This is a genomic window from Microbacterium sp. SL75 (genome assembly GCF_026625865.1).
GTDB lineage: Bacteria > Actinomycetota > Actinomycetes > Actinomycetales > Microbacteriaceae > Microbacterium.
Genome location: NZ_CP113067.1, coordinates 455,323 through 569,454, shown reverse-complemented (window position 1 = coordinate 569,454; position 114,132 = coordinate 455,323). Strand labels below are relative to the sequence as shown.

Genomic DNA, 114,132 nt, shown 5'->3' with positions numbered 1-114,132 from the left:
AACGTGGCCATGGCGATCTCCTTCGCTCGGGGTCGACGGGCTGATCATTAAGGTAGCACGTATTTCACAAACTTAATTAATTCTGCAAAATATTCAGGATGTTCACTATGGTGGAGTTGTGGCCGGCCGGGCCATGAAGGAGGAGGTGGTGGAATGACTCAGTCCTCCGCGTTGACCATGGCGCTCGACGAGTACGTCGAAGCGCGTGACGAGATGGCCGCGCAGGCACGCGCCGACCTCGGTGTGAGCGAGCTGGAGGCTGCGGCTCTCTGCTGCATCTGCGACGAGCCCGGCATCCGCCCCTCCCACCTCCGCTCTCGGCTGGGGGTGACTCCTGCCGGGGTGACCACCCTCGTCGACCGGCTCATCGGCCGAGGTCTGCTGCGCCGTGAGCTCGACGCCGACGATCGGCGCGTCAACCACATTTACCTCGAGATCGACCTCGAGGTCGAGCCGTGGAACGGTCTCCGCCGGTTCTCGAGCGAGGTCGAGGCGGCCGTTCTGTCGGAACCGCGCGAGGCTGCCGAGGCTGCCGCGGCTCTACTCCGCCGCATCACGGAGCGGGTTCGTACGCGGGTCTGAGGCGACCGGCCTCGAGGTGGATCACCTGGTCCGCCTCCGCGATCAGCCGTTCGTCGTGGCTGACGCACACTGCCGTCGCGCCGCGGCGGATCTCTTCCTCGATCGCCGCGCGGTTGAGCTCCGCGCTCGCCGTGTCGAGCCCGGTGGTCGGTTCGTCGAGCAGCAGGATCTCGGCCTGTCGGGCGAGGCCTTGTGCCAACAGGGCGCGCTGACGCTGTCCTCCGGACAGGGATGAGAACGGATGCCGACCCAGGTGCGCGATGTCGAGTCGCCGCATCGAGAGGTCGACCACTTTCCGATCCTCGCGCGTCAGGCGGCGGAGGGGGCCGATGCGACCCCACGCCCCCACGGTCACGACATCGCGAACGGTGAGGGGGAGGTGTTCTCCCACGGCTGCTCGCTGGGGGACGAAGGCGCGTGACTGATCGCCGAACTCGATAGCCCCGGATGCCGGTATGCGGGCACCCGCGAGAACTTCGAGCAGCGTCGACTTGCCCGCACCGTTGGGCCCGACGATCACGGTGAGGGCCGCGCGGGGGAGGTCGAGGTCGACGTCGTCGAGGGCAACCGTCCCGGGGAACTCGACGCGCAGACCGCGGGCACGCAGGGCGGGAGTCGTCATATCTCCATCATACGAGTTTGATAACCGTTCTCACTTAACGCTACGGTCGAACACCGTGTCCTGGCTCACCGATCCCTTCTCGCTCGAGTTCGTGCAGCGTGCCCTCCTGGGCGGCGTGCTCGTCGCGGTGCTCTGCGCGGTGGCCGGCACCTGGGTGATCGTCCGGGGCATGGCGTTCCTCGGCGAGGCGCTCGCGCACGGCATGCTCCCCGGTGTGGCCCTGGCCACCGTGCTCGGCGTGCCCGTGCTCATCGGGGCGGCCGCCAGCGCCGTGGTGATGAGCCTCGGCATCGGTGCCGTGCAGCGGCGTGCGAAGCTCTCGTACGACACGAGCATCGGCCTGTTGTTCGTCGGCATGCTCGCACTCGGCGTGATCGTGATCTCGCACGCGGGAAGCTTCGCGACCGATGCCACGGCCATCCTGTTCGGCGACATCCTCGCCATCACGAGCGCCGATCTCGTCGTCCTGGCCATCGCGGTCGTCGTCGGGATCGCTGCCGCGACCCTGACGCACCGCTCGCTCGTCGCCCTCGCGATCGACGAGCGCGTCGCGCGGGTGCTCGGACTCGGCCCGCGTCTGGCGCAGACGGTACTGGTGGGTCTGGTGACACTCGCCGTGGTGGCTTCGTACCAGGCCGTCGGCTCGCTGCTGGTGGTGGGGCTGCTCGTCGCTCCCGCCGTGGCGGCGAGGCAGTGGACCGAACGCATCCCCTCGACCATGGTGCTCGCGGCCGGTATCGGCGCGGCCGCCGTCGCGGTCGGGCTCCTCGTTTCGTGGCACGCCGCGACGGCCGCCGGAGCGACGATCGCCGCCACCGCGATCGCCGCCGCCGGCGTCTCGTGGCTGCTGCGACTCGCCACGGACCAGGCCCGTCGTCGCTTTCCCACGACGATCGCCGTACCCGCCTGACTTCCCTTCCCGCTCCACCGGAAAAGACCCCATGCTTCATCCCACTCGATCTCTCGCGCCCCTCGGCGCGCTCCTGCTCCTGGCCCTGGCGGGCTGTGCCGCGCCGTCCGCGCCGTCCGCCCCGACAGCGACTGCCGAGAGCGACGCTCACGGCCAGATCGACGGCGCCGCAGAGCTGGCCGAGCCCGCGCTCGGGCTCACCTCGATCGACGCCGACGGTCGGGTCTCGCACCTCGACCTCCTCGACGAGTCGACGGCCGACCTCGGAACCGTCCGCGCGCCCGCGGCGGTGCATTCCGACGGTCGCTACCTCTTCTCTGCCGCTGCCGACGGCGTCTCGATCGTCGACAGCGGAGTGTGGACGTGGGATCACGTCGACCACTTCCACTACTACCGGGCACCCGCACGGGTGATCGGCGAGGTCGCGGGCGATGGCGTGGCCACGGTGGCGACCTCCAACTCGTCGACCACGGGCGGCACGGGGGTGTTCTTCCCCGACTCCGGCGAGGCGGTCCTGCTCGACACCGAGGCGCTGTCGAAGGGCGAAGTAGCCGAGAAGTTCCGCGTCACCACGGAGCCGGGCGCAGGTCTCGTCGTCCCCGCCGGGTCGTTCGCGGCCATCGCCTCCGCGGGCGAGGTATCGCTGCACGCGGCAGACGGAACCGCGATCGGGGTGACGACCCCGTGCGCCGAACCCGCGGGCACCATCACGACACGCGTCGGAGCGGTGATCGGCTGCCGGGACGGCGCCGTGCTCGTGAGCGTCGACGGCGAGCAGCCGGTCGCCGAGGTCGTTCCGTATCCGTCCGGGGCCACCGCGCCCCGCGCCACGGGCTTCCACAACCGGGAGGGTCGACCGAGCGTCGCCGCTCTCGCGGGCGACGCCGGAATCTGGATCCTCGACACCCGTGAGCGCGCGTGGACGCTGCTTCCCGCCCCCGAGCCGCTCGTGCAGGTCACGGCGGTCGACGACAAGAACGCGAACGTCCTCGCCCTGACTGCGGGCGGTCGGGTGCTCGTGCTCGACGGTGACACCGGCGCGGTGCGCGCGGCATCCGCCCCTCTGGTCTCGGAGAGCCTCGCCGCGGGACTGCCCGTGACCCTGATCGCCGACCAGCAGCGTGCGTACCTCAACGGGCCGGCCGAGAACCGCATGTGGGAGCTCGACTTCGCCGACGATGCGCGGGTGGCGCGCGAGTTCGCCCCCGAGCGCACGCCGCTCTTCTTCGCAGAGACGGGACGCTGACATGCGCCGCACCCTCGCCGCCCTCGCCGCGGCTGCTCTCCTGTGCCTCACCGGATGCGCCGGTTCCGCGGCATCCGATCGACCTCTGGTCGTGGTGACCACGAACATCCTCGGCGACGTCGTGTCGAAGCTGGCGGGCGACGACGTCGAGGTCCTGACCCTCATGCGCCCGGGCGCCGACCCGCATTCGTTCGAGATCTCCGCCGCCGAGGCCGCGCGCATGCGTTCCGCCGACCTGCTGGTCGCCAACGGACTCGGTCTCGAGGAGGGGCTGCAACAGCACCTCGACGCCGCGTCCGCCGACGGGGTGCGCACCATCGTCGCGGGCGACGCCGTCCGTGTGCTGCCGTACACCTCCGCCGACGCAGACGGGGCCGACGACCCGCACTTCTGGACCGACCCCGCGCAGATGATCGCCGTGGTGGACCGGCTCACTCCCGCGCTCGAGAGCCTCGGCGGGGCCGCCGTCACCGAGCGCTCCGCCGGCTACCGCGCGCAGCTCGAGACGCTGGACGCGGACATGACCGCGGCTTTCTCCGCGATCCCGGCCGAGCGTCGTGCCCTCGTCACCAACCACCACGTGTTCGGCTACCTCGCCGATCGCTTCGACTTCCGCCTGATCGGGGCCGTCATCCCCGGCGGGACCACCCTCGCCGCCCCGAGCACGAGCGATCTCGCCGACCTCGTCGCGGCGATCGATGAAGCGAAGGTGCCGACCATCTTCGCCGAGTCCTCGTCTCCCGACCGGCTCGTGCGCGCACTCGCCGAGGAGGCCGACCGCCACGTCGAGGTGACTGAGCTGTTCACCGAGTCGCTCACCGACGCCTCGGGCGACGCCCCCGACTACCTGACCATGATGCGCGTCAACACGGAGCGCATCGCCACCGGGCTCTCGCCCTGACGAGACCCGCCCACCGAAGAAAGAGACACCCATGCGCAGCTTCTCCCTGCCCCGCGCGGGCCTGGTCGCCCTCGCGATCGGCGCCACCGTCACCCTGTCGGCCTGCGCCGGCGGCACCGCCCCCGGGTCCGCGTCCCCGGATTCGACCGTCGCAGCCGAGGCGGCCACGCGTGTGGCGTTGTCGTACCCCGGCGGCATCCTGGTGCTCGACGGTCAGACCCTCGAGACCGTCGGCGACTTCCCGTCGGAGGAGTTCACCCGCCTGAACTCCGCCGGCGACGGCCGGCACATCATGGTGACCATGAGCGAGGGTTTCCAGGTTCTGGATGCCGGCACCTCGGCCGCCGAGCCCGAGCTCACCGACCTCGTCTTCCCGGCGTCGAAGCCCGGTCACGTGGTGACGCACGGAGGAAAGACGGTGCTCTACGCCGACGGCACGAGCGACTCGACGATCTTCGACACCGATGCGCTGCTGGCATCCACCGAGTCCCTTCCCGAGGTCGAGACGGTTCCGGGCGTCGAGGCGCACCACGGGGTGTCGATCGTGCTCGAGGACGGCTCGTTCGTGACCACCGTGGGCAACGCCAACGGTCGCACGGGCATCGTCGTGAAGGATTCCTCGGGTGCGACCATCGCCGAGAACGCGGCCTGCCCGGGCGTGCACGGTGAAGGCACCGCCAAGGACGAGGTCGTCGTCTTCGGGTGCGACAACGGCGCCCTCGTGCTCGACGAGGGGCAGATCACCAAGATCGAGGCCCCCGACCAGCCCTACGGACGCTCGGGCAACATGTTCGTGAGCGAGACCAGCCCGCTCGTGCTCGGCGACTATAAGGACGACCGCGACGCCGAGGGGTACCTGCTGCACCGCGTCTCCGTCGTCGACACGGCCGCCAAGACGCAGACCGTCATCGACATGCCCGCAGGGGCCGAGTACACCTTCCGCGACCTGGCGCGCGGTCCGCAGGATCTGGGATACGTCCTGGCCTCCGACGGTGCGATCCACGTGCTCGACCTCGAGAAGGGGGCGTTCACCGACGCCTTCCCCGTGATCGACGCGTGGGAGGGGCCCGTCGAGTGGCAGGACGCCCACCCCGCGATCAAGGTCTCGGGTGACATCGCCTACGTGACCGAGCCCGCGAAGAACGCCGTGCACGCGGTCGATCTCACCACCGGCGCGGTCGTGAAGAGCGTCACCCTCGATCACACGCCGAACGAGATCGCGCTCACGAAGTAAGCGTCCGCTCGCAGACGGGAGTGATCGTCTGCGAGAGGCGCCCTATCGGCCGCCCCGGTCGTACGCCACCTGCAGTGCTTCGCGCACCGCGCGTACGCCGGGGCGGTCGGCCGTTCCGCGGCGGACGGCCGTGAACACCTCGCGTCGCGGCTGCCCGGGCAGGCCCACGAGTCGCACGGGAGGCGTCTCGCCCGCGAAGACGAGATCGGGGATCATGCCGACGGCATGACCGGATGCCACGAGCCGGGCGTGCGCGGTGAGGTCGGCCATCTCGAAGCGCACGTCGGGCTCGAACCCGGCGGCGCGGCACTGCTGCGTCGCCCACTGACGGGCGGCGGTGCCCACCGGCTCCATGACCCAGGCGCGCTCGCGCAGGTCCTCCAGGCTCTGCGCCGGATCGTCGCTCGAGACGGCCAGACGGATGGCATCCCGCCCCAGTAGGCTGCGCTCGAGCCCCTCGCGATGCTCGCGCGTGTGACCCGGGTACTGCTCGGCCACGACGAGGTCGAAGCCGCGCGCGGCCACCTCGAACAGTCCCTCCTCGGGGGCGAGCTCCGCGACCTCGATGCGCAGGTTCGGCTCGCTCCCGGCCAGGGCGTCGAGGGCTCGGGGGAGTAGGCCGTGCGCGGCGGACTGCATGACGGCCACCCGCACGGGCGCCAGCGACGGCCGCATGCGTTCCAGTTCGGCGCGGGCCGCTTCATCGGCGGCCAGCATGCGCGCGGCGTGCGCCGCGAGAGCGGCCCCTTGGGCGGTCAGACGGACGCGCCGTCCGTCCGGTTCGAGCAGCGGCACCCCGGCCTCTTTCTCGAGCAGGGCGAGCTGCTGCGAGATGGTCGACGGGCTGTACGAGAGGGCGTCGGCGACGGCCGCGAGGGTGCCGCGGACCGACAGCTCGTGCAAGAGGCGCAGACGGCGCAGGTCGAACATGGCATCCCTTCAGCTTCATCGATCAGTATGCGTCAGAAATCATCGCTTTTCCCGAACGGATGGCAGCCCCATGCTGAAAACATCCGAGGAAGGATCGCCATGTCGCTCACCGACGTCCCCGACACCACGTCCGGCACCACCCCCGCCGCACTCGTCTCTGCCCACGAGCTCGCCGACGAAGCGATCGCCCTCGTGCGCCGCTGGCTCGCCGAGAGCCGGAACGAGCCCGTCGACGCCGCAGCCCAGCGGCTGGCCGGGGTTCTGCGCGACCCGCACGGCCTCGACTTCACCGTCGGCTTCGTCGACGGCGTCGTGCGCCCCGAAGACGTGCGCGTCGCCGCGCGCAACCTCGCCGCGCTCACCCCGCTCATCCCGGGCTTCCTGCCGCTGCACCTCAAAGCCGCGATCCGCCTCGGTGCGTTCGCCGCGCCCATCCTGCCGCAGATCGTCGTGCCCGCCGCCCGTACGGCACTGCGCTCGATGGTGCGCCACCTGATCGTCGACGCCACCGACCGCAAACTCGGCGAGGCCATCTCCTCGATCCGCGGTCGGGGAGACGGCATCCGCCTCAATGTGAACCTGCTCGGCGAGGCGATCCTCGGCAAGAAAGAGGCCGCGCGGCGCCTGGCCGGCACCCGAAAGCTCCTCTCGCGCGACGACGTCGACTACGTCTCGATCAAGGTCTCGTCGACCGTCGCCCCGCACACGCCCTGGGCCTTCGACGCCGCCGTCGCCGACGCGGTGGCGGCCCTGCGCCCGCTCTACCGTGTGGCGAAAGAGACCGGCACCTTCCTCAACCTCGACATGGAGGAGTTCAAAGACCTCGACCTCACCCTCGCCGTCTTCGAGACGCTGCTGGCCGAGCCCGAGTTCCACGGCGTCGAGGCCGGCATCGTGCTGCAGGCCTATCTGCCCGACGCGCTCGCCGCGATGATCCGCCTGCAGGAGTGGACCGCCGCGCGCGTGGCATCCGGGGGAGCCCCCATCAAGGTGCGCGTGGTCAAGGGCGCGAACCTGCCGATGGAGCGGGTGGATGCCGACGTGCACGACTGGCCGCTCGCCACCTGGCCCTCGAAGCAGGCGACCGACGCCTCGTACAAGGCCGTCCTCGACTACGCGCTGCGCCCCGAGCACATGACCAACGTGCGGATCGGCGTCGCCGGCCACAACCTGTTCGACGTCGCCCTCGCCTGGCTCCTCGCCGAGCGTCGCGGAGTCACCGGCAGCATCGACGTCGAGATGCTTCTCGGCATGGCGACCGCGCAGCAGTCCGTCGTCCGCCGCACGGTCGGTTCGATCCTGCTCTACACCCCCGTCGTGCACCCGCAGGAGTTCGACGTCGCGATCGCGTACCTGATCCGCCGCCTCGAAGAGGGCGCATCGAGCGAGAACTTCATGTCGGCGGTGTTCGACCTCGACACCCACAAGGCGCTGTTCTCTCGCGAGCGTGACCGCTTCTTGGCATCCCTCGCCGACATGCCCGAGGGCGTTCCCGCCTCGAACCGGGTGCAGGACCGCTCGGCCGAGGCCCCTCTCGCCCCCGCGCACGGCTTCCGCAACACCCCCGACTCCGACCCGGCGATCGAGGCGAACCGCGACTGGTCGCGGGCGATCGTCGCGCGCATGGAGGACTCGCCGCTCGGCGCGCGGACCATCGCCGACCACACGGTCACCGACGAAGCCACGCTGAACGCACTGATCCAGGATGCCGCGACGGCTGCCGCGGGCTGGCGCGAGCTCGGAGCCGCGAAGCGCGCGGAGATCCTGCACCGCGCGGGCGACGCGCTCGAGAAGCGTCGCGCCGACCTGCTCGAGATCATGGGCGCCGAGTGCGGCAAGGTCATCGAGCAGAGCGACCCCGAGGTGTCGGAGGCGATCGACTTCGCCCACTACTACGCCGAGCAGGCGCGCACTCTCGAGGCCGTCGACGGCGCGACCTTCACCCCGGTCGGTGTCACCGTGGTCACCCCGCCGTGGAACTTCCCCGTCGCGATCCCCGCGGGCTCGACCCTCGCCGCGCTCGCTGCCGGTTCCGCCGTGGTCATCAAGCCCGCGGGTCTCGCCGAGCGCTCCGGCGCCGTCATGGTCGAGGCGCTGTGGGAGGCGGGGGTTCCCCGTGAGGTGCTCAAGCTCGTGCAGGTGTCCGAGAACGATCTCGGTCGTCAGCTGCTCACGCACCCCGCCGTCGAGCGGGTCGTGCTCACCGGCGCCTACGAGACGGCGGAGCTCTTCCGCTCGTTCCGCCCCGACCTGCCGCTCTTGGCCGAGACGAGCGGCAAGAACGCCGTGATCGTCACGCCGAGTGCCGACCTCGACCTCGCCGCGAAAGACGTCGCGATGTCGGCCTTCGGCCACGCGGGCCAGAAGTGCTCCGCGGCATCCCTCGTCGTGCTCGTCGGATCGGTGGCGCGCTCGCGGCGCTTCCGCGACCAGCTGGTCGATGCCGTCACCTCGCTCGAGGTCGGCATGCCGTGGGACGAGGCCTCGCGCGTCGGACCCCTCATCGAGCCCGCTCAGGGAAAGCTGCTGCGCGCGTTGACGTCGCTCGAGCCCGGCCAGCGCTGGGTGGTCGAGCCGAAGCGCCTCGACGACGAGGGGATGCTGTGGCGGCCCGGCATCCGCGAGGGCGTGCAGCCCGGCAGCGAGTTTCACCGCACCGAGTACTTCGGTCCCGTGCTCGGCATCATGACCGCCGAGACCCTCGACGACGCGATCGAGATCGTCAACGCCATCGAGTACGGCCTCACCTCGGGCCTGCATGCGCTGGATTCGTCCGAGATCGACACCTGGCTCGCGCGCATCGAGGCCGGCAACGTCTACGTCAACCGCGGCACCACCGGCGCCATCGTGCAGCGCCAGCCCTTCGGCGGCTGGAAGAAGTCCGCCGTCGGCGCGGGCACTAAGGCCGGCGGACCGCACTACCTGTTCGGCTTCGGAACGTGGGCGGATGCCGAGACCTCGTCGCCCCGCACGCCCGACGCCCTCGCCGCCCCGGCGCTGGCGGCCGTGCCCGCCGCGGACCGCGAGTGGGTGGCATCCGCCCTCTCGAGCGATGCCGCCGCGTGGGCCGGGGAGTTCTCGCTCGCCCGTGACGTGACCGGCCTGGAGTCGGAGCAGAACGTGCTCCGCTACGCCGCGGTTCCGGTGACCGTGCGCGTCGAGGACGCGTCGGAGGCTGCGCTCGTGCGCGTGGTCGCCGCGGGTGTCCGCGCCGGGTCGGCCGTGACGGTCAGCACGGCTCGCGAGCTGTCGCCCGCGGTGCGTGCCTGGCTCGAGGGCGTCGGCGTCCGCGCCGCGGTCGAGGACGCCGCCGAGTGGGGTCGCCGCGCTGCGCGGCTGGCCCGGACGGGTGGCCGCATCCGCCTGCTCGGCGGATCGCCCGTGGCGGTGGCCGAGGCGACGAACGGCTCGCCCTCGGTCGCCCTCTACGCAGGCGACGTCACCCGCGCCGGGCACGTCGAACTGTTGCCGTTCCTGCGCGAGCAGGCCGTGTCGATCACCGCGCACCGCTTCGGGACGCCGCGCCGGTACGAGGTGCCGCCGCTGGTCGGCTGATGCCCCCCGACGGCGGGGCCGTTCCTTCGGGGCGGCCCCGCCTCTTCGGTGGGCCCGGGATGGTGCCGCGGGCGTACCGTCCGGCGGAGACCGGTGGCGACCCGCCGGGTCGGGGTGGTGTGGGTCGGCGTGTCGGGGTCGGAGTCCGCAGGACGGCGCGCACGACAGGCACGTCGAGGATCCGGGTGGCGGCTACGCCGTTCCCGACGCCGCGGGACCGCGGTCGCCGCGTACGAGATCTTCGCGGGGGAGGGGTACCTGTCGACCCGCCCCGGCGGCCGGTCGTGTTCGGCTACGCCGGGCCGTCGACGCCGGCATTGATGGATGCCGTCGTCCAGATCGTCGAGACGCTCCGCGCCCATGGCGGACCGTCGTGCGGAGTTCGGCGGTGACACGCCGGGCACGGTGAGGGCCTGAGCGGTGTGTCGCGCAGAACCTCCGCAGGACGGTGGGAGGCCCCGGCCCCGGTCCTCACCGACCGAGGATCTCCAACGCCGCCATCGCCGCGTTCTGACCCCCGATGCCGCTCACCGCTCCACCGCGCTGAGCGCTCGAACCGCACAGCAAGACCCGCGCGTGCGGCGTCGCCACTCCCCAGCGCGCGGCGGGGGAGTCGGCGGGCGCGTCGAGCCACGGCCACGACAGGGCGCCGTGGAAGATGTCGCCGCCGGCCATGTTGAGCGTGGCTTCGAGGTCGCTGGTCGTGCGTGCCTCGATGCAGAGCCGTCCGTCGGGCGCCCGCAGGATGCAGTCGCGCAGCGGCTCGGCGAGCACCGACTCCAGCGAGGCCTGGGCGGCGGCCAGCAGTCGTGCTCCCGCGGCGACCGGGTCGGTGTCGGCGATGAGACGGTGCGGCACCTGCAGGCCGAACATCGTGAGCGTCTGTGCGCCCGACGCGCGCAGCTCCTCACCGAGGATGGACGGGTCGGTGAGCGAGTGGCAGTAGATCTCGACCGGGAGAGGCTCCGGGATGAGCCCTCCGGATGCCGCCACGTGAGCGGCATCCAACTGGGTCATGGTCTCGTTGACGTGGAAGGTGCCCGAGAAGGCGGCCTCGGGGGTCACCGATTCGTCTCGGAGACGGGGCAGCCGCGAGAGCAGCATGTTGACCTTGACCTGCGCACCCTCCGGCTCCTCCGCCCCCGTCGTGGCGGCGCCGCCCGCAGTCAGCAGGCGGTCGAGGACGGCGCGGCCGACCCCGCTGAGCACGAGGTCGCCGTGGAAGACGTCGGAGCGGTCGGTCATGGTGTGCACGTCGCCGTCGGGCGAGATCGAGATCACCTCGACCCCCGTGACGATCTCGGCCCCCGCTTCGCGAGCGGCGCGTTCGAGTTCGGCCGTGACCGCGCCCATGCCACCCACGGGGACGTCCCAATCTCCCGTCCCGCCGCCGATCACGTGGTAGAGGAAGCAGCGGTTCTGCGCGAGGGAGGGGGCGTCGGACGAGGCGAAGGTGCCGATGAGCGCGTCGGTGAGGGCGATACCGCGCACCAGATCGCTGTCGAAGGAAGAGCGCAGCAGGTCGCTGAGCGGGCGGGTGGTGAGGGCGTCCCACAGCTCGTCGTCGCCCACGCGTTCGCGCAGTTCGTCCGCCGTGGGCAGCGGCTCGGTCATCGTCGGGAAGACCGCCCGGGCCACCGGGGCGAGGCGCTCGCCGAACGCCGCGAAGCGTTCGGCCTCGTCGGCGTCGCCGAGGGTGCGCGCGAACGAGGCGGCCGTCGCCTCGGCATCCCGCGTATCGACGAGGATCCCGCGCGTGGGATCGGCGGGGTCGGGTGTGTAGGAGGAGTAGCGGCGGCGGCGCAGGTCGACGCGCAGACCCAGGTCGTCGATGACCTTCTGCGGCAGCAGGCTCACCAGGTACGAGTAGCGCGACAGGCGCGCATCGACACCCGCCCACGGGCGCTCCGACACGGCGGCGCCGCCCACGGCATCCGATCTCTCGATCACCACCACGCTGCGCCCTGCCCGGGCGAGGTAGGCCGCGGCGACGAGGGCGTTGTGCCCGCCCCCCACGATGACGACGTCGTACCGGCGAGAATCCGAAGCGGTCATGAGCCCACGCTAACGACAGCGGCGAATTCGCCGAAGGGGGTGGCGCACGTAGCCTGGATGCCATGACTTCCGCAGCCGACCTGCTTGAGATCGCCACGCGTATCGCTCGGGAGGCCGGTGAACTCGCCCACCGTCGCCGTCGCGAGGGCGTGACGGTCGCCGCGACCAAATCGGCCGCCGCCGACATCGTCACCGCCGCCGACCGCGAGGTCGAGGCCTTCATTCGCGCGGAGCTCGCGCGAGAGCGTCCGGACGACGGCTTCTTCGGCGAGGAATCCGGGGCCGAAGAGGGAACGAGCGGCATCACGTGGGTTGTCGACCCGATCGACGGCACCGTCAACTACGCCTACGGAATCCCGGCCTGGGCCGTGAGCATCGCCGCTGTCGAGGGCACCGCTGAGACCGCGTCGTGGACCGCGCTCGCCGGGGCGGTCTTCAACCCCGTGACGGGCGAGCTCTTCCGTGCCTCGCGCGGTGGAGGTGCCTGGCTCGGCGACCAGCGCCTGTCGGTCGCCGAGGTGGGCCCCGCCGGGGGACTCGTCGCCACCGGTTTCGGGTATAACCCCGAGACCCACGGTCCGGCCCTGGAGCAGCTGTCGCGTGTCATGCCGATCGCCCGTGACGTGCGCCGTATCGGCGCGGCGTCCCTCGATCTGGCCTCGGTGGCCGCCGGTCGCGTCGACGCGTATTACGAGCGCGGCACGCAGCCGTGGGATCACGCCGCCGGCGCGCTGCTGGTCGCCGAAGCGGGCGGAGTCGTCGGGGGAGCGCCCGGCGGACGCCCCGGCAACGGCATGGTGATCGCCGCGGGGCCGGAGTTCTACCGCCGTCTCGAGCCGCTCCTCGACTACGAGCGGTGACAGGGGCCGCGCCCATGGCATTCTCAGATCAGCCGAGGTAGGGTGTTTACCAGTTCGTTATCTTCCGCAACCCGAACCTGCGGAGATGGCCAAGCCCCTACAGCCCGAAGCCGTCGCGTTCGCGACACGACACGAGAGCCCTTCCGCGTTGCCGTCAGAAGCCTCTGAGACTGAGCCCGCCGTCACCCGACGGTCTCGTCGCCCCCTCCCCACGCCCGCTCCCGAGACGACCCCCCGGCTGACCCGAGCCGAGATGCGCCGTCGCTCCGCGAGCGAGACCCCCGTCGCCACGCTCGAGGCCCCCGCCGCCGAGCCGCAGGGCGCCGACCCCGCCCCGGTCGACGCCGACGCCGCCTCTCAGTCCGAGCTGATCGAGAGCGTCGCCGCTGCCGTCGTCGGCACCGTCATCGCCGCGACCATCGAGCCCACGCTGCCGCCTCGCGCCGCCGCCGCGGCTCCCGCCGAGCAGACTCCGGATGCCGCGGCCTCCGACGCCCTCGACGTCACCGTCGTCGACGAGCAGCGTCGTGCCGACGACGTCGCCGTCATCCTGCAGAGCGCGGACGGCGCCGTCGCCACCACCCCGGTGTCCCTTCCGACCTCGCCCATCACTCTTCCCGTGAGCCGTCGGTCGCGCCGTCGCCCCCAGGCGTCGGTCATCCTCGACTCGACCGCCGACGAGGCTGTGGCCGAGCCGGTCGTCGCTGCCGCCGAGCCGGCCGCGGCGCGCGCGTCGAAGCCGCTCGAACAGGCCGCTATCGAGCAGCCCGTCGCCGCCGCGTTCCCCGCTGACGACACCGTGGCCGATGAATTCGCCACCGCCGCGCGCCTGTTCTCTTTCACCGGCGAGACGCCCACGCAGCAGGCGGCTCCCGTCACCCCCGCTCCTGAGCCGGTGTCGGAGGGGCTGCCCGCCGCGGCCGCTCCCCGCACCCGCCGCAACGTCCGCCGCATCGCCGCGACCTCGTTCTCGGTCGGCGTCATGGGCGTCGTCGGACTCCTCACCGTGGGCATGACCATGCCGGTCAGCGCCATCGCCTCGGCGAGCGGCACCGACAGCATCACCGCTCCGGTCGCCGACACCGCGACCACGCGTCTCGCGGTCGGCGGAGACGTCGCCTCGTCCGACGGGGCGATCCAGGCGTACGTCGCCCCGGCCCAGTCGCAGGCCGCGGTCGTCGACCGCGCCGACGGCTACAGCGCCACCACGTACTCCAAGATGGCCGTCGACTCGGGCATCAAGTACCCCACGAACTTCTACGTCAACAATCCGACGTCGCCCATCCAATGGCCCTTCGCGGTCGGCGTCTCGATCTCGTACGGCTTCGGCATGCGCGACGGCGGCTTCCACGAGGGTGCCGACTTCGTGCCCGGCGAGGGTGCGCCCGTGCAGGCGATCGCCGACGGCACCGTCCGTATCGCGACCGAGCAGGGTGGCGCCTTCGGGGTGACCGTGCTGATCGACCACGTGATCGACGGACAGCTCGTCTCGAGCCGCTACGGCCACATGCAGTACGGCTCGCTCCAGGTCACCCCGGGCGAGAAGGTGCACGTCGGCCAGTTCCTCGGACGCACCGGCAACACGGGTCGATCGTTCGGCGCGCACACGCACGTCGAGATCCTCCAGAACGGCACGACCCCGATCGACCCCATCGCGTGGCTGCGTCAGCACGCCGGCGGCTAAGGCTCGATTCGTAAGAGAGTGTCGAGGTCTGATATTCTCTTCTAGTTGCCCGGAGCGATCCGGGTACGCCCCGATAGCTCAGTGGCAGAGCACTTCCATGGTAAGGAAGGGGTCGTCAGTTCAATCCTGACTCGGGGCTCAAGGCATCCTCATCTGAATCCAGGATGCCGTGCGGCGGGGTAGCTCAGTTGGTGAGAGCGCACGACTCATAATCGTGAGGTCGCGGGTTCAAGCCCCGCTCCCGCTACAGATTCGCCGCAAAGCCGTCCTCCGGGGCGGCTTTCGCTTCTCTCCGACGCGTTCCCGCACGAGGTCCTCACGGCGCCCCGATAGGGTGAGCCGCGTGAGTGATTCGGGAGAGTTCGTCCAATCCCTCGCTCGCGGTCTTGAGGTGATCCGCTCCTTCGACGCCGAGAACCCGGCGCTGACCCTCAGCGACGTCGCCCGCCGCGCCGATCTGACCCGTGCCGCGGCCCGCCGGTTCCTCCAGACGCTCGAGACCCTGGGTTACGTGCGCGCCGACGGTCGGGTCTTTTCGCTGACGCCGCGCGTTCTCGAGCTCGGCTTCAGCTATCTCTCTGCGCTCTCGCTGCCGGCGCTGGCCCAGCCGCATCTCGAGCGTCTGTCGCGCGAGGTGGGGGAGAGTGTCTCGTCGGCCGTGCTCGACGGGGCCGACATCGTCTACGTCGCCCGCGTTCCCACGCGACGGATCATGAGCGTCGGCATCACGATCGGCACGCGTTTCCCCGCCTACGCGACCAGCATGGGGCGCGTGCTGCTCGCGGCGCTTCCCGACGCCGACGCGCGAGAGATCGTGGCCGCCTCGCACCCGGCCCCTCTCACCCCGCGCACGCGGACGGACGTCGATGCGATCGCCGTCGAGCTCGAGGCGGTGCGTGCTCAGGGGTGGGCTCTCGTGGACGGCGAGCTCGAAGAGGGGCTGCGCTCCCTCGCGGCGCCCGTTCACGACCGCTCCGGGGCGGTGGTTGCGGCGGTGAACATCTCGGCCAGTTCCCGCGGTGGCGCGGACGAGTGGCGAGAGCGGTGCCTGCCGGCACTGCGGGCCGCCGCGGCCGAGATCGACGCGGACCTTCGCCTGGTCTGAATCCCGGCAGCGGGCCCACAGCGGTCCTCCCTTGCCGTCTTCGCGGTGGTCGGCGTATCCTGTTCGCATAACGTACGTGTGTACGCAGGGCGAACAAGCAAGGATGCTCCGCATGATCGACAAGACCGTCCCCGACCTCGCGTCGGCCGTCGCCGGGATCGCCGACGGCGCGACCGTGATGATCGGCGGCTTCGGCCGCGCGGGTCAGCCCGTCGAGCTGATCGACGCGCTCATCGCGCACGGCGCGCGCGATCTCACCGTCGTCAACAACAACGCGGGCAACGGCGACACCGGCTTGGCCGCGCTGCTCGCGGCCGGGCAGGTGCGCAAGATGATCTGCTCCTTCCCGCGCCAGAGCGACTCGTGGGTCTTCGACGGGCTGTACCGCGACGGCAAGGTCGAGCTCGAGCTCGTGCCGCAGGGCAATCTCGCCGAGCGCATCCGCGCCGCCGGCGCCGGCATCGGCGGGTTCTTCACCCCCACCGGCTTCGGGACGCAGCTCGCCGAGGGCAAAGAGACGCGGCGCATCGACGGCCGCGACTACGTGCTCGAGTACCCCATCCGTGCGGATGCCGCCCTGATCAGCGCCCGCGCCGCCGACCGCTGGGGCAACCTCGTCTATCGCGAGACCGCACGCAACTTCGGCCCCATCATGGCCGCGGCTGCGGCCACCACGATCGTTCAGGTCGACGAGATCGTCGAGCTCGGCTCGCTCGATCCCGAGTCGGTCGTCACCCCGGGGCTCTACGTCGATCGCGTGGTCGCGGTCGGGGAGCGCGCATGGCTCCGCGACGGCGCGTTCGTGGGCGGCGTCGACATCGAGGGCCGGGCTCTGGCATCCGAGGAGGAGAAATGACAACTCGCATCTCGCGGCGCGATCTCGCCGCCCGCGTGGCATCCGACATTCCCGAGGGCGCGGTCGTCAACCTCGGCATCGGTGCTCCGACCCTGGTCGCCGACTACCTGCCGGCGGGACTCGAGATCGTCCTGCACACCGAGAACGGCATGCTCGGCATGGGCCCCGCTCCCGAGCGCGGGCGCATCGACCCCGACCTCATCAACGCGGGCAAGCAGCCGGTCACCGCGCTCGCGGGGGCTGCGTACTTCCACCACGCCGACTCGTTCGCGATGATGCGCGGCGGGCACCTCGACGTGTGCGTGCTGGGGGCGTTCCAGGTGTCGGCCGGCGGCGATCTCGCCAACTGGTCGACCGGCGAGCCCGGCGCCATCCCCGCGGTGGGCGGCGCCATGGACCTCGCGATCGGCGCGAAAGACGTCTACGTCATGACCGACCTGCTCACCAAGGGCGGCGAGCCCAAGCTCGTCGCCGCCTGCAGCTATCCCCTCACGGGCGTGGGCTGCGTGTCGCGGGTCTACACCGACCACGGCGTCTTCGACGTCACCCCCGACGGCTTCCGCGTGCGGGAGCTTTTCGGCGACAACACGCACGAAGAGATCGAGTCCCTGCTCGGTCTGAGCCTGGAGGCCTGAGACATGCCCGCATCCTTCGTCTACGACGCCGTCCGCACCCCCTTCGCGCGCCACGGCAAGGCCTTCGCCGACGTGCGCCCCGACGACCTGGCGGCCACCGTCATGGCATCCGTCGTCGAGCGCACCGGTATCGACCCCGCGCGCATCGAAGACGTGATCTTCGGCGATGCGAACCAGGCGGGGGAGGACAACCGCAACGTCGCGCGTTTCGGCGCCCTCCTGGCGGGCTTTCCCTCGTCGGTGCCCGGGACGACGATCAACCGGCTGTGCGGATCGTCGCTGGATGCCGTGATCCAGGGCTCCCGCGCGATCGAGGTCGGCGATGCCGACGTCGTCCTCGCCGGCGGCGTCGAGTCGATGACCCGTGCCCCCTTCGTGGTCGAGAAGAGCCCGCGGCCCTTCCCCGCGGCGAACCAGACGATGTGGAACACCTCGATCGGCTGGCGCATGACCAACCCGCGTCTGAGGGCGGACTGGACGATCTCGAACGGCGAGAGCGCCGAGAAGCTCGCCGAGATCTACGACATCTCTCGAGAGCAGCAGGACGCTTTCGCCGCGCGCAGCCACCGTCTCGCTGCCGCTGCGTGGGCAGAGGGACGCTTCGACGATGAGATCGTGCAGGTCGAGGGGCACGCGCTCGCGCGTGACGAGGGCATCCGCGACGATTCGACCGCCGAGGTGCTCGCGGGTCTGCGACCTGCCTTCCGCAAGGACGGCACGGTCACGGCGGGGAACTCCTCTCCCATCAACGACGGGGCCTCGGCAGTGCTGCTGGGAGCGGAGGGGATCCTGGATGCCGAGCCCCTCGCGCGCATCGCGGGTCGGGCCGCATTCGGCAACGACCCCGATGTGTTCGGTGTCGCCCCGGTCGAGGCGGCCAACCGCGCCCTCGCCCGCGCCGGCAAGACCTGGGCCGACGTGTCGTTCGTCGAGCTCAACGAGGCATTCGCGTCGCAGACCCTGGCGTGCGCGAAGCTGTGGACCGAGCTCGACCCCGCCCGCCTCAACGAGAACGGGGGAGCGATCGCGATCGGCCACCCGCTGGGGGCCTCGGGCGGGCGCATCATCGCGCGCGCGGCGCACGAGCTGAAGCGCCGAGGCGGGGGTGTCGCGGTCGCCGCGATCTGCATCGGTGTCGGGCAGGGTCTCGCGGTCGTCCTGGAACGCTGAGGCCGCCGCCGCGGCATCCGCGCCACGAGAACGGGCGCTGCCCTGGGCGCAGGTGGATCCGCACGGAATCGGCCTGCTCTCGTCGCCCACCTGCTCCGGCGACGACACGCGTCGCTCGGGGCTAGGACTCGTCGGCCCAGCGGTCGCGGGGTCGGTCGTCATCGTCGTCGTCGCGGACGTGCCCCGGGGCGGACCACTCCAGCTGGAACCCGCACTCGCGGCACTCGTCGGCGCCGCCGCCCTGCTCGAGAAGCGGGTGCATCGTCACGCCGCACGAGGGGCAGATCGGCTGCGCCGTGTCGTCGTAGGGGTCTCTGTACGTCATCGCGTTCCACTCGTCGGTCGTTGCCGAGGACAACTCCCCGCGTCGCCGCGGTGTTCCCCCGGAGAGGCCGCGGGCCCCGACGTGTCGCCTCGGGCATAGGCTCGGCCCATGCCGATCCCTCGCGTCGCCGCGGGCTCCGCTCCGGTGGCGGAGGCCGCATGACGGCATCCACCCCCGCTCCCGACCCTCGCCGCTGGAGCGCGCTGTCGGTCATGCTCATGGGGCAGTTCGCCGCCCTCCTCGACGTCAGCGTCACCAACGTCGCCCTGCCCTCGATCGGGCGCTCCACCGGGGCGGGTCCGAACGAGCTGCAGTGGATCGTGACCGGTTACGTGCTCGCCTTCGCACTGGTCCCCGTCATCGGGGGACGGCTGGGCGACCAGCGGGGTCGGCGGCGCATCTTCACGATCGCCGTGCTCGGGTTCGTGACCGCCAGTGCGGCTGTCGGTCTGGCGCCGAACGCGGGGCTCCTCATCGCGGCCCGGGTCGTCCAGGGGCTGTTCGGCGGCATGATGGGCCCGCAGGTGTCGGGCTTCATCCAGAACGCCTTCCCCGCGTGGGAGAGAGGGCGGGCCTTCGGCAGGCTCGGCCTCACCGTCGGTGCGGGGACGGCGCTCGGTCCGGTGATCGCGGGTCTGCTCATCTCGGCTGGTGGCCCCGACATCGGTTGGCGGCTGGTCTTCTTCATCAACGTGCCGGTCGGGATCGCGGCCGTGCTGCTCGCTCGCCGGTGGGTTCCCGCCGATGAGCCGTCTCCCACGGCATCCGCTCGCCAGATCGATCTGCTCGGCGCGCTCCTGCTCGGCGGGGGTGTGCTGTGCCTGCTGTTCCCCATCGTCGAGACGGGCCAGGGTGGCGGCCCCGTGACGCTCCTGCTCCTGCTCCCCGCCGCGGGGTTCCTCTTCGCGCTGGTGCGGCATGAAGCTCGCCTGACGAAGGCGGATGCCGGGCCCCTGCTGGATCTGCGCCTGTTCCGCGTCCGCTCGTTCGTCACGGGTGTCGTCTTCGCCGTCGTCTTCTTCTGCAGCAACACCGGGATCCCCCTCGTGCTCGCGCTGTACTACCAGAACGGCCTCGGTTTCACCGCTCTGCAGTCGGGGCTGGGAGTCACGGCCTACGCCATCGGCTCGGTGGTGGGAGCACCCGTGGCCGGGCGCTTCGTCTCGCGCGTGGGCCGCCCGCTGCTCGTCGGCGCGGTCGCGGTGTTCACCGGGGTCACGATCGTGCTGGGGCTCCTCGTGCAGTCCGGTGCCGACGCGACCGACCCGGTGGGAGTCATCCTGCGCCTGTGCGTGCCCCTGTTCGTCCTCGGGGTCGCGGGTGGGGCGATCGTCACCCCGAACCAGACGCTGACCCTCGCCGATGTCGACCCCCGCCGAGGCGGCGTCGCCGGCGGAGTCGTCCAGACGGCTCAGCGGGTGGGATCGTCCATCGGACAGACGGTGCTGGGGACGACCTTCGCGCTGGCGGTCGTGGGTGCGGCGCAGGCTACGGGCCCCGGGGATCCGGCGGGGGACCCGGGCGCTTTCGCCCGCGCGCTGACCCTCGCCCTCGCGGTGTCGGTGGTGTTCTCGGGGTCGGCCATCCTGCTCAGCGCGGTCGAGGTGCACCGGCAGCGTCGCCACTGAAGCGGGCGATACGCGCGGACGCTAGCGTCGAGGCATGCACGTCACCTCCGCCCGTCTGGGTCTCGGCCTCGCCGCCGTCGGCCGCCCGGCTTACATCACCACCGCGCGCGACAGCGACCTCGGTGACCCCGCCGAGCGCACTGTCGACGCGATGCGAGAGCGCGCGCACCTGCTGCTCGACGAGGCGTGGGCGCTCGGCATCCGATACGTCGACGCCGCCCGCTCCTACGGTCTGGCCGAGGAGTTCCTGGGATCGTGGCTCGCGGCCCACCCGGGCCGGCGCGAGCACCTCATCGTGGGGTCGAAGTGGGGCTACGCCTACGTCGGGGAATGGAAGATGGATGCCGCCGTGCACGAGCGCAAAGAGCACTCGGTCGCCATGTTCGACCGGCAGTGGCCCGAGACGCTCGAGGCCCTGGGGTCGGCCCCCGACTTCTACCTGATCCACTCGGTGACGCCCGAGAGCACGGCTCTCGCCGACACCGAGCTGCTCGATCGGCTGCGCGGGCTGCGGGCCGGCGGCGTGCGGGTCGGCCTGTCGACCAGCGGCCCGCACCAGGGCGAGGTGATCCGCACCGCCCTCGCGCTCGAGGACTCCCCGTTCTCGGTCGTGCAGTCGACGTGGAACCTCCTCGAGCCCTCGGTCGCCCCCGCGTTGCAGAACGCCCACGACGCCGGGTGGACGATCGTCGTCAAAGAGGCCCTCGCCAACGGCGAGCTCGCCCGCGCCGAATCGGGGAGTCGCCTCGAGGCCCTGGCATCCGGAATGCCGTCCGATGTCTTCGCCCTCGGTGCCGCGTTGGCGCAGCCCTGGGCCGACATCGTGCTGAGCGGCGCGACCACGCTCGCGCACCTGCGCCGAGGCGCGCGTGCACGACCGGTCGACACCGCGGGGAGGCTCGCGACCGACCCCGTCGACTACTGGCAGCGCCGATCGGAGCGCCCCTGGCGCTGACCGGGGGTCAGGGCACGCAGTTCAGCGTCGCGACCGAGCCCGAGACGTTCGCCCATGACGTGGCGATCGCGGTGGCGAGCACCGACCCCGACGAGGAACGGGCCTGCAGGTACCCGGCGGAGCGCGCGTTGGCGATCGAACGCACGGTGATGCTGGGGGAGTACGTGCCGCACGTCGAGTACGACACCCGCGTGCCCGACAGGCTCGACCCGCTGAACGCGCACACGTTCCCGGTGGCGCAGCTGCCGACGGCGTCCTCGTGGTCGGAGGGGACGTCGATGGTCATGCCCAGCTCCGGCCACTCCGCGTGATGGGAGTCGATGACGACCCCGCCGGGGATCTGGGCGAGAGCCGCGGCGATGTCGGGGTGCAGTTCGTCTGTCGAGGTCATTCGGTCTCGGCCTTTCTGTCGAGGACGTCCCAGAGGGTGTAGTCGGTGATCGAGCCCGCGGGTAGTTTGAGGTTCTCGTTGTCGGCGAGCAGTTCGGATTCGAATCCGACGATGCGGCCCGTGTCGGCGGACAGCAGCAGCGTCGCCTCGGAGGTGGTGAGCCCGGACGGTACCGCGGCGAGACCGACGACCGGGCGGCCGAGTCGGTCGAACGCCGTCCCGACGACGCGCAGCCCGGGGGCTTGAGCGACCACCTCGAGCAGAGCGGCCTGCTGGGCACCGGTGAGGGTCCACTCGCCCAGGAGCGCCCGGGCGCCGAGCATCGCGTCGCCCGCCGTCAACTGCTCGCCGGCGCCGGTCGAGGTGAGCACGAGAGCCCGCATCGCCTCGACGGTGGGCTCGGGGGTGTTGCGCGAGAGCGGCGAGAACTGGTTCTGCACGAACTGCAGGTCGCCCACCACGGTTCCGGGCGTCGGATCGCCGGTGGGGACGGTGTCGCCCGCTGCGTTGGTGGCCTCTGCGGCCGTCGTCACGACCGAGCCGGAGAGGTCCTCGTTCCACCGCACGTCGATCCACTCGCGGCGGAACACCGTCGCCTCGGCCTCGTCGGGCGAACCGCTGTAGTACCACCCGAGCGAAAGCGACCGTCGCTCGGGTGAGGAGGGGCCCGACCCGTCGGTCAACCGCTCCTGCGCCTGCGCGATCACCTGGGACGCGTCCTCCGAGATCGAGGTGAACACGAGTGGTTCCGGGGTGAGGGCGGATGCCGGGCTCCCCGGCATCCACAGGACTCCGGTGACGATCGCGAGCACGAGGACGACGACCGCAGCGGCTGAGCCCCAGGCGGCGTAGGCGGGTCGGCGGCGCGGCGGACGCGCGGTGCGGGCGAAAGCGCGAGCCCGGCGCTCGGCGTCGAGGGGGATGGGGGCGTCCAGGGGCGTGCGCGCCGGGTCGAGCCGGCGCACCGCGCGGGTGAGCTCATCGTCGTTCATCGAACACCTCCTCCGCGGACAGGGGCGCTGCGGAAAGGAGCGGGCGGAGTTTGGCGCGCACACGATTCAACCGGGTCCACACGGTACCCGCGCTCGCCCCGACGACGACACCGACGTCGGCGGCCGGCAGGTCTTCCCAGTACGTGAGCCAGAGGATCTCGCGCTCCTTCTCGGAGAGTCCTCGGATCGCGTCCACGAGCCGCTCGATCATCTCGCCCTCTGACTCGTTCGACAGGGTGCGCACCTGGTCCTCGATGTGCGTCCACAGTGCCCCCTCCCGGTCTCGTCGTCGGTACTCGTTCGCGATGAGGTTGCGCGCCGTGCGGTACAGCCACGGAAGACCGAACGGCTCGCGCGGGTCGCGCTTGCGCCACGCGATCTCGAAGCATTCCATCGTGAGGTCGTCGGCGGCCTCGCGGTCCGACACTCGCCGCTCGACGAATCGCCGAACGGCGGTGTAGTGCTCACGGAAGAGCGCCACGAAATCTGCGTCGTCCGTCACCGCTGTCTTTCCTCGTGCGTGTACCGGGGCTGTGTCGGTGAGGCGGCGAACCTTACCGAGGCGCGCGGGAGAAGAATTCTGGGTCGGTGTGTAAGGAACGGCCCACGACCGACACGACATATGCGGGGGTGGGTGCCGACTCCGGCTTCGAGAAGGCACCCATACGCCCGTCGTCCGATGTTCGGGTCTGACGGCGACGGGCGAGGGGTTGCGCCGCTTGGGGGCGGCGCAACCCCTCGGATCTTCTCCATGCGATCCACAATGGCAGAGACGGTGCGCGCCGTGAGACGACAGACGTCGATCAGGCGGGATCGACCAGCAGGTTGGTGATCCGCGCCGTGGCGATCAGGCGGTCCTCGTCGTCGACCACGCGGACGTCGTAGGTGGCCATGCGTCGACCACGGTGGGCGGGTGTGGCCACGGCGTGGATGCGGCCGTCTTTCGCCCCGCGATGGTGCGTGATGTTCAGGTCGACACCGACGCAGACCATGCCCAGGGTCGAGGCATGGATCATGGCCGCCCACGATCCCACCGCCTCGGACAGAGCGGCCGTCGCGCCGCCGTGCAGACGACCGAGCGATTGCGTGTTCCCTCGGACGGGCATCGATGCGCAGACCCGATCCGCGGACTGTTCGGTCACGATGATGCCGAGACGTTCGTCGAGGGCGCCGGGGGTGATGGTCCAGGGCGTCATGGAGGCTCCTTCCGGCGCCCTCTTGTCGGGGGCGCATCCCTCTGACACTATTACTGAACGCTCGGTCGGTAACGGTGCCGAACGAGTTTTTCACCTGCCCCACAGAACGACGGAGTTCTCATGGCCACGCTGACCTCGGCATCCGCCCCTGCCACCGGGATGAAACGAGAGGAACGGCGTGTGCTCGCCGGGACCCTCGTGGGCACCTCGATCGAGTGGTACGACTTCTTCATCTACGCCCAGGCGGCCGGGCTCGTGCTCGCGCCCCTGTTCCTCGCGCCCCTCGCGCAGAGCGACCCCGCGATCGCCCAGGTGCTCTCGTTCGCCACGATCGGTATCTCGTTCCTCTTCCGCCCGCTCGGCGCCGTCGTCGCCGGATGGCTCGGCGACCGCCTCGGCCGGAAGAAGATGCTCGTGCTGACGCTCGTCATGATGGGCGTGTCGACGGCCCTCATCGGGGTGCTGCCGACCTACGCCGCGATCGGTGTGGCCGCCCCCGTCCTGCTCATCCTGCTGCGGGTGTTGCAGGGCTTCTCGGCCGGCGGCGAGTGGGGTGGTGCGGCGCTGCTCTCGGTCGAGCACGCCCCCGTCCACCGTCGCGGGTACTTCGGGGCGTACCCGCAGATCGGCGTCCCGGTGGGGATGATCCTGGCCACCGCGACCCTGTGGATCCTCACCTCGTCGATGTCGGCCGAGGCCTTCCTCGCCTGGGGGTGGCGTGTGCCGTTCCTGTTCTCGATCGTGCTCATCGTCGTCGGCTACCTCATCCGCCGCGCGGTGGAGGAGAGCCCGGTGTTCGAAGACCTCGTGCGCCGCCGCAAGGAGTCCTCCGCCCCGCTCGGGCAGCTTTTCCGCAAGAACTGGCGCGAGGTCGCCCTGACGGCCTTCGTGTTCATCGGCAACAACGCCGCCGGCTACCTGCTCATCGCGTTCTTCGCCACCTACTCGGTCTCGACCCTCGGGATGGAACGCCCGACCGTGCTGCTGGCGACGACCCTGGCATCCTTCGGCTGGCTCGGTTTCACCCTGTGGGGCGGCCGGCTGTCTGACCGCTTGGGGCGCATCCGCACCTTCCAGCTCGGCTACCTGCTGCTGGCGATCTGGGCCGTACCGATGTGGTTCCTCATCGACACCGCGAACATCTTCTGGTACTTCGTCGCGCTGTTCGTGATGACCCTCGGCCTCGGGCTGTCGTACGGGCCGCAGGCGGCGCTCTACGCCGAGATGTTCCCCGCGAACGTCCGCTACTCGGGCGTCTCGATCGGCTACGCGCTGGGCGCCATCATGGGTGGGGCCTTCGCGCCGATGATCGCCGAGGCGCTGCTGCGCTCCACGGGCGCCTCGTGGACGATCGGCCTCTACATCGCGGTCGCCGCACTCGTCTCTCTCGGTGCTGTCTCGCTCATCAAAGAGACGAAGGGCGTCGACCTGCGGGCGTGATCCCGGATGCCGTGACGGGGCCCTTCGCGTCGGCGAGGGGCCCCGTCACGCGCCGCCGGGAGGAGTTCGTCGGCGTCGGCCGAGGGGACGGTGCGCCGTACCGCGGACTTCGTCGCCCTCCGTCGGCATGCCGGGTCGCCGGTGGCGGCGTGCCGCCACGGTATCCGCAGGACGGACCAGGGATGTGCGCCTGCCGCGGCGCGACCCGGCGGGGCAGAGCACCGGGTCAGGCGGTACGGAGGCCGTCGAGGGCGATGCGCACGATGTCGGCGCCGAGACGGTCGCCGTCGACGCCGCCGCCGGGGCGGTACCACTCCACGACCGAGTTGATCATGCCGAAAAGCAGACGCGCGGCGACCGCCGCGTCGACATCGTCGCGCACGTCGCCCTCGGCCTGCGCTTCGGCGACCAGGGCGGTCACGCGGTGGTCGAAGAGACGCCGCCGCTCGAGGGCGGCCTGCTCGACCTCGCTGTTGCCCCGGACCCGCAGGAGCAGGGTGACCGCGGGAAGCTGCGCCACCAGGACGTCGGTCGCCCCGGTGAGCACGAAGCGGAGGCGATCGGATGCCGCGCCCTCGCGGGCGCCGGGCTCATCGAGCACGGCCTCGAGCCCGCCGAGAGCCGCCTCGAGCGCCACGGCCAGCAACTCCTCTTTCGAGGAGAAGTGATGGTACAGCGCGGACTTCGTCAGCCCGAGTCGGCGGGCGAGGTCGGACACGCTCGTCGCGTCGTACCCCTGCTCGTTGAAGAGCTGCACGGCCACGGCGAGCAGACCCTCGCGGTCGTAGCCCGGACGCCCCCGGCGCGCGGGGGCCTCGGCGGACGCGCCGGAGTCGTCGGCGGTCGCGGGCGTCGTCACGGGATCGGCGGGCACGGATTCAGTGTGTCACTCCAGCAGAGCGGGGGAGTCCGCGTGCAGCAGAGCACGCGCCGCGTTTCCGATCACGGCACTGTACGTCGGGTAGGCGAAGCGCACACCGGCGAGGGTCGAGACGTCGATGCCGGCCGCCATCGCGGTGGTCACCGATTGGATGACCTCTACGGCGTTCTCCCCCACCGCGTGAGCCCCGAGCACGAGCTCGCGGCGACGATCGGAGATGAGCATGAGGAACCCGCGTTCCCGGTCGTCGATCACCGCACGGTCGAGATCGGCGAAACGCGCAGTCGCCACGACGCACGAGGGGTCGCGGTCACGCGCCTGCTCCTCGGTGAGGCCGACGCCCGCGTAGTCGGGGTCGGTGAAACCGCCCGCGGGGAGAAGGTGGTGGGGCGTTCGCCGGTTGGCGCCGAGCACGGCGTTCTCGGCCGCCGCTTCGCCCTCGAACTGCGCCGCCTGCACGAGCATGTCGCGGCCGTTCGCGTCGCCGACGGCGAGGATGTGCGGCACGATCGTGCGGAAGTAGCGGTCGACCGGGATCGCGGAGCGCTCGACCTGGACCCCGGCGTTCTCGAGGCCGAGGTCTTCGACATCGGCGGGCCATCCGGTCGCCATGATGACGACCTCGGCATCGACGGTGCGCGATGCGCCGTCCTCGCGCCAGGCGAGGGTGAGCGAGCCGTCCTCGGCGCGGTCGATGCGCTCGACCGTCTCGATCCCCGTGCGTACGTCGACCCCGTGCTCCGTGAGCGATTCGGCGATCACGCGCGAGATGGAGGCATCGGATGCCATGAGCACCCGAGGTGCGACATCGAGCAGCGTGACCTCCGAGCCGAACGAGCGGAACACCGTCACCAGTTGTGCGCCGGTGTTGCCCGCACCGATGACCACGACGCGCCGGGGCAGCTCGGCGAGGGTGAGCACGTCTTCGGGAACCGTTGCGAGCTCGGCCCCGGGGATCGGCAGGCGACGGGAATGGCCGCCCACGCAGACGAGGATCGAGTCCGCGCGGATTCGTCGACCGCTGTCGAGGACGAGAGTGTGCTCGTCCGCGAAGCGCGCACGTCCCTCCTGCACGAGATCCACCCCGGCCTCGGCGAAGCGTTCGGCCTCTCGTTTGATCGAGCGCACGGCATCCACCCGCTCATGCACCCTGGAGACCACGGCCGACCAATCGACGCGGGGCTCTTCCACCACGATGCCGTAGTCGTCGGCGGAGCGGGTCTCGCGCATGAGGCGCGCGGCCTTCGCGAGGACGCGCGTGGGTACGCACCCGGTGTTGACGCAGGTGCCGCCGACACGACCGGCCTCGAGGACGACGACGGATGCGCCGAGTTCTGCGGCGCGAAGGGCGGCGGCGGTCCCGGCGGGACCGGCTCCGATCACGGCGATGTCATAGCTGTCGGCGTCGTGGCTCACGGTGGTCCTCCCGGGTCGAGAGCCCCAGTCAATCCCGCGCCGACGACCTGACCTCGGGGCTTGCGCCGCGGGTCAGAACCCCTCGTAGATCTGGGTGGGCGTGAGGCCCGTGCCGCCCAGGGCGTGGACGCCGGGGGCGGGGTGAAGCTCGAAGGAGTGGCCGTCGTGCAGGAGCACGGCCGTGTAGTCCCCTCGCGTATCGAGCTTGAGCTCGAAGCGTCCCGTGTCGATGAGGCGCAGTGTGACCACGGCGCCGCTGCGCGCGACGAAGCTGACTTCTTTCTCTCGCGCGTTCGGCAGGGGGATGACCGGCTCATCCATCGCGGGCGTCGGCGAAGAAGAGGGAGTGCGTGCGTCGGCGTCCATCCGGTGAGTCTGTCACGCGGGGAGGGGCGCGGGGCCGGGACGAGCCCGGGCGTGCGCCGTCAGCGCCCGTCTCGCCAGGAGTGCCGCGGCTCGTACCCGAGCAGCCGGCGCGCCTTGTCGATCGAGAGAAGCGTCGTGTTCTCGCCCAGGTCGCCGTGGATCGCGACCCCCGGGAACACCTCGGCCACGAGTTGGGCGTTGGGGCGCGTCATGACCGTGTCGGCCGCCGCGATGATGAAGGTGTCGAAGCCGGCCGGGGCGGTCTGGAGAGCGCTCTCCACGGCCTGTGCTCCGTCGCGGGCGTCGATATAGCCCCACAGGTTCCACTTCCGGGTGCGCGCGTCGTCGTCGAAGGGGAATTCGGCGTAGTCCTCGGGGACCATCACGTTCGAGAACCGCAGCGCCGTGATCGACAGGTCGGGGTTCCAGCGCACCAGCTCCACCGCCAAGCGTTCCTCGAGGGTCTTCACGAGGGAGTAGACCGACTCGGGCCTCGGCGCGTACTCCTCGTCGACGGGGATGTACGGAGGCGGCACGTCGAAGGGCAAGCCCAGCACGGTCTCGCTCGAGGCGTAGACGATCTTGTGGATGCCCAGACGCGTGGCCGCCCAGAAGACGTTGAAGGTGCTCGTCATGTTGTTGTGGAAAGTGGCGATGTCGGAGCGGATGCCGGGCGCCGGGATCGCAGCGAGGTGCACGAGGGCGTCGAAGCCGTCGTGCTGGTCGTTCACCGCGGTCAGGGCGTCGACGACCTGGCCGTAGTCGGTGAGGTCGACCTGGACGAAGCCCGGGCCGCGCTCGCCGCGGACATCGAGGCCGATGACGTCGTGGCCGGCGGAACGCAGCTCGCGTGCGACGACGGTGCCGAGCTTTCCGGACGAACCGGTGAGGGCGATGCGCATGAGTGTCCTTCGGGGTCGGGGTGGGATCGACGATATCGGCGCCCACCGACATCGGGCGGGTGGGTTGACCGCCCCGACCGAAGACGCCGCGCGGTCGGCGTGTACCGATCCCGCGGGCGGAACGTCCTGCCACGCGGAAGGTCCATTCGTCAAGATCCCGGCGCCGTGGGGGCCCGGGGTGTTTCGCTATGTGGACGCTGTCGATTCGTGAAATGTCACGGTCCGACGCGAACGATCGCCGACAGGAACCTCGATGCCCTCTTTGTCCTCCGCCACCGACGCGTTTCTCGCGTCGCGTGCGGCTGACGGCGACCAGATCGCCTTCGGGGTGCTGGTGAGACGGCACGCGCCGTTCCTCGTCGCGTTCGCGACCAGGCTGACCGGCTCGCGGGCCGATGCCGACGATTGCGTGCAGGAGGCGCTCATCACGGCGTGGCGACGTCTTCCGGATCTCACCGACCCTGAGAAGGTGCGAAGCTGGCTCACGACGATCGTGTCGCGCAAGGCCACCGACCGCCTCCGCTCCCGCAAGATCTCGGAGGAGATCGACGAGGAGATGGTCTCGGGTCGTGACGACCCGGAGCGCGCCGTTGTGGCATCGTCGCAGATGGACGCGCTCAAGAAGATCCTCGGAGAGCTCCCCGAGGAGCTGCGTGTGGTGTGGGTGCTCCGCGAGGTCGGCGGGCACAGCTACGACGAGATCGCCGTCGAGGTCGGCGAATCCGCCGCCACCGTGCGCGGACGCCTCGCGCGAGCCAGGAAGACGGTGTTGGAACGCATGGAGGAGTGGAGGTGACCCCAGTGAGCGAGCACAACGATGACATCGGGGGGTCGGGCTACTCCCTCGAAGACCTCTCCGCCTACCTCGATCGCGGACGCATCCCCCGCATCCCGGCGATCGAGCGCAACGCGCAGTGCCAGGCGGTTCTGGCGTCGATGGAGCGGATGGGGCGACTCTCCCGCGAGATCGTGGACGAGCAGGCGGCGGAGCCGATCTCGGAGTCCTGGTACGACAGCATCATGCGCGAGGTCATGCGCGAGTTCCGAGCGGGCCGAGACATCCCGCTTGCGCGCGCCGACGACGGCACCGAGCTGGTCGTGACCGAAGGTGCTCTCTACGAGCTCATCCGCACGGTCGGAGACGGAATCGAAGGACTGCTGATGGGACGCGTCCGACTCGATCAGCCGGAACCCGACGCTCCTCTCGACGTCCGCGTGACGGTCAGCGTGCGCTTCGGTCGCGCGATGAGCCCCGCGGTCGAGGAGATGCGCGAAGGCATCCGCTCGGCCATCCAGCGACACGGCGACCTTCGGGTCGGACGCGTGGACGTGACCGTCGGCGACGTCCACCTCGACGAGGGGGAAGATTCATGACGACCATCTCCGCAGCGGAGCTGGCGCCCCGCATCGATCTGGCCGTGACCGCCGTCGAGGGTGTGCGCGAGTGCTATTCGGCGCGTCCGGTCTTAGCCCGCGCCGTCGAGCACGTCACCGACGTCGAGGGTTCTCTCGCCGAGGTCGAGGAATCCGGCGGCACCCGTGCCATCACCGTCTGCATCGGCGTCTCCTCCGACGACGACGCTGCCGTGGTCGCGGCCGCCGTCGCCACCGCGGCGCGCGGCGCCGGCGAGGACGAGACCCCGTCTTCGATCCGGGTCCGCGTAGCGCGCCTGGTCGCCCCGCCTTCCTGAGCGGGTTCCGGCCGAGAAGCGGTCAACCGGCTTACGCTGGAGGCACCGCCCACTCGTCCCCGGAGGCCGAATGTCCACGCCGCCCGTCATCGCCGTCACCGGATCCACCGGAGCCGTAGGGGGCCGGGTCGCGCGAGACCTCGCCGCCCGCGGCATCCCTCAGCGTCTGCTCGTTCGCGACGCTTCTCGGGCTCCCTCGCTCGAAGGAGCCGAGGTGCACGTGGCCCGGTATTCGGACGCGGATGCCACCCGCGCGGCCCTGGAGGGGGTCGACACGCTCTTCATGGTGTCGGCGTCCGAGACAGCCGACCGCGTCGAGCATCACCGCACCTTCGTCGAGGCCGCCGCGGCCGCGGGCGTCCGATCGATCGTCTACACCTCGTTCTTCGCCGCCGCGCCGGACGCCGTCTTCACGCTGGGGCGCGATCACGCAGCGACCGAGGAGATCATCCGCGCCTCGGGCATGCGGCACACCTTCCTGCGCGACAACTTCTACATGGACATGATGGAGCTCTTCGCCGGTGACGACGGGGTCATCCGGGGTCCCGCCGGAGACGGGCGCTGCTCTCTCGTCTCGCGCGCCGATGTGGCGGCCACGGCGGTAGCGGTGCTGCTCGATCCCGATGCGCACGCCGACGTCACCTACGACCTGACCGGCCCCGAGGCCCTGACCCTGACCGAGGTCGCCGAGAAGATCTCGGCGGTGCGCGGTCATCGGGTGCGTTTCGTCGACGAGACGGTCGACGAGGCATATGCCTCGCGAGCGGCGTTCGGGGCCCCGCGGTGGCAGGTCGACGCGTGGGTGAGCACGTACACGTCCATCGCGAGCGGCGATCAAGCCGCCGTCTCGAACGACGTCGAGCGCGTTACCGGCCGCCCCGCGCAGAGTTTCGAGGAGTTTCTCGGCGCCGTGTCATGACCGGGTGTCCCTCGGGTATGCTGGCGGCGTGCTGACCTGTCGCTGTTGTCGCTGAACGCTCCGCGTTCTTTTTCGACGACCCCGTCAGCCGCGCCCGTATCGGGTGCATCAACCTCCAGGACTCCATCGTGCTTTACGCCCAGAGCGTCGCCGACCTCGTCGGCAACACCCCCCTCGTCCGTCTTTCTCGCGTCACCGGGGGCATCGCCGCCACGGTCCTCGCGAAGATCGAGTACTTCAACCCCGGCGGCTCCGCCAAGGACCGCATCGCGGCCAACATCGTCGACGCCGCCGAGCGCGACGGCCTGCTCCAGCCGGGCGGAGTGATCGTGGAGCCCACCAGCGGCAACACCGGGGTCGGGCTCGCGCTCATCGCGCAGCAGCGCGGCTACCGCTGCGTCTTCGTGGTGCCCGACAAGGTCGCCGAGGACAAGCGAGCGGTGCTGCGCGCCTACGGCGCCGAGGTCGTCGTGACGCCGACGAACGTCGAGCCCGACGACCCGAACTCTTACTACAGCGTGTCCGACCGTCTCGTGCGTGAGATCCCGGGTGCGTTCAAGCCCAACCAATACGCCAACCCGAACGGCCCGCGCAGTCACTACGAGACCACCGGTCCCGAGATCTGGCGCGACACCGACGGTCGGCTCACGCACTTCGTCGCGGGCGTCGGCACGGGCGGCACGATCAGCGGCACCGGCCGCTACCTCCGCGAGGTCGCGGGCCCGGCCGTTCGTATCGTCGGCGTCGATCCGGTCGGCTCGATCTACTCGGGCGGCGACATCCACGGCTACGACGTCGAGGGCGTCGGCGAGGACTTCTGGCCCCCGGCCTTCGACCCGACTCTCGTGGACGGCTACGAGCGCGTCTCGGATGCCGAGTCCTTCGCCATGACCCGTCGCCTCGCCCGCGAGGAGGGCCTGCTCGTGGGCGGGTCCAGCGGAATGGCCGTCGTCGGAGCCCTCCGGGTTGCGCGGGATCTCCCGGCAGACGCCGTGGTCGTCGTCGTGCTCCCCGACCACGGTCGCGGTTATCTCAGCAAGATCTTCGACGACGACTGGATGATCGAGCGCGGCTACGACGTTGCACCCGTGGCATCCCTTCTTCCGACCCCTTCCGAGGAGCACTCCGCATGAGCACCCACGACGACGCCCGCGGCTTCGACAGCCTCGCCGTCCACGCCGGACAGGCGCCCGACGAGACCACCGGCGCCGTGATCCCGCCGATCCACGTCTCGACGACGTATGCGCAGGACGGGATCGGCGGCCTCCGCGGCGGCTACGAGTACGGTCGCAGCGGCAATCCCACGCGCACCGCGCTCGAGACGCAGATCGCCGCTCTCGAGGGCGGCCCCCGGGCGCTGTCGTTCGCCTCCGGTCTCGCCGGTGAGGACGCCCTGCTGCGCGCCGCGCTCGTCCCGGGAGACGAGGTCCTCCTCGGCAACGACGTCTACGGCGGCACCTACCGGCTGCTGGCGCGGGTGCTCGGTCCCTGGGGGATCACCCTCCGTGTCGTCGACATGAGCGACCTGGATGCCGTGGCCGCCGCCATCGCGGAGCGCGCACCGCGGATGGTCTGGGTCGAGACCCCCAGCAACCCCATGCTGCGGATCACCGACATCGCCGGTCTCGCCCGGCTCGGGCACGAGGCCGGGGCGATCGTCGTGGTGGACAACACCTTCGCCTCGCCGGCCCTGCAGCGACCGCTGTCGCTCGGCGCCGATGTCGTGGTGCACTCGGCGACCAAGTACCTCGGCGGGCACAGCGACGTCGTGGGCGGGGCGCTGGCCTTCGCCGACGCGGAGCTCGCCGAGAAGGTGCAGTTCCTGCAGTTCGCCGCGGGAGCGGTGTCGGGTCCGTTCGACGCATACCTGACCACGCGCGGCATCAAGACGCTCGCCGTGCGCATGCAGCGCCACAGCTCGAACGCGCAGGCCGTCGCCGAGCACCTCGCCGGCCACGACCGTGTCGCGCAGGTGTACTACCCGGGTCTGCCCTCGCACCCCGGGCACGAGCTGGCGGCGCGCCAGATGAGCGGTTTCGGGGGCATCGTCTCCCTCGCTCTCGCCGACGGCCCGACCGCCCGCCGCTTCGCGGAGTCGACGCGTCTGTTCACGCTCGCCGAGTCGCTCGGCGGCGTCGAGTCGCTCGTCAACTACCCCGATGCCATGACCCACGCCTCCGTCCGCGGTACCGAACTCGCGGTGCCCGACACGATCGTGCGCCTGTCGGTGGGGATCGAGTCGGTCGACGACCTGGTCGCCGACGTCGACCAGGCGCTCGCCTCCCTCTGAGCGGGACCGCTCCAGGCGCGTCTCTTTGTGCGCGCCTGCCTTCGCACGCGCCTGCCTTCGCACGCGCCTGCCTCCGCGTGCGCCTGCCTCCGCGTGCGCCTGCCTCCGCGTGCGCCTGCCGCGGGCGCCGCGCCGGCCGCGGGCACCGCGCCTGCCGCGGGCGCCGCGCCGGCCCGGTATTCACGCATAAACGCGATCCGCGCCCATAAACGCGTGGAGAGAGCGTTTACGGGCGCGGATCGCGTTTATGCGGGTGCCTCGTCCGGGAGGGAAGCGGGTCAGCGTTCGGCGCGGGCCAGGTTCTGCGGGAGCTCGTCGGCGTTCTGACGGACGACGTACGCCGGCTGGTCGCGCTCGACGCGCCAGCTCTCGCTGAGGGGGCCGACGTTGACGGTGTCGAAACCGAACTCGTCGTAGATACGGGTCACGAGGGCGACGGCCTCGTCGGAATCGCTCGAGGTGGCGAGGGCGCGACGGTTCTCGGAGCCGGCGGGAGCGCCGTCGGTCAGGATGTCCGCGGCGGGGATGTGATTGAACGCCTTCACGACGGTGGACTCGGGCAGGTGCTCCTGCAGCATCTGCGACGTGGTGGTCTTGTTCTCGTCGAGAGCGGCGATGTGGCCGTCGCGCTCGAAGTAGTAGTTGTTGGTGTCGAGCACGGTCTTGCCGGCGAGGGGAGCGGCGGGCACGGCGTCGATCGCCTTCAGCGGGACGGTGACCACGACGATGTCGCCGGCCTCCGCGGCATCCTGTGCCGTGGCGGCGCGCGCCTTGTCGCCCACCTCGGCGACGAGATCGGCGAGGGTCTCCGGTCCGCGGGAGTTCGCGATCACGACGTCGTAGCCGTTCTTCGCGAAGCCCTTGGCGAGGGCCGAGCCGATGTGTCCTGCTCCGATGATTCCTACGGTTGTCATGCGAGTGCAGAACCGGTGCGCCCGCTCGCGCATTCCCGGGAGCGGTACCAAGAATTCAGTGGACTGAATAGTTAGCAGTATGAGTAATCGGTGTCAAGCGGTCCCGGCCCGGGAATGACGGGATTTATCGTCATCTTGTCGCACCCTCACGCGAGTGGTCGCAGTCCGGTGTTCGGGTCACCGTCCTGCTTGACCTGTGAGGGCGACGGCCCCCGGTGGACGCGGCTTCGGACCACCGGGGGCCGCTTTCTTCTCCCGCCTCGTCCGGGTGGGGGGCGCACCGGTGGGACACTGGATGCCGGCGGGATCGGACCCGCCCCGACCCCGAGGAATCGCTTCGTGACGACCGCCATCCGCCCGCCCCGCACCGCCCGCTTCTACGCCGTCTGTGTCGGCGTGGGTCTGCTCGCGGGACTCATGTCGGGCCTGTTCGGCGTGGGCGGCGGCACGGTCATCGTTCCTCTGCTCGTGCTCCTGCTCGGCTTCGACCAGCGCCTCGGCGCGGGAACCTCTCTCGCCGCGATCGTTCCCACGGCGTCGGTCGGTGTCATCACCTACGCCGTCGACGGGCACGTCGCATGGCTGCCGGCCCTCATCCTCGCAGCGGGGGCCGTGGGGGGAGCGCAGATCGGCACCTGGTTGCTGCCCAAGCTCTCGCAGACGGCCCTGCGCTGGGCCTTCGTGGCCTTCCTCCTCGCGGTGATCGTGAGCCTGTACTTCGTCATCCCCTCTCGCGACGCCGAGCTCGAACTCACCTGGATCACCGGCCCCGGGCTCGCGCTGCTCGGTGTGATCACCGGCATCCTGGCCGGGCTGCTCGGTGTCGGCGGCGGGATCATCGTCGTCCCCGCCCTGCTCCTGTTCTTCGGAACCAGCGACCTCGTCGCCAAGGGCACCTCGCTGCTCATGATGATCCCGACCGCGGTGTCGGGGACGGTCGGAAACCTGCGCCGGTCGAACGTCGACCTGCCGGCGGCGCTGTGCGTCGGGCTCGCGGCGTGCGCGACGACCGCCGTGGGCGCGCAGATCGCCAAGGCCGTCGACCCCTTCGTCGCCAACGTGTTGTTCTCGATCTTCCTCGTCTTCATCGCCTCGCAGATCGCGGTGAAGGCCGTGCGCGGCCGCCACCAGCGCTGACACCCCCGGTCTCACGGGCCCGCTCGGTAGACTGGGGGAGTGCCCGTGAACCCCGAACTCGTCGGTCGAGTCTTTCCGCCGACCGCTCCCTATCTGGTCGGCCGCGAGAAGGTGCGTGAGTTCGCCCGCGCCGTCTTCGCCGACGCCCCGCAGCACAGCGACCCCGAGGCCGCCCGCGCCCTCGGGTACGCCGACGTGGTGGCGCCGCCGACCTTCGCGATGGTCGTCCAAGACCTCGCGCTCCAGCAGCTGCTCGCCGAGCCCGACTCGGGCATCGAGCTCTCGCGTCTCGTGCACGCGGAGCAGCGCTTCCGGTACACGCGCCCGATCGTCGCGGGCGACGAACTCGTCGCGACGCAGTCGGTCACCGGCATCCGCACCATGGGCGGCAACGCCATGATCACGAGCGAGGCCGAGATCGTGGATGCCGACGGCGCCCACGTCGTGACCACCACCAGTGTCCTCCTCGCCGGGGAGGCCGGAGCATGAGCGCGTTCACCGTCGGAGACGTCGTCGCCGAGCGATCGGTGCACCTGACCCGCGAGTCGCTCGTGCGCTATGCCGGTGCGTCGGGCGACTTCAACCCCATCCACTACCGTGACGACGTCGCCGCAGCGGTGGGCCTGCCCGGTGTGCTCGCGCACGGCATGCTCACGATGGGGATCGCGGTGGGCACCCTCGCCGAGGCGCTGGGCGACAGCGGACGCATCGCCGAGTACGGCGTGCGTTTCACTCGCCCCGTCGTGGTCGACCCCGAGACCGGAGCCGACCTGCACGTCAGCGCCAAGGTCGCGGCCGTCGACGACGAGACCGCGCGCATCGACCTCACCGTGACGTTCGCCGAGACCACCGTGCTCGGCAAGGCGCAGGTGCGGGTGCGGTTGTCCTGATGCCCGAGGTCGCCCCCGTTCCCCTTTCGCAGTTGACCACCCTCCGCACGGGGGGTGAACCCGCCCGTCTCATCGAGGCCACGACGCCCGACGAACTGGTCGGTGCCCTTCGCGAGGTGTGGATGCAGGGCGAACCGTGGTTCGTCCTCGGCGGCGGGTCGAACCTGTTCGTGGGCGACGAGCCGTTCGAGGGCACCGTGATCCGGGTGCGGACGACCGGCATCGAAGAGCTTCCGGGGTCGAGCGCCCACACGGTGCGCCTCAGGGTGCAGGCCGGCCACGACTGGGACGCCCTGGTCGCCGAGACGGTGGAACGCGGGCTCGCGGGGATCGAGGCGATGTCGGGCATTCCCGGCACGGTCGGCGCCGCGCCCGTGCAGAACGTCGGAGCCTACGGCCAAGAGATCGTGCAGACCCTCGTCGAGGTGGAGTTGATCGACGAGTCGACGGGCGAGGTCTCGACCGTGCCGGCTACGCAGCTCGGCCTGGGTTTTCGCACCTCGGTGCTGAAGCACCACTACGGGTCGGTGCCCGAGCGGCCCGCGGTCATCCTGTCGGTGACGCTCGAGCTCGAGCGGGTGGGCGCAGAGGAGCGGCCCATCGCGGGAGACCAACTGCGCGGTGCCCTGGGCCTCGAGCCCGATCAGGCGGTGTCGCTGCGGTGGATCCGCGACCACGTGCTCGCGACCCGAGCTCGCAAGGGCATGGTGCTCGACGCCGAGGACCCCGACACATGGAGCGCCGGCTCGTTCTTCCAGAACGCGATCGTGTCGGAGACCTTCGCGCGCACCCTTCCCGCGCAGTGCCCGAAGTGGCCCCTCGCGCCGGTGCTCGACCCGGTGACGGTCATCCCGCTCGCCGCCTTCGAGGGCATCCTGCCCCCACCCCCCATCGTCACGCGCGACGTCAAGGTGAGTGCGGCGTGGCTGATCGAGAACGCCGGGCTCCACCGGGGCTTCCGGTTCCCGCGCTCGCGCGCGGGCCTGTCGACCAAGCACACGCTCGCGCTGACGAACCGCGGCGAGGCGACGGCGGCCGAGATCGCCGAGCTCGCCCGCTTCGTGCAGAACCGTGTGGCTTCGGAGTTCGGCCTCGTGCTGCAGCCCGAGCCCGTCCTGGTGAACGTCGAGCTCTAGCCCCCGACCTGCTGGCCCGGTCGTGCTGTGCCGTCGGGCGGAGTTCGTGGGTGACGTGCCGTGCCGGATGCTGTGGGATCGGCGTGTCCGTCTCGGTCTCCGCGGAACGGTCCGGTCTGCCCCGATTCCTGCTGGCCCGGTCGTGCTGTGCCGTCGGGCGGAGTTCGTGGGTGACGTGCCGTGCCGGATGCCGTGGGATCGGCGTGTCCGTCTCGGTCTCCGCGGAACGGTCCGGTCTGCCCCGATTCCTGCTGGCCCGGTCTTGCTGTGCCGTCGGGCGGAGTTCGTGGGTGACGTGCCGTGCCGGATGCTGTGGGATCGGCGTGTCCGTCTCGGTCCCCGCGGAACGGTCCGGTCTGCCCCGATTCCTGCTGGCCCGGTCGTGCTGTGCCGTCGGGCGGAGTTCGTGGGTGACGTGCCGTGCCGGATGCCGTGGGATCGGCGTGTCGGCGGCGATCTCCGCGCGACGGTTCGGCGTGCGAGCGCCGGCGCGGCGTCCCCCCGAACGCCGCGCGATGGTCGACGAACGGCGGTGCCGGTCACCACGACGGGTGACCGGCACCGGCCGGACGTCAGGACTCAGGCGAACAGGCGCTGGAGGCGCTGGATGCCCTCGAGGAGCTGGTCGTCGCCCAGGGCGTACGACAGACGCAGGTAGCCGCTCGGGCCGAAGGCCTCGCCGGGCACCACGGCGACCTCGGCCTGCTCGAGGATGAGGTCGGCCAGCTCGAGCGAGGTGGTGGGGGTGACGCCGCCCCACGAACGGTTCAGCAGGCCGCGCACGTCGGGGTAGGCGTAGAACGCGCCGAGCGGGTTGGGCACCTCGACGCCGTCGATCTTCGCCAACTCCGACACGATCAGCTTCCGACGGCGGTCGAAGGCGAGTCGGAACTGCTCCGCCTCGTCCTGCGGTCCGTCGAGGGCGGCGGCCGCGGCGATCTGGGCGACGTTGTTGACGTTGCTCGACAGGTGCGACTGCAGGTTGCCGGCGAGCTTGATGGCATCCGCCGGTCCCACCATCCAGCCCACGCGCCATCCGGTCATGGCGTACGTCTTCGCGACGCCGTTGACGAGGATGGTCTGCTCGGCGAGCTCGGGGACGGCCTCGACGATCGAGACGGCCCGTGCGCCCTCGTAGGTGAGGTTCTGGTAGATCTCGTCGGTGATGACCCAGATGCCGTGCTCGAGGGCCCAGCGGCCGATCTCGGCCGTCTCTTCGGGGGTGTAGACCGAGCCCGTGGGGTTCGAGGGCGACACGAAGACGAGCGTCGTCGTCTTGTCGGTGCGCGCGGCCTCGAGCTGGGCGACCGTGACCTTGTAGTCCTGGTCGGCACCGGCGAACACCTCGACGGGAGTGCCCTCGGCGAGGGCGATGGCCTCGGGGTAGGTCGTCCAGTAGGGAGCCGGCAGCAGCACCTCGTCGCCGGGGTTCACCACGGTCTGGAACGCCTGGTACACCGACTGCTTGCCGCCGTTGGTGACGATGACCTGCGACGGCGCGACCTCGAGGCCCGAATCGCGCAGCGTCTTGGCGGCGATCGCCTCACGCAGCACCGGAAGACCGGCGGCCGGCGTGTACCGGTAGTTCTTGGGGTCCTGCAACGCCTTCGCCGCGGCGTCGACGATGAAGGACGGGGTGGCGAAATCGGGCTCTCCGGCCGCGTACGAGATGACCGGTCGGCCGGCGGCCTGGAGGGCCTTGGCCTTGGCGTCGACCTTCAGGGTCGCGGACTCGGCGATGGCGGACAGCTTGCGGGAGAGCGGGGCGCGGGAAGTCACGGTTCCGAGCCTACTGTTCGCGCTCGCTCCCGCCGAGGGGTATGACCTCGAGCGCTGCGTGCGGAAGACGAAACACGGGTCCACTACCGTGGCGGGGTGATCGCTGAAACCCCCACGTTGTTGCCCTCTCGTCGACGAGGTCTGGGAACTCTCGTCCGCTTGGGGGTGGCGACCCTCATCGTCGGTCTGGCGACCGGTCTCGCGGTGCTGCTCCTGGTCTTCATCGTCCACTCCCTCGAACACCTCGTGTGGGGCCACGAGGAGGGCCCGTTCCTGGACGGTCTCGCATACCCCTCGGTCTGGTGGCTCCCGATCGTGACGGTCGGCGGCGCGGGTGTGGTGGCCGCGCTCGGGTGGTACCTGCTCCGTCGCTTCGGGCGCAAGCTCGCCACCGTCGAGCAGGGGGTGGACGGATCCCGGATGCCGTTCTGGGAGACACTCCTCGACACCGTCCTCCAGGTCGGTTCGGTCGCGATGGGAGCCTCGATCGGCAAGGAGGTCGCCCCGCGCGAGCTCTCGGCCATGGCGGGATCGAAGATCGTTCGCTGGTTCCGCCTCGACGCGCGCTGGCGCCGCATCCTCATCGCCTCCGCCGCGGGCGCCGGTCTCGCCGCCGTCTACAACGTGCCGCTGGGGGGCGCCCTGTTCGCGGTCGAGATCCTCCTCGCCCAGTTCAGCGTGGGCGCGGCCGTCGTCGCCCTCAGCGTCAGCACGATCGCGACCCTCGTCGCCCGCCCCCTCGTCGGCGAGGAGTCGCTGTATCACGTGGCATCCCTCGAGGTGAATCCGTCCCTCCTGGTCGCAGCCCTGCTCATCGGGCCGCTGATGGGATGGGGAGCCTCGAGTTTCGCGGCCGTGACCAAGAAGCTCTCGAGGTTCCGGCCCACGGGCTGGAAGCTGCTCGTGGTGCTGCCGCTCACCTTCACCGCGGTGGGAGCGCTGGGCGCGGCCTTCCCGCTCATCCTCGGCAACGGCCGGGCACTGGCGACCGCGGGTTTCGACCTGTCGCAACCGGCGCTCCTCCTGCTCGCCCTCGCGGTGCTGAAGTACGTCGCGACCACCGTCTCACTCGGCTCCGGCGCGATCGGCGGCACGCTGCAGCCCTCCGTCGCGATCGGCGCGGCACTGGGGGCGGCGGCCGCCGCGGGGTGGGCGGTCATCTGGCCGGGTGCCGACGGCACGGCCCTGGCGATCGTCGCGGCGGCGGCGTTCCTGGCATCCAACATGAGAGCGCCGTTCACCGCGATCGCGCTGATCATCGAGTTCACCGACACCGGCTTCACGCTGCTGCTGCCGATCTTCCTGGCCGTCGCGGGCTCGCTCGCCGCTTCGCGGCTCACCTCGCGCGAGAGCCTGCGCGGCTTCGCGCCGATGGATCCGGCTCGCCCCTAGAACCGGCCGCCGCGCGGCGGGGGATCGACCGGGTCCTCGACGAGCGGGTGCAGATCGCCCGGCCGTCGCCGCGCCACGCGAGCCCCCTTTTCGAAGCGGGGCGGGGGCTCGCGCGACGCGGCCGGCGTCAGTCGAGGTACTTCGCGTACGCCGGCAGGGTGAGGAACGCCGGGAACTCCGGTCGCAACGCCACCTCGCGGAACACCGCTGCGGCGTCGTCGAAGCGGTCGCCGTTCGAGCGGGGCACCTCGGCCAGCACCTCGTCGAGCAGCCCCTCGACGAACGCTCGGGTGATCGCGGTGCCCTCGGCGGTCTCGCGATCCTGGTGGATCCACTGCCAGATCTGCGAGCGCGAGATCTCGGCGGTCGCGGCATCTTCCATGAGGTCGTCGATCGCCACCGCGCCGAGCCCCCGCAGCCACGCCTCGATGTAGCGGATCGCCACCGAGACGTTGCCGCGTACACCCGCCGTGGTCACCGGCAGGCCGATGCGCAGGTCGAGCAACTGCCGCGGCTCGACCGATACGTCCTCGCGCAGGCGGTCGAGCTGGTTCTCGCGCTCGCCGAGCACCGCGTCGAACTCGGCGCGCGCCACCGGGATGAGGTCGGGGTGCGCGACCCACGTGCCGTCGAAGCCGTCGCTGGCCTCGCGCCGCTTGTCGGCGGCGACCTTCTCGAACGCGGCCTCGGTCACCTCGGGTCGGCGGCGGTTGGGGATGAACGCGCTCATGCCGCCGATCGCGTACGCGCCCCGCTTGTGGCAGGTGCGCACGAGCAGCTCGGTGTAGGCCCGCATGAACGGCACCGTCATCGTCACTTCGCTCCGGTCGGGCAGGACGAACCGCGCCCCGCGCCCGCGGTAGGTCTTGATGATCGAGAAGATGTAGTCCCAGCGCCCGGCGTTCAGTCCCGCGCAGTGGTCACGCAGGGCGAAGAGGATCTCCTCCATCTCGAAGGCCGCGGGCAGCGTCTCGATGAGCACGGTCGCGCGGATCGTGCCGTGGGCGAGGCCGAGACACTCCTCGGTGAACGAGAACACGTCGTCCCAGAGCCGAGCCTCTTCGGCCGACTCGATCTTCGGCAGGTAGAAGTACGGCCCCCGACCCGCGGCGATCAGCGCGTGGGCGTTGTGGAACGCGTACAGCCCGTAGTCGACGAGCGATCCGGATGCCGGCAGCTCGCGCCCCGCGCGATCGACGAACGTCAGATGCTTCTCGGGCAGGTGCCATCCACGCGGGCGCATCACGATGGTCGGCGTCCGTTCGGCGGTCACCTCGTAGCGCTTTCCCTCGGGGCTCGTGAACGACAGCTGCCCGCGGATCGCGTCGAACAGCGAGAGCTGACCGCCGATGACGTTGCGCCAGGTGGGGGAGGTGGCATCCTCCTGGTCGGCCAGCCACACCCGCGCGCCGGAGTTCAGCGCGTTGATGGTCATCTTCGGATCGGTGGGGCCGGTGATCTCGACGCGGCGGTCCTCCAGGCCCGGACCGGCGCCGGCCACACGCCACGACGGGTCGTCGCGGATGTGCGCGGTGTCGGCGCGGAAATGCGGGTCGTCGCCCGTGCCGATCTCGAAGCGGCGGCGCTCGCGCGCGGCGAGCCGGTCGTGCCGGCGTCGGGCGAAACGGTCGTGCAGCTCGGTGAGGAAGGCGAGGGCCGCGGGCGTGAGGATCTCGCCGTCGCGCCCTTCGAGCGAGCGCTCGAGACGCAGGTGCGGGGCGGATGCCGGGATGCCCGGCATCCGTGATCCTTCGGTGGAGGTGGGCGGGGGAGAGGTGATGAGGGTCATGGTCGTGGCTTTCTGTGCGTGGCGCCCGCTCTCCCCGCCCGCTGTCCGGTGCGACCCGTGCTGAGTGTCCAAGAAACCCGGACGGATTCTCGAAAGGTCCGGGTGTTCTGGACACTCAAGCCCGGATCGCGACCAGGGCGGGGCGGGGAAGGGGTAGGGAAGGGAAGAGAGGGTTAGTGAAACTGGGCGGTCTCGGTCGAGCCGGCCAGGGCGAGGGTGGCGCTGGCGGGGTTGAGGGCGGTCGAGACGACGTCGAAGTAGCCGGTGCCCGCTTCGCGCTGATGGCGCGTGGCGGTGTACCCGTGGGCTTCGGCGGCGAACTCGGCCTCCTGCAGCTCGACGTACGCGCTCATGGCGCGTTCGGCGTAGCCGCGGGCGAGGTCGAACATCGAGTGGTTGACGGCGTGGAAACCGGCCAGCGTGATGAATTGGAAGGCGTAGCCGAGAGCGGCCAGGTCGGCCTGGAACGTGGCGATCTGCTCGTCGTCGAGGTGGCGCTTCCAGTTGAAGCTCGGCGAGCAGTTGTACGCGAGCTTCTTGCCCGGGTAGCGGGCGTGGATCGCCTCGGCGAAGCGGCGGGCGAGCTCGATGTCGGGCTCGCCGGTCTCGACCCACAGCAGATCGGCGTACGGCGCGAAGGCGAGACCGCGCGCGATCACGGAGTCGAGGCCCGGCCGCACGCGGTAGAACCCCTCGGTGGTGCGCTCTCCGGTGAGGAACTCCGCGTCGCGCGGGTCGACGTCGCTGGTGAGCAGGTCGGCGGCCAGAGCATCGGTCCGGGCGATGATCACCGTGGGCACGCCCGCGACATCGGCCGCGAGCCGTGCGGCGTTGAGGGTGCGGATGTGTTGCTGGATGGGCACGAGAACCTTGCCGCCGAGGTGACCGCACTTCTTCTCGCTCGCGAGCTGGTCTTCCCAGTGGATGCCGGCAGCTCCCGCCTGGATCAGCGACTGCGCGAGTTCGTAGGCGTTGAGCGGCCCACCGAAGCCCGCCTCGGCGTCGGCGACGATCGGGGCGAGCCAGTCCCGCGTTATCTCGCCCTCGGCGCGCTCGATCTGGTCCTGACGCAGGAGGGCGTTGTTGATGCGGCGGACGACCGCGGGGACCGAGTTCGCGGGGTACAGGCTCTGGTCGGGGTAGGTCTGGCCGGCCAGGTTCCCGTCGGCGGCGACCTGCCAGCCCGACAGGTAGATGGCCTTCAGCCCCGCGCGCACCTGCTGTACGGCCTGGCCGCCGGTGTAGGCACCGAGTGCGCGGACGTACTCCTCGGTGTGGATGAGGTTCCACAGGTTCTCGGCCCCGCGACGGGCGAGGGTGGACTCCTCGCGGACACTGCCACGGAGGCGGACGACGTCTTCGGCCGAGTAGGTGCGCTCGATGCCGTCCCACCGCGGGTCGTTCTCCCACGCGGCGCGGATCTCGTCGGCGGTCTCGGTCTGGTCGCCGGGACGCAGGGGCTGCGGGGCGGGGGTGGCCTGGATCGTCATGAGCGTTCTCCTTTCGGATGCCGGGGCGGCGGTGCCCCGTGGAGACCACTGTCGGCGAAGAACGTCGTGTCGAAACAGGATTCGTGGTGTGAAGATCGCGCGATCTTCTGTTTTCGTGAGAACGTGGCGTATGGACACCGGCGTCACCGCTTCTTCGGCATCCCTTCCCTTCGACGATGGAGAGGTGGACACGCTCACCATCGGACGACGCATCCGACAGCTGCGCACGGCGCGGGGGATGACCCTCGACGACCTCGCCGGAGCGGTCGACCGTGCCCCGAGCCAGATGTCGATGATCGAGAACGGCCGCCGCGAGGCCAAGCTCACGCTGCTGCAGGCGATCGCCCGCGCGCTGGAGTGCAAGCTCGATCAGATCCTGGATGCCGAGCCCCTCGACCCCCGCGCCGTCCTCGAGCTGTCGGTGGAGAGGGCCATGCGCGGCCAGACGTTCCAGGCGCTGGGGATCGAGCCGTTCCGTGTGGGCCGAGCGGTGCCCGACGAGGCGCTCGCGGCGATGCTCGCGCTCCAAGCCGAGATCGAACGCCTCCGCGAGGAGCGCTCGGCCACGCCCGAAGAGGCGCGGCGAGCGAACGTGGCGCTGCGACGGCTGATGCGCAGACAGGACAATCATTTCCCGGAGCTCGAGCGAGTGGCATCCGGGATCCTCGATCGGATCGAGCACCCGGGTGGACCGCTCACCCAGCGCGGGGCGAGCGACATCGCCGCCCACCTCGGTTTCACGTTGCACTACGTGCCCGACCTCCCCTCATCGACCCGCAGCATCGCCGACGTCAAGAACGGGCGGCTGTACCTGTCGACCAAGGTCGCGAAGGGCGATCCGCGAGCGGCGGTCCTGCAGGCGCTGTCGAGTCGGATCCTGGGGCACGGCGAGCCGACGAGCTACGACGAGTTCCTCCGCCAGCGGGTGGAGACGAACTACCTCACCGGGGCGCTGCTCATGCCCGAGGCCCACGTCGTGTCGGCCCTGAGTGAGGCGAAGGAGCGGCGCACGCTCAGCATCGAAGATCTCCGTGACGCCTACTCGGTGTCGTACGAGACCGCGGCTCACCGCTTCACCAATCTCGCAACCGTGCACCTCGGCATCCCGGTGCACTTCCTCAAGGTGCACGAGTCGGGAACGATCACGAAGGCGTACGAGAACGACGACGTGAACTTCCCCACCGACCGCCTCGGCTCGATCGAGGGCCAGATGTGCTGCCGGCGGTGGACGAGCCGCGTGGTGTTCGAGGAGGACGACCTCTTCAACCCGTACTACCAGTACACCGACACCGGCAACGGGACGTACTGGTGCACCGCCCGTGTCGAGCAGTCGAGCGAGGGGGCCCACTCGGTGAGCGTGGGGGTGCGCTTCGACGACACGAGGTGGTTCCGCGGGCGGGACACCCCGAATCGCGGCGTCTCCCGGCATGCGGTCGAGACGTGCTGTCGCCGCGCGCCGGCGGAGCTCGAGGCCGCGTGGCGCGACAAGGCGTGGCCGAACGTGCGGACACCTCGGACGCTGCTGGCGACCCTGCCGACAGGGGCGTTCCCGGGGGTCGACACGACGGAGCTGTACGAGTTCCTCGAGGCGCACGCGCCGGGCGAGTAAGCGCGCGGTGTGCAACATGCACAACGGCGAGGCAATGTGGGGCGAGGTGCCCATGTCGTGCGTCGAGCGGCGGCAATAACGTGTCCAGCACCCGCACCGTCCCTCTTCCGCAAAAGGACACTCCCATGGCACGTATGGCCCACGCCGACGACTTCGCCCTCAGCCGCGTGACACCCGACGCCCAGAAGCACTGGTTCGGCATCGCCGTGCAGCGCTTCGGCCAGGTCTCGGCCCTGTCGCAATTCCTCCTCGGTGCCACCCTCGGGTACGCGATGACCTTCAGCGAGGCGTTCCTGGCGCTGCTGCTCGGCTCGATCATCCTCGAGGTCATCATGTGCATCGTCGGCATCATCGGGCAGAAGGAGGGGCTCAACACCGCGCTGCTGGCCCGCTGGACCGGTTTCGGCGAGATCGGGGCCTCCCTGGTCGGGCTCGCGATCGGTATCAGCCTCATCGGCTGGTTCGGCATCCAGTCGGCCATCTCGGCCGAGTCGCTCGACTCGCTGCTGCCGGGTCTGATGCCGATGTGGGCGTGGAGCCTGCTGTTCGGTCTCGCCGTCACCGCGATCGTGGCCGTCGGCTTCGTCGGAATGCAGTGGCTCGCCAACATCACCGTGCCCCTGTTCCTCGTGCTCGTGGGCTGGTCGATCATCACCGAGCTCAGCAACCACTCGATCGGCGACCTGCTCACCTCGCCCGCCCCCGGACCCACCATGTCGGTGTGGCAGGGAACGGCGATCGTCGCCGGAGGCCTCATCGTCGGCGCCATCATCACCGCCGACATGACCCGCTTCAACCGCTCCAAGGCCGACGTCGTCAAGCAGACCGTCGTGGGCGTCTCGCTCGGCGAGTTCGTCATCGGCCTCTCGGGAGTGCTGCTGGCCCACGCCGCGCAGACGGGCAACATCGTCGCGATCGTCACGTCGTCGGTCGGCCTCGTGGGACTCATCATCGTCATCACCGGCACGCTGAAGATCAACGACTGGAACCTGTACTCGTCGACCCTCGGCCTGGTGAACTTCATCTCCACCGCGTTCGGCAAGAACCTGAACCGTGTCAGCACCACCATCGTGCTCGGCGTGGTCGGGTCGATCCTCGCGGCCGCCGGCATCCTGTCGCAGTTCACCGGCTTCCTCATCATCCTCGGCGTCGTCTTCCCGCCCATCGCCGGAATCATGGTCGCCGAATACTTCATCGTGCGTCGCTGGCGCGGCGAGCTCGACGCCTCGCGCGCCGAGGGCCGCCTGCCGCTCACCGCTCCCCGCCTGGTTCCCGTGACCCTGGTGGTCTGGCTCGTCTCGGCCCTCGTCGGCTACTTCGTGACCTGGGGTATTCCGGCGATCTCCTCGCTCGTGCTCTCGATCGTGCTGTACACCGTCGCCGGCAAGCTCGGCTGGGTGCGCGGTGTCGGCGAGGCGACCACCGCGCAGGCTTCCATGCGCGACGCCGCCCCCGTGGCATCCTGACCCACCCCCTCCGAACGAAAAGAGCTCCACCCATGCACATCGGCATCGACGTCGGCGGCACCAACACCGACGCAGTGCTCATGGACGGCAAGGACACCCTCGCCGGCGTGAAGAAGTCCACCAGCCCGGATGTCACCACCGGTATCGTCGACGCGATCGCCGCCCTGCGCGCCGAACGCGACTTCGCCGGCTCCGACATCGACGCGGTCATGATCGGCACGACCCACTTCATCAACGCGCTCGTGCAGGCCCAGCGGCTCGCCCCGACCGCCGCGGTGCGGCTCGGTCTTCCCGCCACGAAGGCCCTGCCGCCGCTCGTGGACTGGCCGAGCGTCCTCACCGACGCGATCCAGGCGCGCAGCTACCTCGCCCACGGCGGCTACGAGTTCGACGGGCGGCCGATCTCGCCGCTCGATGAGGACGAGCTGCGCGGCATCGCCGACGACATGAAAGCGAACGGCGTGCGCTCCGTGGCGATCTCGTCGGTGTTCTCGCCGGTCAATCACGACCTCGAGGTGCGCGCGGCCGAGATCCTCGGCGACGTGCTGGGGCCCGACGTGGCCATCTCGCTCTCGCACGAGATCGGCCGGATCGGTCTGCTCGAGCGCGAGAACGCGACGATCATCAACGCCGCGCTCCGCGAACTCGCCTCCGAGATCGTCGACGGGCTCACCGCGGCGGTGCGCGCGGAGGGGATCGAGGCCCCGATCTTCCTCAGCCAGAACGACGGCACGCTGATGGACGAGGACTACGTGCGCCTGTATCCCGTCGCCACCTTCGCATCGGGTCCCACCAACTCGATGCGCGGCGCCGCGCTCACCAGCGGCCTGCAGACGTGCGCGGTGGTCGACATCGGCGGCACGACGGCCGACATCGGTCTGCTCAACGCCGGCTTCCCCCGCGAGACGGCGAACGAGGTCAAGGTCGCCGGCATCCGCACCAACTTCCGGATGCCGGACGTGCTCTCGATCGGCATCGGCGGCGGATCGATCGTCGATGAAGAGACCGCGGAGGTGGGGCCCGCATCGGTCGGTTACCGCCTGACCGAGGAGGCGCTGGTGTTCGGCGGCTCCACGCTCACCGCGACCGACATCGCCGTCGCGGCAGGTCGCGCGAACGTGGGCGACCCCTCCCGCGTCGCGCACCTCGACCCCCACTTCGTCCAGCGCGTGCTCGTACGCATCGCCGATCGCGTGGCCGAGGCCGTCGACCGCATGCGCACCTCGCCCGAGCCGATCCCGGTCGTCGCCGTCGGCGGCGGCAGCATCCTCCTCCCCGAGGAACTGCCCATGTTCGGCGCTGTGCATCGCCCCCTCAACTACGCGGTCGCCAACGCCATCGGCGCGTCCATCGCCCAAGTGGGCGGCGAGATCGACAAGGTCTACGCGATCGAGCCCGGCCGCCGCGACGAAGGCATCGCCGCGATCCGCGCCGAGGCCGTCGACAAGGCCATCGCCGCGGGCGCGCGACCGTCGTCGGTGTCGATCGTCGACTTCGACGAGGTGCCGATCCCCTACCTGCCGGGTAACGCCACCCGGGTGCGCGTGAAGGCCGTGGGCGATCTCGACATGGGCGTGCGGGCGTGAGCTGGCAGCTCACCCCGTCGGTCGTGGGCGACCTCGCCCGCGGCGCCGCGGTGCTCGGCACCGGCGGCGGGGGAGACCCGTACATCGGCGCGCTGCTCGCCCGCCAGGCACTGGCCGTCCACGGGGCGGTCACGGTCGTGGGCCTCGACGAACTGCCCGACGACGCCCTCGTGCTGACCGTCGCGATGATGGGGGCCCCGACCGTCATGGTCGAGAAGCTCCCGAGCCTCGAAGAGGTCGTCGCACCCGTGCACGCGCTCGGCGCCTCGCTCGGGCGCCCCGTCACCCACATCGCGTGCGCCGAGGCCGGCGGGGTCAACTCGACCATCCCGATCGCCGCCGCAGCAGCCCTGGGCCTGCCGCTGCTGGATGCCGACGGCATGGGCCGCGCGTTTCCCGAGCTGCAGATGGTGCTCCCTACGCTCTACGGCATCACCGCATCGCCCCTCGCCTTCGCCGACGAGAAGGGCAACACCGCCGTGCTGTCCACGATCGACAACACCTGGACCGAACGCATCGCGCGCGTCGCGTGCGTCGAGATGGGGTGCTCGGTCATGCTCGCCGGTTTCGCCATGTCGGGGGCGAGCGCACGCGAGGCGCTCGTGCCCGCATCGCTGTCGGCGTGCCTGTCCATCGGACGCGGCATCGTCGCGGCGCGCGACGCGAAGACCGACCCGGTCGCCGCGGTCGTCGCCGCCCTCGGCGGGCGCGAGGTCTTCGAGGGCAAGGTCGTCGACGTCGAGCGCGGGACCACCGCGGGCTTCGCCCGCGGCAACGCCCGCATCGAGGGCCCGGGCGACACGCTGACGCTGTCGTTCCAGAACGAGCACCTCATCGCGCGCACGACCACCGGCATCCTTGTCACGACCCCCGACCTCATCATCGTGCTCGACGCCGAGAGCGCCGAGCCCATCACCACCGAGGGGCTTCGCTACGGCCAGCGCGTGCGCGTGGTCGCCGCGCCGAGCGACGAGCGCTGGCACGGTGCCGACGCCCTCGCCATGGTCGGACCCGGCTATTTCGGCTACGACCTGCCCTCCCACCGCTTCGACGGAACCATCGAGAACTCGGAGACCGCCGCATGAGCTGGACCCTGACTGCCGCCGACCTCCCCGACCTGGCCCGCGGCGCAACGTTGCTGGGAACCGGGGGCGGCGGCGACCCCTACATCGGGCAGAAGCTCGTGGAGCGCGTGCTCGGCGCGGGGAGCATCACCGTGCTCGACCCCGACGAGATCGCCGACGACCTGTTCGTGATCCCCACCGCGCAGATGGGCGCCCCGACCGTGATGGTCGAGAAGATCCCGGCCGGCACCGAGCCCACGCTTGCGCTGCGCACCCTCGAGAAGCACCTCGGCCGCACCGCCGATGCGACCATGCCGATCGAGTGCGGGGGCATCAACTCGATGATCCCGCTCCTCGTCGCCGCCGAGACCGGTCTCCCGGTGGTGGATGCCGACGGCATGGGCCGCGCCTTCCCGGAACTGTCGATGGAGACCTTCGCCGTCTACGGCGTGCACGGTTCGCCCCTCGCCCTCGCGGGGGAGCGCGGCGAGACCGCCGTCATCGACACCGGCGACGACGACCGTCAGATGGAGTGGCTGGCCCGTGGTGTCACGATCCGCCTCGGCGGAGTGTCGCACATCGCCGAGTACGCCATGACCGGGGCCGACGTGCGCCGCACGGCGATCCCGCGGACGCTGTCGATGGCGCTGGCACTGGGTCGTGGCATCCGCGAGGCCCGTGAGCAGCATCGCTCGCCGTTCGAGGCCATCGCCGAGACCCTCTCGACCACCCTCTATCCGCATGTGCGGGAGCTGTTCGTGGGGAAGGTCGCCGACGTCGAGCGGCGCACCACCGACGGCTTCGCGAAGGGACGGGCGACCATCGCCGCCCTCGGGCCCGAGGACGACTCGACCCTCGAGGTGGCGTTCCAGAACGAGAACCTCGTCGCCCACCGTGACGGCGTGCTCGTGGCGATCGTGCCCGACCTCATCTGCATCACCGACATCGAGTCCGCCGAGCCCATCACGACGGAGGGCCTGCGCTACGGCCAGCGCGTGCGCGTGCTCGGCATCTCGACGCCCGACATCATGCGCACCCCCGGCGCGCTCGCCGCATTCGGCCCTTCGGCGTTCGGTCTCGCCGACGCGTTCACCCCGGTCGAGCAGCTCGAGCCGGAGGACGCCCGCGCGCTGATTACCCTGTGAGCATGAGAACCCTCGGGCCCGACCGCCTGCCGGCGCTGGCCCGGGGGTTCTCGCTGCTCGGCTCGGGCGGGGGCGGGGCCACCACCCTGCTCGAGCTCATGGCCGCCGAACTGCTCGACGGCCCGGTCGAGGTGCATGACGTCGACGACCTCGACCCGCTCACCCCCTGCGTCGCCGTCGGTTTCGCCGGGTCGACCTACCTGCTGGGCGAACGCGTGCCCGCTGAAGACGCCTTCGTGCCGCTGCTGGCTGCGGCCGAGCGCTGGACCGGGGTGGCGGCAGTGGCCGTGTGCGCGATGGAGGGGGCCGGCCTGAACGGCCTCACGCCGTTCCTCCTCGCCCGCGACCACACGCTCGTCGACGCCGATCTGATGGGTCGCGCGCTGCCCGGGATCGACCAGCTCTCCCTGGTGGTCGACGCCGTGCCCGGTGTGGTGCTGGTCGCCGACACCGGAGGGGGCGTCATGGTCGTGGAATCCCCGCGGCCCGCCGACGTCGAGAGCCTCGTACGCGCGAGTCTCATCCGAGCCGGGGGTGCCGGCGCCGTTCTCGTCGCGGGCTTCACCGTCGGCGACCTGGCGGCCCATGGCATCCCGGGCACCTTCGCCCGGGCGGCCGCGCTGGGCGACGCCGATGTCTTCGGCGAGAGCCTCCCCGGTGGGCGGGTCCTCGCGGCGGGACGGGTGAGTGCGGTGGACGCCGTTCCCGACGACCCCTTCGTCCGATCGGTCGAGCTGACCGGCGACGACGGTGCGCTGCTGCGCCTGGTCGCACGGTCGGAGTTCCTCGCGGTGACCCGCGACGGGCGGACGATCGCGGCATCCCCCGACATCCTCGTGGCGATCGACAGCGTGTCGGGCGACGTGCTTCAGGTCGATGCGGTCACGCTCGCCCGTCACGTGCGCGTGGTGTCGCTTCCGGCGCCGGCGTGGTGGACGGCCGCCGCCGGCCGCCTCGCGCACGTGGTGCCCGCCGTCTATGGGTTGCCCGATCTGGAGGTGGAGTCGTGACGACCGCGCTGCGATTTTCGCCCCGCCAACCGAGGAGAGCGCCGTGACGCCCCTGGATCTGCGCGCGCTGCTGGCGCACCCCACGAACGGCCGGGTCCGTGTGCTGGTCGACGCCCCGGGCGTCGAGGCCTTCGCCGGTGTGGTGGTCGCCGCGCGCGAAGCGCTGCTGCCCGAACGGGGAGACGGCGACCTCGCCGCGCTCATCGAGCGACCGCCCTCGGCGCCCTGGCAGCAGGACGCCCTCGTGCGCCGCGTGCGCGACCGCGGCTTTCGCGGTCTCGCCCTCTCCGGGGCGGATGTGCTGGGGGCCGGCAGTCGCGGCCTCGCCGCCCGCCTGGGGCTCACCCTGCTCGCCGTCGACGACCCGATGGCCCTGGCCCGCGCCGGGTGGGAGCTCGTTCAGGGTCGTGACGCCCTGACGCTCGGGTACGTCAGGCGCGTGGCGCAGTCGATCGAGTACTCCGCCGCGCACCTGGCCGACCTGCTGCGCCACCTCTCGGCCAGCGTCGGACACGGTGTCGCGCTCATCGACGCCGAGGGCGTGCTGCTGCAAGCCGGTGGTGACCTGCCCGAGCCGGTGAGAGCGGCGATCGACTTCGGCCTCTGGCAGGACGTGGTCTCGGTCGCCGAAGGAGCGGCCGCTTCGGTGCGCGTCGACAGCCCGAGCCGCGCGGGGCTGCGGCTGGCCGTCTTCGGGGCGGGGCTCAGCGCCGCGCAGCTGTCGGCCCTGGCCGTGGCGGCGGAGGTGGCGATGCCGGCGGTGGCCGCGCGCATCCTCATCGACGAGGTGGCCGACGTGAGCGATGCCGCCGTGGCATCCGGTCTGCTCCGGGAGTTCCTCGAGGCCCGAGACGCCCGCGACCCCGATGTCGAGCAGCGCATGAGCGAGCGGGGCTGGCGCACGGGTGGGTACCACCTCGCGTTCCGCATCGCCGGGCGCCGTCGGCTCGAGACACTCGAGCTGCTGCGTTTCGTTCGGCGGATCCTCGCTGCCCTCCCCGTCGACTCGCAGGCCGTGACCAGCGGCCGCGGCGTGACCGGCTGGTTGAGCTTCGCCGAGCCGCCGGCACCGGACCGCCTCGACGAGCACGTCGCCGCCGTGCGCGCCCTGCACGACCAGGCGCGCCGCTCGTTCGACGTCGCAACCGGCGTCGGGTCGCTCGACAGTGGCGCGAGCGGGCTGTTGCGCAGCATCGACGGCGCGGTCGACGGCGCGCGCATCGCCGCCGGACGCGCCGCGACGGGCTGGTTCGTGCGCGTCGACGCCCTGGGCATCGAGCAGGTGCTGCTGTCGTGGGCCGGGTCCGACACCTTCGTGCCCGCCGCCGAGTCGCTCCTCGCTCCTCTCGCCTCGCAGGGCCCGGAACTGCTCGAGACGTTGACGGCCTACCTCGACCACGAGTCCGGCGTCTCGGCCACGGCGACCGCCCTGGGCCTGCATCGCAATACCGTGGCGATGCGCATCGCTCGCGCGCAGGAGTTGCTCGGCGTCGACCTCACCGACACCGACGCCCGTCTCGCCCTGCACCTCGCCTGCCGCGCGCTGCGCTGAGGCCGTCGCGGGGGCGCCAAGTGCCTGGCGGCGCGCCGTCCTGCGGAGTGTGGGCCTGACACGCCGTTCGGGATGCCGATGTATCGGCGCGTCTCGAACGAACTCCGCACGACGGTTCACGCCGCGAGTGCCGACCCCGCGGGGCGACGGGGGGAGGGTTGCGTGAATACCTTTCGCGTGTAAGGTTTTAGAGCAGTGAGCTCCGTCCCCCCGGAGCGCTTTCGATGAGGAGAGCCAGTCATGAAGCACACCCTCGCGGCATCCACCGCGGTCGTCGGATTCGTCCTGGGCGGTCTCGCCGCGGCATCCCCCGCCGTCGCCGCACCGGGAGAGAAGCCCGGTCCGCCGGGGCACGCCGGTCCGCCCGCGCATGCCGGCTCCGGCGTACGTGACCTCGAGCGCTATGCCGCCGACACCTGGGCCTCGCTCGCGGCGATGGCCCACGAGAACACCGGCCTTCCCGACGACAACATCGGGGGTGCGCTGGATGAGTCCACGGCATCCGGCTACACCTCGCCGACCAACATCGGCGGGTACCTGTGGTCGACGGTGACCGCGCGCGACCTCGGCATCATCGACGCCGACGAAGCGCGGGATCGCTTGACCGCGACGGTGTCGACGCTCGAGACGATGGAGCGCAACGACGCCAGCGGCATGTACTACAACTGGTACGCGCCCGACACCGGCGCCAAGCTCGAGATCTTCCCGACCTCGGGCGAGGTCATCCACCCGTTCCTCAGCACCGTCGACAACGGCTGGCTCGCGGCGGGGCTGAGGATCGTTCGCGAGGCCGAGCCGACACTCGCCAATCGAGCCGACACGCTCTACCGGTCGATGGACTTCTCGGCGTTCTTCGACGCGGCGGGGGCGGCGGGACTCCCGGCCGGCACGAACCGCGGCGGCTTCTGGGAGGCCCCTCCCGGCGACGGCTGCGCGGTCGAGGCGCCGATGTACAACGGCAGCGGCGAGACCGCGTTCTACACGTGCCACCACTACGACACGACCGTGAGCGAGAGCCGCATCGCGACCTACCTTGGCATCTCGGAGGGGGCGATCCCGGCAACGGGGCTGTACGGTACCCACCGCACCATGCCCGCCGGCTGCGACTGGGCGTGGCAGGAGCAGCTGCCCACCGGCGAGACCCGCACCTACGACGGCATCGACGTCTACGAGGGCGTGTATTCCTACGACGGCATGTCGTTCGCCCCGAGCTGGGGCGGGAGCATGTTCGAGGCGCTCATGCCCGATCTGCTGATCCCCGAGACCGAATGGGGCCCGCGCTCGTGGGGCGTGAACCACCCGATCACCGTCGAGGTGCAGAAGCGTCACGGGCTGAAAGAGGCCGGGTACGGGTTCTGGGGCTTCTCGCCCGCCAGCAACCCCTTCGGCGGCTACGCCGAGTACGGCGTCGACATCGCCGGCATGCGCTCCGACGGATACACCTCGGATGCCGAGAAGACCGACGTCGACATCGACCGCCCGGGCTGCGCCGATGGAACGAACCCCGACCCCACCTTCGGTGACGGCGTCGTCACGCCGCATGCCGCGTTCCTCGCGTTGCCGTACGACCGCGCCGGTGTGCTGAAGAACCTGCGGGGCCTGGAGAAGAAGCTCGGCGCCTATGGGCCCGGCGGGTTCTACGACGCCGTCGCGGTGAAGAGCGACACGGTCGCCGAGCGATACCTGTCGCTCGACCAGTCGATGATCATGGCGGCGATCGGCAACGCGCTGACCGGTGACACGCTGAAGGACTACATGGTCGATGACAGGATGGAGCAGAACCTCCGGCCCGCCATCGAACAGCAGGTCTTCGGCTCGTCGTGGGGCGCCTCGCGTCACTGACGGCTCGACCGCTCGATGCCCGGTGCCTCGCGGAGGTGCCGGGCATCGGTGTGTTCGGACGGGGGAGAGGATGCCGATGACCGACGCACCCGCACCGCGCGGTCGCCGCGGCAGCTACGCGAAGGGGCAGCAGACCCGACAGCGCATCGTCGACGAGGCGGTCGTGGTCTTCGGACGCTCCGGCGTGACGGCCGGGTCGCTCCGCGAGGTCGCCACCCGTGTGGGCCTGACCCCCGCGGGGCTCCTGCATCACTTCGCCTCGAAGGAGGAGCTGTTCGCCGAGGTGCTGCGCCAGCGCGACGAGCGCGTCCGCGCCGCCGCCGGGGACCCGCACGAGCACACCCTCGTCGAGCAGATGCGCAAAGTCGTGGCGCACAACGCGACCACGCGCGGCCTGACGTCGCTGTACACGTTGGTCGTCGCCGAGGCCAGCGACCCCGCCCACCCCTCCCACGAGGCCTTCGCCGAGCGGTACCGCCGCAGCGCCGAGACGGCCGCCGACCTGCTGCGGGCCGGGCAGGCCGCGGGGGAGGTGCGCGCCGACGTCGACCCGGAGCGCGCCGCGCGGCTGCTGAGCGCCGTGATGGACGGTCTCCAGCAGCAGTGGCTCCTCGACGAGTCGGTGGACATGCCCGCGCTTTTCGCCGAGTTCGTGAGGGGTTATCTCGAACCTCACGGCTGAGGTGGCGGCATCCGTTCCGTCCGTGGGCTGGTGGTGCTCGTGGGCCGTCCGGCGGAGTTTGTGGTGAAACGCCGGTGCTGGCTGCCGGTGGCTCGGCGTGTTGGCGGTCGATTCCGCCGGAAGGTTCGTGTGGGGTCTGGCAGTGGTGGGGGCGTTCGTGGGGGTCGCCTGGGCCGTGCGGTGGAGATCGTGCGGGTCGCCTGGGCCGTGCGGCGGAGTTGGTGGTGAAACGCCGGTTCTGGCTGCCGGTGGCTCGGCGTGTTGGCGGGCGATTCCGCCGGAGGGTACGTGTGGGGTCTGGCAGTGGTGGGGGCCTTCGTGGGGGTCGCCTGGGCCGTGCGGCGGAGTTGGTGGTGAAACGCCGGTTCTGGCTGCCGGTGGCCCGGCGTTTCGGACGTGAATTCCGCCGGACGGTACGTGCCGTGTGGGGCTGTGCGGCGATCACGCCCGGTGCAGACCTCGGTCGAGGTGAGCACGGATGGCGAGCTCGACCGTCGGCCAGTCGTGCACGACCATCGCGTAGTCGAAGCGGAGGGTGACGAAGCCCCATGCGGCGGCGTGGGCGTCGCGCACGAGATCGCGGTGCCGGTGGTCGGGGCTCGCATGGTTGTCTGCGCCGTCGACCTCGACGATCAAGCGTTCACCGAGCAAGAGGTCGACGCGTCCCACCGACACGACGCCGTGCTGTGTCCTCACCTCGACGCCCCAGCCTCGGAGACGCCATCGGACGAGGGTTTCCAACCCGCTCTCGGCGTCGCTCCGTGCGAACGCGATCGCCTCGCGGCCCGTGTCGTTCGTGTGTGCCGCGAGCCACGACAGCTCAGCCGACCCGATCTTCCTCTGATGGAGTGCGGATTCCAAGGCGACGACGAAGTCCTCGACCCCGCGGCAACGGAGGATCTGCCGCAGGGTCTGAGCCACTGCGGGAACGCCGAAGGTGTCGGCGACGTCGTGGTCCCAGTGCGGCACTGATCCGGTCCCACGCCGGTGCCCGCGTGGCCTCAGACCGACGTGCAGCGGCTCCGGGGCGGCCATGGTCCACAGGCCGTGATGTCGTGCGGCGCTGACGCACGCCGGTGGACCGCCGAGCAGGGCGGCGCTCATGACGGGCTCGCACGCATCGGCATCCGCGTATATCCCTCGCCGCAGGCGTACGAGCCTCCCGGCCTGCAGAGCGCTCTCGATCGCGCGACGGGTCATCCCCGCGGCGAACAGCTCGGTGCGGGTGTGTATCGACGAGCCGCTGCACATCGCCCCAGGCTTGCGGACTCTGCGGCGTCCGCAGTGCGGTTCGATCCCCATCTGTGGATGCCGTGGTGGATTCGTCATCTGGGGAGGAGTCGCGGCGGCCGCCAGGTGGGGTGGGCCGGGTGCGGGAGTGGGGATCGGGGGACGTACCGCCGGGCGGAGTTTGCGCAGGACGCGCGGGGGCGATCGCCCCTTGAGCGGTGTGTCCTCGTGAATCTCCGCGAGACGGCACACTGGCCGGGGTTGTCCGCCGTGCCGCCGGGCGGAGTTCACGCCCGACGCGCCGGCAGAGGAGGGCGCCGGGCGGCGTGTCGCTGCCGAGTTCCGCGAGACGGCACGCTGGCCGGCGTTGTTCGCCGTGCCGTCGGGCGGAGTTCAAGCCCGACGGGCCGGCAGAGGAGGGCGCCGGGCGGCGTGTCGCTGCCGAGTTCCGCGAGACGGCACGCTGGCCGGCGTTGTTCGCCGTGCCGTCGGGCGGAGTTCAAGCCCGACGCGCTGGCAGAGGAGGGCGCCGGGCGGCGTGTCGCCGCCGAACTCCGTCTGACGGCGCGCGGCGCGGGCCTACGGGCCTACGGGCCTACGGGCCTACGGGCCTACGGGCCTACGGGCCTACGGGCCTACGGGCCTACGGGCCCACGGGCTCACGGCCCACGGGCTCACGGGCTCACGGCTCACGGCATCCGGCCCACGGGTTGCACCGCGAAGGTTATGCGCTTAAACTCGACGCGACGTGCAAGCGGCACCCGACGGCGGGTGCCTCGTTCGAGGAGGAACAATGAAGATCACCCGATGGAGCGCGGTGGCCGTGGTCGCCGCGGCCGCGATCGCCCTCACCGGTTGCGGGCGCACCTCCGACACCGGCTCCGGTCCCGCCGAAGCCTCGACGATCGGCGACGCCAAGGCCGAGGGCACGCTCACGATGTGGGCGATGGGTGCCGAGGGCGAGGCGCTTCCGGAGTTCGTGAAGAAGTTCGAGGAGGCCAACCCCGGCGTGACCGTCGACGTCACGCCCGTGCCCTGGGACGCCGCGTACAGCAAGTTCCAGACGGCGATCGCCGGCGGCAACACCCCCGACCTCGCGATGGTCGGCTCGACGTGGATGGCCGATTTCGGCGACGCCCTGCAGACGGTTCCCACCGACCTGTCCACCGACGGGATCTTCCCCGGCGCGCTGGATTCCACCATGATCGATGACCGCGCGACCGGTGTGCCCTGGTACGTCGACACGCGCGTGCTGTACTACCGCACCGACCTCGCCGCCCAGGCCGGATGGACCAAGGCCCCGTCGACGTGGGACGACCTCAAGCAGATGGCCGCCGACATGCAGTCGAAGGGGGGCGCCGACTACGGCATCCGCTTCCCCTCCGGCAACGACTCGTTCCAGGGCAACGTGTGGATGCCGTGGTCCAACGGTGCTCAGCTCGAGGACGGGTCGAAATGGACCCTTGACACTCCCGAGACCGCCGAGGCGTTCCAGTACTACCAGAGCTTCTACACCGACGGCATCGCCAACCCGGCCGCCGATCGCTCGGCCGGGGCGCAGGAGGCGGACTTCGTCTCGGGCAAGACCCCGATGCTCATCGACGGCCCCTTCCTCATCGGTCAGCTCGAGACGCTCGGCGGCGCCGGCTTCAGCGACAAGTTCACCACCGCGGTGCTGCCGACCAAGGAGTCGTCGACGTCGTTCAGCGGTGGCGCCAACCTCGCCGTGTTCGACAACTCGAAGAACGCCGCGAGCGCGTGGAAGCTCGTCCAGTGGCTCACGCAGCCCGACACGCAGGCCGCGTGGTACGACGCGACCGGTGACCTCCCCGCTGTTCAGGATGCCTGGAAGGCCGACGCCCTCGCCTCGTCCAAGACGCTCGCCGCGTTTGGCACGCAGCTCGAGACCGCCAAGTCGGTGCCCGCCGTCACGACGTGGGTGCAGGTCGCCGCGGCCGGCGACGCGATGCTCGAGAAGATCCGTCTCGGCCAGCAGTCCCCGGCCGACGGGTTGAAGGAGCTCCAGGCCACCGCCGACCAGCTGGGTCTGGGCTGAGGCCGTGACGCAGGCAGTCGTGGGCGCGACCGGGACGCGTCGTGCGCCCGGTCGCGCCCGCGCCGGCGGGGCGTCGAGCCGCCGTCGGCGCCAGGGCTGGGTCGCGTGGGGCTTCGCCCTGCCGTTCGTCGCGGTCTTCGCGGTCTTCATGGTCGTGCCGATCGTGGGCTCGTTCGCGATGTCGTTCACGGACTTCACGGCCCGCGACATCCGCTCGCCGTTCTCGGTGAACTTCGTGGGACTCCAGCAGTACGCCGGGGTCCTCGGCGACCCGGTCTTCCTGACCTCGCTGGGCGTGACCGCGACGTTCGTCGTCGTCGGCATCCCGGTGACGATGGCTCTCGCTTTGGCTCTCGCCCTCGCGCTCAACGCCAGCAACGGCCGCATCGTCTCGGTGCTGCGGGTGGGCTTCTACGCCCCGGTCGTCACGAGCATCGTGGCCGTCGCGGTGGTGTGGCGCTACATCCTCCAGCCGGAGGGGCTGCTGAACTCGGCACTGGCCATCATCGGCATCCAGGGTCCGGACTGGCTCAACGACACCCGCACGGCGCTGCCGTCGCTCATCGCGATGGCGGTCTGGCGCAACGTCGGCACCCTCATGGTGATCTTCCTCGCCGGGCTCCAGGCCATCCCCACCGACGTGAAGGAGGCCGCCCTCATGGACGGCGCCTCGTCGTGGCGGCGCCTGACCTCGGTGACCCTGCCGCTGCTGCGTCCGACGCTGCTGCTGGGCGCGGTGCTCATCTCGGTCGGGTTCCTGCAGTTCTTCGAGGAGGCCTTCGTGATGACCCAGGGCGGCCCGCTCAACTCCACCCTCTCGGTGGCGTACTACACGTTCAAGCAGTTCGGTTTCGGGCAGTACGGCGCGGCCTCGGCTGCGAGCTACCTGCTCTTCCTCGCGATCGCGCTGCTCAGCCTGGTGCAGTTCCGCGTGCTGCGCTCGAAGGATTGAGGGAGGATGCCATGACACTCACGTCTCCCGCGGCTCCGGCCGCCGCCGCCCAGACCGTCGAGCCGCCGCGCCGGCGTCGGTCGCCCGACCGCATGGCCCCGGGCCGGTTGCTCACCTACATCGTGCTCGTCGTCGGCCTGCTCGTGTGGATCCTGCCCTTCGCCTGGATGCTGCTGGGCTCGGTCAAGACGCAGCGCGAGATCCTCCAGCGTCCGCCGACGTGGTGGCCGCAGCAGTTCACCTGGGACAACTTCGGCGCCTGGTTTGGGCAGCTGAACTTCGGTCAGTTCTTCGGCAACAGCGTCGTCGTGGCCCTGTTCACGGTCCTGGGCAACCTCGTGTTCTGCTCGATGGTCGGCTACGCGCTGGCGAAGATGGACTTCCCCGGCAAGAAGGCGCTGTTCGTCGTCGTGATGGTGACCCTGATGGTCCCCGGCGTGGTCACGTTCGTGCCGCTGTTCGTGATGGTGTCGTCGCTCGGTCTCGTCGACAGCTACGCGGCGCTCATCCTGCCCTTCGTCACGACCCCGCTCGGCGTCTTCCTCATGCGGCAGTTCATGCTCGGCATCCCGGACCCGCTGCTGGAGGCCGCGCGCATCGACGGCGCCGGGGAACTGCGGATCTTCGCCCGGATCGTCATGCCGCTGTGCGGGCCGCCGCTGGCGACCCTCGGCATCCTGACCTTCCTCGCCTCGTGGAACAACTTCCTCTGGCCGCTCGTGGCGGCGCAGACCGAGGCGAAGTACACCCTGCCGGTCGCGCTGTCGCTGTACTCGACGGGCCAGAACGCCACCGACTACGGCCTGTTGCTGGCCGGTTCGGTGCTGGTCATCGCGCCGATCATCCTGCTGTTCGTCTTCTTGCAGCGCTACTTCATCCAGGGCATCGCCTCGACCGGCCTGAAGTGAGGCGCGGGCGGGCCCCTGTCACGGCGGCCCGCCCGGCCCCGTGTCGGCCCGCCCCCCGAGCTCCGCCGCCGGCTCCTGCACCGGCGGCCTCGAAAGGACCCCCCATGACCTCCGCCCGCTTTCTCACCGCGCCCGACGGCACGCGCTTCCGCGACCTCAACGGCAACGGTGTGATGGACCCGTACGAGAACCCGACGCTCGGCGTCGACGAGCGCACCGACGACCTCCTCCAGCGCCTCAGCCTCGAAGAGAAGGTCGGTCTGATGTTCCAGACCGTCATCGAGGTCGGCGACGAGGGCGAGCTCCTGGAGACACCGGGCAAGATCTCGAAGTCGCCCACGACCACGGTCGTGGTGCACAAGAACATGAACCACTTCAACGTGCACGCGATCCGCACCGCGCGCCAGGCGGCGACCTGGAACAACAATCTCCAGGCGCTCGCCGAGGCCACACCTCACGGCATCCCGGTCACGATCAGCACCGACCCGCGTCACGCGTTCGTCGAGAACACGGGCGTCGCCTTCTCGGCCGGTCCCTTCTCGCAGTGGCCCGAAGGGCTGGGGCTCGCCGCCCTCGACGACGTCGACACCGTGCGCGAGTTCGCCGAGGTCGCGCGGCGCGAGTACGTCGCCGTCGGCATCCGCGCCGCTCTGCACCCGCAGATCGACCTCGCCACCGAACCGCGTTGGGGTCGACAGGCTCAGACCCTCGGACAGGATGCCGAGCGGGTCACCGCCTTCACCGCGGCGTACCTGCAGGGCTTCCAGGGCGACGAGCTCGGACCCGACAGCGTCGCCTGCACGACGAAGCACTTCCCGGGCGGTGGACCCCAGCAGGGCGGTGAGGACGCGCACTTCCCCTACGGGCGCGAGCAGGTGTACCCCGGCGGCATGTTCGACTACCACCTCGAGCCGTTCCGCGAGGCGATTCGCCGCGGCACCGCCGCGATGATGCCGTACTACGGGATGCCGGTCGGCCTCGAGGTCGACGGGGAGCCCATCGAAGAGGTCGGGTTCGGGTACAACCGCCAGATCGTCACGGGCCTGCTGCGCGAACAGCTCGGCTACGACGGCGTCGTGGTGACCGATTGGGAACTCGTCAACGACAACCACGTCGGCGACCAGGTGCTGCCCGCCCGGGCGTGGGGCGTCGAGCACCTCACCGCCGTGGAGCGCATGGAGAAGATCCTGGATGCCGGCAGCGACCAGTTCGGCGGAGAGGAATGCGTCGAGATGCTCGTCGATCTCGTGCGCTCGGGCCGGGTGTCCGAGGAGCGCATCGACGCGTCGGTGCGGCGGTTGCTGCGGGTGAAGTTCCAGCTCGGTCTTTTCGACGACCCGTACGTCGACGTCGATGAGGCCGAGCGGGTCGTGGGCAATGCCGAGTTCCGCGCCCTCGGCGAGCGGGCCCAGGCGCGTTCGCTCACCGTGCTGGTGAACGAGGGGTCGATTCTGCCCCTCCGTCCCGCGGGGAACGTCTACGTCGAGGGCTTCTCGGTCGACGACGTGGCCGAGCTCGGGCGCGTGGTGGCCGACCCGGCCGAGGCCGACCTCGCCCTGGTCCGCATCGGCGCGCCGTTCGAGCCTCGCGACGACCTCTTCCTCGAGGCCTGGTTCCACCAGGGGTCGCTCGAGTTCGCGCCGGGCCTGGTCTACCGGTTGAACCAGATCGCGGCATCCTGCCCCCTCGTCATCGTGGTGAACCTCGACCGTCCCGCGATCCTCACACCGTTCGTGGGGCATGCCGCGGCCATCGTTGCCGACTACGGCAGCTCGGCGGCGGCGGTGCTCGACGCGCTCACGGGTCGTGTCGCTCCGCGGGGTCGGTTGCCGATCGAGATACCCCGGTCGATGGATGCCGTGCGTTCCTCGCGCGAGGATGTACCGTCGGACAGCGGCGACCCCGTCTTCCCCGTGCATCACGGGCTGGAGCTCGAGGGCGCGATGGCGACGGTGTCGCAGAGGGGTTAGGGCCGATCCGATGACGGAGGAGCAGACGACGCGTCGACCGACCGTGTACGACGTCGCGCAGGAGGCGAGAGTCTCGATCGCGTCGGTGTCGTTCGCCTTCCGTCGCCCCGACAAGCTCAGCGACGCGACGCGCCAGCGGGTGCTCGACGCCGCTCGGCGGCTGGGATACGCCCCGAGCGGCGCCGCCCGCGGGCTCGCGCGCGGGCGCACCGGGATCCTCGGCTTGCACGCCTTCGACCTGCTGCTCGAGCGGGCCGACCCGCGGGCGCAACCCCTCAGCGGGATGCAGTCGCCGGCGCTCGACACCGGGGGAGTGATCCCCTGGGACCAGACCGACGACGACGTGCTGTCGGACCCCCGCGCCTTCCCGCTGTACGTCGACGAGGTCCAGCGCGGTTTCGAGCTGGAGTGCTGGGCGCTGGGGCGACCGGTCATGCTCAGCAGCGGATCAGATGCCGATGTCTCGGTCGCCGACACCGTCGGCCGCGTCGATGGACTGGCGATCTTCCCGTCCCCCCAGACCGCCCCGACCCTGGCGCGGCACACACCTAGCATTCCGATCGTGCTCTTCAGCGCCGCCCCGGCCGACGATCCCCACCACCGCGTGCGGGTCGACAATGCGCGAGGGATGCGCGACCTCGTCGCCCACCTCGTCGAGGAGCACGCCGCGACCGACATCGCCTTCGTGGGGCGCCTCGAGGCGACGGATGCCGTGGAGCGTCGAGACGCGATGATCGCGGAGCTCGAGGCCCGCGGCATCCGCCCTCGTCTCGACTCCATCGACGCGACGGTGCGCGGCGAGGACGAGCTCGTGCCGCAGGTGCGCGCGCTCCTGACTGAGGGGCGGATGCCGCGGGCCTTCGCCTGCGCGACCGATCAGAACGCCTTCACCCTTCTCGACGTCCTGGCGGCGGAGGGGGTGCGGGTGCCGGAGGATGTGATCGTGACCGGGTTCGACGGCACGCTCGGATCGCGCCTGACCACCCCGCCGCTGACGACGGTCCGCCAGCCGATGGAGGCGATGGGACGAGCCGCCGCGCGGATCCTCGCCGGAACGGCGGGCTCGCCGCCGGAGGGCGGGGCGTTCGACGTCGTTTTCGAGCCGCAGGTGCTGGTGCGTCGCAGCTGCGGCTGCTGAGGTTCAGGTCGTCGTCGACGGGGCGGTGGGGTGTGCCGTTGGGCGGAGTTCGTGGGTGACAGGCCGGTTCGGGATGCCGTGGCTGGGCGTGTTCGCCGGGGTTTCCGCGGGACGGTTCGGGGGCGGCGGGGTGTGCCGTCGGGCGGAGTTCGTGGGTGACACGCCGGTCCGGGGTGCCGTGGCTGGGCGTGTCGGCGGGGGTTTCCGCGGGGCGGTCCGGGGGCGGTGGGGTGTGCCGTTGGGCGGAGTTCGACCGGTGACACGCCGGTTTGGGGTGCCGTGGCTGGGCGTGTCCGCCCGGGACTCCGCGGGACGGTTCGCGACCGTTCGGCTCAGGCCGCGTTCCACCGCAGCCGCGGGGCGCCCAGATCCGCCCGTAATGCTGAGGGATCGGCGACCGGGAACATCGTGATGAGGAGTCCGTCGACCGCGTAGGCCAGAGCCGCGGTGCCCTCGGGCAGCGGGGCGCCGAGAGCGATGCGCGCGGTGCGGCCCTCGGCCTGCTCGGTCAGGGCATCTGGGCGGGCCAGCAACGCCGACGCGGCCGCGGCGGCGCGCGATAGGAGCGTCTGCGCGCCGGCCCACGGGGTGAACGCCCCGGCCTCGAGTCCGCACGCGCGTTCCAAGTCGCTCGTCACCCACCGCTCGCGTTTCAGGCCGTAGGGGGTGGGGGTGGTCGAGAGCAGGTAGCCGTAGACGTGCAGGACCCCGGCGTTGCCGATCGGCCACGTCGCCGCCAGGCCCGCACGACGGTGCAGCTCGTCGAACAGGGCGCGGGGGAGCACCGCCGCCCCGACGTTCTCGTCGATCACCGTCGAGTGTCCCCACGCGGCGAAGCGGCCGGCCGCGCGGTCCTCGGCGAGCGCGGCGGAGAGCCAGGGGAGGGAGTCGATTGCGGCGACGGGGTCGGTGACAGCGAGGTCCGCGGCGGCATCGAGGGTGTGCACCGCTCCACGCTAGGGCGGGCGCGGGGGCGCACAGGCACCGTTCATCCATCGTTTACACGATGTGGACATTACGTCCACATATGACATGCATCATGGACGTAACGTCCACGACAGGAGTTCACCCGTGCCCCGCCCCGTCCTCATCTTCGACTTCGACGGCACCGTCGCCCTCGGCGACGGCCCCCTGTTGGCCTACGCCCGCGCGGTCGCCGTGCACACGGCATCCGCCGACGACTTCGTCTCGGCCGTCGCCGCTCAGCTCGCCGCTCCCGCCGGCGACGTCATCGACGGCTACGACGCCGTCCGTCGCCTCGCGCTCGAAGCCGACGTCGACGACACCGCTCTCGCCGCGGCGTACACGCGCAGCCGCACTCAGCTCGGCGGGCCCGACGCGCCGGTTTCGGCGGCCCCGGGGCTGGCGGACTTCCTCGCGCGGGTGGATGCCGAGCGCCTCCTCGTCACGAACGCCCCCTCCACCCGCCTCGACGAGGCGCTCTCCACGATGGGCCTGGACGCACTGTTCGACCGCATCGTCACCGACGCCGCCAAGCCCGCAGGGCTCGAGGCCCTGCTCGACGATCTCGGCGACGGTGTCCCGGTGCTCACGGTCGGTGACGTGTGGCGCAACGACCTCGCGCCCGCCCACGCCCGCGGCCTCGATACCGCCCTGGTCGGCGGGTACCTCGATCCATCCGCCACTCCGACCTTCCGAGCCGACACCCTCGACGAGCTGCTTCCCGCGCTCGCCGCGTGGGTCGAGGCCGCCTCCGTCGACGCTCCCCCCGCCGCACACCTGTCGTCCCACGCCTGAATCCCACCCGAACCGCAGAGGAATCATGAACACTCGTCGCACCCGTCTCGCCGCGGCCTTCGCCACCGCCGCCCTCGCCTCGATCGCCCTGGCCGGCTGTTCCGGCACCGCGGGCGCCGCCTCCGGTCCCGCCGCCGACCCGAGCTCGCTCGTGCTCGCGCTCGTCCCGTCGCAGGACCAGGCGAACCTCGTCGACACCGCGAAGCCCCTCACCGACATGCTCACCGAGAAGCTCGGCATCCCGGTCACCGGAGTCGTCTCGAAGGACTACCAGGCCGCCGTCGAGGCGATGGGCGCCGGTCAGGCGCAGATCGGGTTCCTGCCCTCGCTGCAGCTGTGGCAGGCGAACGACCGCTACGGCGCCTCGGTCGTGCTGCAGACCGAACGCAACGGCAACATCACCTACCCGGGCCAGTTCATGACGAACAACCCCGACAAGTACTGCGAGACCCCGATCGTCGAGCGCGACGGCATGTCGTTCTGCAACGGTGCCGACGCCCTGCACGGCCCCGCGGGTCTGGACAGCATCTCGAAGATCGCCGGTGCGAAGGTCGCCGTCCTGGGGCCCGGCTCACCCGCGGGCTACATCTACCCGATGCTCGCGCTCAAGGAGGCCGGCGTCGACATCGACAGCGGCTTCCAGAAGGTTCCCGTCACGGCCAACGACGCCTCGGTGCTCGCGGTCTACAACGGCGACGCCGAGGTCGGCTTCAGCTTCTGGGACGCCCGCACCCTGGTGAAGAAGGACAAGTCGGACGTGGGCCAGAAGGTCGTCGTCTTCGGCCTGACCAACGAGATCCCCAACGACGGCGTGGCCGTGTCGAAGGACCTCTCGCCCGAGCTGCAGCAGAAGATCTCGACGGCGCTCGCCGACTACTCCGCGACCGACGAGGGCTCCGCCGCCCTCAAGGCCGTGTACTCGATCACCAAGCTCGCCCCGGCCGACCCCTCGTCGCTCGACGTGGTCGCTCGCGCCGCCCAGCAGCTCGGACTCCAGTGACGACCGGATCGCTCACCCCGGGCGTCGAGGCACTGGCCTCGGCGCCCTGGGGCATCCGTTTGGACGGCGTCTCGGTGCGATACCCCAACGGCACGGTGGGGCTCAAGGATGTCTCTCTCGAGATCGCGCCCGGCGAGCTGATCGCCGTCGTCGGGCTCTCGGGTTCGGGCAAGTCCACGCTGATCCGCACGATCAACGGGCTCGTACCCGCGACCTCGGGCGTGGTCGAGGTCGGCGGTCGACGTGTCGACGGCGCTTCGGGGCGCCGGCTGCGCGAGCTCCGCGGGCATATCGGCATGGTGTTCCAGAGCTTCAACCTCGCCGGGCGCACCACGGTGCTCAACAACGTGCTGGTGGGTCGCCTCGCGCACACCCCCCTGTGGCGCACGCTGTTCGGGGCGTATCGCGAGGACGACCGCCGCTTGGCGTTCGAGGCCCTCGACCGCGTGGGACTGCTGCCCAAGGTCTGGGACCGCGCGTCGGCCCTCTCCGGTGGGCAACAGCAGCGCGTGGCCATCGCCCGTGCGCTGACGCAGCAGCCGCGGATCGTCCTCGCCGACGAACCCGTCGCGAGCCTCGACCCTCCCACGGCCCGCGGCGTCATGGACGACCTGCGTCGCATCAACGAAGACCTCGGCATCACGGTGCTCGTGAACCTGCACCTTCTCGACCTCGCCCGCGAGTACGGCACGCGAATGATCGGCATGCGCGCCGGCGAAGTCGTCTACGACGGCCCCGCGGCATCCGCCACCGACGCCGACTTCGCGCAGATCTACGGCCGCTCGGTGACCGCAGCCGACAGGCTCGAGCGATGACGGTCCTCACCGTCCCCCCTCGTCCGAAGGGGAGATGGATGCCGTGGACCGCCGCGGCGGTCGTCGTCGCGGTGACCGTCTTCATGTGCCTGCCGGGGGTCGGGGTGGGTCTCGACGTCGCCGCCATCGCGCGCAACTGGCAGCAGGGCGCGCTCCGGATCGGCGAACTGCTGACCCCGGACTGGTCGTTCTTCCCGCGCACCGTCGGTCCGATCCTCGAGACGCTGCAGATGGCCGTGATCGGCACGGCGGTGGGGGCGGCGATCTCTCTGCCGGTGAGCTTCTGGGCTGCCCGGCCGACGAACCCCTTCACGCCGACGCGGGCGGTGGCGCGCGGCATCCTGAACGTCATCCGCGCCGTGCCCGAGCTCGTGTACGCGGCGGTGCTCGTCGCGATGGTCGGGGTGGGGGCTCTTCCCGGCATCCTGGCGCTCGTGCTGTTCAACGTCGGCATCATCGTCAAGCTCGTCTCGGAGTCCATCGACGCGACCGACCTCGGCCCCCTCGAGGCGGGGCGGGCCGCGGGGGCGACGCAGACGCAGATCAACCGCGCGATCGCCCTCCCCGACACCTGGCCCGCGTTCGTGTCGCAGACGCTCTACGTGTTCGAGCTGAACGTGCGCGCCTCGACCGTGCTGGGCCTGGTCGGCGCGGGCGGTATCGGTCTGCTCATCGACGCCGTCCGCACGTTCTACCGCTACGACCAGCTGTCGCTCGTCATCGTCGAGATCCTCGTGATCGTCGTCGTGCTCGACACCGTCAGCGACGCGATCCGCCGGAGGCTCGTATGACCGCCCTCGCCCCCGCACGCCCCGCGGCGCTTCTCGTGCCGCCCCGCCGGCGGCGCCCCCTGCGCACCCTGTCGTGGGTCGTCGTCAGCGTCATCGTGATCGCCGCGTTCTGGTCCGCCGACATCGCGTGGTCGCGGCTGGGCGAGCTGCCCGCCGAGATCGCGCGCTACCTCGGGCTGATGTTCGCCTCGCCGAACTGGGCGAAGCTCCCCGAGGCGCTCTGGCAGACCTGGCGCAGTGTCGAGATGGCGTGGATCGGCACGGTCCTCGGCATCCTGATCGCCACCCCCCTCTCGCTGATCTCGGCGCGCGGCTTCGGACCGGCGCCCGTGCGCGCGGTGCTGCGCTTCGTCTTCTCGCTCGTTCGGGCGGTGCCCGAGCTCGTGTTCGCGATCATCATCCTGTCGGTGACCGGCCTCACCCCGCTGACCGGGGCGCTCGCCCTGGCGATCGGCGGCGTCGGCACGCTCGGCAAATGGGGCTACGAGGCCGTCGAGAACGTCTCGCCCGGTCCCATCGAGGCCGCTCGCGCCGCGGGAGGCTCGACCGCGCAGGTGCTCCGCTGGGGTGTCTGGCCCCAGGCCTCGCCGACGTTCCTGTCGTTCTGGCTGTACCGCTTCGAGATCAACGTGCGCGCCTCGGCCGTGCTCGGTCTGATCGGGGTCGGTGGGATCGGCGACATGCTCACCTCGTACACCCAGTACCGTGAGTGGTCGACGGTCGGGATGCTCCTGATCGTCGTGGTGATCGTCACCGTCGCCATCGACGCGGTCTCGGGCCGCATCCGCCGCCGCATCATGGAGGGTCCGCGTGTCCGCTGAGGTCCCCGTGACCGCCCGCATCGCGGCCGTCCGCAACTCGCTGCAGCCGAGCGAGCGCCGCGTCGCCGACCTCATCGTCGACGATCCGGATGCCGTGATCGAACTCACCGCGCAGCAGATCGCCGACCGTGTCGGGGTGGGTCGATCCACCGTCGTGCGTGCCTGCCAGACCTTCGGCTACCGCGGCTACCCGCAGTTGCGCGTGGCGCTCGCCGCGGAACGCGGACGCCGCGCGGTGCCCCCGGTCGCCGAGGACGGCGCGCTCGGCGGCATCCGTTCGGCGATCGATCGCATCGCCGACGACCTCCGCACCGCCACGAGCCTGCTGGACGCCGACGGGGTCGACGCCGCGGTGGATGCGGTGGTGGGCGCTCGACGCCTGCTCGTCGTGGCGAGTGGGCTGTCTGCTCCGGTCGCCACCGATCTCGCGATGCGCCTGACCGCCGTGGGGCGCCCGGCCGAGACGCTCGGCGACCCGATCGGCCAGCAGATCGCGGCTCGCCACCTCTCGACCGACGACGTCTGTGTCGTGATCAGCGGTTCGGGCGCCAACGAGGCGAGCCTGCGGGCCGCGTCGGCGGCGCGCGCGGCCGGGGCGCGCGTGATCGCGCTGACCTCGTTCGTCGCGTCCCCCTTGACCGAGCGCGCCGACCTGTCGCTCGTGCTCGCCTCGGGCGGGACGTTCCGCGACGAGCTCGAGCACACCTCGCGCATCGCCCACGCGGTCTTCGCCGAGGCGTTCGTCGACGCCGTCGCTCGGGCGCGGGCGGGCGATGCCGACCTCGCTCGCGAGCGCGTGCTCGAGATCCTCTCGGACAACCTCGGCGACGCCGGCTGAGGCTCGGGCGCCGCGGCATCCTGTTCCGCCGTGGGCTTTCCGTGCCGTCGCGCGGAGACCGCGGTCGACACGCCGATTCGGGATGCCGGCTCCCGGCGTGTCGGGCACGGACTCCGCCCGACGGCTCGGGCCCGACACCGCTACTGCGCGAGCCGCAGCGCCGTCCAGACCTCCGCCCGGACGGCGAACGACGACAGGTCGCGGCCGAGTACGCGCTCGGCCTGCGCGATGCGCGCGCGGACGGTATGGCGATGGATGCCGAGGGCGTGGGCCGTCGCCTCGTGCGAGCAGTCGTGGGCGAGCCATGCGTCCAGGGTCTCGAGCAGCGCGGAGCCCTGTGCCTCGTCGTGCGTGCGCAGGGGAGTCAGGGCGCCCGCCGCGACGCTGCGCGCGGCCTCGGAGTCGAGGGCGGCGAGCAGCCCTGCCCGTGCCGTGTCGGCGAAGTCGGCGACCCCGGGGGTCGAGAGGCGCTCACGCGCCGTGCGCGCCTGCGCGAGGGCGCTCGAGAACGCGTCGTATCCGGTGGGGGCGGAGCACCCCACGACGATCTCGAAGCGGTCGGCGATCTCATCGAGCAGAGCTCGTCCCGCGGTGGGCACGACGATGACGAGTCCGTCGTCTCCGCGGCCGAAGAACACCTCGCCGCGTCCCTCCTGGGTCCGCGTTTCGAGCCACTCGCCGAGGGCGGCGGAACGCGAGGCCGCGGTCGGGGTCAGCGCGACGAGCACCGGGGCCGAGGGGAGGGGGCCGAACAGATCGCGCGACGCGCGACGCGCCAGGGTCGGATCGTCGGCGCCGAGCGACTGCACGAGTCCCGCACGGAAGGTGCCGATCGCGCGGCCCAGTCCGTCCTGCTGCTCGAGGGCGAGGGCTGCCATCGCCACGACGGCCGTGACGACGCTTCGCGCCTCGTGGTCGAGATCGTCGGCGGCGATCACGAGGGCTCCGCGCAGGTGCCCGCCCCGGCCGAGGGTCTGCACGCTCACCGGGGTGTCGGCGACCCGGAGAGAGGAAGCCGCTCGCGTGCCGCGGCGCAGCATCGTGGTCACCTCGGCCGTCACGGCCTCGATCACCGGGGCGGCGAGGGATCCGGCGGGGTGGGCGGTGCGCAGGGCCCCCGCGGCGTCGAAGAGTGCGACCCAGCAGCCGAGTTGCCGCGAGAGCTCCGCCAGCGTGGCGGTGAGCCCGTCGGGGCGGAGGGCGGCGAGCGAGACGGCGCGCTGGGCGGCGAGCGACCAACTGCGCCGGGCGTAGGCGTCGGCGGCGATGGCTTCGGCTCCGGCTCGGGCCACGGCGATGAAGGGGGTGCGGTAGGGCACCTCGAACAACGGCATGCCCGCGGACAGGCACGCCGCCGCCAGCCCCGCCGGGATGCCGTCGCGCACCACCTCGGTGCCGAACCCCAGAGCCCGTACACCGCGGGCGAGCAGGCGGCCCACGTACGCCGGGTAATCGGCCGTGTCGACGAACTGCGTCCCCGTCGTCAGCAACACGAGACCCTCGCTGAGGAACGGCGTCGGATCGACGAGATCGCTGGAGTGCACCCACCGCACCGGGCGGTCGATGCTCCCGGGTGCGAGCTCGTCCTCACCGGTGACGAGGCGCAACCGCAGATCGCGTCGAGAGAGAAGGGCCCGCAGGCTCGGCGGGGCGGCGGCGGTGTCGACCATGGCGGCTCCTGTACGACTCGTATACGACGCTGCCTGCGACTGTACATGGAGGAGAGTGCGGGCTCTGTCGCGGCGTCCGTAGCATCGCGCCATGAGCCTCGACACCCTCCCCCTCGTCGGCGGTCCGTCCCTCGCCCAGGAGCGCCGCCTCGTCACCGCCATCCCCGGCCCCCGCTCGCAGCAGCTGCTGGACCGCAAGGCCGCCGCCGTGGCATCCGGTGTCGGTCACACCGTCCCGATCCAGGCCGTCGCCGCGGGTGGGGGAGTCGTCGTCGACGTCGACGGCAACTCGCTCATCGACCTCGGCTCGGGCATCGCCGTCACCAGCGTCGGCAATGCCCACCCGGCCGTGGTCAAGGCCGTGCAGGAGCAGGTCGCGGCCTTCACCCACACGTGCTTCATGATCTCGCCGTACGAGTCCTACGTCGCCGTCGCCGAGGCCCTCAACCGCCTCACCCCCGGCGACCACGAGAAGAAGAGCGCCCTGTTCAACTCCGGAGCCGAAGCGGTCGAGAACGCGGTGAAGATCGCCCGCAAGTTCACCGGTCGCCAGGCCGTCGTGGCCTTCGATCACGCCTATCACGGCCGCACCAACCTGACGATGGCGCTGACGGCCAAGAACATGCCGTACAAGAGCGGCTTCGGCCCCTTCGCGGCCGAGGTGTACCGCGCACCCCTGTCGTACCCCTTCCGCGACGGGCTCTCCGGCCCCGAGGCCGCGGCCAAGGCCATCTCGCTGATCGAGAAGCAGGTCGGCGCCGACAACCTCGCCGCCGTCATCATCGAGCCCATCCAGGGCGAGGGCGGCTTCATCGTCCCCGCCGACGGATTCCTCAACGCGATCGTGGACTGGTGCCGCGACAACGGCGTCGTCTTCATCGCCGACGAGGTGCAGTCGGGTTTCGCGCGCACCGGCGCGATGTTCGCCAGCGAGCTGTTCGGCATCGTCCCCGACCTCGTCACCACCGCCAAGGGCATCGCCGCGGGCCTCCCGCTCGCGGCCGTCACCGGTCGCGCCGACATCATGGATGCCACCCACACGGGCGGACTGGGAGGCACATACGGCGGTAACCCGATCGCGTGCGCCGCGGCTCTGGCATCCATCGACGCTTTCGAGAACGAGGGGCTCATCGAGCGCGCTCAGCAGATCGGCGAGCTCCTGAAGGGGCGCCTGCACGAGCTGCAGCAGAACGACCCGCGCATCGGCGACGTGCGTGGACACGGCGCGATGATCGCCGCCGAGTTCGTCGACCCCGTCACGGGCGCACCCGACGCCGCCCTCACCGCGGCCGTGGCGAAGGCCGCGATCGCCGAGGGCGTCATCGTGCTCACCTGCGGCACCTACGGCAATGTGATCCGTTTCCTCCCGCCGCTGTCGATCGGCGACGACCTGCTCGACGAGGGCCTCGACGTCGTCGCGGCCGCCCTCGCGCGCAACTGACGAACGCCCCGACGGCAGAGTCGACGCGAACGCCGCCGTCGGGGCCACACCTCCGACTCCGCACGACAAGTAAGGACGTTTTCATGGACGAGATCACCCGAGACGTGGTCGTCATCGGAGCCGGCGCCGCCGGTCTCACCGCCGCCAACGATCTTCGCAAGGCCGGACTCTCGGTCACCGTGCTCGAGGCGCGCGACCGCGTCGGCGGGCGTCTGTGGACCGACGTGGTCGACGGAGCGATGCTCGAACTGGGCGGCCAGTGGGTCTCGCCCGACCAGCAGGCGCTCATCGACACCGTCGCCGACCTGGGACTGTCGACCTACAGCCGCTACCGCGAGGGCGACAGCGTCTACGTCGGCCCCGACGGTCGGGCCAAGCGCTTCACCGGCGAGATGTTCCCCGTCGCGCCCGAGACCGAGAAGGCCATCGACGAGGTGACCGCGCTCCTCGATGAGATGGTGGCCGAGATCGACCCGGACCGGCCGTGGGATCACCCCCGGGCCGCCGAGTGGGACCGGATCTCGTGGGACGCCTGGCTGCGCGAGCAGACCGACGACGACGAGGCCGTCCGCAACCTGGCGTTCGCCACGGGCTCCGCGATGCTCACCAAGCCCACGCACACCTTCTCGCTGCTGCAGTCGCTGCACATGGCGGCATCCGCGGGCTCGTACTCGAACCTCGTCGACGCCGACTTCATCCTCGACAAGCGCGTCGTCGGCGGCCTCCAGCAGGTGCCCGAGCTGCTGGCCGAGCGCCTCGGCGACGACGTGCTGCTGAACCAGCCGGTGCGCCGCGTCATCTGGGGCGACGTCGCCGCGACGGCGGAGCGCCCCGCCGACTCGGCGACGGGACAGCGGGTCGACGACCTGCGCGCGTTGACCGCTCGCGTCGAGGCCGCGAAGACCTCCTCTTCTGGGGTCACGGTGATCGCGGACGGCGTCACCGTCCGTGCCCGCTTCGCGATCCTGGCGCTGGCGCCCGTGCTGTACTCGCGCATCTCGTTCGAGCCCCCGCTGCCGCGCCTGCAGCACCAGATGCACCAGCACCTCTCGATGGGCTTCGTCATCAAGGTCCACGCCGTGTACGAGACCCCGTTCTGGCGCGAGGACGGCCTGTCGGGCACCGCCTTCAGCCCGTACGAGCTGGCACACGAGGCCTACGACAACACCAACCACGGTGACGAGCGCGGAACCCTCGTGGGCTTCGTCTCGGACCACAACGCCGACGATCTGTTCCGCCTCAGCCCCGAGGAGCGCAAGGAGCGCATCCTCGACTCGCTCTCGCGCTACTACGGTCCCCGGGCGAAGGACCCCGTCGTCTACTACGAGAGCGACTGGGGCACCGAGGAATGGACCCGCGGCGCGTACGCCGCGAGCTTCGACATGGGCGGCCTGCACCGCTACGGCGCCGAGCTGCGCGAGAGCGTCGGACCCCTCCACCTCGCGTGCAGCGACATGGCCGGGGCCGGCTTCCAGCACGTCGACGGAGCGATCCGTCAGGGCCACCGTGCGGCCGACGAGATCCTCGATCGGACGCGCGGATGAGCGCCCGCCGCGTGGTGGTCGGCTACACCGCGACCGACGCCGGTGCCGACGCCCTCGCGCTCGGCGCGCGACTGGGTGCCGCACTCGACGCCCCGGTGCACGCGGTCGTCGTGCTGCCGTCGGCGGAGAACAACGTCTCCATCCCGACGGATGCTGGGTACGAGCGCCTCGTGCAGGACACCGCCCGCGGCTGGCTGCGCGAGGCCGTGGCGCCCTATCCCGGCATCCGGGGCCACGTCCGCCTCGCCCAGGCGGTGTCGGACGGACTCGTCGCGGCGGCCGAGGAATTCGATGCCGAAGTCATCGTCGTCGGCACCGGCGGGGGAGGACCCCGCGGCCGTCACCGCCTCGGCACGACCGCCGAAGAGCTCGTCCACTCGGCGCCCGTCCCCGTCGCCCTCGCCCCCGAGGGCGCGCGCAAGGTCGACCCGTCCGTCGGGCTGCCGCGTATCACCGCCGCGATCGGCACGCGACCCGGAGCCGACGTCCTGCTCGACACCGCGGCATCCCTCTCCCGCCGGGCGAAGGCGCCCCTGCGGCTCCTCTCTCTCGCGGGCGTCGACCTGCCCGCTCGCGTCGACGCGTCGCTGACGCGGCTCACCGGCCAGGCGCACGCAGAGAGTGTGCTCGAGTCCGTTCGCTCGGCCCTTCCCTCCGAGATCGAGGCCGAGGCCGTCGTCGGCGCGGGCTCCGACATCGAAGACGCCGTCTCGCGCATCGACTGGCAGCCCGGCGAAGTGGCCCTCGTGGGCTCGAGCCGGCTCGCTCAGCCCCGCCGCCTGTTCCTCGGTTCCACCGCGGGGCGCATCCTCCGCGCCCTTCCCGTCCCCATGATCGTCGTGCCGCGCACCTCGGAGGCCTCCTCATGACCAGTACTCCCAGCGGCGCGAGCCCGGCGCCCGACAGCGCCGTCACCACCGGCATCTCGAACAAGGGTCTCCGGGTCGGCTCGATCGGCATGATCGGCGCCGTCGTCATCGGGATCTCGACCATCGCCCCCGCCTACACGCTGACCGGTGCCCTCGGCCCGACCGTCTCGGCCGTCGGCTTCCAGGTGCCGGCGATCATCCTCGTCGGCTTCATCCCCATGCTTCTCGTCGCGCTCGGCTACCGCGAACTGAACTCGAAGATGCCGGATGCCGGCACCTCCTTCACCTGGGCAGCCCGCGCCTTCGGGCCGTGGGTCGGGTGGATGGCGGGCTGGGGCCTGATCGCCGCCACCGTCATCGTGCTGTCGAACCTCGCCGGTATCGCGGTGGACTTCCTGTTCCTGCTGATCGCGCAGGTCACCGGCAACGCCGAGATCGCCGAGCTGACCCGGGTCGTCCCGATCAACGTCGCGGTCTGCCTGATCTTCATGCTGCTGGCCACGATCGTGTCGTATCGCGACCTGCAGACCACCCAGCGCCTGCAGTACGGCCTGGTCGGGTTCCAGATCCTCGTGCTGCTGGTCTTCGCGGCCGCAGCCGTCGTCGAGATGCTCAACGGGAACGCTTTCGATGCGAGCCCCGTCCAGGCGTCGTGGTTCAACCCCTTCGAGGTCCCGTCCTTCAGCGCCTTCGCCGCCGGGCTCTCCCTGTCGATCTTCATCTTCTGGGGGTGGGACGTCATCCTCACGATGAACGAGGAGACGAAGGACCCCGACAAGACACCGGGTCGCGCCGCCACCGTGACGGTGTTCCTCATCGTCGCCCTGTACCTGCTGATCGCCGTCGCCCTGCTGATGTTCGCGGGCAACGGCACGGGGGAGTTGGGCCTCGGCAACGAGGACATCCAGGAGAACGTCTTCTTCCACCTGTCGGGCCCGATCCTCGGACCCCTCGCGTTCCTGGTCTCGCTCGCGGTGCTCACCAGCTCGGCATCCTCGCTGCAGGCGACCTTCGTCGGCCCCGCCCGCACGCTCCTGGCGATGGCCCACTACGACGCCCTGCCGAAGAAGTTCGCGAAGGTCAGCCCGCGCTTCTTCACCCCGGGCTACGCCACCATCGTCTCGGCGGTCGTCGCCTCCGTGTTCTACGCGGTCATGCGCGTGCTGAGCGAGAACGTGCTCACCGACACCATCACGGCCCTCGGCGCGATGATCTGCTTCTACTACGGTCTGACCGCGTTCGCGTGCGTCTGGTACTTCCGAAAGCAGTGGTTCGACTCGGTGCGCAACGTCTTCCTGACGCTGCTCGCCCCCCTCGTCGGCGGGCTGATCCTCGCGGTGCTGTTCGTCACCACCCTCATCGACAGCGCGAGCCCCGACTACGGCTCGGGCTCCGAGATCGGCGGTGTCGGCCTCGTGTTCGTGATCACCGTGGTGATCATCGTGGTCGGAATCGTGCTCATGATCGCCCAGCGCATCGCGAGCCCCGGCTTCTTCCGGGGTGAGACCCTGGGTCGAGAAGCCCCCGCCAGCGCCCGCCGCCGCATCAGGTCCTGACAACGAAACGAAAAGGAGCACCATGAGCGACTACGCCGTCGTCAATCCCGCCACCGGTGAGACCCTCGCCGAGTACGACACGTTGAGCGATGCCGGGGTCGATGCCGCCATCGCCTCCGCGCACGACGGGTACCGCGTCTGGTCGCGCACCGCTCCGGCCGAGCGCGCCGAGGGCCTGCGTCGCGTCGCCCAGCTGCACCGCGAACGCCGTGACGACCTCGCCGCGATCATCGTCCGCGAGATGGGCAAGCCCCTCGAGGCGGCGCTCGGCGAGGTCGACTTCGCCGCCGACATCACCGAGTACTACGCCGACAACATCGACAAGATCACCGGTGACAGCCCGCTGGACATCCTGGGCGAGGGATCCGCCGTGATCCGCCGCTCGCCGCTGGGCGTGCTGCTCGGCATCATGCCGTGGAACTTCCCGTACTACCAGGTCGCCCGTTTCGCGGCTCCGAACCTGGCTGTCGGCAACACGATCCTGCTCAAGCACGCACCCCAGTGCCCCGAGTCGGCCGAGGCCCTGCAGGCGATCTACCGAGACGCGGGCCTGCCCGAGGGCGCCTACGTGAACATCCGCGCCACCAACGAGCAGGCGGCGACCATCATCGCCGACCGTCGTGTGCAGGGCGTTTCGGTCACCGGGTCCGAGCGTGCGGGTGCCGCCGTGGCCGAGATCGCCGGTCGCAACCTCAAGAAGGTCGCGCTCGAACTCGGCGGGTCCGACCCGTTCATCCTCCTCTCCACGGATGACCTGGATGCCGCGGTCCAGGCGGCCGTCGATGCGCGCCTCGACAACAACGGGCAGTCGTGCAACGGCGCCAAGCGCTTCATCGTGATCGACGAGCTGTACGACGCCTTCCTCGAGAAGTTCACGGCGGCGCTGGGCGAAGCCAAGGTCGGCGACCCCTTCGCCGACGACACGGTGCTCGGGCCCCTGTCGTCGCTGGCCGCGGCCGAGCGCCTCGACGAGCAGGTCCAGCGCGCCCTCGCCCAGGGCGCGACCGTCGAGGTCGGCGGAACCCGCGACGGAGCGTTCTACCCGGGCACCGTGCTCACGGGAGTGACGCGCGAGATGGACGCCTACGGTGAGGAGTTCTTCGGCCCCGTCGGCACCGTCTATCGCGTCTCGAGCGAAGACGAGGCCGTCGACCTCGCGAACGACACCGGTTACGGTCTCGGCTCGTACGTCTTCACCACGGATGCCGAGCAGGCTCAGCGCATCGCCGATCGCATCGAGGCCGGCATGGTCTACGTCAACGTCGTGCTCGCCGACTCGCCCGAGCTGCCGTTCGGTGGTGTCAAGCGCAGTGGCACGTCGCGAGAGATGGGGCTGCTGGCGGCCGATGAGTTCGTGAACAAGAAGCTCATCCGCACGGCCTGAGGGGCTTTACGACGACGGCGGCATCCCGCGGGATGCCGCCGTCGTCGTAAATGAAACTGCGGTCAGCTCGGCAGGGTGCCGCGCACCTCGGCCGCCTCGCCGTGGCGGCCGAGCGCCTCGAGGGCGTCTCCGAGGTCGATGGCGATCGCCTGACGCAGCTGCTCCTGGCCGGCGGCGTGCTCGTGAGCCGAACGCAGTACCGCGGCGGCTTCCTCCGTGCGCTCCGCATCCCGCAGGATCCGGGCAGCGAGGAGTTCGGACGCTCCCGCCTGCGGGACGCCCCCGGCGGCGAGGAACCCGTCGGCGGCCTGGAGCGCATTCGCGACGGCGTCGTCGGTTCGCCCGGTGCCGGCGAGGATCCGCGCGCGCGTGTCGAGGAGGTCGGCCACGAGCCACTCCGCCTCGTCGGTCCGACCGATCTCGAGCGCCTCGTCGAGGACTGCGATCGCGTCGTCGTCCCCCCGATGTGCCTTGGCCTGCGCGAGGGAATGGAGGGCGTCGGCGAGCATGCCGCGGTTGTCGGGGTCGGTTCGAGCAGCCGCGACCGCCGTCGTGAGAGTGTCGACCGCTTCGTCCCCGCCGCCGAGCCGGCCGAGCAGGTGCGCGCGCGCCACGAGTGCCGATGCGCGGCGAGCCGGTTCCCCGGCCTCGACGTGCAGGTCGGCCGTGATCTCCCACGCACGCAGGGCGTTGTCCCATTCCTCGGCCTGTTCGAAGGCCCGCGCGAGCAGCCCCACCGTGATGGCTCGTGATCCCGGTGCCTCGTTTGCCGCTGTCTCCCGTTCGAGCACGTCGTCGATCACCTCGATGGCCTCGTGGGCCGCGCCGGCGGACACGAGGGCACGGCCGAGACCGTAGAGCAGTCCGGTCGTCGGCTCGCCCGTCGTCTCGAGGCGTTGCAGGGCGACTCGGTAGCCGGCGACGGCCCGGTCGTTCTCGCCCGCGCGTTCCGCGAGCTGCGCGCCCAGCGACATCGCGCTCGCGACGACATGATCGTCGGCGTCCCACGCCAGGAGCAGCCGCGTAGCCTCGTCGGCGTCGTCGGCTCCCTGAAGGGGCTCGCCCAGCGCGTCGCGGATCGTCGCCCGATCCATCAGCAGGCGCACGCGTCGTCCGGGAGCGACCGCGTCCTCGGACAGCAGCGCGTCGAGCGACTCGAGCGCGCCCTCCGGGTCGTCCGCCGCCCGCCGCACGTCCGCTTCGAGGTGTGCCAGAGCGTGGGCCCGCTCGACATCGCCCTCCGCCGCGTACAGCTCCCGGGCGCGACGGCTCGCGTCGAGGGCCTCGTCGAGCCGCCGTTCGACGAGGTGGCGGTAGGCGACGATCGTCAACAGGTGGGCCGTCAGATCGGCGGGGGCGTCGGGGTGGGTGTCGAGAGCCCGGCGCGCTGCGTCGTCGTCGACACCGAACAGGGCGAGGCCGAACTCGGCCTCGATGCTGGCGCGGGCGTCTCGCCCCATCGCGCGCAGAGCCTCTTCTCGCGCCGTGAGCACGGCTGCGGCGTCGTCGAGGCGGTCCTCGGCGACGAGCGCGCGCAACAGCGCGAAGGTCAGGGGCACGCGATCGGCGGCCTCGGCGTCGTCGAGCACATCGGCGAGGGCGTCGATCGCGCTCGGGGTGCCGACGGCGGCGAGCACCTGGGCGCGCTCGATGCGTTCGGCGAGATCGCGCTCACGAGGGACGGTGGCCGCCGCGGAGAAACCCGACGACGACAGCGGCACGTCGTAGTGCTCCTGCGCGAGCGCGCGCGTGCGCTCCAGCCGGCGCGCGTGCGCGTCGGTGCCGTTGCGGCGATCGAACGCCGCCGCGATCTCGTCGGCGCGCGCCCAGCACAGGGAGGCGAGCTCGGATGCCGTCAGCATCTGCCCGCGCCCATCGAGCAGCGGCGCGAGCTCCGCGGCATCCGAGCCTCGTACGGGGGTGCCGCCGTGGCCGGCGCGGGTCACGGCGTCCAGAGCCAGCGCGAAAGCGGCCAAGGCCTCCTGATGCGCCTCGGCGTTCAGGCCATCGTGAGCCAGCCACCGCAGGTGCTTCTCGACGAGGGTCAGGGCGCGCGCCTCGTTGCCGGTCAGCGCGCAGAACACGACGTTGTCGGCGATGATCGTGAGGTTGTCGGGATTCTCCCTCGCCAGACGGTAGCTGCGCAGATGGAACGCGCGGGCCTGATCGAGGCGGCCCGCCCGCAACAGCGGGAGAAGGGCCAGAGCGAGAGCGCGCTCGGGCTCCTCTCCGCAGGTGAAGCCGCCCTCGACCATCTCCTCGACCAGGCGGATGGCCTCGTCCTCTCGACCTGTCTCGGCGAAGAACCCGGCGAACTGGCTGCGGACGCAGGCGTCGCAGTGGCTGTACTCGTCACGCGGTGTCGCCTCGAGGCGTTCGCGCAGCGCGGCGGCCTCGTCGATGCGCCCGGCCGCCCACGCGTCCTCGAATCGCGCCATCACCGCACCGCTCATGCCCACACCGGCGCGGTGATAGTGCTCTTCCATGTCATCGAGGACGGCGTCGATCTGCTCGCTCGAGAACTCCGGCGAGCCGCGCAGGGCGCCGGCCATCCACTTGTACTGCCAGAGCAGGTCGCCGGCCGGCTCCAGCTCGGCGGGGAAGCGCTCGGGATCCGCGTCGTGCTGCGCGAGGCACCACGCGAAAGACGTGAGCATGAGATCGGTGTCGCCGATCATGTTGGCGCTCGAGGTCTGACGCAGGCGCGCTTCGTACTCGAGGCGCGCGTCACCGCTGTCCTGCGCGCGGGCCACCGCCTCGGCGACGAGGGCTCGCTCCCGGGGGCCCCACGGCGTCCGGTCGATCTCGTCGAACAGGGCACGGATGCTCTCGGCGGCGGCGGTCATGCGGGTCCTTTCGTCGTGGGGTCGGAAGAAGAGGCGGCGAGTTCGACCAGATCGGCCAGGGCCGACGACATCAGCGCCCGGTCGCCGCCTCCGAGGGGGTGGTGGCCGGCGAGCAGCGCCTGGACGTAGAGCATCTGCACGCCCGCCGTGAAGGCGCGCCCCTCCGGGGCGTGTGCGAGGCGTTGCACGGTCGGGTTCGTCCAGTTCAGGCACAGACGAGAGGCGGGCGGGTCCTGCGCGTGGTCGCGCCCGCGCGCGCCGGCCCGCTCGGCACGGTCGAGGACCCCCGCCCACAGCGAGCCTCCCGCGCTGCGCGCGCGACCGCGGTCGAGCGCGCGCAGCACGTCGGGGTCGGCGACGAACAGTGCTGGTGCTTCCGCGCGCTCGAAGGAGCGCGTCACCACGTCGACGGTGCCCAGGGCGTCGCGAGCGCGCTCCTCGAGCGCGAGAGCGAGCGTGCGCTGGTCCCACGGCGCAGGGGCGAGGCGATCGATCTCGTCCACGACGTCGACGGCTTCGACGCGGACGTTCGGGAACACCTCGGGCAGCAGCCGGATGAGTTCGTCGTCGTACAGGTAGCCGCCGTTGACGAGGACCGAACCGGTCGATGCGACGCTCGCGACCTGTCGGAACGCCTCGACGGTCTCGGTGAACCGCACGGGGGAGGAGCGCCCGACGAGGTCGTCGATACGAAGACGCCCGACGTTCGTCTCGACCGAGAGCCAGGGCACGATGAACCGGGCCAGTTCGTCGTCGTGTCGGACCAGCGACTTCAACGCCACTTCGTGGACGCTCACGACCTGCGCGAGGCGGAGGGGGTCGCTGAGGGCGAGATCGAGGATCCACCGGCGAATGGCATCCCCCAGCTCGGTCCGGGTCTGCTCGAGCGCGTCGTCCGCCACGAGCGCCTCACGGCTCGCCGTGGGGTGCAGTCCCGCCGAGTCGACCACCGCGCGCACGAAGAACGCCCAGTCCGGCAGGAGGTCGTCGGCGCGTTCGGTGAGCAGCATGCGCTGCAGGTACACCCGGGTGCTCTGGCGAGCGGTGGATGCCGGGGCGAACGGCAGCACGAAGGCCAGGCCGCGAGTCTGAGTGGCGGGGACCGAGAGCGGGATGATCGCGAGCGGTTCCGCGCCCAGCAGCTCGCGCCCGTAGGCGGCCTGCTCCTCCCGGTCATCGCCGAGGAACGGGGGAGCCGCGGTGATGGTCGTCTCGCCGCCGGCGGGAAGGTCGACGCTCACCGAGATCGGGAGGTACCGCCCGAAGGTCTCGGCGAGCTCGACGACGGTGGCGGTGCTCAGCAGCGCCCGGCTGTCACTGCGCGAGCGCAGGTGCACGCTCGTGCCCACCGGGGTGTCCTCGGGGCCCGGGCCGACCTCGAAGGTCCCGTCCGTGTACCCCCTCCACTGCACGGGCGCGGTGCCGCGAGCACTGCGGGAGCGGATGACGATGTCGTCGCACACCATGAAGCACGAGAGCATGCCGATGCCGAACTGCCCGAGGAAGTCGGAGCGCGGCAGATCGAACACGTCGCGCTTGGAGCTGCGGCCCACCGTTCCGAGCAGGTCGGCCACCTCGTCGGGCGTCAGCCCCACCCCGTCGTCGCGGAGGACGAACTCGTCGGACGAGGCGCTGATCGGGGTGATCCGAACGCGACCGCCGCCGCCGTCGACCTCTCGTCGGGCGGCGATCGCGTCGACGGCGTTCTGCAGGAGCTCGCGCAGGAACACGCGGGGACCGGAGTAGATGTGGCGGCTCAACAGGTCGATGACGCCGCGCAGATCGACCTGGAACTGCTGGGCGGGCGCGTGCGAACTCATCGGGGTGCTCCTGAACTCTCGCCGGTCGCCGATGTGTCGGGGGCCAGGATGGCGACCGTCTTCCAGCCTATCCATGAGCCCTCGGCGACGGCCGCACGGGGGCTCCGTTCGTCGGCGGTGCGCCCGATGCCGTACACTTGCAGTGCAGTCGAAATCTGCATTCTTTCGCCATGCCCCCGGGCGTGCGGCATCCCTCCTCGAGGAATTCCGGGCGGAAGCGCGTTGATTTCGCATCCTGGATCCCGCGGGATCTTAGGGCGGTAGCTCAATTGGCAGAGCAGCGGTCTCCAAAACCGCAGGTTGCAGGTTCGATTCCTGTCCGCCCTGCGCACAGCGCACGCTGGCACAGACACAGACCTAGGTGGTTCGATGACGCAGGACGAGGCGAAGGGCGAGATCGTCGCCGAGCGCGGCGCGCCCCGCGAGAAGAAGCTCAACTTCTTCGCGCGGATCGCCCTGTTCATTCGTCAGGTCTTCGCGGAACTGCGCAAGGTCGTCACGCCGACGCGGCAAGAGCTCTTCAAGTTCACCGCCGTCGTCCTCGGGTTCGTCGTCGTCATGATGGCGATCGTCTACGGCCTCGACGTGTTGTTCGTGTGGATCACCACCGCCGTCTTCGGCGTCCCCGGTACCGCCGGCGCCTGACCGGCGTCTGGGCGGACGCGCGGCCCCACGAGCGGCCGCCTCTGAACGGAAGAGATCACAGTGTCTGAAAGATATGTCGACGACGCCGACTGGGCGACGGCCGCTGAGCAGTCCAGCGAGGACGACGAAGCCCAGGAGGGCAACGTGCTCGCGTCTCAGGAGCGTGCCTCCGACTCGGCCGAGCACACCGCGGTCCACATCGTCGATGACGAGACCGACACCGACGACGCCGACCTCGGCGACATCGACATCACCGACCCGGAGGCGGACGCGATCGTGAACGACGCTCTCGAGATCGACGAGACCAGCGAGGCCGAGGCCGCCGCCGAGGTCCTGAACGACTCCCTCGCGGAGGAGCAGGCGGAAGAGGCCGCCGAAGCCGCTGACGAGGTCACCCCCTACGACGGTCCCGACGTGAACGGAGAGCCCGACGCTCCCGTCCTCGACGAGGACTTCGTCGACGAGGTCTCCGCTGCCGCGGGCGAGGTCGACGCGGCCGAGGCCGCCGAGTCGCCCGCCGATGCCGCCAGCGACGTCGACGGCATCGTTGTCGACGCCGACGAGGACGCCGACCCGTACGAGGCGTTCCGCGCCGAGCTGCGTTCGCTCCCCGGTAAGTGGTTCGTCATCCACTCCTACGCCGGGTTCGAGCGCAAGGTGAAGGCCAACATCGAGCAGCGCAAGTCGACGCTCGAGGTCGAGGACGACATCTACCAGGTCGAGGTCCCCATGGAGGACGTCGTCGAGATCAAGAACGGCCAGCGCAAGATGGTCAACCGCGTGCGCATCCCCGGCTACGTGCTGGTGCGCATGGACCTCAACGAAGACACCTGGTCGGTCGTTCGCCACACCCCCGGTGTCACCGGCTTCGTGGGCAACGCCCACAACCCGACCCCGCTGCGCTTCGAAGAGGCCTTCAACATGCTGAAGAGCCTCGTCGAGGTCAAGGAGGCCGCCCCCGTCAAGGGCGCCGCCGCCAAGGGCTCGGCCACCACGGCTCGCGTCATCCCCGCCGAGGTCGACTTCGAGACCGGCGAGACGATCACCATCAAGGAAGGCTCGTTCGCGGGTCTGCCCGGCACGATCAGCGAGATCAAGCCCGAGAGTGGCAAGCTCACGGTGCTCGTGTCGCTCTTCGAGCGCGAGACCCCGGTCGAGCTGTCGTTCGACCAGGTCACCAAGATGATCTGACGCCCCCGCGTCTTCGCGAACGCTCCGCTCGGCTCGGTCCGGCGGGGCGTTCGCCGTCTCCGGCGCCGCGCTGCGCGGTGCTGTGCCGCGCTGCGCTGTGCCGCGCCGCGCCGTGCCGCGCTGCGCCGTGCCGCGCTGCGCCGTGCCGCGCTGCGCCGTGCCGCGCTGCGCCGTGCCGCGCTGTGCCGTGCTGCGCCGTGCCGCGCTGTGCCGTGCTGCGCCGTGCCGCGCTGTGCCGTACCGCGCCGCGCCGGCGCGGGCACCTCGGCGGGTGGGCGGGCGGAGCCCTGGTTCCCACGCAGAAACGCTCTGCGCGCGCAGAAACGCGTGGTCATCGCGTTTCTGCGCGCGGATCGCGTTTGCGCGGATCACTTCGAGCGGACATTCCTGCCCACCGACGCCAGCGCGGCCACCTCGGCGCGGCGCACCTGTCGCAGTCCCGCTGCCGTCAGGGCGTTTCGCAGCGCGGTTACCCCCACTGCGCCTGGGTAGTCCCATCGAGCGATCTGCCACCCCTCTCGGCGGAGCGCGTCCTCGCGTCGCTTCTCCGCACGGACCGCCTCGGCCGCTGCGACGGGATCCTCCCCGCCGTACTTCAGCCACCCGTCGCACTCACCGATGATGTTCTGCTCCGGCCAGCAGAAGTCCGATCGGAATATCCGTCCTTCGACGTCGTGCTCGACCTGCAGCCGGGGCGAGGGAAAGCCGCACCACTCGATGACCGCGCGGCTGATCGACTCCGCCGGGGACTCGGCCAGCGGCGTGGCATGGGTCAGCGCCCAACGCATGCGCCGTGCTCCGTACGCGTTGCGCTGCAGAGCAGCGCGCTCGAGTAACCGCTCGCTCTCGAGGCCGAAAGCTCGTAACGCCGCGTCGGCGACCGCGACGCCGAACGCGGGAGGCAGCGCACGGCAGAGATCGATGACCACGTCTTCGACCGCGGTGAGGCCGATGCCGACGACCGTGCATGTGGGACGCGTATCGAGGCTGGTGTGTACGGTGACGTCGCCGTACCTGACCGACTTCGCGCGGCGTGCGTCGAAGATGTGGATGGTGCGGGGGTGACCGAAGATGGGGAGCCCGAGCAGCGCCGCGGCCGATTCGTGCGAGAAGACGGCATCCGGTCGCGTCAGTGCGAAGGCGTGGACGCGGGCGAGATAGCGATCCCACGGTGGTAGTGCGTCCCACGCGGCGCGGACGGCGTAGATGCCGGTTCGCACGCGAACCAGGGATTCGTCGCGCCAGAGCGGTGGTCCGGGCCGTGGCGTGTCCGAGGTGAACATCAAGGGAGTCGGTGACGCGCGCAGCGTGCGGGGAACGGCATCCATTCGGTGAGGGTGCCAGGTTCGCGGACAGCATGTGTGCGAGCTGTGGACAACCCCCGTGCGACCCCGGTGTAGGCGGGGCCGTGCGGGTGTCGGGGGCACCGTGATCGCCGCGGGGTGCGGGCGCAGGGGCACGCACGCGCATAAACACCGTTGGCGCGCAGAAACGCGCTGTCATGGTGTTTCTGCACGCAGATCGCGTTTATGCGTGGTGCCGGCACCGGTGCTGCCACCGGTGCTGGTGCTGCCGCCGGTACTGGCGTTGGTGCTGTTGCTTCCCCTGGTGCTGGTGCTGGTGCTGCCGCCGGTACTGGCGTTGGTGCTGTTGCTTCCCCTGGTGCTGGTGCTGGTGCTGGTACTGGTACTGGCGTTGGCGTTGGCGTTGGCGTTGGTGCTGGTGCTGGTGCTGGTGCCGGCACCGGTGCTGGTGCTGGCGCTGCCGCTCGCGGTGGTCGTGGGCGGAGGCTGGCGCGCAGGTCGAGGGGGAGCGGGCCCGGGTGGGCGACCAGCCCGCAGAAACGCTCTCAGCCCGCAGAAACGCGCTGTCATCGTGTTTCTGCGGGCGGATCGCGTTTCTGCGTGCCGGGAGGCGAGTGCGCGGGCGTGGCGGGTGCGGGGAGGCCGGCGGAGGCCGAGGCCGGATCCGCTCGGGCGGGGAGGGCGTTGAGCGGTGCGAGGCGAGGACGGGAAGAGCCGCGGATGCCGAAACGCCCGGCGTCGCGTACAATGGCAAGGTTGCGTGCGTCAGTGCGCAACGACCGCTGCCCGGAACCGCCGGGCGTGCGGGAGAGAGGGAGCCGCGAGGCCTCCGCTCGAGAGAGGAAAAGGATATGGCACCCAAGAAAAAGGTGACCGGCCTGATCAAGCTCCAGATCAAGGCAGGCGCGGCCAACCCCGCACCGCCGATCGGTCCGGCGCTCGGTCAGCACGGCGTCAACATCATGGAGTTCTGCAAGGCCTACAACGCGGCGACCGAGGCCCAGCGCGGCAACGTGATCCCCGTTGAGATCACGGTCTACGAAGACCGCAGCTTCACCTTCATCCTGAAGACCCCGCCGGCGGCGGAGCTCATCAAGAAGGCGGCTGGACTGGCCAAGGGTTCGTCCACGCCCCACACGGTCAAGGTGGGCAAGCTCACCAAGGACCAGGTTCGCGAGATCGCCACCACGAAGCAGCCCGACCTGAACGCGAACGACATCGAGGCCGCCTCGAAGATCATCGCCGGCACCGCCCGTTCCATGGGCATCACGGTCGAGGACTGAGGGAGATAACAATGGCTACCAAGTCCAAGGCATTCCGCGCCGCAGCTGAGAAGATCGCGGCCGACACGTTCTACACCCCGACCGAGGCCGTCGCCCTCGCGAAGGAGACCGGCTCGAAGAAGTTCGACTCGACCGTCGAGGTCGCGCTGAAGCTCTCGGTCGACCCCCGTAAGGCAGACCAGATGGTCCGCGGCACGGTCATCCTCCCCCACGGCACGGGTAAGACCGCGCGCGTCATCGTCTTCGCCAACGGCCCCGCGGCCGAGGCGGCTCTGGCCGCCGGCGCCGACGAGGTCGGTGGCACCGAGCTCATCGAGAAGGTCGCGGCCGGCTACACGTCGTTCGACGCCGCCGTCTCGACGCCCGAGCTCATGGGCCAGGTCGGTCGCCTCGGTAAGGTCCTCGGACCCCGCGGCCTCATGCCGAACCCCAAGACCGGCACCGTGACCCCCAACCCGGCCAAGGCCGTCGAGGAGATCAAGGGCGGAAAGATCGAGTTCCGCGTCGACAAGCACGCCAACGTGCACTTCGTCGTCGGCAAGGCATCGTTCTCGGCCGAGCAGCTCGACGAGAACCTCAAGGCCGCTCTCGAGGAGATCGTCCGCCTCAAGCCCTCGAGCTCGAAGGGTCGTTACATCCAGAAGGGCGCCGTCTCGACCACCTTCGGTCCCGGCATCCCGCTGGACGTCAACGTCATCGTCTGACATCCGTCACCGAAAGCCCCGCCGCACCTCGTGTCGGCGGGGCTTTCGCGTTCCCGGGGCGTGTCGCGGGTGCACGATCGTGCAATACGGCGTCATGCGGGAAGACGTACGTGCCCGCGCGTGTTCTGCTGGAGGGTACGCCTGCACCGCGTGCCCTCCCGGTCGCCTTCGGCGATCTCCTCCACCGTCCTCACCCATGTCAGGAACAGCTATGCCCCGTCGCCGTTTGACCGTCCTCGCCGCCACCCTGGGCCTGAGCGCCCTCGCGCTGACCGCCTGCAGCGGCGGCTCCACCGCGGCCGACCCCGACGCGGGATCCGACCTCGGCCTCGTCTCGGGCGGCACGCTGACGGTGGCGACCGAGGGCACCTACCGCCCCTTCTCGTACCACGAGGGCGCGGGCGAGCTCACCGGATTCGACGTCGAGATCGCGAAGGCCGTCGCCGACAAGCTCGGTCTGCAGGTGAAGTTCCAGGAGACCCAGTGGGACGCCATCTTCGCGGGCCTGGATGCCGGTCGCTTCGACGTCATCGCCAACCAGGTCTCGATCAACCCCGAGCGCCAGGAGAAGTACGCCTTCAGCTCGCCATACACCGTCTCTCGCGGCGTCATCGTGACGACCGACAGCGACAACGCCATCTCGAGCTTCGCCGACCTGTCGGGCAAGACCACCGCCCAGTCGCTCACGAGCAACTGGTACGAGCTCGCGACCTCGAGCGGCGCCCAGGTCGAGGCCGTCGAGGGCTGGGCACAGGCGGTCGCCCTGCTCAAGCAGGGGCGTGTGGACGCCACGGTCAACGACCAGCTCACCTACCTCGATTACGAGAAGACCAACAGCCCCACCGGCCTGAAGATCGCCGCGACCACGGAGGACTCCTCCGAGAGCGCGTTCGCTTTCAAGAAGGGTCAGGACAAGCTGGCGGATGCCGTGGACGGAGCTCTCGACGAACTCCGCGCCGACGGAACTCTCGCCTCGATCAGCGAAAAGTACTTCGGCGCCGACGTCACGAAGTAACCAGCTGGTGTAAACCCCCGCGGATCATCCGCCTCCCCGCTCTAACGTGGGGGCGGATGATCCGCTCGCGTGTGAGGAAGGAGGCTCATGAACGACATCTGGACCCTGCTCGTCGATTCGTTCTGGCCGATGGTCCTGGCCGGAATCACCGGTACGATCCCGCTGTCCCTGGCCTCGTTCGCGATCGGTCTCGTGATCGCGCTGGCGATGGCGCTGTTGCGGCTGTCGCGGAACATGTTGCTGTCGGGCGTCGCCCGGTTCTACATCTCGATCATCCGCGGAACGCCTCTGCTGGTGCAGCTGTTCGTGATCTTCTACGGTCTGCCGTCGCTGGGACTGACGATCGATCCCTTCCCCGCAGCCGTCATCGCGTTCTCGCTGAACGTCGGCGGGTACGCGGCAGAGGTCATCCGTGCGGCGATCCTGTCGGTTCCTCGCGGGCAGTGGGAGGCGGCGCACACGGTGGGGCTCTCTCCCCGCAAGACGCTGACCCGCATCATCCTTCCTCAGGCGGCTCGCGTCTCGGTGCCGCCGCTGTCGAACACGTTCATCTCGCTCGTGAAGGACAGCTCGCTGGCATCCCTCATCCTCGTGACCGAGCTGTTCCGCCAGGCACAGGCGATTGCGGCCTTCTCGTACGAGTTCATGGCGGTGTATCTCGAGGCCGCGCTCATCTACTGGCTGTTCTGCCTCGTGCTGTCGTTCGGCCAGAACGCCCTGGAAAAGAGGCTGGACCGCCATGTCGCCCACTGACGCCGCTCCGCTGCTCGCCGTCTCGGGACTGCAGAAGAATTTCGGCACCAATCGCGTCCTCGACGGTGTCGACCTCGAGGTACGTCGCGGCGACGTGCTCGTGCTGATCGGTCCCTCCGGGTCGGGCAAGACCACGGTGCTGCGCTGCCTGAACGGCCTCGAGACCCCGGATGCCGGGGTGGTGGCGTTCGACGGGGGTCCGGTCGTGGACTTCTCGCAGAAGGTCTCGAAGGCCGACCGTATCGGGCTGCGCGATCGCTCGGCGATGGTGTTCCAGCATCACAATCTCTTCCCTCATCTCACCGTCCTCCAGAACGTCGTCGAGGGGCCGATCCAGGCGCACGGCGTCCCTCGCGCCGAGGCCGTCGCTCGTGCCGAGACCCTGCTCGCCCGCGTCGGGCTGTCGGAGAAGCGCGACGCGTATCCGTCCGAGCTCTCCGGCGGCCAACAGCAGCGTGTGGGCATCGTCCGTGCGCTGGCCCTGCAGCCGGCGCTCCTGCTGTTCGACGAGCCGACCAGCGCGCTCGACCCCGAGCTCGTGGGCGAGGTGCTCACCGTCTTGCGCGAGCTCGCGAACGAAGGCTGGACGATGGTGATCGTCACGCACGAGCTCGGCTTCGCGCGCGAGGTCGCCGACGAGGTGCTGTTCTTCGACGAGGGGGTCATCGTCGAGCGCGGTGCGCCGTCCGAGCTGTTGCGTCAGCCGAAGAAGGAGCGCACTCGGCGTTTCCTCGACCGTCTGCTGCGCCCGCTCGACGGCCCCGGCCCCTCGGACACCCCGACGTAGCCCCACGCGCAGTAGCGTCGATGCATGGGCCGCCTCGAGGATCTGTTCGGCATCGATGTCCCGATCGTGCTCGGCCCCTTCGGCGGGCTCTCCTCCGTCGCCCTGACGGCGGCGGTGAGCACGGGCGGCGGGCTCGGCTCGTTCGGCCTCTACGGCTACACGCCCGAGCGCATCCTCGACACGGTGTCGCAGCTGCGCGGCGCCACCGCGCGACCGGTGGCCGTGAACCTCTGGCTGCCGCGCGGCGACGAGGTGACCCCCGCCGACCTGGACGTGCAGCCGTTCCTCGATGCGGCGGCGCCGCTCTTCGCCGCAGCGGGTGTCGAGGTCCCCGCCCCGCCGGCGGCGTTCCTCCCGTCCGTCGCCGACCAGCTCGGCGCCGTGCTCGAGGCCCGGCCCGAGGTGCTGAGCGTCGTCTTCGGGATTCCGGATGCCGCTACCCTCGCCGCCGCGAGAGGCCGCGGCATCCGTGTGATCGGCACTGCCACCTCGGTCGCCGAGGCCGTCGCGCTCGAGGCGGCGGGGGTCGATGCCGTCGTCGCCACCGGATCGGAGGCCGGCGGGCATCGGGTGTCGTTCCTCCGCGAAGCGTCGGCGTCGCTCGTCGGGACCTTCGCTCTCGTGCCGCAGGTCGTCGATGCCGTCGGCATCCCGGTCATCGCCGCGGGTGGGATCGCCGACCGGCGCGGGGTGGCGGCCGCCCTGGCTCTCGGGGCCGACGGTGTGCAGGTCGGAACGGCGTTCCTGCGCACCCGCCAGTCGGCGGCGACCGGGGATCACCGCGACGCCATCGCGCGATCGGTCGACACCGAGACCGTGCTCACCCGCGCCATGAGCGGGCGGCTGGCACGCGGCATCCCGAATCGTGCGATGCGCGAGCTCGAGGCCGCGGGGATGATCGCCCCGTTCCCGGCGCAGAACTGGCTGACCGGGGTGTTCCGTGCCGCCGCGACGGCGAACGGCGACGGCGAGCTGGTGTCGCTGTGGGCGGGTCAGGCGGCGGCGCTGTCTCGTCTCGACGACGCCGCCGAGGTGCTCGACGAGTTGAAGGCCGGTCTCCCGACCTGACTCAGGCGGTGGCTCGGATCTCGAATCCGGAGGCGGACTCCCCGGTCCCCTCGACGACGTCGACATCGTCGACGCGGGCACCGGCCGGGCCGTCGTGCGCCCAGGCGATCACGCCCTCGACCGCATCGGGGTCCCCGGCGAGGAACGCCTCCACCGACCCGTCGAGGCGGTTGCGTACCCAGCCGTCGACGCCGAGGCGCTGGGCCTCGGCCTGCATCGTGTAGCGGAAGCCGACGCCCTGGACGCGGCCGCTCACCGTCATCGTCACCGTTCGCATCGGGCCATTCTTGCGGACGACGGGACGCGGGGTCGTGGGTCAGTGCGGCAGCACGAGCGAAAGGGCGATCGCGAACATCACCACGGCGATGATCCCGTCGAGCAGGCGCCACGCGCGCGGGGTATCGAGCCAGCGGCCGAGGAAGCGTGCGCCGTAGCCGAGGGCCGAGAACCACAACAGGCTCGCCGCGCACGCGCCCGTCGCGAACGCCCAGCGTCCGTCGCCGTGCGTCGAGGCCACCGACCCGAGGAGGAAGACCGTGTCGAGGTACACGTGCGGATTGAGCCAGGTGAGGGCCAGACACGTCAGCACCGTCGCCGCGAGCGTCGTGCGTGCCGGACGGGTCTGCACCGTCGTCGTCCCGGCGAGCGGTGCGGGCGAGGATCCCGAGGCGTCGAAGTGCAGCGTCGCGCCGCTCGGGCGCAGGGCGCGGCGCGCGGCGAGCAAACCGTAGCCGACGAGGAACGCCGCCCCCGCCCACCTCACGACGACGATGAGCCACGGCACCGCCTGCAGGACCAGACCGATACCGGATACCCCGAGCAGGATCAGGACCGCGTCCGACAGCGCGCAGACCGCCACGACGGCCAGCAGATGCTCACGGCGGACGCCCTGACGCAGAACGAAGAGGTTCTGCGCGCCGATGGCGACGATCAGGGAGAAGCCGAGGCCGAGACCGGCGAGGAGGGAGGGGAGCACGAACTCGACGTTAGGGGGTGGTCGAGGCGTAGACCAGCTCAGGATTCTGGCGCACCATTAGCATTCCTTCATGTCGATCCCGCTCGATCTCGCTCGCACCCTCGCCGTCGTCGTCGACGAGGGAACCCTCGATGCCGCCGCCCGTCGCCTGCACATCACACCGTCCGCGGTGAGCCAGCGCATCCGCGCGCTCGAGGATCAGCTCGGCCGCGTCGTGCTCGTGCGCAGCAAGCCCGTCAGCGCCACAGAAGCCGGCGACGCCGTGGTGCGCCTGGCGCGTCAGCTCGCTCTGCTCGAACATGACGCGCTCGCCGCGATCGGGGCGGAGGGTGGGACGGTGGCATCCGTCCCTCTCGCCGTGAACGCGGACTCGCTCGCGACGTGGTTCCTGCCGCCTCTGGCCCGGGTCGCGCAGCGCCGGGCCGTCGTCTTCGACCTCCATCGCGACGATCAGGACTTCACGGCGGGGCTGCTCGAATCCGGGACGGTGATGGCCGCCGTCACTTCGCGCGAGGCCCCGGTGGCCGGGTGCCGCGTGCGCCGTCTCGGCGTCCTCCGGTACGAGGCGGTGGCGACCGCCTCGTTCGCCGATCGATGGTTCGCCGACGGGGTCGATGCCGAGGCGCTCGGCTCAGCGCCGGTGGTCGACTTCGACCGGCGCGACGACTTGCAGACCCAGTGGCTGACGCGCCGCGGGGTGGCCGCAGCGGCTCCGCCGCGGCATCGGGTTCCGGCCTCCCAGGACTTCGCCACGGCCGTCGCACTGGGTCTGGGGTGGGGATTGCTCCCGGGGTTCCAATCGGGCCAAGCCCTGCGCGCGGGGGAGCTCGTGCGCCTCGGCGACGATCCGATCGATGTTCCCCTCTACTGGCAGCAGTGGAACCTCACCTCGCCGCTGCTCGATGAGGTGGCCGACGAGATCGTCGACGAGGGGCGCCGGATGCTGGCGGTCGGTTGAGGTCAGTCGTCGCTGACGCTCAGCACGATCTTTCCTCGCGTGTGCCCGCGCTCGAGCGCGGTGTGCGCGGCGGCGGCGTCGTCGAGTTCGAAGACGTGCTCGACGTACACGCGCACGGCTCCCGACTCGAGCAGCCGGGTGATCGTGGAGAGAGCTCCGCCGTCGGGGATCGTCTTGTAATCGGTGGAGCGGATGCCGCGCTCCGCGGCGGCCTCGCGGAAGCCGGGCCACGCCCCGGTGGGCACCTCGATGAGCAATCCCCCCGGGCGCAGCACCTCGAGCGAGCGCGTGCCGGTGTCGTCGGAGACGTTGCCGATGAGGTCGATGACCACGTCGACGTCGGACACCACCTCTTCGAACCGGGTCGAGGTGTAGTCGACCACCTCGGCGGCGCCGAGCTCGCGAAGCCACTCCAGGTTGCGGGGAGATCCGGTCGCGATCACGTGAGCGCCGAAGTACGCGGCGAACTGCACCGCGAAGTGCCCGACACCCCCGCTGCCCGCGTGCACGAGGATGCGCTGGCCCTGATGCGCGAGGGCCGTCTCGACCACGATCCCCCAGGCCGTGAGGGCCGCCACGGGTACGCCGGCCGCCTCGACATGCGACAGAGACGAAGGCTTGCGGGCGAGGGAGAGGGTCGGCACGACGACGTACTCGGCGTACGAGCCGCTCGTGCGCGGCACGGTGGCCATGCCGTAGACCTCGGTGCCGACGGGGAACGGGTGCGCGTCGAAGGGCGCCCGTACGACGACGCCGCTCACGTCGAGACCGAGCACGGCCGGCCACGCCGAGATGGCGCCGGAGAGGCCGCGCCCCGCACGCGTCTTCGCGTCGATCGGGTTGACGCCAGCGGCGACCACCCGCACGAGCACCTCGCTCAGCACGGGAGTGGGAACCTCGACGTCGGCGAGGTGCAGGACGTCGGCGTCTCCGGGGCCGTCGAACACCACCGCCCGCATCGTGTCCGGCACCGGGGGAGCGGGCTGAAGGGCGGTCTCGGGACGCGTCGATCGGAATCTCATCGGGCGCTCACTCTCACTGCGGTCGGTCCGCGGCGACCTCGCCGCGATCCCCTCAGTCAACCCCGCCATTGTCTCGGCGGTGTTACGCCTCGGTCACCGTGTCGCGAAGCCCGCTCCTGCCCGGCCCCGGGGAGCGATCAGTCGCGGGCGGGGACTTCGCCGACGGCCAGAGCGTGCAGCAGCGTCGACAGATGGCGGATGTCGTCGATGGTCCAATCGGCGATCGCATCGAACAGGCGGCTCTCGTGCGGAGCACGTGCCTCCGCGAGGCGCGCGTGGCCCACCTCGGTGACGGCGATCAGCCGTGAGCGGCGGTCGTTCGGATCGGGCGTCCGCGTGACCAGGCCGAGATCTTCGAGCTCGGTGATCGAGCGGCTGAGAAAGCCCTTGTCGGCGGCCAGCCGCTCGGCCAGGGCCGACAGGGTCAGCGGGCCGAAGCGGCTCACCACCGAGAGGGCCTTGAACGTCGCCGGCAGCATTCCCGGACTCACGCGTTCCGCCGCCTCGGAGACGAAGCGGCGGAACACGGTCATGAGTTCCGAGAACGACGACTCCAGGGCCTGCACGGCCACGCGGCGTTCGTCGTCCTGTTCGCTCGTCACGTCAGCCATCCTCTCCCATCTCGGCCGCTCGGCGTGCGCGGCGCGGGGAGCCGGCATCCTGTGTCGGGATGGTACCGGTGGCCGAGAGCGTGGCCATGGCCTCGGGAACGGACACGGTGGCGAAGTCGGCCTCGCTCGCCGCGACACGCTCGGAGGTCGTCATGCGGGTCAGCGGGCGGTTGGGCAGGAACAGGATCGCGATGAGGCTCACCACCGCGACGGGCACGGCGATGAGGAACGAGTGGGCGATCGACTGCGCATAGATGTCCTCGACAATCACGCGGACGCTCTCGGGGAGGGTCGACACCTGCGGGATGGCTCCCGACTGCAGGCTCTGCGCGACCGAGGCCCCATCGGCGCCGAGGCCGATGATGGCGGCCTTGAGGTCGGCCGCGCGGTCGGTGAACAGGCTTGTCGCCATGCTCGCGAGAGCGGCACCCATCACCGAGACGCCGATCGTGCCGCCGAGGCTCCGGAAGAACGTCACGCCCGAACTCGCCGCGCCCATCTGCGTGGGGTTGGCGGTGTTCTGCACCACGAGGACGAGGTTCTGCATCGTCATGCCGACACCGGCGCCGAGCAACGCCATGTAGATCGAGACGAGGGTGAAGTTCGTGTCGTAGTGGATGGTCGACAGCAGGAAGGAACCCGCGATCAACAGCACGCCACCGGCGATGAGGAACGGCTTCCAGCGACCGAAGCGCGAGATCAGGGCGCCGACGACGATCGACGAGACGAGCAGGCCGCCGATCATCGGGATCGTCATGACGCCCGCCTCGGTCGGCGTGGCGCCGCGGGCCATCTGCATGTACTGGCTGAGGAACACCGAGGTGCCGAACATCGCGAGTCCTGTGGCGATCGAGGCGATCGTGGCGAGGGTGAACGTCGCGTCGCGGAACAGGGTGAGCGGCACGAGGGGCTCGGAGGAGCGCAGCTCGACCACGACGAACAGGATCGCGGCGAGGACCGCGCCGCCGACCATGAGCAGCGTCTCGGTGCTGGCCCACTCGAAGGTGCTGCCGGCGTTGGTGACCCAGATGAGCAGCAACGACACGGCGGCCGAGAGCAGGACGATGCCGACGTAGTCGATCTTCACCGCGCGCTTCGCCCGTGCCGGAAGGTGCAGCGTGCGCTGCTGGATCAGCAGGGCTGCGACGGCGAAGGGGAGGGCGACGAAGAAGTTCCAGCGCCAGCCGAACGCGTCGGTGATGACACCGCCGAGCAGAGGGCCGCCGACGGTGGCGACGGCCATGACCGCGCCGAACAGGCCCATGTAGCGACCACGCTCGCGGGGGCTGATGATGTCGGCCATGATCACCTGGCTGAGGGCGGCGAGGCCGCCGGCGCCGAGACCCTGGACCGCGCGGAAGGCGATCAGCATGTTCGTGTCCTGCGAGAAGCCGGCGGCGGCCGTCGCGAGCACGAAGATGGCGATGGCGATCTGGATGAGCACCTTGCGGTTGAACAGGTCGGCCAGCTTGCCCCAGATGGGGGTCGAGATCGCGGTGGTGAGCAGGGTCGCGGTGATGACCCAGGTGTAGGCGTTCTGGTCGCCGGACAGATCGTGCACGATGACGGGCAGCGAGGTCGACACGACGGTCGAGGCGAGCATCGACACGAAGGTGCCGAGCAGGAGGCCGATCAGAGCCGGCAGGACGCGCCGCTGTGCGGGCGCGTCGGAAGAAGTTGCTGTCATGCGGGAACTCCACGAAAGGGGGACGGATGCCGCGACGACACTGGCGCGATTGGTTGACTGATGTCAACGATACGCCTATTGCTTGACTTCCGTCAACTATTAATCGAGGAGGGCGAGAGCCCGATACCTGTCCGTGGGTTCCTTCTGCACCGGCACCGGCCGGCGTGCTTCCATGGTGCGGCGGTAGAGCTCGTCGATCAGCGAAGTCGCGAGCCCCACGAGCTTGGCGATCTCGCGCTCGTCGCGGTCGATCCACTGGCATCGCGGCTCGTCGTGCAGGGGGACGAAGCCGTCGTGCTGCTCCCAGGCGACGAGGGTGCGCTCGGCGCCGAGCACGTGCTGCTGCCACCAGATCTGGCGCATGTAGGTCTTGGGGATCGAGCGCCACGCCTTGTTGGTGGTCTTGATCTCGGCGAGGACGATGCGGCCCTCGCCGTCGACGACCACTCCGTCGGGGGTCGCGAGGTGGCGCTTCTCGACGACCGCGTGGTAGAGCGCGGACGACGGTCGGATGCCATGGGTGGCTGCCACCCATGCGGCGATCTCGGGCTCGCGACGACGACCGTGGGCGGTGAAGGCGTTGCCCGAGAAGTTCGAGCCCATGAGCTTGGCATCGGCCGCCCGGGAGATCGCATTGGCGCTCGTGAGTGCGGCCACGTCGGTGGCGGTGATGCCCCGGGAGCGCGCGCGAATCCACGAGACGCGATCGCGCGAGTCGGCCACGATCCGGGCGTCGAGGTCGGCGCTGCGAGAGGCGACGAGCTCGGGCGACATGGTTTCGACCCTAACCCCGCCCGCCCGTGGAGCGCATGCGAGCAGCGGCGCGTCGGCATCCGGGGTCTTGTGGGTGAAGTAAGGGTGACCTAAGTTGTGTGCATGAGTTCGGTTGACCCCTCGCTGCGTCGCCCCGACGGCGGTCGCTGGTGCGACCTGGAAGGCGCGGTGCTGCTCGGCGGCGACGCGCGGAACACCCCCCAGATGCGTCGGATCGCCGCGGCTCTCTCGCCCGGAGCGCACGCGACCGTGCTGGTCGAGATCTGCGGCGCGGACGAGATCGAGGCGTTCGACGCCCCGGCGGCGCGGGTGAGCTGGCTCGACCGCACGATCGACGGCGAGTTGCGCCCGCGCGGCGAGAGGCTCGCGACGGCGATCCACGCGTGGTGCGCCGAGTGGGCCTGCGGAGAGGCGCCCGTGTGCACGGTGTGGCTCGGCGCGCGCACGCCCTCGCGCATCGTGCGCATGACCCGGGCGATGCTGCCGGCGGCGCGCGTCTCCTGACCCGCGGCGGGTGGAGCGGCGGTGAGCGCCCAACTCACGTGAACCGGGCCAACGGACACGCAATGACGTGTGGTGCGGACGAGGTCGCGTGATGTCGAGGGCTGGGGGCGTTGCGTGGCCTCGGCTGGGGGAGGCGGGGGAGGCGGGGTGAGACGGGGCGAGACGGGGCGAGAGGTTTCTCCCCAGTGGCGCGAGGCCGACCGCTGCCCACGGATTGGGGTGCTGACAAGCCGGACAGGACGGAGAAGTGGGCAGGGTCGGAGGATGTCGAACGACCGCACAATCACCGACGCCCGACGCGCCATTCACACGCGCTCGCAGCTCGTCGACCGTGACGTCGCGTTGAGCGAGATCCGGCGGGCGAACGGGGCGGGCGCGCTTAAGCGTCTGCAACGCAACGCCTACGTCGCACGAGCGCCGTTCGCGGAGTTGCTCCCGTCGGCGCAACACCGGCTCAGGGTCGTCGCGGCCGCAGAGCAGATGCGGGGCGGGTCAGCGGCCGTCTCCCACCTGTCGGCTGCGGTGCTCCACGGTCTGCCTTTGTACCGCTTCGTCGAGCAACCGATCCAGATGACCTTGGCTGGCGGCCGCCGCGCGTCGAGCCGTCCTGGCCTGCAGCGTCATCAGGGCCGGCTCGACGACGACGACATCGTCGAGGTCGACGGCATTCGGTGCACATCCGTGGAGCGCACGGTCTTCGACGTGGCGCGCACCAGCCCGTTCGAGACGGCGGTCGCGTGCGCCGATGGGGCTCTGCGCGGCAAATCGGTCGAAGGTCGCATTTTCGACCCGGATGCTCAAGAGGAGTGGCGTGATCTCATGTCGGAACGGACGCGGAATGCGCCGGGAGCTCGGGGGGTCGTTCAGGCTCGGAGGGTGATCGCGTCTGCCGACGGTCGGGCCGAGTCCGTCGGGGAGAGCGTGAGCCGGGTGCAGCTCGTTCGGCTGGGATACACCGTCGAGCCTCAGGCGGCGGTGGCCGGACCACAAGGAACCACCTACTTCGCGGACATCGCTCTGCCAACTCAACACGTCTTCTGGGAGTTCGACGGCGCGGGCAAATACACCGACCCGGTGATGCGTGGCAAAAAGTCCGCCGACGACGTTCTGCTGCAGGAGAAACGACGTGAAGATTGGATCCGCGCGGTCACGGGCTGGAAAGTCTGCCGGGGCGGCTTTCGGGACATCGCCACGCCGGAGGCGCTGGCTGCGCGCCTCGCGTCGTTCGGCGTCGATCTGCCGCGTTGAGCATGCGACGGTCCTCCCGCTCTTCGCTCGCGAAATCACGCGACGTGGTCGAACGCACATCGCCGTACATGTGCTTTCGTCCGCGTCACGTGATGTGGACGCGGGGTTGTCCGGGGATGGAGGGCTGGTTTGGCGGGGGAGCGGGGCATCGGGTACAGTAGTGACCAAGCCAAAGACCGTCGGTTATCGGAGTGCTCGCATTCCGATCGAAGCGTCTGCTGAAAAGCAGGGGACCTACGCAGGTAAACGAACTCTCCTTCGGGAATCCGAGCTCCGTGCGCCTGCGCCGGAGCTCTTCTTTTTGTCCGGACCCGGTGTCTTCGGCCGGCGCCCCGCCATCGCGGAGCGCCTCGTTCACACAAGGAGTGGCCATGGCGCAGAAGGATGCATCGGTCGCCGAGCTCACGAAGAACTTCGAGAGCTCGACCGCCGTTCTGCTGACCGAGTACCGCGGTCTGACGGTTGCCCAGCTCAAGCAGCTGCGCAACGACATCCGTCAGGACGCGGATTACGCCGTGGTGAAGAACACGCTGACCAAGATCGCCGCGGCTAACGCGGGGGTCACGGGACTGGACGACGAGCTCAAGGGCCCGTCTGCCATCGCGTTCGTGCACGGTGACCCTGTCGCCGTCGCGAAGAGCCTGCGTGCCTTTGCCAAGGCTAACCCTCAGCTCGTGGTGAAGGGCGGCTACTTCGATGGCGCCGCTCTGACCGCGGATGAGGTCAACAAGCTCGCCGATCTCGAAAGCCGTGAAGTCCTGCTGGCGAAGCTCGCCGGTGCGATGAAGGCGACGATGACCAAGGCGGCATACGTCTTCCAGGCGCTTCCGTCGAAGGCCGTTCGCACGGTCGACGCGCTGCGCGAGAAGCAGGACACCGCGGCCTGACTCGGCCCCGGATGATTAACCCGATCAAGGAGATACAACATGGCTAAGCTCAGCACCGAAGAGCTGCTCGACGCGTTCAAGGAGCTCACGCTCATCGAGCTGTCGGAGTTCGTCAAGGCGTTCGAGGAGACCTTCGACGTCACCGCTGCCGCCCCCGTGGCCGTTGCCGGCCCCGCCGCCGGTGGCGCTGCCCCCGCCGAAGAGGCCGAGGAGAAGGACTCGTTCGACGTCGTCCTCGAGGCCGCCGGTGACAAGAAGATCCAGGTCATCAAGGTCGTCCGCGAGCTCACCTCGCTCGGCCTCGGCGAGGCCAAGGCCGTCGTCGATGGCGCTCCCAAGGCCGTGCTCGAGGGCGCGAACAAGGAGACCGCCGAGAAGGCCAAGGCTGCCCTCGAGGAGGCCGGCGCTTCGGTGACCCTGAAGTAATCACGCTTCGCGGTCGCTTCAACGCGATACACGAAGGCCCGGATGCCAATGGCATCCGGGCCTTCGTCGTTCCACCCGGGAGGTGAGAGACGTCGGCCGTCCGAGGGTGAGGTCACCTTCGATTCTGTGAGACGCGGTTTCACCCGTTGAGGAACCGATGTTCACCAGATCGAAATAAAGAAGTCTGGGAAAAGGGTATGTGGATCATTTACGGTCGTTGAGACCCCCCGTCGATCCCCCCACCTCCGACGTCGCCCTGTGCACGCCGGTACTTGGAGACCCATGCCTTCCGTTGCTTCGCGCGTGTCCGCACGCCGTTTCTCCACCGCACTGAGCGCCGCTCTCGGTGTCGCCCTGCTCGGTTCCGCGATCGTGCCCCTCCCGGCTTCGGCCGCCGTCGGCTCGAAGGTGGTGATCAACGAGGCCTACCTGAAGGGCGGGAGCGCCGGCGCCTTCTTCAACCAGAAGTTCGTCGAGCTCTACAACGCGGGCGACACGGCGCAGGACCTCAGCGGGTGGTCGCTGCAGTACCGCAAGGACTCCAGTGTCGCGAAGGCCTCGGCTTCCAACACCCAGCAGCTCAGCGGCCTGATCGAACCCGGCGGGTACTTCCTGATCGGGCTGCCTGGCAACGGCACCACCGGTGCGGTACTCCCGGAGACCGACCTCACGAGCACGCTCAACCCCGGCGGGACGTCGGGCCAGCTCTTCCTCGCCAATGTCGCCGAGGCACTCGAGCTCCCGGGCGGATCCATCGCGTACTCGCGCGTCGTCGACTTCCTCGGATACGGCTCGGCGGTCAGCTTCGAGACGGCGCCCGCGACGGTCGCGGGCGGCACCACCACCCCGAACGCGCTCGTCCGCACAAATTTCGCCGACACCAACGACAACTCGAAGGATTTCACCAACACCACCACGGTGACGCCGCAGGGCTCGGGGACGGCAGCGCCGAACCCCGACCCGTCGGGTTCGGCGTCGCCGTCCCCCTCGCCGTCCGCCACGGCGACGCAGGCGCCGCCGGTCACACCGGGCACGGTGATCCCGATCCGTGACATCCAGGGCACGGGTGCCACCACGCCCCTGGCCGAGCAGACCGTCACCACGCGCGGCATCGTGACCGCGGCGTACCCGACCGGCGGCTACAACGGCTTCTTCATCCAGACGCCAGGCACCGGTGGTGAGCTCGACGTCGCCGCGCACCGGGCGTCGGATGCGATCTTCGTCTACGGATCGGCCGCGACGGCGAAGGTCGCCGTCGGCCAGCACGTCGAGGTGACCGGCACGGCCAAGGAGTTCTCGGGCCAGACGCAGATCACCGCCGAGGCCTCCGGGGTGAGCGTGCTCACCGAGCAGGTCGCCGCCGTGCAGCCCGCGAAGATCACGTGGCCGAAGACCGACGAAGAGCGCGAGCGCTTCGAGGGCATGCTCCTCGCTCCGCAGGGTGACTTCACCGTCACGAACTCGTACTCGACCAACCAGTACGCCGAGGTGGGTCTCGCCGCCGGCACCACGCCCCTGCGCACGCCCACCGACGTGGCCGTTCCCGACAGCCCCGAGTACGTCGCCGCCGTCGCCGACAACAAGGCCCGAGCCGTCGTGCTCGACGACGGAGCGTCGATCAACTTCCTGAGCGACGCCAACAAGGGCATCCCCCTGCCGTACGTGTCGCTGACGACCCCGGTGCGCGTGGGCGCCCCGGTGACGTTCACGAAGCCGGTGGTCCTCGATTACCGCAACAACGCCTGGAAGTTCCAGCCGACGCAGCAGCTGACGGTCGACAACGCCAAGGACGTACAGCCCGCGACCTTCGCGAACACCCGCACGAAGGCGCCCGCACCGGTCGGCGGCGACCTGAAGATCTCGAGCTTCAACGTGCTGAACTACTTCACCACCACCGCCGAGAGCGTCGGATGCACCTCGGTCTACAGGGACCGCGAGCAAAACCCGATCACGGCGGACACGTGCCCTGCCCCCGGCCCCCGCGGTGCGGCGAACGCGGAGAACCTTCAGCGCCAGCAGGACAAGATCGTCGCGGCGATCAACGGCCTCGGCGCCGACGTGGTCTCGCTCGAGGAGATCGAGAACTCGGCGAAGTTCGGCAAGAACCGCGACGCGGCGCTGTCGACCCTCGTCGGAGCCCTCAACGCGGCGCTCGGCTCCGAGCAGTGGGCGTTCGTCCCCTCGCCCGCGGCCCTGCCCGCGACCGAGGACGTCATCCGCACGGCCTTCATCTACAAGAAGGCCGTCGCCGCTCCCGTGGGAGAGAGCGTCATCCTCGACGACGCCGCCTTCCGCAACGCACGCCAGCCGCTCGCTCAGGCGTTCGCTCCGGTCGCGTTCCCGGATGCCAAGATCCTCGCGATCGTGAACCACTTCAAGTCGAAGGGCGACAGCAACCCCAAGGCGACGGGTGACAACGCCAACGGCATCCAGGGTGCTTTCAACGGCGACCGTGTGCGTCAGGCGGAGGCCCTCGGAAACTTCGCGAAGTCCCGCTCGGCCGCCGTCGGCACCGACGACGTGTTCCTGCTCGGTGACTTCAACTCCTACTCGCAGGAAGACCCGATCCAGAAGCTGCGCGACTTCGGCTTCGAGACGCTCGAGGCGGGTACGGGCAAGTACTCGTACTCCTTCAGCGGCCAGTCGGGCTCGCTCGACCACGTGCTGGCCTCGCCCTCGGCGCGTGAGCTGGTCACCGGCGCCGACATCTGGAACATCAATGCGGTGGAGGCCCTGGCCCTGGAGTACAGCCGTTTCAACTACAACGCGCTGAACTTCTACGACTCCTCGCCCTACCGTTCCAGCGACCACGATCCCGTGATCGTGGGCCTCGACCTGTCGCCGACCACCCAGGTCAACCTCATCGGCATCAATGACTTCCACGGTCGCATCGACGCCAACACGGTGCGGGTCGCCGGAACCGTGGAGCAGGTCCGCGCGCAGTACGGCGAGAAGAACTCGCTGTTCATCTCGAACGGCGACAACATCGGCGCCTCGGTGTTCGCCTCGTCGTACTTCGGAGACAAGCCGACGATCGACGTCTTGAACGCGCTCGACCTGAAGGCTTCGGCCACGGGTAATCACGAGTTCGACAAGGGCGCCGACGACCTCACGGGGCGCGTCGAGGGTCTCGCGGACTTCCCCTACCTGGCCGCGAACGTCTTCAAGGACGGCAAGCCGCTCCTGCAGGAATACGCGATCTTCGAGGTCGACGGCGTGCGCGTCGGCGTGATCGGAGCCATCACGCAGTCGACTCCGACGCTGGTCACGCCCAGCGGCATCCAGGGAATCGAGTTCCGGGAGCCGGTCGCCGAGGTCAACCGCGTCGTCGCCGAGATCGACGACCAGGTCGATGTGATCGTCGCCCAGTACCACGAGGGTTCCGGCGCAGGCGAGAAGACGACGACGCTCGAGCAGGCCGTCGCGGCCGGTGGACCGTTCGCGAAGATCGTGACCGAGACCTCACCCGAGGTGGATGCCATCTTCACCGGCCACACGCACCAGCTCTACGCATGGAACGCACCGATCCCGGGCCGCGAGGGCACCCGCCCGATCGTCCAGACCGGCAATTACGGGGAGAACGTCGGTCAGATCGTGTTGAACGTCGACGCCGACGGTGACGTCGTCACCTCCTCCGCCCGCAACGTCGCTCGACTCGGGGGCAAGGACGCGGCCGTCAACACGGCGCTGGACGCGGAGCTCATCCGGACGTATCCGCGCGTCGCCGAGGTGAACGCGATCGTGACCGCGGCGCGTGCCGAGGCCGACGTGGTCGGACAGAAGGCGGTGGGGTCGGTGGGCGCAGACATCACGACGGCGTTCAGCGGTGGCTCGTACGTCGACGGTGTCTACACCGGCGGCACGCGCGGCGATCGTACGAAGCAATCGGCGCTCGGCGGTCTGGTCGCCGACGCTCTGCTCGACTCGCTCGATGATCCCGACCGCGGCGGTGCGGAGGTCTCGTTCGTCAACGCCGGTGGACTGCGCGACGAGCTGCTCTACGGCTCGGACGGCGTCGTCACGCTCGCCGAGGCGAACGCTGTCCTCCCGTTCCTGAACAACCTGTGGACGACCACCCTCACCGGTGATCAGCTGCGGCAGGTGCTCGAGCAGCAGTGGGGTGACTTCTCGCGGCGCACGGACAACGCCAACCTATCGCTCGGCGTCTCCGAGAATCTCCGGTACACGTACGACGCGTCGCTCCCGGCCGGCCAGCGCATCACCGGTCTCTGGATCGACGGTGTGGCGGTCGACCCCACGAAGGGATACCGCGTCGGTTCGTTCAACTTCCTGCTCGGCGGCGGCGACAGCTTCTCGGTCTTCGCGCAGGGCACGGACACCCGTGACTCCGGCCTGATCGACCGCGACGCGTGGATCCGGTATCTCACCGACAACCCCGGCCTGACCCCGGACTTCACCGCCCGTGGTGTGCAGGTGTCGGGCTCCACGACGGCCGCCCCGGGTACCGACCTCACGGTGACGGTGTCGAACCTCAACCTCACGTCGCTGGGTGCGCCGGAGAACACGACCCTCGAGGCCTCTTTCGGGGCCGAGGTCGCGTCGACCCGCCTCGCCCTGTTCGCCGCTCCGACGGCGCGGGTCGCGGCTCTCGCGGCTCCGTCGGCGACGAGCGTCCCGGTTGTGAACGGGTCCGCGACTCTCACCGTGGGCGTGCCCGCGGACGCCGCCGGAACCCTGCAGCTGCGCCTGACGGCGCAGCCCACCGGCACCGAGGTCGTCGTCCCCGTGACGGTCGCTGCCGCCGGTGACGGCGTCGGCACCCCCGGCGACGGTGCGGGCCAGGGCCAGGGCGGTTCCGGTTCGGGCGCCCTGCCGACCACCGGCACCGACACGGCGTGGATGGGTGCGGGCGTGCTCGCCGCCCTCGCGCTGCTGGGTCTGGGTCTGGTGGCCCGCCGACGGGCGACGCGCCAGGCCGACTGACGAGTGAGAAAGACGGGACCCCGGATGCCACGGCATCCGGGGTCCCGTCTTTTCACGTGGAGCGCGGGGGAGCGGTCGAGGCGCGGACGACCAGGCGCGTATCCGCCTCGGTACGCCACGCGGGTTGATCGTCCGTTCCCTCGATCATCGAGAGCAGCATGCGGGTCGCTTCGACGCCCTGTGCCTGCGGGAACTGCTCGATCGTGGTGAGCGAGAACATCTCGGCGTAGTCGTGACCGTCGATCCCGACGACGCTGAGCTCGGTGGGCACCGAGATGCCCATGCGGCGCGCGGCGATGATGACGCCGATGGCGACCTCGTCGCAGGCGGCGACGACTCCCGTCGGACGCGATGCCGCATCGGCCAGGAACGACGCCGCGGCCGCGTAGGCATCGGTGATCGTGAGGGTGGAGGGGACGCTTCGGATACGCACGGCGAGGCCGTGGTCGTTCATCGCGTTGCGGTACCCGATCGAGCGTTCGTCGACGTCTTTCGCGGGGGCGTCGCTGCGAGGGGTACTGCCGACGAAAGCGATATCGGTGTGGCCGAGCGCGATGAGGTGCTGCGTGATGATTCGCGTGATGGCGACGTTGTCGAGGCCGAGGGTGGGCACTCCGCTCAGGGCGTTGCCGATGCTCACCACGGGCTTGCCGATGTTCGCCAGGCGCTCGAGGTCGGCGTCGTCGGGCTCGAGGGCGACGGCGATGATGCCGTCGAAGCGCTTTCGGGCGAGGTACGTGGAGTACAGACTCTCGCGGTCGTTCGAGCCCGGCTCGGCGACGTACAGGGTGACGTCGTAGCCGAGGGGGATCAGGGTGCGTTCCACGCCCTCGACGATCGAGCCGAAGTACCAGCGGTTGACCTTCGGGACGATCAGGGCGATCGTGCGCGTGCGCCCGGTCGCGAGGCTCACCGCGCTCGTCGAGGGCACATAGCCGAGTGATGCCGCGGCGTCGGTGACGCGTTGGCGCGTTCCGTCGGAGACGTAGCCGCCGCCCGTGAGAGCGCGGCTCGCCGTCGACTTGGACACGCCTGCCAGGCGTGCCACATCGGCGATTCCGCTCATGCCCTGATCTCCTCGTGATGCGTCGACGTCCGTGTCGACGTCGGAAAGAGTATCCGAGAATCCCACAAAGTGGAACCGGTCCCGGCCCGATATGCCGGGCGGGAGCCGCGTCTTTCCGCTAGTTATCGGTTCGTGACCTGAGGCCGGTTGCAAGTCTTCGGGATTGCCTCTACGGTTGCGTGGAATCGGTTCCCGACGGGACCCGGTGCACCAAGACACTCAAAGAGGAGAGACCACATGGGTATGTCACAGCGGTATCGGCTGCTTGCGCCCGTCGGACTGTTGGCGGTCGGTGCGATCGCTCTCGCTGGATGCGCGGAGGGCGACAGCGGCGGCTCCGGAGCTTCGGGAGAAACGACCGTCCGCATCTCCGGTGGCATCACCGGTAGCGAGGCCGACCTGCTGAACCAGTCGTTCGACCAGTTCACCAAGGACACCGGCATCAAGGTCGTCTACACCGGCGACAAGAGCTTCGAGGGAAACATCGTCACCAAGGTGACCGGTGGCGACGCCCCCGACATCGCGATCGTTCCCCAGCCGGGTCTGCTCAAGACCCTCATCGGCACGGGCGACGTGAAGAAGGCGTCCGACACCGTGTCGTCGAACGTCGACCAGTACTGGGGCGAGGACTGGAAGTCCTACGGCAGCGAGGACGGCACCTTCTACGCCGCCCCGATGCTCGCCAACCTCAAGGGCTACGTCTGGTACTCGCCGGCGAAGTTCAAGGAGTGGGGCGTCGAGGTCCCCAAGACCCTCGACGAGCTCATGACCCTCACGGCGACGATCCAGCAGAAGACGGGCGCGGCCCCCTGGTGCGCAGGCTTCGCCTCGGGCGATGCGTCGGGGTGGCCCGGAACCGACTGGATCGAGGACATGGTCCTTCGCCAGTCCGGCGCCGACGTCTACGACAAGTGGGTCGCGAACGAGGTCAAGTTCACCGACGCCCCGATCAAGGAGGCCTTCGAGGCCACCGGCAAGATCCTCCTGAACCCGTCGTACGTCAACGCCGGCTTCGGTGACGTCAAGAGCATCAACTCGGTCGCCTTCGCCGACGTGGCCGCCAAGGTCGCCGACGGCAGCTGCCCGATGACGCACCAGGCCTCGTTCCTGTCGTCGAACTTCCTCACGGTCAAGAACGCTGCCGGCCAGACGCCGACGGTCGCTCCCGACGGTGACGTCTACGCGTTCCTGCTCCCCGGCGTGACCGAGGGCAACCTCGCGGTCGAGGGCGGCGGCGAGTTCGTCACGACCTTCTCCGACGACGCGAACGTCCAGAAGGTCGCCGAGTTCATGTCGACGCCCGATTTCGCCAACGCCCGCGTCAAGCTCGGCGGCGTGATCTCGGCCAACAAGGGCGCTGACCCCTCGCTCGCTTCGAGCGAGTTCCTGCAGGAGGCCATGAAGGTCGTGCAGGACCCGAGCACCACGCTGCGTTTCGACGCGTCGGACCTCATGCCGGCCACCGTCGGTTCGGGCTCGTTCTGGAAGGGCATGGTCAGCTGGATCGACGGTACGCCGACGGACCAGGTGCTGAGCGACATCCAGACCGGTTACAACAACTAACGCACTACCGCACCACCGATGGGCCGCCCGCCACGCGGGTGGCCCATCCGGGGTCCATACTTCTATTCCGCCCGCACGCACCACACGGGCACTCATTGATGAGCACGAAGGCGTGTTCGGGAGGGACGTCATGACCGATATCAAGAACGCGGAGAAGGCGCCGACGGCGTCACCTCCGCCGGGCGGACGAGCCGAGCGTCGCACGCGCGGCTCCGGCGCACGCAATCGGACCACGCTGCTCGTGGTCCTCGTAGGGCTCATCCTGGCGGTGGCGCTCTTCCTCTTCATGGTCACGCGGGCACCCGCCGAGACCAAGCCGACCACCCTGGGCTTCAGCCTGAACAGCTTCTTCATCTGGCTCGGCGGACTCAGCCCCCTCGTCCAGATCCCGCTCGTCGTCGTCGCTTTCGGTGCCGTGGTGGGACTGCTGCTGCTCCTCATCGAGTACGCGCCGCGCTCCGGCAAGGGCTACTTCTGGCTGCGGCTCATCGCGTGCTTCGGCATCCCGGTGCTGGCCTTCATGCTGCTGCGCCCGTACCAGAACGCCGTCGTCTACGTCCTCGGTATCGCGATCCTGCTCGGCGCGGTCCTGTTCTACGCCGACTACCGCTCACGCCAGGGTGCGGGATACCTCTTCCAGCTGATCCTCTTCGCGGCCCCCGCATCGATCCTCCTGCTGATCGGCCTCGTCTACCCGGCCATCACCACCCTCTTCCAGTCGTTCTTCGACAAGACCGGTGACAACTTCGTCGGTCTCGAGAACTACATCTGGACCTTCACGAACCCCGAGGGGTTCTGGTCGGTGATTAACACGCTCATCTGGGTGCTCCTGGCCCCGACCATCGCCACGGCCATCGGTCTGGCGTACGCCGTCTTCATCGACCGCGCGGCGGGGGAGAAGTACCTGAAGGTGCTCATCTTCATGCCGTTCGCGATCTCGTTCGTCGGCGCCGGCATCATCTGGAAGTTCGTCTACGACTTCCGTCAGGGCGACCAGATCGGTGTGCTGAACGCGGTGGTCACGGCCTTCGGCGGGCAACCGGTCTCGTGGCTCGCGGCGTCGCCGTTGATCAACACGCTGTTGCTCGTCGTCGTCTTCATCTGGAGCCAGACGGGGCTGGCGATGGTCATCCTGTCGGCTGCCATCAAGGCCGTGCCGCCGGAGCAGAACGAGGCGGCCGAACTCGACGGAGCCAGCGCCTGGGAGCGTTTCATCAACGTCACCGTTCCCGGCATCCGCTCCTCGCTGATCGTGGTGCTCACCACGATCGCCATCGGCGCGCTGAAGATCTACGACATCGTCGCCGTCATGACGGGCGGACGAAACGACTCGACGGTGCTCGCCTTCGAGATGGTCAACCAGCAGCAGCGTTTCCAGAGCTACGGGCACTCCGCGGCGTTGGCCGTGGTGCTGTTCATCTTCGTGCTGCCGCTGATCATCTTCAACGTCCGCCAGATCCGGAAGCAGAGGGAAGTGCGATGACCACCTCGACCGTGGTGATCGAACCCACCACCGACACACGCTCCGCACGCCAGGTCGCTCGCGACACGCGTAAGCACGAGGCCATGGCGCGCAAGCGCCTGACGTCGAAGGGCGCCACGATCGCGGCCATCGTGATCGCCTTCTTCTGGACGATTCCGACGTTCGGTCTGTTCATCACCTCGTTCCGACCGGGTTCCGACACCCAGTCGTCCGGGTGGTGGACGGTGTTCACCGACCCGTCGTTCACGCTGGAGAACTACCGCCTCGCGCTGACCTCGGGCGGGACCGCGTTGACGTTGGCGCAGTCCTTCCTCAACTCGCTCGCGATCACCATCCCGGTGGTGCTGTTCGCCCTCGCCGTCGCCTCGCTCATCGCCTATGCGTTCGCGTGGATCGACTTCAAGGGACGCAACTTCTTCTTCATCTTCATCTTCGCGCTGCAGATCGTGCCGCTGCAGATGGCCCTCGTGCCGCTGCTCAGCCTGTTCTCGCGCGGACTGACCATCAACGAGGTCACGATCTTCCCGGGCTTCGACCTGCGTGGCGTGGAGCACAGCTTCGCGACCGTGTGGATCGCGCACGTGATCTTCGCGATGCCGCTGGCGATCTTCCTGCTGCACAACTTCATCGCCGAGATCCCCGCCGAGGTCATCGAGGCGGCGCGCGTGGACGGTGCCGGCCACGGGCAGATCTTCTTCCGACTGATCCTGCCGCTGGCCGCTCCCGCTCTCGCCTCGTTCGCGGTGCTCGAGTTCATCTGGGTGTGGAACGACCTGCTCGTGGCGACGATCTTCGCACCGTCGTCCTCGTTGCCGCTGACCCAATCGTTGAACTCGTTGTCGGGGACCTGGGGCGACCAGTGGTTCCTGCAGTCCGCGGGAACGTTCATCTCGATCCTGGTTCCGCTCATCGTGTTCTTCCTGCTGCAGCGCTTCTTCGTGCGCGGTCTGCTGGCCGGAGCCACGAAGGGCTGAGCCCGTCTCGACCGAGGGGGCGCGGCATCCGGAGGGGTGTCGCGCCCCTTCGTCGTTCCCCGGCCCGCGCGCCGGTACCCACGCATAAACGCGATCCACACGTGGAAACGCGAGGAGAGCGCGTTTCTGCGTGCAAAGCGCGTTTCTGCGTGGCGGCGGGGGCGGATGCCGTGCGGCGGACGGGCGTGGGCGAGGGGCGTGGCGGGCGGGCCGGCGCGCGACCGCGGAGGGGGCACGGCGACCGCGGGGGCGGATGAACGCACTTCCGTACGCATAAACGCGATCCACACGCGGAAACGCGAGGAGCGCGCGTTTCTGCGTGCAGATCGCGTTTCTGCGTGAGGGGTGGGGGGCGTATGCCGCGCGGCGGACGGCCGTGGGCGAGGGGCGTGGCGGGCGGGCCGGCGCGCGACCGCGGAGGGGGAACGGCGACCGCGGGGGTGGATGAACGCGCTTCCGTACGCATAAACGCGATCCGCGCGCGGAAACGCGAGGAGAGCGCGTTTCTGCGTGCCGAGCGCGTTTCTGCGTGAGGGGCGGGAGCGGATGCCGTGCGGCGGGCGGACGTGGGCGAGGGGCTGCGGGGGTCAGGCGCTGCACGCGAGACGCGACTGGATGTCGCGCATCGCGTCGAGCTCGGCCGACTGGCCTGTCACGATCGCACCGGCGACCTCCTTGACGCGGGCATCGGTGCCGAGCTCGATGACGGCCTGCGCCATGGGGATCGCTCCCTCGTGGTGGCGGATCATCAGGTCGAGGAACAGACAGTCCGCCGGGCGCCCCTCGTCGCTGCGCAGCTCGTCGAGCTGGGCGTCGGTGGCCATGCCCATCTCGGCGAGCAACTGCTCCTGCGTGAGCGCGGCGGTGTCGCCGTGGCTGTGTTCGCCCGACTTCTCCATCCACGTCATCAGCGGCTGACTCGAAGACTGGGGCAGGCCCCACTGCACCAGCCACCCGTACATCTCGCCGCGCTGACCCGACTGGGCGGTGGCGATGTCGTACGAGAGGGTGCGCAGCTCGTCGTCGTCGGTCTTGCGGTAGATCTCCATCGCCATGAGCACGGCCTGCGTGTGGTGCACCTGCATGTCGCGCGCGAAACCGGCCTCCGCCGAGTTCTCGCCCGGGTGCGCGGGCGCTGCCGTCGCGCCGAACGCGGTGAAGCGGCCGACCGCGAAGGCGACGGCGATCACGGCGACGGCGACGAGGGCGACGACGACCCAGCGGAGCGCGGGGCGAGCGACCGGGGCGTCGTCGGTCATCAGGCCTTGCCCGGACCGTCGATGGCTCCCGAGCACGCGGCGTTCGGCTCGGGGGCGTTCTGGCTGCGCCAGAACTCGGTGAAGAACTCTGCGATGCGCGGGTCGGCCGGGTCATCGAGCTTCAGCTGGTGGTTCCACGCGCTGACCGCGACCGGGGTGTCCATGCCGGGGTAGGGCGAGAGAAGGGCGTAGCTCGAGGGCATGACGGCCTTGAGGGCGTCGATGCCGGCCTGGTCGACACGCTCCGGGTCGTAGGTGATCCACACGGCGCCGTGCTCCATCGAGTGCACCGCGTTCTCGTTCTGCTGCGGCTCGGTGTAGATGCCGCAGTTGAGCCAGATCGGGTTGTGCGGGCCACCGGCGGGCGGGTTCTGCTCGTAGGTCACGGCACCTTGCACGTGATCGGAGCGGTTCTCGAACGTCTGCACACCGCTGATCTCGCGGCCGGTGCTGTTGCCCGCCTGGTAGCTGGTGGGGGGAGCGGGGGCGAAGGCGAAGGATGCCACGACAAGGCCGATCACCGCGACGGCGGCCGTGGAACCCACGACCCACCACACGAGCTTGCCGCGCTTACGCTTCGCGACCTGCTTCTGGTACTCGGCCAGCTTCTCTTGACGCTTCTGCTCACGCTGCTGCTTGACGGTGAGGTCGATCTGGGCCTGCTTGGCGGGGTTGCCGCTGGCTCGCTTGTCGGAGGGGGAGGTCATGCGCTGTGTTCTGTCTCTCTTCGGGGCGGGACACATCGGCAGCCGCCGACGTCCCCAGCCTATGCGGGTGAATGGGCCGATGGCCTGGGAGGAACCCGCGAGCTCGGGATGGTGGCGTGCGGGTGGTCACGGTAGTATGACGATGTCGAATCGATTCGAGGTTCGACGATCCCCCCTCTTTTCTCAGCCCGATTCCATCGGGCTGTCCGTGTTGCGAAACGAAATCAAACGCGTGCTCGATACTGCCTCCCACCCCGTCATCCCCTCGTCGCCCCGCTCGCCGCAGACGAACACCGGCGCCATCCGCGCGATCGGCAAGAACCCCGCCACCGCCCCGATCGTGCTCCACCCGGGCGACGCCATCCCCGCCTCCCGCCGCCTGCTGTACATCCTGGTGCTCGGCGCGCTCACAGCCCTCGGCCCGTTCACGATCGACCTCTACCTGCCGGCGTTCCCCGTGCTTGAGGCCGACTTCCAGACGACCGCGGCGGCGATCCAGCTCACGCTCACCGGCACCATGATCGGCTTCGCGCTGGGCCAGCTCATCGTGGGCCCGCTCAGCGACAAGGTCGGCCGTCGCCTTCCCCTGCTCTCGGTCACCGCTCTGCATGTGGCCGCGAGCATCTTCGCCGCCTCGGCGCCGACGCTCGAGACCCTCTCGATCGCG

General features: G+C 70.3%; 102 protein-coding genes and 3 tRNA genes (2 of these 105 cut by a window edge). 73 read left to right on the top strand and 32 right to left on the bottom strand.

Going from position 1 to position 114,132, the window contains the following annotated elements:
- On the bottom strand, positions 1-11 hold the start of the coding sequence (locus OVA17_RS02640) for a hypothetical protein (RefSeq protein ID WP_210073184.1). The gene continues 358 nt to the left of window position 1, outside the view; 11 of the gene's 369 nt are visible here — the first part of the coding sequence; it begins with the start codon at positions 9-11; its stop codon lies off the left edge, out of view.
- Between the two features lie 142 nt (positions 12-153).
- Here OVA17_RS02640 and OVA17_RS02635 point away from each other — a divergent pair, with 142 nt between their 5' ends.
- Complete coding sequence (locus tag OVA17_RS02635) at positions 154-582, top strand: MarR family winged helix-turn-helix transcriptional regulator (protein WP_267788001.1); 429 nt, start codon at positions 154-156, stop codon at positions 580-582.
- On the opposite strand, the gene aztA is transcribed toward OVA17_RS02635, so the two are convergent.
- Positions 554-1,204 carry a zinc ABC transporter ATP-binding protein AztA gene (aztA, locus tag OVA17_RS02630; protein WP_267788000.1) on the bottom strand — a complete coding sequence of 217 codons (651 nt, stop codon included), beginning with the start codon at positions 1,202-1,204 and terminating at the stop codon, positions 554-556. The two genes, OVA17_RS02635 and aztA, sit on opposite strands and share 29 nt — an antisense overlap.
- A 55-nt stretch (positions 1,205-1,259) precedes the next feature.
- Here aztA and aztB point away from each other — a divergent pair, with 55 nt between their 5' ends.
- From aztB to aztD, 4 genes are read left to right on the top strand one after another with little or no spacing between them, the layout of a single operon-like run.
- A complete protein-coding gene (gene aztB, locus OVA17_RS02625) occupies positions 1,260-2,114 on the top strand; it encodes a zinc ABC transporter permease AztB (protein ID WP_267787998.1) in 855 nt (284 codons plus the stop codon).
- A gap of 31 nt (positions 2,115-2,145) precedes the next feature.
- Positions 2,146-3,360: an ABC transporter gene (locus OVA17_RS02620; protein ID WP_267787997.1), complete on the top strand. Its 1,215-nt coding sequence runs from the start codon at positions 2,146-2,148 to the stop codon at positions 3,358-3,360.
- Position 3,361: 1 nt separating this feature from the next.
- A complete protein-coding gene (gene aztC / locus OVA17_RS02615; RefSeq protein WP_267787996.1) occupies positions 3,362-4,261 on the top strand; it encodes a zinc ABC transporter substrate-binding protein AztC in 900 nt (299 codons plus the stop codon).
- A 31-nt stretch (positions 4,262-4,292) separates the two neighbouring features.
- The gene (aztD, locus tag OVA17_RS02610; RefSeq protein ID WP_267787994.1) at positions 4,293-5,495 is read left to right on the top strand and encodes a zinc metallochaperone AztD; all 1,203 of its coding nucleotides are present in this window, start codon (positions 4,293-4,295) and stop codon (positions 5,493-5,495) included.
- Positions 5,496-5,537: 42 nt separating this feature from the next.
- Here aztD and OVA17_RS02605 read toward each other — a convergent pair whose 3' ends face one another.
- Positions 5,538-6,425 carry a LysR family transcriptional regulator gene (locus OVA17_RS02605; protein ID WP_267787992.1) on the bottom strand — a complete coding sequence of 296 codons (888 nt, stop codon included), beginning with the start codon at positions 6,423-6,425 and terminating at the stop codon, positions 5,538-5,540.
- A gap of 99 nt (positions 6,426-6,524) precedes the next feature.
- Between OVA17_RS02605 and OVA17_RS02600 the strand changes: the two genes are divergently transcribed.
- The gene (locus OVA17_RS02600; protein ID WP_267787990.1) at positions 6,525-9,980 is read left to right on the top strand and encodes a bifunctional proline dehydrogenase/L-glutamate gamma-semialdehyde dehydrogenase; all 3,456 of its coding nucleotides are present in this window, start codon (positions 6,525-6,527) and stop codon (positions 9,978-9,980) included.
- Positions 9,981-10,451: 471 nt separating this feature from the next.
- Here the strand turns inward: OVA17_RS02600 and OVA17_RS02595 are convergent, their stop codons facing one another.
- Entirely contained in the window at positions 10,452-12,035 is a 1,584-nt protein-coding gene (locus tag OVA17_RS02595; protein WP_267787988.1) for a phytoene desaturase family protein, read from the bottom strand.
- A gap of 62 nt (positions 12,036-12,097) precedes the next feature.
- On the opposite strand from OVA17_RS02595, the gene OVA17_RS02590 reads away from it, so the two are divergent.
- From OVA17_RS02590 to OVA17_RS02555, 8 genes are all read left to right on the top strand, one after another.
- Entirely contained in the window at positions 12,098-12,895 is a 798-nt protein-coding gene (locus tag OVA17_RS02590; RefSeq protein WP_210073201.1) for an inositol monophosphatase family protein, read from the top strand.
- A 253-nt stretch (positions 12,896-13,148) separates the two neighbouring features.
- Positions 13,149-14,579 (top strand): M23 family metallopeptidase, encoded by a 1,431-nt coding sequence (locus OVA17_RS02585; RefSeq protein ID WP_267787984.1) that lies wholly within the window; start codon positions 13,149-13,151, stop codon positions 14,577-14,579.
- Positions 14,580-14,646: 67 nt separating this feature from the next.
- Positions 14,647-14,718, top strand: a tRNA-Thr gene (locus OVA17_RS02580).
- Positions 14,719-14,752: 34 nt separating this feature from the next.
- Positions 14,753-14,826, top strand: a tRNA-Met gene (locus tag OVA17_RS02575).
- A 96-nt stretch (positions 14,827-14,922) separates the two neighbouring features.
- Positions 14,923-15,684, top strand: coding sequence for an IclR family transcriptional regulator domain-containing protein (locus OVA17_RS02570; protein WP_267787982.1), 762 nt, complete (start codon positions 14,923-14,925; stop codon positions 15,682-15,684).
- A 112-nt stretch (positions 15,685-15,796) separates the two neighbouring features.
- Positions 15,797-16,540, top strand: coding sequence for a 3-oxoacid CoA-transferase subunit A (locus tag OVA17_RS02565; protein WP_267787981.1), 744 nt, complete (start codon positions 15,797-15,799; stop codon positions 16,538-16,540).
- Positions 16,537-17,175 carry a 3-oxoacid CoA-transferase subunit B gene (locus tag OVA17_RS02560; protein WP_210073215.1) on the top strand — a complete coding sequence of 213 codons (639 nt, stop codon included), beginning with the start codon at positions 16,537-16,539 and terminating at the stop codon, positions 17,173-17,175. The genes OVA17_RS02565 and OVA17_RS02560 overlap by 4 nt, the downstream gene beginning before the upstream one ends.
- A 3-nt stretch (positions 17,176-17,178) precedes the next feature.
- Complete coding sequence (locus OVA17_RS02555; RefSeq protein ID WP_267787979.1) at positions 17,179-18,345, top strand: thiolase family protein; 1,167 nt, start codon at positions 17,179-17,181, stop codon at positions 18,343-18,345.
- A gap of 121 nt (positions 18,346-18,466) precedes the next feature.
- Here the strand turns inward: OVA17_RS02555 and OVA17_RS02550 are convergent, their stop codons facing one another.
- Positions 18,467-18,670: a zf-TFIIB domain-containing protein gene (locus OVA17_RS02550; RefSeq protein ID WP_267787978.1), complete on the bottom strand. Its 204-nt coding sequence runs from the start codon at positions 18,668-18,670 to the stop codon at positions 18,467-18,469.
- 158 nt (positions 18,671-18,828) lie between these two features.
- On the opposite strand from OVA17_RS02550, the gene OVA17_RS02545 reads away from it, so the two are divergent.
- Together OVA17_RS02545 and OVA17_RS02540 are read left to right on the top strand one after the other, a co-directional pair.
- A complete protein-coding gene (locus tag OVA17_RS02545) occupies positions 18,829-20,298 on the top strand; it encodes an MFS transporter (protein WP_267787976.1) in 1,470 nt (489 codons plus the stop codon).
- Between the two features lie 34 nt (positions 20,299-20,332).
- Complete coding sequence (locus tag OVA17_RS02540; RefSeq protein WP_267787974.1) at positions 20,333-21,253, top strand: aldo/keto reductase; 921 nt, start codon at positions 20,333-20,335, stop codon at positions 21,251-21,253.
- A 7-nt stretch (positions 21,254-21,260) separates the two neighbouring features.
- Here the strand turns inward: OVA17_RS02540 and OVA17_RS02535 are convergent, their stop codons facing one another.
- The 4 genes from OVA17_RS02535 to OVA17_RS02520 all read right to left on the bottom strand — a co-directional run bounded on the left by OVA17_RS02535 (position 21,261) and on the right by OVA17_RS02520 (position 23,832).
- The gene (locus OVA17_RS02535) at positions 21,261-21,644 is read right to left on the bottom strand and encodes a hypothetical protein (RefSeq protein WP_267787973.1); all 384 of its coding nucleotides are present in this window, start codon (positions 21,642-21,644) and stop codon (positions 21,261-21,263) included.
- On the bottom strand, positions 21,641-22,636 hold the full coding sequence (locus tag OVA17_RS02530; protein ID WP_267787971.1) for a hypothetical protein: 996 nt from the start codon (positions 22,634-22,636) through the stop codon (positions 21,641-21,643). Before OVA17_RS02530 ends, OVA17_RS02535 begins: the two co-directional genes overlap by 4 nt.
- Complete coding sequence (locus OVA17_RS02525; RefSeq protein WP_210073230.1) at positions 22,623-23,138, bottom strand: RNA polymerase sigma factor; 516 nt, start codon at positions 23,136-23,138, stop codon at positions 22,623-22,625. Before OVA17_RS02525 ends, OVA17_RS02530 begins: the two co-directional genes overlap by 14 nt.
- Positions 23,139-23,439: 301 nt before the next feature.
- A complete protein-coding gene (locus OVA17_RS02520; protein ID WP_267787970.1) occupies positions 23,440-23,832 on the bottom strand; it encodes a PaaI family thioesterase in 393 nt (130 codons plus the stop codon).
- Positions 23,833-23,952: 120 nt separating this feature from the next.
- Between OVA17_RS02520 and OVA17_RS02515 the strand changes: the two genes are divergently transcribed.
- A complete protein-coding gene (locus tag OVA17_RS02515) occupies positions 23,953-25,272 on the top strand; it encodes an MFS transporter (RefSeq protein WP_267787969.1) in 1,320 nt (439 codons plus the stop codon).
- Positions 25,273-25,498: 226 nt separating this feature from the next.
- Here the strand turns inward: OVA17_RS02515 and OVA17_RS02510 are convergent, their stop codons facing one another.
- From OVA17_RS02510 to OVA17_RS02495, 4 genes are all read right to left on the bottom strand, one after another.
- Positions 25,499-26,146, bottom strand: a complete 648-nt coding sequence (locus OVA17_RS02510) for a TetR/AcrR family transcriptional regulator (RefSeq protein WP_267787968.1) — start codon at positions 26,144-26,146, stop codon at positions 25,499-25,501.
- 12 nt (positions 26,147-26,158) lie between these two features.
- Positions 26,159-27,568, bottom strand: coding sequence for a dihydrolipoyl dehydrogenase family protein (locus tag OVA17_RS02505; RefSeq protein ID WP_267787967.1), 1,410 nt, complete (start codon positions 27,566-27,568; stop codon positions 26,159-26,161).
- A 72-nt stretch (positions 27,569-27,640) separates the two neighbouring features.
- A complete protein-coding gene (locus OVA17_RS02500) occupies positions 27,641-27,934 on the bottom strand; it encodes a hypothetical protein (RefSeq protein ID WP_267787965.1) in 294 nt (97 codons plus the stop codon).
- Positions 27,935-27,993: 59 nt separating this feature from the next.
- A complete protein-coding gene (locus OVA17_RS02495; RefSeq protein WP_267787963.1) occupies positions 27,994-28,836 on the bottom strand; it encodes an NAD-dependent epimerase/dehydratase family protein in 843 nt (280 codons plus the stop codon).
- A 253-nt stretch (positions 28,837-29,089) separates the two neighbouring features.
- Here OVA17_RS02495 and OVA17_RS02490 point away from each other — a divergent pair, with 253 nt between their 5' ends.
- From OVA17_RS02490 to OVA17_RS02465, 6 genes are all read left to right on the top strand, one after another.
- Complete coding sequence (locus OVA17_RS02490) at positions 29,090-29,632, top strand: RNA polymerase sigma factor (RefSeq protein ID WP_267787961.1); 543 nt, start codon at positions 29,090-29,092, stop codon at positions 29,630-29,632.
- 5 nt (positions 29,633-29,637) lie between these two features.
- A complete protein-coding gene (locus OVA17_RS02485) occupies positions 29,638-30,210 on the top strand; it encodes a hypothetical protein (RefSeq protein ID WP_267787959.1) in 573 nt (190 codons plus the stop codon).
- Positions 30,207-30,527, top strand: a complete 321-nt coding sequence (locus OVA17_RS02480) for a hypothetical protein (protein ID WP_267787957.1) — start codon at positions 30,207-30,209, stop codon at positions 30,525-30,527. The genes OVA17_RS02485 and OVA17_RS02480 overlap by 4 nt, the downstream gene beginning before the upstream one ends.
- 70 nt (positions 30,528-30,597) lie before the next feature.
- Complete coding sequence (locus OVA17_RS02475) at positions 30,598-31,446, top strand: SDR family oxidoreductase (RefSeq protein ID WP_210073247.1); 849 nt, start codon at positions 30,598-30,600, stop codon at positions 31,444-31,446.
- Between the two features lie 128 nt (positions 31,447-31,574).
- Positions 31,575-32,579, top strand: a complete 1,005-nt coding sequence (locus OVA17_RS02470) for a pyridoxal-phosphate dependent enzyme (RefSeq protein ID WP_267787956.1) — start codon at positions 31,575-31,577, stop codon at positions 32,577-32,579.
- The gene (locus tag OVA17_RS02465; RefSeq protein ID WP_267787955.1) at positions 32,576-33,736 is read left to right on the top strand and encodes a cystathionine gamma-synthase; all 1,161 of its coding nucleotides are present in this window, start codon (positions 32,576-32,578) and stop codon (positions 33,734-33,736) included. Before OVA17_RS02470 ends, OVA17_RS02465 begins: the two co-directional genes overlap by 4 nt.
- Before the next feature lie 278 nt (positions 33,737-34,014).
- On the opposite strand, the gene OVA17_RS02460 is transcribed toward OVA17_RS02465, so the two are convergent.
- Positions 34,015-34,650 carry an NADPH-dependent F420 reductase gene (locus OVA17_RS02460; protein WP_267787954.1) on the bottom strand — a complete coding sequence of 212 codons (636 nt, stop codon included), beginning with the start codon at positions 34,648-34,650 and terminating at the stop codon, positions 34,015-34,017.
- 339 nt (positions 34,651-34,989) lie between these two features.
- Here OVA17_RS02460 and OVA17_RS02455 point away from each other — a divergent pair, with 339 nt between their 5' ends.
- The 4 genes from OVA17_RS02455 to OVA17_RS02440 are packed head-to-tail and all read left to right on the top strand — an operon-like array spanning position 34,990 to position 37,813.
- The gene (locus tag OVA17_RS02455; protein WP_103205926.1) at positions 34,990-35,787 is read left to right on the top strand and encodes a sulfite exporter TauE/SafE family protein; all 798 of its coding nucleotides are present in this window, start codon (positions 34,990-34,992) and stop codon (positions 35,785-35,787) included.
- A 39-nt stretch (positions 35,788-35,826) separates the two neighbouring features.
- On the top strand, positions 35,827-36,276 hold the full coding sequence (locus tag OVA17_RS02450; RefSeq protein ID WP_267787951.1) for a MaoC family dehydratase N-terminal domain-containing protein: 450 nt from the start codon (positions 35,827-35,829) through the stop codon (positions 36,274-36,276).
- Positions 36,273-36,677: a MaoC/PaaZ C-terminal domain-containing protein gene (locus OVA17_RS02445; protein WP_267787950.1), complete on the top strand. Its 405-nt coding sequence runs from the start codon at positions 36,273-36,275 to the stop codon at positions 36,675-36,677. Before OVA17_RS02450 ends, OVA17_RS02445 begins: the two co-directional genes overlap by 4 nt.
- The gene (locus OVA17_RS02440) at positions 36,677-37,813 is read left to right on the top strand and encodes a UDP-N-acetylmuramate dehydrogenase (RefSeq protein WP_267787949.1); all 1,137 of its coding nucleotides are present in this window, start codon (positions 36,677-36,679) and stop codon (positions 37,811-37,813) included. The genes OVA17_RS02445 and OVA17_RS02440 overlap by 1 nt, the downstream gene beginning before the upstream one ends.
- 579 nt (positions 37,814-38,392) lie before the next feature.
- Here the strand turns inward: OVA17_RS02440 and OVA17_RS02435 are convergent.
- On the bottom strand, positions 38,393-39,592 hold the full coding sequence (locus tag OVA17_RS02435) for a pyridoxal phosphate-dependent aminotransferase (RefSeq protein ID WP_267787948.1): 1,200 nt from the start codon (positions 39,590-39,592) through the stop codon (positions 38,393-38,395).
- A 96-nt stretch (positions 39,593-39,688) separates the two neighbouring features.
- On the opposite strand from OVA17_RS02435, the gene OVA17_RS02430 reads away from it, so the two are divergent.
- Entirely contained in the window at positions 39,689-40,984 is a 1,296-nt protein-coding gene (locus tag OVA17_RS02430) for a chloride channel protein (protein WP_267787946.1), read from the top strand.
- 127 nt (positions 40,985-41,111) lie between these two features.
- On the opposite strand, the gene aceB is transcribed toward OVA17_RS02430, so the two are convergent.
- A complete protein-coding gene (gene aceB, locus OVA17_RS02425) occupies positions 41,112-42,725 on the bottom strand; it encodes a malate synthase A (protein ID WP_420712435.1) in 1,614 nt (537 codons plus the stop codon).
- 221 nt (positions 42,726-42,946) lie between these two features.
- Positions 42,947-44,263 (bottom strand): isocitrate lyase, encoded by a 1,317-nt coding sequence (gene aceA, locus OVA17_RS02420; RefSeq protein WP_267787942.1) that lies wholly within the window; start codon positions 44,261-44,263, stop codon positions 42,947-42,949.
- Between the two features lie 130 nt (positions 44,264-44,393).
- Between aceA and OVA17_RS02415 the strand changes: the two genes are divergently transcribed.
- The 9 genes from OVA17_RS02415 (at position 44,394) to OVA17_RS02375 (ending at position 56,219) form a co-directional block, all read left to right on the top strand.
- Positions 44,394-45,872, top strand: coding sequence for an XRE family transcriptional regulator (locus tag OVA17_RS02415; protein ID WP_267787940.1), 1,479 nt, complete (start codon positions 44,394-44,396; stop codon positions 45,870-45,872).
- Between the two features lie 125 nt (positions 45,873-45,997).
- Positions 45,998-47,338 (top strand): purine-cytosine permease family protein, encoded by a 1,341-nt coding sequence (locus OVA17_RS02410; RefSeq protein WP_267787939.1) that lies wholly within the window; start codon positions 45,998-46,000, stop codon positions 47,336-47,338.
- A gap of 32 nt (positions 47,339-47,370) precedes the next feature.
- On the top strand, positions 47,371-48,924 hold the full coding sequence (locus OVA17_RS02405; protein WP_267787937.1) for a hydantoinase/oxoprolinase family protein: 1,554 nt from the start codon (positions 47,371-47,373) through the stop codon (positions 48,922-48,924).
- Entirely contained in the window at positions 48,921-50,009 is a 1,089-nt protein-coding gene (locus OVA17_RS02400) for a DUF917 domain-containing protein (RefSeq protein WP_267787936.1), read from the top strand. The genes OVA17_RS02405 and OVA17_RS02400 overlap by 4 nt, the downstream gene beginning before the upstream one ends.
- The gene (locus OVA17_RS02395; protein WP_267787934.1) at positions 50,006-51,133 is read left to right on the top strand and encodes a DUF917 domain-containing protein; all 1,128 of its coding nucleotides are present in this window, start codon (positions 50,006-50,008) and stop codon (positions 51,131-51,133) included. The genes OVA17_RS02400 and OVA17_RS02395 overlap by 4 nt, the downstream gene beginning before the upstream one ends.
- Positions 51,134-51,135: 2 nt before the next feature.
- On the top strand, positions 51,136-52,143 hold the full coding sequence (locus OVA17_RS02390) for a DUF917 family protein (protein ID WP_267787932.1): 1,008 nt from the start codon (positions 51,136-51,138) through the stop codon (positions 52,141-52,143).
- Positions 52,144-52,186: 43 nt separating this feature from the next.
- Positions 52,187-53,695 carry a helix-turn-helix domain-containing protein gene (locus tag OVA17_RS02385; protein ID WP_267787930.1) on the top strand — a complete coding sequence of 503 codons (1,509 nt, stop codon included), beginning with the start codon at positions 52,187-52,189 and terminating at the stop codon, positions 53,693-53,695.
- Between the two features lie 240 nt (positions 53,696-53,935).
- Entirely contained in the window at positions 53,936-55,537 is a 1,602-nt protein-coding gene (locus tag OVA17_RS02380; RefSeq protein WP_267787929.1) for a glucoamylase family protein, read from the top strand.
- A gap of 76 nt (positions 55,538-55,613) precedes the next feature.
- Positions 55,614-56,219, top strand: coding sequence for a TetR/AcrR family transcriptional regulator (locus OVA17_RS02375; RefSeq protein WP_267787927.1), 606 nt, complete (start codon positions 55,614-55,616; stop codon positions 56,217-56,219).
- A gap of 441 nt (positions 56,220-56,660) precedes the next feature.
- Here OVA17_RS02375 and OVA17_RS02370 read toward each other — a convergent pair whose 3' ends face one another.
- Positions 56,661-57,470, bottom strand: a complete 810-nt coding sequence (locus OVA17_RS02370; protein ID WP_267787924.1) for a type IV toxin-antitoxin system AbiEi family antitoxin domain-containing protein — start codon at positions 57,468-57,470, stop codon at positions 56,661-56,663.
- Positions 57,471-58,242: 772 nt separating this feature from the next.
- Here OVA17_RS02370 and OVA17_RS02365 point away from each other — a divergent pair.
- The 5 genes from OVA17_RS02365 to OVA17_RS02345 all read left to right on the top strand — a co-directional run bounded on the left by OVA17_RS02365 (position 58,243) and on the right by OVA17_RS02345 (position 64,473).
- Positions 58,243-59,505, top strand: coding sequence for an extracellular solute-binding protein (locus tag OVA17_RS02365; protein ID WP_267787923.1), 1,263 nt, complete (start codon positions 58,243-58,245; stop codon positions 59,503-59,505).
- A gap of 4 nt (positions 59,506-59,509) precedes the next feature.
- Entirely contained in the window at positions 59,510-60,457 is a 948-nt protein-coding gene (locus OVA17_RS02360; protein ID WP_210073286.1) for a carbohydrate ABC transporter permease, read from the top strand.
- 11 nt (positions 60,458-60,468) lie between these two features.
- Positions 60,469-61,365 (top strand): carbohydrate ABC transporter permease, encoded by an 897-nt coding sequence (locus OVA17_RS02355; RefSeq protein ID WP_210073288.1) that lies wholly within the window; start codon positions 60,469-60,471, stop codon positions 61,363-61,365.
- Positions 61,366-61,469: 104 nt separating this feature from the next.
- A complete protein-coding gene (locus OVA17_RS02350; RefSeq protein WP_267787921.1) occupies positions 61,470-63,335 on the top strand; it encodes a glycoside hydrolase family 3 protein in 1,866 nt (621 codons plus the stop codon).
- A 10-nt stretch (positions 63,336-63,345) separates the two neighbouring features.
- Complete coding sequence (locus tag OVA17_RS02345) at positions 63,346-64,473, top strand: LacI family DNA-binding transcriptional regulator (RefSeq protein ID WP_267787919.1); 1,128 nt, start codon at positions 63,346-63,348, stop codon at positions 64,471-64,473.
- Between the two features lie 332 nt (positions 64,474-64,805).
- On the opposite strand, the gene OVA17_RS02340 is transcribed toward OVA17_RS02345, so the two are convergent.
- Positions 64,806-65,420 carry an amino acid deaminase gene (locus OVA17_RS02340; protein ID WP_267787918.1) on the bottom strand — a complete coding sequence of 205 codons (615 nt, stop codon included), beginning with the start codon at positions 65,418-65,420 and terminating at the stop codon, positions 64,806-64,808.
- A 124-nt stretch (positions 65,421-65,544) separates the two neighbouring features.
- Here OVA17_RS02340 and OVA17_RS02335 point away from each other — a divergent pair, with 124 nt between their 5' ends.
- Genes OVA17_RS02335 through OVA17_RS02310 form a run of 6 tightly spaced genes read left to right on the top strand, consistent with a single transcriptional unit; the run spans position 65,545 to position 70,496 of the window.
- On the top strand, positions 65,545-66,231 hold the full coding sequence (locus OVA17_RS02335; protein WP_267787917.1) for an HAD family hydrolase: 687 nt from the start codon (positions 65,545-65,547) through the stop codon (positions 66,229-66,231).
- Positions 66,232-66,256: 25 nt separating this feature from the next.
- Positions 66,257-67,231 (top strand): phosphate/phosphite/phosphonate ABC transporter substrate-binding protein, encoded by a 975-nt coding sequence (locus OVA17_RS02330; protein ID WP_267787916.1) that lies wholly within the window; start codon positions 66,257-66,259, stop codon positions 67,229-67,231.
- A complete protein-coding gene (gene phnC, locus OVA17_RS02325) occupies positions 67,228-68,046 on the top strand; it encodes a phosphonate ABC transporter ATP-binding protein (RefSeq protein WP_210073300.1) in 819 nt (272 codons plus the stop codon). Before OVA17_RS02330 ends, phnC begins: the two co-directional genes overlap by 4 nt.
- Complete coding sequence (gene phnE, locus OVA17_RS02320) at positions 68,043-68,837, top strand: phosphonate ABC transporter, permease protein PhnE (protein WP_267787915.1); 795 nt, start codon at positions 68,043-68,045, stop codon at positions 68,835-68,837. Before phnC ends, phnE (OVA17_RS02320) begins: the two co-directional genes overlap by 4 nt.
- The gene (gene phnE, locus OVA17_RS02315; protein WP_267787914.1) at positions 68,834-69,658 is read left to right on the top strand and encodes a phosphonate ABC transporter, permease protein PhnE; all 825 of its coding nucleotides are present in this window, start codon (positions 68,834-68,836) and stop codon (positions 69,656-69,658) included. Before phnE (OVA17_RS02320) ends, phnE (OVA17_RS02315) begins: the two co-directional genes overlap by 4 nt.
- Positions 69,648-70,496 carry a MurR/RpiR family transcriptional regulator gene (locus OVA17_RS02310; protein ID WP_210073306.1) on the top strand — a complete coding sequence of 283 codons (849 nt, stop codon included), beginning with the start codon at positions 69,648-69,650 and terminating at the stop codon, positions 70,494-70,496. The genes phnE (OVA17_RS02315) and OVA17_RS02310 overlap by 11 nt, the downstream gene beginning before the upstream one ends.
- 140 nt (positions 70,497-70,636) lie before the next feature.
- Here the strand turns inward: OVA17_RS02310 and OVA17_RS02305 are convergent, their stop codons facing one another.
- The gene (locus OVA17_RS02305; RefSeq protein WP_267787911.1) at positions 70,637-72,166 is read right to left on the bottom strand and encodes a PucR family transcriptional regulator; all 1,530 of its coding nucleotides are present in this window, start codon (positions 72,164-72,166) and stop codon (positions 70,637-70,639) included.
- 91 nt (positions 72,167-72,257) lie between these two features.
- Here OVA17_RS02305 and gabT point away from each other — a divergent pair, with 91 nt between their 5' ends.
- The 5 genes from gabT to OVA17_RS02280 all read left to right on the top strand — a co-directional run bounded on the left by gabT (position 72,258) and on the right by OVA17_RS02280 (position 78,960).
- On the top strand, positions 72,258-73,607 hold the full coding sequence (gene gabT, locus OVA17_RS02300) for a 4-aminobutyrate--2-oxoglutarate transaminase (protein ID WP_267787909.1): 1,350 nt from the start codon (positions 72,258-72,260) through the stop codon (positions 73,605-73,607).
- Between the two features lie 83 nt (positions 73,608-73,690).
- On the top strand, positions 73,691-75,151 hold the full coding sequence (locus OVA17_RS02295; RefSeq protein WP_267787907.1) for a flavin monoamine oxidase family protein: 1,461 nt from the start codon (positions 73,691-73,693) through the stop codon (positions 75,149-75,151).
- On the top strand, positions 75,148-76,020 hold the full coding sequence (locus OVA17_RS02290; protein ID WP_267787906.1) for a universal stress protein: 873 nt from the start codon (positions 75,148-75,150) through the stop codon (positions 76,018-76,020). The genes OVA17_RS02295 and OVA17_RS02290 overlap by 4 nt, the downstream gene beginning before the upstream one ends.
- Positions 76,017-77,576, top strand: coding sequence for an APC family permease (locus OVA17_RS02285; protein ID WP_267787904.1), 1,560 nt, complete (start codon positions 76,017-76,019; stop codon positions 77,574-77,576). Before OVA17_RS02290 ends, OVA17_RS02285 begins: the two co-directional genes overlap by 4 nt.
- 22 nt (positions 77,577-77,598) lie before the next feature.
- Entirely contained in the window at positions 77,599-78,960 is a 1,362-nt protein-coding gene (locus OVA17_RS02280; protein ID WP_267787903.1) for an NAD-dependent succinate-semialdehyde dehydrogenase, read from the top strand.
- Between the two features lie 62 nt (positions 78,961-79,022).
- Here the strand turns inward: OVA17_RS02280 and OVA17_RS02275 are convergent, their stop codons facing one another.
- The gene (locus tag OVA17_RS02275; protein ID WP_267787902.1) at positions 79,023-81,806 is read right to left on the bottom strand and encodes a hypothetical protein; all 2,784 of its coding nucleotides are present in this window, start codon (positions 81,804-81,806) and stop codon (positions 79,023-79,025) included.
- Entirely contained in the window at positions 81,803-83,626 is a 1,824-nt protein-coding gene (locus tag OVA17_RS02270; protein WP_267787900.1) for an HSP90 family protein, read from the bottom strand. Before OVA17_RS02270 ends, OVA17_RS02275 begins: the two co-directional genes overlap by 4 nt.
- A 254-nt stretch (positions 83,627-83,880) precedes the next feature.
- On the opposite strand from OVA17_RS02270, the gene OVA17_RS02265 reads away from it, so the two are divergent.
- From OVA17_RS02265 to nusG, 3 genes are all read left to right on the top strand, one after another.
- Positions 83,881-83,953 (top strand) — tRNA-Trp (locus OVA17_RS02265).
- Between the two features lie 42 nt (positions 83,954-83,995).
- Positions 83,996-84,271, top strand: a complete 276-nt coding sequence (gene secE, locus OVA17_RS02260) for a preprotein translocase subunit SecE (protein WP_210073325.1) — start codon at positions 83,996-83,998, stop codon at positions 84,269-84,271.
- Between the two features lie 60 nt (positions 84,272-84,331).
- Positions 84,332-85,462, top strand: coding sequence for a transcription termination/antitermination protein NusG (nusG, locus tag OVA17_RS02255; protein WP_267787898.1), 1,131 nt, complete (start codon positions 84,332-84,334; stop codon positions 85,460-85,462).
- 368 nt (positions 85,463-85,830) lie between these two features.
- On the opposite strand, the gene OVA17_RS02250 is transcribed toward nusG, so the two are convergent.
- Positions 85,831-86,790, bottom strand: coding sequence for a hypothetical protein (locus tag OVA17_RS02250; protein WP_267787897.1), 960 nt, complete (start codon positions 86,788-86,790; stop codon positions 85,831-85,833).
- Between the two features lie 205 nt (positions 86,791-86,995).
- Here OVA17_RS02250 and OVA17_RS02245 point away from each other — a divergent pair, with 205 nt between their 5' ends.
- From OVA17_RS02245 to OVA17_RS02215, 7 genes are all read left to right on the top strand, one after another.
- Positions 86,996-87,454 carry a hypothetical protein gene (locus OVA17_RS02245; RefSeq protein ID WP_267787895.1) on the top strand — a complete coding sequence of 153 codons (459 nt, stop codon included), beginning with the start codon at positions 86,996-86,998 and terminating at the stop codon, positions 87,452-87,454.
- A gap of 163 nt (positions 87,455-87,617) precedes the next feature.
- Positions 87,618-88,049, top strand: a complete 432-nt coding sequence (gene rplK / locus OVA17_RS02240; RefSeq protein ID WP_013585556.1) for a 50S ribosomal protein L11 — start codon at positions 87,618-87,620, stop codon at positions 88,047-88,049.
- 11 nt (positions 88,050-88,060) lie between these two features.
- Complete coding sequence (gene rplA / locus OVA17_RS02235; RefSeq protein ID WP_094734955.1) at positions 88,061-88,753, top strand: 50S ribosomal protein L1; 693 nt, start codon at positions 88,061-88,063, stop codon at positions 88,751-88,753.
- Positions 88,754-88,964: 211 nt separating this feature from the next.
- Complete coding sequence (locus tag OVA17_RS02230) at positions 88,965-89,768, top strand: amino acid ABC transporter substrate-binding protein (protein WP_267787890.1); 804 nt, start codon at positions 88,965-88,967, stop codon at positions 89,766-89,768.
- An 87-nt stretch (positions 89,769-89,855) separates the two neighbouring features.
- A complete protein-coding gene (locus OVA17_RS02225; protein WP_267787888.1) occupies positions 89,856-90,521 on the top strand; it encodes an amino acid ABC transporter permease in 666 nt (221 codons plus the stop codon).
- The gene (locus OVA17_RS02220) at positions 90,508-91,308 is read left to right on the top strand and encodes an amino acid ABC transporter ATP-binding protein (protein WP_324289907.1); all 801 of its coding nucleotides are present in this window, start codon (positions 90,508-90,510) and stop codon (positions 91,306-91,308) included. Before OVA17_RS02225 ends, OVA17_RS02220 begins: the two co-directional genes overlap by 14 nt.
- 24 nt (positions 91,309-91,332) lie before the next feature.
- A complete protein-coding gene (locus tag OVA17_RS02215; RefSeq protein WP_267787886.1) occupies positions 91,333-92,376 on the top strand; it encodes an NAD(P)H-dependent flavin oxidoreductase in 1,044 nt (347 codons plus the stop codon).
- A gap of 1 nt (position 92,377) precedes the next feature.
- Here the strand turns inward: OVA17_RS02215 and OVA17_RS02210 are convergent, their stop codons facing one another.
- Both OVA17_RS02210 and OVA17_RS02205 read right to left on the bottom strand, forming a co-directional pair.
- Positions 92,378-92,653: an acylphosphatase gene (locus OVA17_RS02210; RefSeq protein WP_267787885.1), complete on the bottom strand. Its 276-nt coding sequence runs from the start codon at positions 92,651-92,653 to the stop codon at positions 92,378-92,380.
- 39 nt (positions 92,654-92,692) lie between these two features.
- The gene (locus OVA17_RS02205) at positions 92,693-93,352 is read right to left on the bottom strand and encodes a LysE/ArgO family amino acid transporter (RefSeq protein ID WP_267787883.1); all 660 of its coding nucleotides are present in this window, start codon (positions 93,350-93,352) and stop codon (positions 92,693-92,695) included.
- Between the two features lie 70 nt (positions 93,353-93,422).
- Between OVA17_RS02205 and OVA17_RS02200 the strand changes: the two genes are divergently transcribed.
- Complete coding sequence (locus OVA17_RS02200) at positions 93,423-94,310, top strand: LysR family transcriptional regulator ArgP (RefSeq protein WP_267787881.1); 888 nt, start codon at positions 93,423-93,425, stop codon at positions 94,308-94,310.
- 2 nt (positions 94,311-94,312) lie between these two features.
- Here OVA17_RS02200 and OVA17_RS02195 read toward each other — a convergent pair whose 3' ends face one another.
- From OVA17_RS02195 to OVA17_RS02180, 4 genes are all read right to left on the bottom strand, one after another.
- Entirely contained in the window at positions 94,313-95,332 is a 1,020-nt protein-coding gene (locus OVA17_RS02195) for an NADP-dependent oxidoreductase (protein ID WP_267787880.1), read from the bottom strand.
- Between the two features lie 137 nt (positions 95,333-95,469).
- Complete coding sequence (locus OVA17_RS02190; protein ID WP_267787878.1) at positions 95,470-95,943, bottom strand: MarR family winged helix-turn-helix transcriptional regulator; 474 nt, start codon at positions 95,941-95,943, stop codon at positions 95,470-95,472.
- On the bottom strand, positions 95,936-97,630 hold the full coding sequence (locus tag OVA17_RS02185) for an MDR family MFS transporter (RefSeq protein WP_267787876.1): 1,695 nt from the start codon (positions 97,628-97,630) through the stop codon (positions 95,936-95,938). The genes OVA17_RS02190 and OVA17_RS02185 overlap by 8 nt, the downstream gene beginning before the upstream one ends.
- Before the next feature lie 99 nt (positions 97,631-97,729).
- Complete coding sequence (locus OVA17_RS02180; protein ID WP_267787875.1) at positions 97,730-98,404, bottom strand: YqaJ viral recombinase family protein; 675 nt, start codon at positions 98,402-98,404, stop codon at positions 97,730-97,732.
- Between the two features lie 102 nt (positions 98,405-98,506).
- Between OVA17_RS02180 and OVA17_RS02175 the strand changes: the two genes are divergently transcribed.
- From OVA17_RS02175 to OVA17_RS02155, 5 genes are all read left to right on the top strand, one after another.
- Positions 98,507-98,908 carry an SIP domain-containing protein gene (locus OVA17_RS02175; RefSeq protein WP_267787873.1) on the top strand — a complete coding sequence of 134 codons (402 nt, stop codon included), beginning with the start codon at positions 98,507-98,509 and terminating at the stop codon, positions 98,906-98,908.
- 264 nt (positions 98,909-99,172) lie between these two features.
- Positions 99,173-100,156: a hypothetical protein gene (locus OVA17_RS02170; protein ID WP_267787871.1), complete on the top strand. Its 984-nt coding sequence runs from the start codon at positions 99,173-99,175 to the stop codon at positions 100,154-100,156.
- A 371-nt stretch (positions 100,157-100,527) separates the two neighbouring features.
- Positions 100,528-101,043 (top strand): 50S ribosomal protein L10, encoded by a 516-nt coding sequence (gene rplJ / locus OVA17_RS02165; RefSeq protein ID WP_094735742.1) that lies wholly within the window; start codon positions 100,528-100,530, stop codon positions 101,041-101,043.
- 39 nt (positions 101,044-101,082) lie between these two features.
- Complete coding sequence (rplL, locus tag OVA17_RS02160; RefSeq protein ID WP_013585572.1) at positions 101,083-101,469, top strand: 50S ribosomal protein L7/L12; 387 nt, start codon at positions 101,083-101,085, stop codon at positions 101,467-101,469.
- A gap of 303 nt (positions 101,470-101,772) precedes the next feature.
- Entirely contained in the window at positions 101,773-106,413 is a 4,641-nt protein-coding gene (locus OVA17_RS02155) for an ExeM/NucH family extracellular endonuclease (RefSeq protein ID WP_267787865.1), read from the top strand.
- A 52-nt stretch (positions 106,414-106,465) separates the two neighbouring features.
- Here the strand turns inward: OVA17_RS02155 and OVA17_RS02150 are convergent, their stop codons facing one another.
- Positions 106,466-107,479: a LacI family DNA-binding transcriptional regulator gene (locus OVA17_RS02150; RefSeq protein WP_267787864.1), complete on the bottom strand. Its 1,014-nt coding sequence runs from the start codon at positions 107,477-107,479 to the stop codon at positions 106,466-106,468.
- A 237-nt stretch (positions 107,480-107,716) separates the two neighbouring features.
- Between OVA17_RS02150 and OVA17_RS02145 the strand changes: the two genes are divergently transcribed.
- From OVA17_RS02145 to OVA17_RS02135, 3 genes are all read left to right on the top strand, one after another.
- Positions 107,717-109,042, top strand: a complete 1,326-nt coding sequence (locus OVA17_RS02145; RefSeq protein WP_210073361.1) for an ABC transporter substrate-binding protein — start codon at positions 107,717-107,719, stop codon at positions 109,040-109,042.
- 130 nt (positions 109,043-109,172) lie between these two features.
- The gene (locus OVA17_RS02140) at positions 109,173-110,525 is read left to right on the top strand and encodes a carbohydrate ABC transporter permease (protein WP_267787861.1); all 1,353 of its coding nucleotides are present in this window, start codon (positions 109,173-109,175) and stop codon (positions 110,523-110,525) included.
- Entirely contained in the window at positions 110,522-111,499 is a 978-nt protein-coding gene (locus OVA17_RS02135; RefSeq protein WP_210073363.1) for a carbohydrate ABC transporter permease, read from the top strand. Before OVA17_RS02140 ends, OVA17_RS02135 begins: the two co-directional genes overlap by 4 nt.
- A 587-nt stretch (positions 111,500-112,086) precedes the next feature.
- Here OVA17_RS02135 and OVA17_RS02130 read toward each other — a convergent pair.
- Positions 112,087-112,758, bottom strand: a complete 672-nt coding sequence (locus tag OVA17_RS02130; RefSeq protein ID WP_267787859.1) for a DUF305 domain-containing protein — start codon at positions 112,756-112,758, stop codon at positions 112,087-112,089.
- On the bottom strand, positions 112,758-113,465 hold the full coding sequence (locus tag OVA17_RS02125; protein WP_267787857.1) for a DUF3105 domain-containing protein: 708 nt from the start codon (positions 113,463-113,465) through the stop codon (positions 112,758-112,760). Before OVA17_RS02125 ends, OVA17_RS02130 begins: the two co-directional genes overlap by 1 nt.
- 232 nt (positions 113,466-113,697) lie before the next feature.
- On the opposite strand from OVA17_RS02125, the gene OVA17_RS02120 reads away from it, so the two are divergent.
- A protein-coding gene (locus tag OVA17_RS02120) for a multidrug effflux MFS transporter (protein WP_210073369.1) crosses the window boundary here: on the top strand, positions 113,698-114,132 show its 5' portion. 903 nt of this gene lie beyond the right edge of the window; 435 of the gene's 1,338 nt are visible here — the first part of the coding sequence; the start codon lies at positions 113,698-113,700; its stop codon lies off the right edge, out of view.

Coding starts and splice junctions, on each gene's coding strand:
- OVA17_RS02635 (WP_267788001.1), top strand. CDS start 154: ATGACTCAGTCCTCCGCGTTGACCATGGCGCTCGACGAGTACGTCGAA.
- aztA (WP_267788000.1), bottom strand. CDS start 1,204: ATGACGACTCCCGCCCTGCGTGCCCGCGGTCTGCGCGTCGAGTTCCCC.
- OVA17_RS02620 (WP_267787997.1), top strand. CDS start 2,146: ATGCTTCATCCCACTCGATCTCTCGCGCCCCTCGGCGCGCTCCTGCTC.
- aztC (WP_267787996.1), top strand. CDS start 3,362: ATGCGCCGCACCCTCGCCGCCCTCGCCGCGGCTGCTCTCCTGTGCCTC.
- aztD (WP_267787994.1), top strand. CDS start 4,293: ATGCGCAGCTTCTCCCTGCCCCGCGCGGGCCTGGTCGCCCTCGCGATC.
- OVA17_RS02605 (WP_267787992.1), bottom strand. CDS start 6,425: ATGTTCGACCTGCGCCGTCTGCGCCTCTTGCACGAGCTGTCGGTCCGC.
- OVA17_RS02600 (WP_267787990.1), top strand. CDS start 6,525: ATGTCGCTCACCGACGTCCCCGACACCACGTCCGGCACCACCCCCGCC.
- OVA17_RS02595 (WP_267787988.1), bottom strand. CDS start 12,035: ATGACCGCTTCGGATTCTCGCCGGTACGACGTCGTCATCGTGGGGGGC.
- OVA17_RS02590 (WP_210073201.1), top strand. CDS start 12,098: ATGACTTCCGCAGCCGACCTGCTTGAGATCGCCACGCGTATCGCTCGG.
- OVA17_RS02585 (WP_267787984.1), top strand. CDS start 13,149: ATGCGCCGTCGCTCCGCGAGCGAGACCCCCGTCGCCACGCTCGAGGCC.
- OVA17_RS02565 (WP_267787981.1), top strand. CDS start 15,797: ATGATCGACAAGACCGTCCCCGACCTCGCGTCGGCCGTCGCCGGGATC.
- OVA17_RS02560 (WP_210073215.1), top strand. CDS start 16,537: ATGACAACTCGCATCTCGCGGCGCGATCTCGCCGCCCGCGTGGCATCC.
- OVA17_RS02555 (WP_267787979.1), top strand. CDS start 17,179: ATGCCCGCATCCTTCGTCTACGACGCCGTCCGCACCCCCTTCGCGCGC.
- OVA17_RS02550 (WP_267787978.1), bottom strand. CDS start 18,670: ATGACGTACAGAGACCCCTACGACGACACGGCGCAGCCGATCTGCCCC.
- OVA17_RS02545 (WP_267787976.1), top strand. CDS start 18,829: ATGACGGCATCCACCCCCGCTCCCGACCCTCGCCGCTGGAGCGCGCTG.
- OVA17_RS02540 (WP_267787974.1), top strand. CDS start 20,333: ATGCACGTCACCTCCGCCCGTCTGGGTCTCGGCCTCGCCGCCGTCGGC.
- OVA17_RS02535 (WP_267787973.1), bottom strand. CDS start 21,644: ATGACCTCGACAGACGAACTGCACCCCGACATCGCCGCGGCTCTCGCC.
- OVA17_RS02530 (WP_267787971.1), bottom strand. CDS start 22,636: ATGAACGACGATGAGCTCACCCGCGCGGTGCGCCGGCTCGACCCGGCG.
- OVA17_RS02520 (WP_267787970.1), bottom strand. CDS start 23,832: ATGACGCCCTGGACCATCACCCCCGGCGCCCTCGACGAACGTCTCGGC.
- OVA17_RS02515 (WP_267787969.1), top strand. CDS start 23,953: ATGGCCACGCTGACCTCGGCATCCGCCCCTGCCACCGGGATGAAACGA.
- OVA17_RS02500 (WP_267787965.1), bottom strand. CDS start 27,934: ATGGACGCCGACGCACGCACTCCCTCTTCTTCGCCGACGCCCGCGATG.
- OVA17_RS02495 (WP_267787963.1), bottom strand. CDS start 28,836: ATGCGCATCGCCCTCACCGGTTCGTCCGGAAAGCTCGGCACCGTCGTC.
- OVA17_RS02490 (WP_267787961.1), top strand. CDS start 29,090: ATGCCCTCTTTGTCCTCCGCCACCGACGCGTTTCTCGCGTCGCGTGCG.
- OVA17_RS02480 (WP_267787957.1), top strand. CDS start 30,207: ATGACGACCATCTCCGCAGCGGAGCTGGCGCCCCGCATCGATCTGGCC.
- OVA17_RS02475 (WP_210073247.1), top strand. CDS start 30,598: ATGTCCACGCCGCCCGTCATCGCCGTCACCGGATCCACCGGAGCCGTA.
- OVA17_RS02465 (WP_267787955.1), top strand. CDS start 32,576: ATGAGCACCCACGACGACGCCCGCGGCTTCGACAGCCTCGCCGTCCAC.
- OVA17_RS02460 (WP_267787954.1), bottom strand. CDS start 34,650: ATGACAACCGTAGGAATCATCGGAGCAGGACACATCGGCTCGGCCCTC.
- OVA17_RS02445 (WP_267787950.1), top strand. CDS start 36,273: ATGAGCGCGTTCACCGTCGGAGACGTCGTCGCCGAGCGATCGGTGCAC.
- OVA17_RS02440 (WP_267787949.1), top strand. CDS start 36,677: ATGCCCGAGGTCGCCCCCGTTCCCCTTTCGCAGTTGACCACCCTCCGC.
- aceB (WP_420712435.1), bottom strand. CDS start 42,725: ATGCCGGGCATCCCGGCATCCGCCCCGCACCTGCGTCTCGAGCGCTCG.
- aceA (WP_267787942.1), bottom strand. CDS start 44,263: ATGACGATCCAGGCCACCCCCGCCCCGCAGCCCCTGCGTCCCGGCGAC.
- OVA17_RS02415 (WP_267787940.1), top strand. CDS start 44,394: ATGGACACCGGCGTCACCGCTTCTTCGGCATCCCTTCCCTTCGACGAT.
- OVA17_RS02410 (WP_267787939.1), top strand. CDS start 45,998: ATGGCACGTATGGCCCACGCCGACGACTTCGCCCTCAGCCGCGTGACA.
- OVA17_RS02405 (WP_267787937.1), top strand. CDS start 47,371: ATGCACATCGGCATCGACGTCGGCGGCACCAACACCGACGCAGTGCTC.
- OVA17_RS02395 (WP_267787934.1), top strand. CDS start 50,006: ATGAGCTGGACCCTGACTGCCGCCGACCTCCCCGACCTGGCCCGCGGC.
- OVA17_RS02390 (WP_267787932.1), top strand. CDS start 51,136: ATGAGAACCCTCGGGCCCGACCGCCTGCCGGCGCTGGCCCGGGGGTTC.
- OVA17_RS02380 (WP_267787929.1), top strand. CDS start 53,936: ATGAAGCACACCCTCGCGGCATCCACCGCGGTCGTCGGATTCGTCCTG.
- OVA17_RS02375 (WP_267787927.1), top strand. CDS start 55,614: ATGACCGACGCACCCGCACCGCGCGGTCGCCGCGGCAGCTACGCGAAG.
- OVA17_RS02370 (WP_267787924.1), bottom strand. CDS start 57,470: ATGTGCAGCGGCTCGTCGATACACACCCGCACCGAGCTGTTCGCCGCG.
- OVA17_RS02365 (WP_267787923.1), top strand. CDS start 58,243: ATGAAGATCACCCGATGGAGCGCGGTGGCCGTGGTCGCCGCGGCCGCG.
- OVA17_RS02355 (WP_210073288.1), top strand. CDS start 60,469: ATGACACTCACGTCTCCCGCGGCTCCGGCCGCCGCCGCCCAGACCGTC.
- OVA17_RS02350 (WP_267787921.1), top strand. CDS start 61,470: ATGACCTCCGCCCGCTTTCTCACCGCGCCCGACGGCACGCGCTTCCGC.
- OVA17_RS02345 (WP_267787919.1), top strand. CDS start 63,346: ATGACGGAGGAGCAGACGACGCGTCGACCGACCGTGTACGACGTCGCG.
- OVA17_RS02330 (WP_267787916.1), top strand. CDS start 66,257: ATGAACACTCGTCGCACCCGTCTCGCCGCGGCCTTCGCCACCGCCGCC.
- phnE (WP_267787915.1), top strand. CDS start 68,043: ATGACGGTCCTCACCGTCCCCCCTCGTCCGAAGGGGAGATGGATGCCG.
- phnE (WP_267787914.1), top strand. CDS start 68,834: ATGACCGCCCTCGCCCCCGCACGCCCCGCGGCGCTTCTCGTGCCGCCC.
- OVA17_RS02305 (WP_267787911.1), bottom strand. CDS start 72,166: ATGGTCGACACCGCCGCCGCCCCGCCGAGCCTGCGGGCCCTTCTCTCT.
- gabT (WP_267787909.1), top strand. CDS start 72,258: ATGAGCCTCGACACCCTCCCCCTCGTCGGCGGTCCGTCCCTCGCCCAG.
- OVA17_RS02295 (WP_267787907.1), top strand. CDS start 73,691: ATGGACGAGATCACCCGAGACGTGGTCGTCATCGGAGCCGGCGCCGCC.
- OVA17_RS02290 (WP_267787906.1), top strand. CDS start 75,148: ATGAGCGCCCGCCGCGTGGTGGTCGGCTACACCGCGACCGACGCCGGT.
- OVA17_RS02285 (WP_267787904.1), top strand. CDS start 76,017: ATGACCAGTACTCCCAGCGGCGCGAGCCCGGCGCCCGACAGCGCCGTC.
- OVA17_RS02280 (WP_267787903.1), top strand. CDS start 77,599: ATGAGCGACTACGCCGTCGTCAATCCCGCCACCGGTGAGACCCTCGCC.
- OVA17_RS02275 (WP_267787902.1), bottom strand. CDS start 81,806: ATGACCGCCGCCGCCGAGAGCATCCGTGCCCTGTTCGACGAGATCGAC.
- OVA17_RS02270 (WP_267787900.1), bottom strand. CDS start 83,626: ATGAGTTCGCACGCGCCCGCCCAGCAGTTCCAGGTCGATCTGCGCGGC.
- secE (WP_210073325.1), top strand. CDS start 83,996: ATGACGCAGGACGAGGCGAAGGGCGAGATCGTCGCCGAGCGCGGCGCG.
- OVA17_RS02250 (WP_267787897.1), bottom strand. CDS start 86,790: ATGGATGCCGTTCCCCGCACGCTGCGCGCGTCACCGACTCCCTTGATG.
- rplK (WP_013585556.1), top strand. CDS start 87,618: ATGGCACCCAAGAAAAAGGTGACCGGCCTGATCAAGCTCCAGATCAAG.
- rplA (WP_094734955.1), top strand. CDS start 88,061: ATGGCTACCAAGTCCAAGGCATTCCGCGCCGCAGCTGAGAAGATCGCG.
- OVA17_RS02230 (WP_267787890.1), top strand. CDS start 88,965: ATGCCCCGTCGCCGTTTGACCGTCCTCGCCGCCACCCTGGGCCTGAGC.
- OVA17_RS02225 (WP_267787888.1), top strand. CDS start 89,856: ATGAACGACATCTGGACCCTGCTCGTCGATTCGTTCTGGCCGATGGTC.
- OVA17_RS02220 (WP_324289907.1), top strand. CDS start 90,508: ATGTCGCCCACTGACGCCGCTCCGCTGCTCGCCGTCTCGGGACTGCAG.
- OVA17_RS02215 (WP_267787886.1), top strand. CDS start 91,333: ATGGGCCGCCTCGAGGATCTGTTCGGCATCGATGTCCCGATCGTGCTC.
- OVA17_RS02210 (WP_267787885.1), bottom strand. CDS start 92,653: ATGCGAACGGTGACGATGACGGTGAGCGGCCGCGTCCAGGGCGTCGGC.
- OVA17_RS02200 (WP_267787881.1), top strand. CDS start 93,423: ATGTCGATCCCGCTCGATCTCGCTCGCACCCTCGCCGTCGTCGTCGAC.
- OVA17_RS02195 (WP_267787880.1), bottom strand. CDS start 95,332: ATGAGATTCCGATCGACGCGTCCCGAGACCGCCCTTCAGCCCGCTCCC.
- OVA17_RS02190 (WP_267787878.1), bottom strand. CDS start 95,943: ATGGCTGACGTGACGAGCGAACAGGACGACGAACGCCGCGTGGCCGTG.
- OVA17_RS02185 (WP_267787876.1), bottom strand. CDS start 97,630: ATGACAGCAACTTCTTCCGACGCGCCCGCACAGCGGCGCGTCCTGCCG.
- OVA17_RS02180 (WP_267787875.1), bottom strand. CDS start 98,404: ATGTCGCCCGAGCTCGTCGCCTCTCGCAGCGCCGACCTCGACGCCCGG.
- OVA17_RS02175 (WP_267787873.1), top strand. CDS start 98,507: ATGAGTTCGGTTGACCCCTCGCTGCGTCGCCCCGACGGCGGTCGCTGG.
- OVA17_RS02170 (WP_267787871.1), top strand. CDS start 99,173: ATGTCGAACGACCGCACAATCACCGACGCCCGACGCGCCATTCACACG.
- rplJ (WP_094735742.1), top strand. CDS start 100,528: ATGGCGCAGAAGGATGCATCGGTCGCCGAGCTCACGAAGAACTTCGAG.
- rplL (WP_013585572.1), top strand. CDS start 101,083: ATGGCTAAGCTCAGCACCGAAGAGCTGCTCGACGCGTTCAAGGAGCTC.
- OVA17_RS02150 (WP_267787864.1), bottom strand. CDS start 107,479: ATGAGCGGAATCGCCGATGTGGCACGCCTGGCAGGCGTGTCCAAGTCG.
- OVA17_RS02145 (WP_210073361.1), top strand. CDS start 107,717: ATGGGTATGTCACAGCGGTATCGGCTGCTTGCGCCCGTCGGACTGTTG.
- OVA17_RS02140 (WP_267787861.1), top strand. CDS start 109,173: ATGACCGATATCAAGAACGCGGAGAAGGCGCCGACGGCGTCACCTCCG.
- OVA17_RS02135 (WP_210073363.1), top strand. CDS start 110,522: ATGACCACCTCGACCGTGGTGATCGAACCCACCACCGACACACGCTCC.
- OVA17_RS02130 (WP_267787859.1), bottom strand. CDS start 112,758: ATGACCGACGACGCCCCGGTCGCTCGCCCCGCGCTCCGCTGGGTCGTC.
- OVA17_RS02125 (WP_267787857.1), bottom strand. CDS start 113,465: ATGACCTCCCCCTCCGACAAGCGAGCCAGCGGCAACCCCGCCAAGCAG.